The 113,536-nt window shown below is 70.5% G+C and carries 104 protein-coding genes, 2 tRNA genes and 2 pseudogenes; 41 read left to right on the top strand and 67 right to left on the bottom strand.

What is annotated here, in order from left to right:
• Positions 1-396: 396 nt before the first annotated feature.
• The 16 genes from ACIBI9_RS27355 to ACIBI9_RS27280 all read right to left on the bottom strand — a co-directional run bounded on the left by ACIBI9_RS27355 (position 397) and on the right by ACIBI9_RS27280 (position 15,348).
• Positions 397-469: transfer RNA gene (locus ACIBI9_RS27355), tRNA-Leu, on the bottom strand.
• 49 nt (positions 470-518) lie between these two features.
• A complete protein-coding gene (locus tag ACIBI9_RS27350; RefSeq protein ID WP_397225603.1) occupies positions 519-1,094 on the bottom strand; it encodes a peptide deformylase in 576 nt (191 codons plus the stop codon).
• A gap of 16 nt (positions 1,095-1,110) precedes the next feature.
• Entirely contained in the window at positions 1,111-1,623 is a 513-nt protein-coding gene (locus ACIBI9_RS27345) for a glycine cleavage system protein R (RefSeq protein WP_394496154.1), read from the bottom strand.
• Between the two features lie 80 nt (positions 1,624-1,703).
• Positions 1,704-3,020, bottom strand: a complete 1,317-nt coding sequence (locus ACIBI9_RS27340) for an NAD(P)/FAD-dependent oxidoreductase (RefSeq protein WP_397225601.1) — start codon at positions 3,018-3,020, stop codon at positions 1,704-1,706.
• Between the two features lie 95 nt (positions 3,021-3,115).
• On the bottom strand, positions 3,116-3,910 hold the full coding sequence (locus tag ACIBI9_RS27335; RefSeq protein ID WP_397225599.1) for a uracil-DNA glycosylase: 795 nt from the start codon (positions 3,908-3,910) through the stop codon (positions 3,116-3,118).
• 18 nt (positions 3,911-3,928) lie between these two features.
• Entirely contained in the window at positions 3,929-4,798 is an 870-nt protein-coding gene (locus ACIBI9_RS27330; RefSeq protein ID WP_397225597.1) for a hypothetical protein, read from the bottom strand.
• Positions 4,795-5,121 (bottom strand): PadR family transcriptional regulator, encoded by a 327-nt coding sequence (locus ACIBI9_RS27325; protein ID WP_397225595.1) that lies wholly within the window; start codon positions 5,119-5,121, stop codon positions 4,795-4,797. Before ACIBI9_RS27325 ends, ACIBI9_RS27330 begins: the two co-directional genes overlap by 4 nt.
• Positions 5,122-5,206: 85 nt before the next feature.
• Positions 5,207-6,322: a hypothetical protein gene (locus tag ACIBI9_RS27320; RefSeq protein ID WP_397225593.1), complete on the bottom strand. Its 1,116-nt coding sequence runs from the start codon at positions 6,320-6,322 to the stop codon at positions 5,207-5,209.
• A gap of 173 nt (positions 6,323-6,495) precedes the next feature.
• The gene (locus tag ACIBI9_RS27315) at positions 6,496-7,443 is read right to left on the bottom strand and encodes an exopolyphosphatase (RefSeq protein ID WP_397225591.1); all 948 of its coding nucleotides are present in this window, start codon (positions 7,441-7,443) and stop codon (positions 6,496-6,498) included.
• A complete protein-coding gene (locus tag ACIBI9_RS27310) occupies positions 7,434-7,898 on the bottom strand; it encodes a DUF501 domain-containing protein (RefSeq protein ID WP_397225589.1) in 465 nt (154 codons plus the stop codon). The genes ACIBI9_RS27315 and ACIBI9_RS27310 overlap by 10 nt, the downstream gene beginning before the upstream one ends.
• An 82-nt stretch (positions 7,899-7,980) precedes the next feature.
• Complete coding sequence (locus ACIBI9_RS27305; RefSeq protein WP_397225587.1) at positions 7,981-8,400, bottom strand: septum formation initiator family protein; 420 nt, start codon at positions 8,398-8,400, stop codon at positions 7,981-7,983.
• 134 nt (positions 8,401-8,534) lie between these two features.
• A complete protein-coding gene (eno, locus tag ACIBI9_RS27300) occupies positions 8,535-9,812 on the bottom strand; it encodes a phosphopyruvate hydratase (RefSeq protein ID WP_397225585.1) in 1,278 nt (425 codons plus the stop codon).
• Positions 9,813-9,903: 91 nt separating this feature from the next.
• Positions 9,904-10,842 (bottom strand): MazG family protein, encoded by a 939-nt coding sequence (locus ACIBI9_RS27295; RefSeq protein WP_397225583.1) that lies wholly within the window; start codon positions 10,840-10,842, stop codon positions 9,904-9,906.
• Positions 10,843-10,845: 3 nt separating this feature from the next.
• Positions 10,846-11,445, bottom strand: a complete 600-nt coding sequence (locus tag ACIBI9_RS27290) for a hypothetical protein (protein WP_397225582.1) — start codon at positions 11,443-11,445, stop codon at positions 10,846-10,848.
• A 29-nt stretch (positions 11,446-11,474) separates the two neighbouring features.
• Positions 11,475-14,963: a transcription-repair coupling factor gene (gene mfd, locus ACIBI9_RS27285; protein ID WP_397225580.1), complete on the bottom strand. Its 3,489-nt coding sequence runs from the start codon at positions 14,961-14,963 to the stop codon at positions 11,475-11,477.
• A 130-nt stretch (positions 14,964-15,093) separates the two neighbouring features.
• Positions 15,094-15,348: a signal peptidase I gene (locus tag ACIBI9_RS27280; protein WP_397225578.1), complete on the bottom strand. Its 255-nt coding sequence runs from the start codon at positions 15,346-15,348 to the stop codon at positions 15,094-15,096.
• Positions 15,349-15,518: 170 nt separating this feature from the next.
• Between ACIBI9_RS27280 and ACIBI9_RS27275 the strand changes: the two genes are divergently transcribed.
• From ACIBI9_RS27275 to ACIBI9_RS27265, 3 genes are all read left to right on the top strand, one after another.
• On the top strand, positions 15,519-16,238 hold the full coding sequence (locus tag ACIBI9_RS27275) for a class I SAM-dependent methyltransferase (protein WP_397225576.1): 720 nt from the start codon (positions 15,519-15,521) through the stop codon (positions 16,236-16,238).
• Positions 16,239-16,308: 70 nt separating this feature from the next.
• Complete coding sequence (cysC, locus tag ACIBI9_RS27270) at positions 16,309-17,523, top strand: adenylyl-sulfate kinase (protein WP_397225574.1); 1,215 nt, start codon at positions 16,309-16,311, stop codon at positions 17,521-17,523.
• Positions 17,520-18,395 carry a sulfite exporter TauE/SafE family protein gene (locus ACIBI9_RS27265; RefSeq protein ID WP_397225572.1) on the top strand — a complete coding sequence of 292 codons (876 nt, stop codon included), beginning with the start codon at positions 17,520-17,522 and terminating at the stop codon, positions 18,393-18,395. Before cysC ends, ACIBI9_RS27265 begins: the two co-directional genes overlap by 4 nt.
• On the opposite strand, the gene ACIBI9_RS27260 is transcribed toward ACIBI9_RS27265, so the two are convergent.
• Complete coding sequence (locus ACIBI9_RS27260; RefSeq protein ID WP_397226067.1) at positions 18,340-19,350, bottom strand: glycoside hydrolase family 26 protein; 1,011 nt, start codon at positions 19,348-19,350, stop codon at positions 18,340-18,342. The two genes, ACIBI9_RS27265 and ACIBI9_RS27260, sit on opposite strands and share 56 nt — an antisense overlap.
• Before the next feature lie 323 nt (positions 19,351-19,673).
• Between ACIBI9_RS27260 and ACIBI9_RS27255 the strand changes: the two genes are divergently transcribed.
• The 6 genes from ACIBI9_RS27255 to ACIBI9_RS27230 are packed head-to-tail and all read left to right on the top strand — an operon-like array spanning position 19,674 to position 26,106.
• Positions 19,674-20,945 (top strand): Wzz/FepE/Etk N-terminal domain-containing protein, encoded by a 1,272-nt coding sequence (locus tag ACIBI9_RS27255; RefSeq protein WP_397225570.1) that lies wholly within the window; start codon positions 19,674-19,676, stop codon positions 20,943-20,945.
• On the top strand, positions 20,942-22,222 hold the full coding sequence (locus ACIBI9_RS27250; RefSeq protein WP_397225568.1) for a hypothetical protein: 1,281 nt from the start codon (positions 20,942-20,944) through the stop codon (positions 22,220-22,222). The genes ACIBI9_RS27255 and ACIBI9_RS27250 overlap by 4 nt, the downstream gene beginning before the upstream one ends.
• Positions 22,219-23,115, top strand: coding sequence for a hypothetical protein (locus ACIBI9_RS27245; protein ID WP_397225566.1), 897 nt, complete (start codon positions 22,219-22,221; stop codon positions 23,113-23,115). The genes ACIBI9_RS27250 and ACIBI9_RS27245 overlap by 4 nt, the downstream gene beginning before the upstream one ends.
• Before the next feature lie 5 nt (positions 23,116-23,120).
• Positions 23,121-23,966 carry a sulfotransferase gene (locus ACIBI9_RS27240; protein ID WP_397226065.1) on the top strand — a complete coding sequence of 282 codons (846 nt, stop codon included), beginning with the start codon at positions 23,121-23,123 and terminating at the stop codon, positions 23,964-23,966.
• Positions 23,963-25,219 carry a lipopolysaccharide biosynthesis protein gene (locus ACIBI9_RS27235; protein WP_397225564.1) on the top strand — a complete coding sequence of 419 codons (1,257 nt, stop codon included), beginning with the start codon at positions 23,963-23,965 and terminating at the stop codon, positions 25,217-25,219. The genes ACIBI9_RS27240 and ACIBI9_RS27235 overlap by 4 nt, the downstream gene beginning before the upstream one ends.
• On the top strand, positions 25,216-26,106 hold the full coding sequence (locus ACIBI9_RS27230; protein ID WP_397225562.1) for a sulfotransferase: 891 nt from the start codon (positions 25,216-25,218) through the stop codon (positions 26,104-26,106). Before ACIBI9_RS27235 ends, ACIBI9_RS27230 begins: the two co-directional genes overlap by 4 nt.
• Here ACIBI9_RS27230 and ACIBI9_RS27225 read toward each other — a convergent pair.
• The 12 genes from ACIBI9_RS27225 to ACIBI9_RS27170 form a co-directional block, all read right to left on the bottom strand.
• Positions 26,096-27,166 (bottom strand): WecB/TagA/CpsF family glycosyltransferase, encoded by a 1,071-nt coding sequence (locus ACIBI9_RS27225; RefSeq protein WP_397225560.1) that lies wholly within the window; start codon positions 27,164-27,166, stop codon positions 26,096-26,098. The genes ACIBI9_RS27230 and ACIBI9_RS27225 overlap by 11 nt on opposite strands.
• A complete protein-coding gene (locus tag ACIBI9_RS27220) occupies positions 27,163-28,044 on the bottom strand; it encodes a glycosyltransferase family 2 protein (protein WP_397225558.1) in 882 nt (293 codons plus the stop codon). Before ACIBI9_RS27220 ends, ACIBI9_RS27225 begins: the two co-directional genes overlap by 4 nt.
• Positions 28,041-28,937, bottom strand: a complete 897-nt coding sequence (locus tag ACIBI9_RS27215; RefSeq protein WP_397225556.1) for a sulfotransferase — start codon at positions 28,935-28,937, stop codon at positions 28,041-28,043. The genes ACIBI9_RS27220 and ACIBI9_RS27215 overlap by 4 nt, the downstream gene beginning before the upstream one ends.
• Before the next feature lie 88 nt (positions 28,938-29,025).
• Positions 29,026-30,288: a sulfate adenylyltransferase subunit CysN gene (gene cysN / locus ACIBI9_RS27210; protein ID WP_397225554.1), complete on the bottom strand. Its 1,263-nt coding sequence runs from the start codon at positions 30,286-30,288 to the stop codon at positions 29,026-29,028.
• A complete protein-coding gene (gene cysD / locus ACIBI9_RS27205; protein WP_364844712.1) occupies positions 30,288-31,202 on the bottom strand; it encodes a sulfate adenylyltransferase subunit CysD in 915 nt (304 codons plus the stop codon). The genes cysN and cysD overlap by 1 nt, the downstream gene beginning before the upstream one ends.
• A gap of 19 nt (positions 31,203-31,221) precedes the next feature.
• Positions 31,222-32,061, bottom strand: a complete 840-nt coding sequence (locus tag ACIBI9_RS27200) for a 3'(2'),5'-bisphosphate nucleotidase CysQ (protein WP_397225551.1) — start codon at positions 32,059-32,061, stop codon at positions 31,222-31,224.
• Entirely contained in the window at positions 32,061-33,500 is a 1,440-nt protein-coding gene (locus ACIBI9_RS27195; RefSeq protein WP_397225549.1) for a sugar transferase, read from the bottom strand. Before ACIBI9_RS27195 ends, ACIBI9_RS27200 begins: the two co-directional genes overlap by 1 nt.
• Positions 33,501-33,608: 108 nt before the next feature.
• Positions 33,609-34,193 carry an aminoacyl-tRNA hydrolase gene (pth, locus tag ACIBI9_RS27190; RefSeq protein ID WP_394496191.1) on the bottom strand — a complete coding sequence of 195 codons (585 nt, stop codon included), beginning with the start codon at positions 34,191-34,193 and terminating at the stop codon, positions 33,609-33,611.
• A gap of 63 nt (positions 34,194-34,256) precedes the next feature.
• The gene (locus ACIBI9_RS27185) at positions 34,257-34,874 is read right to left on the bottom strand and encodes a 50S ribosomal protein L25/general stress protein Ctc (RefSeq protein WP_397225547.1); all 618 of its coding nucleotides are present in this window, start codon (positions 34,872-34,874) and stop codon (positions 34,257-34,259) included.
• Positions 34,875-35,039: 165 nt separating this feature from the next.
• Positions 35,040-36,017, bottom strand: coding sequence for a ribose-phosphate diphosphokinase (locus ACIBI9_RS27180; protein WP_364844727.1), 978 nt, complete (start codon positions 36,015-36,017; stop codon positions 35,040-35,042).
• The gene (gene glmU, locus ACIBI9_RS27175) at positions 36,014-37,465 is read right to left on the bottom strand and encodes a bifunctional UDP-N-acetylglucosamine diphosphorylase/glucosamine-1-phosphate N-acetyltransferase GlmU (protein ID WP_397225545.1); all 1,452 of its coding nucleotides are present in this window, start codon (positions 37,463-37,465) and stop codon (positions 36,014-36,016) included. Before glmU ends, ACIBI9_RS27180 begins: the two co-directional genes overlap by 4 nt.
• Positions 37,466-37,592: 127 nt before the next feature.
• Positions 37,593-37,664: transfer RNA gene (locus tag ACIBI9_RS27170), tRNA-Gln, on the bottom strand.
• Positions 37,665-37,964: 300 nt separating this feature from the next.
• On the opposite strand from ACIBI9_RS27170, the gene ACIBI9_RS27165 reads away from it, so the two are divergent.
• The 4 genes from ACIBI9_RS27165 to ACIBI9_RS27150 all read left to right on the top strand — a co-directional run bounded on the left by ACIBI9_RS27165 (position 37,965) and on the right by ACIBI9_RS27150 (position 43,193).
• Positions 37,965-38,903: an acyl-CoA desaturase gene (locus ACIBI9_RS27165; RefSeq protein ID WP_397225543.1), complete on the top strand. Its 939-nt coding sequence runs from the start codon at positions 37,965-37,967 to the stop codon at positions 38,901-38,903.
• A 43-nt stretch (positions 38,904-38,946) separates the two neighbouring features.
• Positions 38,947-39,906 carry a TetR family transcriptional regulator gene (locus tag ACIBI9_RS27160; RefSeq protein ID WP_397226063.1) on the top strand — a complete coding sequence of 320 codons (960 nt, stop codon included), beginning with the start codon at positions 38,947-38,949 and terminating at the stop codon, positions 39,904-39,906.
• Positions 39,907-40,309: 403 nt separating this feature from the next.
• Positions 40,310-42,370, top strand: coding sequence for an RNA degradosome polyphosphate kinase (locus ACIBI9_RS27155; RefSeq protein WP_397225541.1), 2,061 nt, complete (start codon positions 40,310-40,312; stop codon positions 42,368-42,370).
• Entirely contained in the window at positions 42,363-43,193 is an 831-nt protein-coding gene (locus tag ACIBI9_RS27150) for an NUDIX domain-containing protein (RefSeq protein ID WP_397225539.1), read from the top strand. The genes ACIBI9_RS27155 and ACIBI9_RS27150 overlap by 8 nt, the downstream gene beginning before the upstream one ends.
• Positions 43,194-43,206: 13 nt before the next feature.
• Here the strand turns inward: ACIBI9_RS27150 and ACIBI9_RS27145 are convergent, their stop codons facing one another.
• Genes ACIBI9_RS27145 through ACIBI9_RS27130 form a run of 4 tightly spaced genes read right to left on the bottom strand, consistent with a single transcriptional unit; the run spans position 43,207 to position 47,015 of the window.
• Positions 43,207-44,382: a cytochrome P450 gene (locus tag ACIBI9_RS27145; protein ID WP_397225537.1), complete on the bottom strand. Its 1,176-nt coding sequence runs from the start codon at positions 44,380-44,382 to the stop codon at positions 43,207-43,209.
• Positions 44,379-45,857: a CHAD domain-containing protein gene (locus tag ACIBI9_RS27140; RefSeq protein WP_397225535.1), complete on the bottom strand. Its 1,479-nt coding sequence runs from the start codon at positions 45,855-45,857 to the stop codon at positions 44,379-44,381. Before ACIBI9_RS27140 ends, ACIBI9_RS27145 begins: the two co-directional genes overlap by 4 nt.
• Before the next feature lie 52 nt (positions 45,858-45,909).
• The gene (locus tag ACIBI9_RS27135; RefSeq protein ID WP_397225533.1) at positions 45,910-46,248 is read right to left on the bottom strand and encodes a glyoxalase; all 339 of its coding nucleotides are present in this window, start codon (positions 46,246-46,248) and stop codon (positions 45,910-45,912) included.
• Complete coding sequence (locus tag ACIBI9_RS27130; RefSeq protein ID WP_397225531.1) at positions 46,245-47,015, bottom strand: trans-aconitate 2-methyltransferase; 771 nt, start codon at positions 47,013-47,015, stop codon at positions 46,245-46,247. Before ACIBI9_RS27130 ends, ACIBI9_RS27135 begins: the two co-directional genes overlap by 4 nt.
• A 57-nt stretch (positions 47,016-47,072) precedes the next feature.
• Between ACIBI9_RS27130 and ACIBI9_RS27125 the strand changes: the two genes are divergently transcribed.
• The gene (locus tag ACIBI9_RS27125; protein ID WP_397225529.1) at positions 47,073-47,579 is read left to right on the top strand and encodes a MarR family winged helix-turn-helix transcriptional regulator; all 507 of its coding nucleotides are present in this window, start codon (positions 47,073-47,075) and stop codon (positions 47,577-47,579) included.
• 263 nt (positions 47,580-47,842) lie between these two features.
• On the opposite strand, the gene ACIBI9_RS27120 is transcribed toward ACIBI9_RS27125, so the two are convergent.
• The gene (locus tag ACIBI9_RS27120; protein ID WP_397225527.1) at positions 47,843-49,663 is read right to left on the bottom strand and encodes an ABC-F family ATP-binding cassette domain-containing protein; all 1,821 of its coding nucleotides are present in this window, start codon (positions 49,661-49,663) and stop codon (positions 47,843-47,845) included.
• Between the two features lie 735 nt (positions 49,664-50,398).
• Here ACIBI9_RS27120 and ACIBI9_RS27115 point away from each other — a divergent pair.
• Entirely contained in the window at positions 50,399-51,301 is a 903-nt protein-coding gene (locus ACIBI9_RS27115) for a 4-(cytidine 5'-diphospho)-2-C-methyl-D-erythritol kinase (protein ID WP_397225525.1), read from the top strand.
• Positions 51,302-51,648: 347 nt separating this feature from the next.
• Entirely contained in the window at positions 51,649-52,404 is a 756-nt protein-coding gene (locus ACIBI9_RS27110; protein WP_397225523.1) for an arginase family protein, read from the top strand.
• Here the strand turns inward: ACIBI9_RS27110 and ACIBI9_RS27105 are convergent.
• Positions 52,377-53,036 carry an NlpC/P60 family protein gene (locus tag ACIBI9_RS27105; RefSeq protein ID WP_397225521.1) on the bottom strand — a complete coding sequence of 220 codons (660 nt, stop codon included), beginning with the start codon at positions 53,034-53,036 and terminating at the stop codon, positions 52,377-52,379. The two genes, ACIBI9_RS27110 and ACIBI9_RS27105, sit on opposite strands and share 28 nt — an antisense overlap.
• A gap of 1,290 nt (positions 53,037-54,326) precedes the next feature.
• Between ACIBI9_RS27105 and ACIBI9_RS27100 the strand changes: the two genes are divergently transcribed.
• Positions 54,327-55,217, top strand: a complete 891-nt coding sequence (locus ACIBI9_RS27100) for a hypothetical protein (protein WP_397225519.1) — start codon at positions 54,327-54,329, stop codon at positions 55,215-55,217.
• Here the strand turns inward: ACIBI9_RS27100 and rsmA are convergent.
• Entirely contained in the window at positions 55,207-56,079 is an 873-nt protein-coding gene (gene rsmA, locus ACIBI9_RS27095; RefSeq protein WP_397225517.1) for a 16S rRNA (adenine(1518)-N(6)/adenine(1519)-N(6))-dimethyltransferase RsmA, read from the bottom strand. The two genes, ACIBI9_RS27100 and rsmA, sit on opposite strands and share 11 nt — an antisense overlap.
• Before the next feature lie 46 nt (positions 56,080-56,125).
• On the opposite strand from rsmA, the gene ACIBI9_RS27090 reads away from it, so the two are divergent.
• Positions 56,126-58,027, top strand: a complete 1,902-nt coding sequence (locus tag ACIBI9_RS27090; RefSeq protein ID WP_397225515.1) for a protein kinase — start codon at positions 56,126-56,128, stop codon at positions 58,025-58,027.
• Complete coding sequence (locus ACIBI9_RS27085) at positions 58,027-59,214, top strand: hypothetical protein (protein WP_397225513.1); 1,188 nt, start codon at positions 58,027-58,029, stop codon at positions 59,212-59,214. The genes ACIBI9_RS27090 and ACIBI9_RS27085 overlap by 1 nt, the downstream gene beginning before the upstream one ends.
• A gap of 4 nt (positions 59,215-59,218) precedes the next feature.
• Here the strand turns inward: ACIBI9_RS27085 and ACIBI9_RS27080 are convergent, their stop codons facing one another.
• Positions 59,219-60,073, bottom strand: coding sequence for a ubiquitin-like domain-containing protein (locus ACIBI9_RS27080; RefSeq protein ID WP_397225511.1), 855 nt, complete (start codon positions 60,071-60,073; stop codon positions 59,219-59,221).
• Positions 60,074-60,218: 145 nt separating this feature from the next.
• On the bottom strand, positions 60,219-61,094 hold the full coding sequence (locus ACIBI9_RS27075; protein WP_397225509.1) for a TatD family hydrolase: 876 nt from the start codon (positions 61,092-61,094) through the stop codon (positions 60,219-60,221).
• Between ACIBI9_RS27075 and ACIBI9_RS27070 the strand changes: the two genes are divergently transcribed.
• The gene (locus ACIBI9_RS27070) at positions 61,093-64,296 is read left to right on the top strand and encodes a BTAD domain-containing putative transcriptional regulator (protein ID WP_397225507.1); all 3,204 of its coding nucleotides are present in this window, start codon (positions 61,093-61,095) and stop codon (positions 64,294-64,296) included. The genes ACIBI9_RS27075 and ACIBI9_RS27070 overlap by 2 nt on opposite strands.
• 57 nt (positions 64,297-64,353) lie before the next feature.
• Positions 64,354-65,589 (top strand): FAD-dependent monooxygenase, encoded by a 1,236-nt coding sequence (locus ACIBI9_RS27065; RefSeq protein ID WP_397225505.1) that lies wholly within the window; start codon positions 64,354-64,356, stop codon positions 65,587-65,589.
• On the opposite strand, the gene metG is transcribed toward ACIBI9_RS27065, so the two are convergent.
• Both metG and ACIBI9_RS27055 read right to left on the bottom strand, forming a co-directional pair.
• Positions 65,534-67,315, bottom strand: coding sequence for a methionine--tRNA ligase (metG, locus tag ACIBI9_RS27060; protein ID WP_397225503.1), 1,782 nt, complete (start codon positions 67,313-67,315; stop codon positions 65,534-65,536). The two genes, ACIBI9_RS27065 and metG, sit on opposite strands and share 56 nt — an antisense overlap.
• Before the next feature lie 87 nt (positions 67,316-67,402).
• Positions 67,403-68,623 carry a glycosyltransferase family 2 protein gene (locus tag ACIBI9_RS27055; RefSeq protein WP_397225501.1) on the bottom strand — a complete coding sequence of 407 codons (1,221 nt, stop codon included), beginning with the start codon at positions 68,621-68,623 and terminating at the stop codon, positions 67,403-67,405.
• Positions 68,624-68,794: 171 nt separating this feature from the next.
• Here ACIBI9_RS27055 and ACIBI9_RS27050 point away from each other — a divergent pair, with 171 nt between their 5' ends.
• Entirely contained in the window at positions 68,795-70,270 is a 1,476-nt protein-coding gene (locus ACIBI9_RS27050; protein ID WP_397225499.1) for a hypothetical protein, read from the top strand.
• Here the strand turns inward: ACIBI9_RS27050 and ACIBI9_RS27045 are convergent.
• On the bottom strand, positions 70,206-71,792 hold the full coding sequence (locus ACIBI9_RS27045) for a dolichyl-phosphate-mannose--protein mannosyltransferase (protein ID WP_397225497.1): 1,587 nt from the start codon (positions 71,790-71,792) through the stop codon (positions 70,206-70,208). The two genes, ACIBI9_RS27050 and ACIBI9_RS27045, sit on opposite strands and share 65 nt — an antisense overlap.
• A 10-nt stretch (positions 71,793-71,802) precedes the next feature.
• Positions 71,803-72,672, bottom strand: a complete 870-nt coding sequence (gene rsmI, locus ACIBI9_RS27040; protein WP_397225495.1) for a 16S rRNA (cytidine(1402)-2'-O)-methyltransferase — start codon at positions 72,670-72,672, stop codon at positions 71,803-71,805.
• Positions 72,673-72,728: 56 nt separating this feature from the next.
• On the opposite strand from rsmI, the gene ACIBI9_RS27035 reads away from it, so the two are divergent.
• A complete protein-coding gene (locus ACIBI9_RS27035) occupies positions 72,729-74,363 on the top strand; it encodes a dolichyl-phosphate-mannose--protein mannosyltransferase (protein ID WP_397225493.1) in 1,635 nt (544 codons plus the stop codon).
• A 113-nt stretch (positions 74,364-74,476) separates the two neighbouring features.
• Positions 74,477-75,661 (top strand): hypothetical protein, encoded by a 1,185-nt coding sequence (locus ACIBI9_RS27030; protein WP_397225491.1) that lies wholly within the window; start codon positions 74,477-74,479, stop codon positions 75,659-75,661.
• Positions 75,662-75,670: 9 nt separating this feature from the next.
• Here the strand turns inward: ACIBI9_RS27030 and ACIBI9_RS27025 are convergent, their stop codons facing one another.
• A complete protein-coding gene (locus ACIBI9_RS27025; RefSeq protein WP_394496243.1) occupies positions 75,671-76,069 on the bottom strand; it encodes a MerR family transcriptional regulator in 399 nt (132 codons plus the stop codon).
• Between the two features lie 49 nt (positions 76,070-76,118).
• Between ACIBI9_RS27025 and ACIBI9_RS27020 the strand changes: the two genes are divergently transcribed.
• Both ACIBI9_RS27020 and ACIBI9_RS27015 read left to right on the top strand, forming a co-directional pair.
• Positions 76,119-76,910: an MBL fold metallo-hydrolase gene (locus ACIBI9_RS27020; protein WP_397225489.1), complete on the top strand. Its 792-nt coding sequence runs from the start codon at positions 76,119-76,121 to the stop codon at positions 76,908-76,910.
• 14 nt (positions 76,911-76,924) lie between these two features.
• Positions 76,925-77,857 carry a DUF5996 family protein gene (locus tag ACIBI9_RS27015; protein WP_397225487.1) on the top strand — a complete coding sequence of 311 codons (933 nt, stop codon included), beginning with the start codon at positions 76,925-76,927 and terminating at the stop codon, positions 77,855-77,857.
• 284 nt (positions 77,858-78,141) lie between these two features.
• Here ACIBI9_RS27015 and ACIBI9_RS27010 read toward each other — a convergent pair whose 3' ends face one another.
• Together ACIBI9_RS27010 and ACIBI9_RS27005 are read right to left on the bottom strand one after the other, a co-directional pair.
• Positions 78,142-79,566: an MFS transporter gene (locus ACIBI9_RS27010; protein WP_397225485.1), complete on the bottom strand. Its 1,425-nt coding sequence runs from the start codon at positions 79,564-79,566 to the stop codon at positions 78,142-78,144.
• Positions 79,563-80,234 (bottom strand): TetR/AcrR family transcriptional regulator, encoded by a 672-nt coding sequence (locus tag ACIBI9_RS27005; protein WP_397225483.1) that lies wholly within the window; start codon positions 80,232-80,234, stop codon positions 79,563-79,565. The genes ACIBI9_RS27010 and ACIBI9_RS27005 overlap by 4 nt, the downstream gene beginning before the upstream one ends.
• Positions 80,235-80,292: 58 nt before the next feature.
• Between ACIBI9_RS27005 and ACIBI9_RS27000 the strand changes: the two genes are divergently transcribed.
• On the top strand, positions 80,293-80,928 hold the full coding sequence (locus ACIBI9_RS27000; protein WP_397225481.1) for a PIG-L deacetylase family protein: 636 nt from the start codon (positions 80,293-80,295) through the stop codon (positions 80,926-80,928).
• Position 80,929: 1 nt separating this feature from the next.
• Here the strand turns inward: ACIBI9_RS27000 and ACIBI9_RS26995 are convergent, their stop codons facing one another.
• Together ACIBI9_RS26995 and ACIBI9_RS26990 are read right to left on the bottom strand one after the other, a co-directional pair.
• Complete coding sequence (locus ACIBI9_RS26995) at positions 80,930-82,156, bottom strand: RNA polymerase sigma factor (protein WP_397226061.1); 1,227 nt, start codon at positions 82,154-82,156, stop codon at positions 80,930-80,932.
• Positions 82,156-82,575, bottom strand: coding sequence for a YciI family protein (locus ACIBI9_RS26990; protein WP_397225479.1), 420 nt, complete (start codon positions 82,573-82,575; stop codon positions 82,156-82,158). Before ACIBI9_RS26990 ends, ACIBI9_RS26995 begins: the two co-directional genes overlap by 1 nt.
• 83 nt (positions 82,576-82,658) lie before the next feature.
• Here ACIBI9_RS26990 and ACIBI9_RS26985 point away from each other — a divergent pair, with 83 nt between their 5' ends.
• Positions 82,659-83,450 carry an alpha/beta fold hydrolase gene (locus ACIBI9_RS26985; RefSeq protein WP_397225477.1) on the top strand — a complete coding sequence of 264 codons (792 nt, stop codon included), beginning with the start codon at positions 82,659-82,661 and terminating at the stop codon, positions 83,448-83,450.
• Positions 83,451-83,480: 30 nt separating this feature from the next.
• Positions 83,481-83,954 (top strand): VOC family protein, encoded by a 474-nt coding sequence (locus ACIBI9_RS26980; protein WP_397225475.1) that lies wholly within the window; start codon positions 83,481-83,483, stop codon positions 83,952-83,954.
• Here ACIBI9_RS26980 and ACIBI9_RS26975 read toward each other — a convergent pair.
• On the bottom strand, positions 83,944-84,591 hold the full coding sequence (locus ACIBI9_RS26975) for a haloacid dehalogenase type II (protein WP_397225473.1): 648 nt from the start codon (positions 84,589-84,591) through the stop codon (positions 83,944-83,946). The two genes, ACIBI9_RS26980 and ACIBI9_RS26975, sit on opposite strands and share 11 nt — an antisense overlap.
• Positions 84,588-85,178, bottom strand: a complete 591-nt coding sequence (locus ACIBI9_RS26970; RefSeq protein ID WP_397225471.1) for a TetR/AcrR family transcriptional regulator — start codon at positions 85,176-85,178, stop codon at positions 84,588-84,590. The genes ACIBI9_RS26975 and ACIBI9_RS26970 overlap by 4 nt, the downstream gene beginning before the upstream one ends.
• A gap of 266 nt (positions 85,179-85,444) precedes the next feature.
• Between ACIBI9_RS26970 and ACIBI9_RS26965 the strand changes: the two genes are divergently transcribed.
• Entirely contained in the window at positions 85,445-86,635 is a 1,191-nt protein-coding gene (locus ACIBI9_RS26965; protein ID WP_397225469.1) for a Cmx/CmrA family chloramphenicol efflux MFS transporter, read from the top strand.
• A 5-nt stretch (positions 86,636-86,640) separates the two neighbouring features.
• Positions 86,641-87,441 (top strand): maleylpyruvate isomerase family mycothiol-dependent enzyme, encoded by an 801-nt coding sequence (locus ACIBI9_RS26960; RefSeq protein ID WP_397225467.1) that lies wholly within the window; start codon positions 86,641-86,643, stop codon positions 87,439-87,441.
• Between the two features lie 22 nt (positions 87,442-87,463).
• Here the strand turns inward: ACIBI9_RS26960 and ACIBI9_RS26955 are convergent, their stop codons facing one another.
• Complete coding sequence (locus ACIBI9_RS26955; protein ID WP_397225465.1) at positions 87,464-88,570, bottom strand: FAD-dependent monooxygenase; 1,107 nt, start codon at positions 88,568-88,570, stop codon at positions 87,464-87,466.
• A gap of 81 nt (positions 88,571-88,651) precedes the next feature.
• On the opposite strand from ACIBI9_RS26955, the gene ACIBI9_RS26950 reads away from it, so the two are divergent.
• On the top strand, positions 88,652-89,362 hold the full coding sequence (locus ACIBI9_RS26950) for a TetR family transcriptional regulator (protein WP_397225463.1): 711 nt from the start codon (positions 88,652-88,654) through the stop codon (positions 89,360-89,362).
• 280 nt (positions 89,363-89,642) lie between these two features.
• Here the strand turns inward: ACIBI9_RS26950 and pip are convergent, their stop codons facing one another.
• Complete coding sequence (gene pip, locus ACIBI9_RS26945; protein ID WP_397225462.1) at positions 89,643-90,602, bottom strand: prolyl aminopeptidase; 960 nt, start codon at positions 90,600-90,602, stop codon at positions 89,643-89,645.
• Positions 90,603-90,659: 57 nt separating this feature from the next.
• Positions 90,660-91,442, bottom strand: a complete 783-nt coding sequence (locus ACIBI9_RS26940; protein WP_397225461.1) for a neutral zinc metallopeptidase — start codon at positions 91,440-91,442, stop codon at positions 90,660-90,662.
• Positions 91,443-91,560: 118 nt separating this feature from the next.
• Here ACIBI9_RS26940 and ACIBI9_RS26935 point away from each other — a divergent pair, with 118 nt between their 5' ends.
• Entirely contained in the window at positions 91,561-92,136 is a 576-nt protein-coding gene (locus ACIBI9_RS26935) for a hypothetical protein (protein ID WP_397225460.1), read from the top strand.
• Between the two features lie 64 nt (positions 92,137-92,200).
• Positions 92,201-92,353, top strand: coding sequence for a hypothetical protein (locus ACIBI9_RS26930; RefSeq protein ID WP_397225459.1), 153 nt, complete (start codon positions 92,201-92,203; stop codon positions 92,351-92,353).
• Here ACIBI9_RS26930 and ACIBI9_RS26925 read toward each other — a convergent pair.
• The 5 genes from ACIBI9_RS26925 to ACIBI9_RS26905 form a co-directional block, all read right to left on the bottom strand.
• Positions 92,350-93,597, bottom strand: coding sequence for an MFS transporter (locus tag ACIBI9_RS26925; protein ID WP_397225458.1), 1,248 nt, complete (start codon positions 93,595-93,597; stop codon positions 92,350-92,352). The two genes, ACIBI9_RS26930 and ACIBI9_RS26925, sit on opposite strands and share 4 nt — an antisense overlap.
• Complete coding sequence (locus tag ACIBI9_RS26920; RefSeq protein ID WP_397225457.1) at positions 93,564-94,409, bottom strand: NAD(P)H-binding protein; 846 nt, start codon at positions 94,407-94,409, stop codon at positions 93,564-93,566. The genes ACIBI9_RS26925 and ACIBI9_RS26920 overlap by 34 nt, the downstream gene beginning before the upstream one ends.
• A gap of 107 nt (positions 94,410-94,516) precedes the next feature.
• On the bottom strand, positions 94,517-95,749 hold the full coding sequence (locus tag ACIBI9_RS26915; protein WP_397225456.1) for an MFS transporter: 1,233 nt from the start codon (positions 95,747-95,749) through the stop codon (positions 94,517-94,519).
• Positions 95,750-95,862: 113 nt separating this feature from the next.
• Positions 95,863-96,933 (bottom strand): CU044_5270 family protein, encoded by a 1,071-nt coding sequence (locus ACIBI9_RS26910; RefSeq protein WP_397225455.1) that lies wholly within the window; start codon positions 96,931-96,933, stop codon positions 95,863-95,865.
• Positions 96,926-97,471 (bottom strand): RNA polymerase sigma factor, encoded by a 546-nt coding sequence (locus ACIBI9_RS26905; RefSeq protein ID WP_397225453.1) that lies wholly within the window; start codon positions 97,469-97,471, stop codon positions 96,926-96,928. Before ACIBI9_RS26905 ends, ACIBI9_RS26910 begins: the two co-directional genes overlap by 8 nt.
• 158 nt (positions 97,472-97,629) lie before the next feature.
• On the opposite strand from ACIBI9_RS26905, the gene ACIBI9_RS26900 reads away from it, so the two are divergent.
• Both ACIBI9_RS26900 and ACIBI9_RS26895 read left to right on the top strand, forming a co-directional pair.
• Complete coding sequence (locus tag ACIBI9_RS26900; RefSeq protein WP_397225451.1) at positions 97,630-99,189, top strand: carbohydrate-binding protein; 1,560 nt, start codon at positions 97,630-97,632, stop codon at positions 99,187-99,189.
• A gap of 65 nt (positions 99,190-99,254) precedes the next feature.
• On the top strand, positions 99,255-99,536 hold the full coding sequence (locus ACIBI9_RS26895) for a GNAT family N-acetyltransferase (RefSeq protein WP_397225449.1): 282 nt from the start codon (positions 99,255-99,257) through the stop codon (positions 99,534-99,536).
• Here the strand turns inward: ACIBI9_RS26895 and ACIBI9_RS26890 are convergent.
• The 4 genes from ACIBI9_RS26890 to ACIBI9_RS26875 all read right to left on the bottom strand — a co-directional run bounded on the left by ACIBI9_RS26890 (position 99,488) and on the right by ACIBI9_RS26875 (position 104,258).
• On the bottom strand, positions 99,488-101,158 hold the full coding sequence (locus tag ACIBI9_RS26890; protein ID WP_397225447.1) for a TlrC/CarA/OleB/SrmB family ABC-F type ribosomal protection protein: 1,671 nt from the start codon (positions 101,156-101,158) through the stop codon (positions 99,488-99,490). The two genes, ACIBI9_RS26895 and ACIBI9_RS26890, sit on opposite strands and share 49 nt — an antisense overlap.
• 44 nt (positions 101,159-101,202) lie before the next feature.
• Complete coding sequence (locus ACIBI9_RS26885) at positions 101,203-102,024, bottom strand: SDR family NAD(P)-dependent oxidoreductase (RefSeq protein ID WP_397225445.1); 822 nt, start codon at positions 102,022-102,024, stop codon at positions 101,203-101,205.
• 156 nt (positions 102,025-102,180) lie between these two features.
• The gene (locus ACIBI9_RS26880) at positions 102,181-103,398 is read right to left on the bottom strand and encodes a S8 family serine peptidase (RefSeq protein ID WP_397225443.1); all 1,218 of its coding nucleotides are present in this window, start codon (positions 103,396-103,398) and stop codon (positions 102,181-102,183) included.
• Entirely contained in the window at positions 103,395-104,258 is an 864-nt protein-coding gene (locus ACIBI9_RS26875) for a hypothetical protein (RefSeq protein ID WP_397225441.1), read from the bottom strand. Before ACIBI9_RS26875 ends, ACIBI9_RS26880 begins: the two co-directional genes overlap by 4 nt.
• 168 nt (positions 104,259-104,426) lie before the next feature.
• On the opposite strand from ACIBI9_RS26875, the gene ACIBI9_RS26870 reads away from it, so the two are divergent.
• Positions 104,427-105,245 carry an NmrA family NAD(P)-binding protein gene (locus ACIBI9_RS26870; RefSeq protein ID WP_397225439.1) on the top strand — a complete coding sequence of 273 codons (819 nt, stop codon included), beginning with the start codon at positions 104,427-104,429 and terminating at the stop codon, positions 105,243-105,245.
• On the opposite strand, the gene ACIBI9_RS26865 is transcribed toward ACIBI9_RS26870, so the two are convergent.
• Positions 105,235-106,212 carry a GlxA family transcriptional regulator gene (locus ACIBI9_RS26865; protein ID WP_397225437.1) on the bottom strand — a complete coding sequence of 326 codons (978 nt, stop codon included), beginning with the start codon at positions 106,210-106,212 and terminating at the stop codon, positions 105,235-105,237. The genes ACIBI9_RS26870 and ACIBI9_RS26865 overlap by 11 nt on opposite strands.
• A gap of 96 nt (positions 106,213-106,308) precedes the next feature.
• Here ACIBI9_RS26865 and ACIBI9_RS26860 point away from each other — a divergent pair, with 96 nt between their 5' ends.
• Complete coding sequence (locus tag ACIBI9_RS26860; protein WP_397225435.1) at positions 106,309-106,938, top strand: hypothetical protein; 630 nt, start codon at positions 106,309-106,311, stop codon at positions 106,936-106,938.
• 412 nt (positions 106,939-107,350) lie between these two features.
• On the opposite strand, the pseudogene ACIBI9_RS26855 reads toward ACIBI9_RS26860, so the two are convergent.
• Positions 107,351-107,404 (bottom strand): annotated as a pseudogene (locus ACIBI9_RS26855) (hypothetical protein); the annotation flags it as partial.
• 118 nt (positions 107,405-107,522) lie between these two features.
• On the opposite strand from ACIBI9_RS26855, the gene ACIBI9_RS26850 reads away from it, so the two are divergent.
• Positions 107,523-108,431 carry a TIGR03619 family F420-dependent LLM class oxidoreductase gene (locus ACIBI9_RS26850; RefSeq protein ID WP_397225433.1) on the top strand — a complete coding sequence of 303 codons (909 nt, stop codon included), beginning with the start codon at positions 107,523-107,525 and terminating at the stop codon, positions 108,429-108,431.
• Here the strand turns inward: ACIBI9_RS26850 and ACIBI9_RS26845 are convergent.
• The 4 genes and pseudogenes from ACIBI9_RS26845 to ACIBI9_RS26830 all read right to left on the bottom strand — a co-directional run bounded on the left by ACIBI9_RS26845 (position 108,402) and on the right by ACIBI9_RS26830 (position 111,187).
• The gene (locus ACIBI9_RS26845) at positions 108,402-109,610 is read right to left on the bottom strand and encodes an FAD-dependent monooxygenase (protein WP_397225431.1); all 1,209 of its coding nucleotides are present in this window, start codon (positions 109,608-109,610) and stop codon (positions 108,402-108,404) included. The genes ACIBI9_RS26850 and ACIBI9_RS26845 overlap by 30 nt on opposite strands.
• A gap of 16 nt (positions 109,611-109,626) precedes the next feature.
• Positions 109,627-110,196: a TetR/AcrR family transcriptional regulator gene (locus tag ACIBI9_RS26840; RefSeq protein ID WP_397225429.1), complete on the bottom strand. Its 570-nt coding sequence runs from the start codon at positions 110,194-110,196 to the stop codon at positions 109,627-109,629.
• Between the two features lie 163 nt (positions 110,197-110,359).
• Positions 110,360-110,644, bottom strand: a pseudogene (locus ACIBI9_RS26835) (aldehyde dehydrogenase family protein); the annotation flags it as partial.
• 312 nt (positions 110,645-110,956) lie between these two features.
• Positions 110,957-111,187 (bottom strand): hypothetical protein, encoded by a 231-nt coding sequence (locus ACIBI9_RS26830; protein ID WP_397225427.1) that lies wholly within the window; start codon positions 111,185-111,187, stop codon positions 110,957-110,959.
• Between the two features lie 849 nt (positions 111,188-112,036).
• Between ACIBI9_RS26830 and ACIBI9_RS26825 the strand changes: the two genes are divergently transcribed.
• Positions 112,037-112,276, top strand: coding sequence for a hypothetical protein (locus tag ACIBI9_RS26825; RefSeq protein WP_397225425.1), 240 nt, complete (start codon positions 112,037-112,039; stop codon positions 112,274-112,276).
• Positions 112,277-113,075: 799 nt separating this feature from the next.
• On the top strand, positions 113,076-113,536 hold a 461-nt coding region (locus tag ACIBI9_RS26820; protein ID WP_397225423.1), incomplete at its 3' end, for a BTAD domain-containing putative transcriptional regulator.

Raw genomic sequence — 113,536 nt, 5'->3', positions numbered from 1 at the left:
CTCGCTCTTCAAGATCATCCAGGGCCCCGGCGGGACCCCCGCACCGGCTCCCCGACGCGCGCCATTTACTGAGCGTCCACGAGAAAAGACCGGCAGTAAGGGCGTAGTCAAGCATTCACAGAAAGAAACGTTCGGGAGAAGCCCGAAGAGGCAGAAAGTCAGCGCGTTGTCAATATGGCCGAAGGGGAAAAGTAAACGACGCCCACCTGAGCTTACTCGGCCGCTCCAGGTCGGGCTCAACCGGTCCGGCGTCGGCACCCAGAGCCCCTTCCACCAGGGGCGTAGCGCCCGGAGGCGGCGCAACTCCGTAACAACTCGATATCGGCCGCAGCAGGCCCGTCCGACGATCGCGGTAAACCTCCAGGTCAGAGACCTAAAGGCGATGAAGACGGCAAGTGCCCCCGGCGGGATTCGAACCCGCACGTCAACCCTTTTAAGGGGTTTGCCTCTGCCATTGGGCTACGGGGGCGCCGCAATCATACGAAACAGACCATGCTTCAGAGGAGCACAACTTCGCATCAGGCGTCACAACTGTGAAGTCTGCGGTGAAGTGAGAGGGCTCGGGGCACTCTGTCCAAGAAGAGTAGACCGTCCAGATGGTCGAGTTGGTGCTGAATGCAGCGGGCTTCGAAGGCATCCGCTTCGATGGTGACGGGCTCCCCCGTACCTGGCAAATGCCCACGTACGGTGATACGGGTGGCGCGGAGGACATCTGCCGTGAGTCCCGTGATGGAGGTGCAGCCCTCGCGCCCGGGGTCCCAGTGGGACGCTCTGGCGAGGCGTGGATTGGCCAGGACGAGCTCTCCGGCCCACGAACGACTCCGAGGGTGGAGTCCGGCGTCAAAGGCGATCAGGCGCCAACTCAGGCCGATCTGGGGGGCGGCCAGCCCGGTCGTGGCGGGCTCCCGGCGGAGGGTGGCCAGGAGATCGGCGGCGGCGGCCACGATCTCGGGGGCGGTGGGGTCGACCGGCTCCGCGGCGGCGGACAGGAGCGGGTGCGGGGCGCCGAGGACCTCGCGCGGGGTCCCCACGCGGCCGCCGAGCACATCACGGCCGCCGGGCGCCGCCCAAGGCACGCCGCCCCACCCGTTCATATGTCCTCCTGCTCGTTCACAGCAGGTCCGGTTCGACGGGGCGGAAGGTGATCTCCGAGTCAAGGCTGGCGCCGACGGCCGCCAGCCTGCGCATGAGCGCCGCCACGTCCACCTCCTTCGGTAGCTCGACATCTGCGATCAGCACGTAGAGACGGCCGGTGAGCCTGGTGCTCATCCCGGTGATGTTGCCTCGGTCAGCGGCGAGCACGGCGCTGATGGCCGAGATGATCCCGGGCCGGTCGGGCCCGTGCACGGTCAGCACGTAACCGAGACCGCCGCCCTCCTCGCAGAAGTGCCGCTGGGCCTCGATGGCGGAGGCGGTCACCACGAGATCGGGCGCGCACAGGCGTTTCAGCAGCTCGGCCGAGTCGAGGTCGCCCGACACCAGCAGCATCATCGCCACGTGACCGCCGAGCAACGTCATCGTCGAGTCCTGGATGTTCGCTCCGCAGTCGGCGAGCGAACCGGTGACCGCGGCGATCACGCCGGGCCGGTCGACGCCGAGCACGGTCACCGCTGAGAGCCCCACCCGTGGCACCCCTTCCGCTTGCGACCAGGGGTGCCGAAAACGCCCCGGCGCGGCTCGCCGGGGCGCTTGCCGTTCCTGGGCTAGCGACGGGTCGTCGCGACTGCGGCCCTGAAGTCCTCACGCGGGTGCTCCATCTCACCCAGCGAGATCGTCTCGCGCTTGAAGAACAGGGCCAGCGTCCAATCGACGACGACACGGACCTTGCGGTTCAGCGTCGGCACCCGCGACAGATGGTAGGTCCGGTGCATGAACCACGCAGGGAATCCGCGAAGCTTGACGCCATAGACATTGGCGACACCCTGATGCAGGCCCAAACCGGCAACCGATCCGACATACTTGTGGCGGTATTCGACCAGTTGCTGGCCACGCAGGTGACGGACGATGTTGTCGGCCAGCACCTTGGCCTGGCGGACGGCGTGCTGGGCGTTCGGGGCGCAGTACTGGCCGGGGTTCGTGACGTCGGGCACCCCGGCGGCGTCCCCCGCCGCGAAGGCGTCGTTCGTGCCGGCGACGGTGAGCATGGCGGTGCACTTGATCCGGCCGCGCTCGTCGAGCGGCAGGTCGCTGTCGTTGACCACGGGGCTGGGCTTGACGCCCGCGGTCCACACGAGGGTCTCCGCGTCGAACTCCGAGCCGTCCGAGAGGATCACGTGCCCGTCGGTGCAGGACTCCAGGCGGGTCTCGAGCTTGACGTCGATGCCGCGCTCGCGCAGCTGCTCCAGGGTCCACCTGCCCATCTCGGGGCCGACCTCGGGCAGCACCCGGTTCGAGGCCTCCACGAGCACCCAGCGGACGTCCGACGGCTTGATGTTGCGGTAGTAGCGCGTCGAGTCCTTGGCCATGTCCTCCAGCTCGGCGAGCGCCTCGACGCCCGCGAAGCCGGCGCCGACCACGACGAACGTGAGCGCCTTGCGCCGCACCTCCGGGTCGTCGGTCGACTCGGCCACGTCGAGCAGGTGCAGCACGCGGTTGCGCAGCGCGATGGCCTCGCCCACGGCCTTGAAGCCGATGCCGATGTCGGTGAGGCCGGGGATGGGCAGCGTACGCGAGATCGATCCGGCGGCCATCACGATCACGTCGTAGGCCACCTGGCGCGGCGCGCCCTCGGGCGGCTGGAAGGTGACGGTGCGCTCGGAGTGGTCGACCTTGGTGACCCGGCCGTTGAGGATCCGCACCTTGGGCAGGATCCGCCGCAGCGGCGCCACCACGTGCCGGGGTGAGAGGTTACCCGCCGCCGCCTCAGGCAAGAAGGGCTGGTAGGTCATGTAGGACTGGGGGTCGATGATCGTGATGCGTGCCTCGCCGCCGCGCAGCTCACGCTGGAGTTTGCGCTGCAGCCGGAGCGCTGTGTACAGGCCGACGTATCCACCGCCGACGATCAAGATGTGCTTGTTCATCCTGAGGCCCCATCCCTCGTGGAGTGCTTGTGAAAGCATTCACAAGCTTACGTCAAGCGCACTTGATGAATCCAATCCGGGGGTGGTGGAACGCGTCACACAGCCAGTGACCTGGCCCTGGTGAAGACGTCGTCCAGCATCTGGGCGGTCACGCGGCCGGTGAACGTGTTCTGCTGGCTGGGGTGGTAGCAGCCGATCAGCGTGACGGGGGCGCCACTGTGGCGGACCTCCACCTCGGCCCCGTGCCCGAACGGCGGCCTGGTGCGCGGCAACTCGTAGCCGGCTTCCTTGAGCGCGGGCCACACGGCCTGCCAGGCGTACCCGCCGAGCGCCACGATCACCCGTACGTACGGCGCCACCAGCGCCACCTCCCTGGCCATCCACGGGAAGCAGGCGGCCTTCTCCGAGGGCAGCGGCTTGTTCGCGGGCGGCGCGCAGCGCACCGAGGCCACCACCCGCGCGCCGAAGAGCTCCTGCCCGTCCCCGGCGTGCGTGCTGGTCTCCTGCGCGGCCAGGCCGGTGCGGTGCAGCGAGGCGAACAGCCAGTCGCCGCTGCGGTCGCCCGTGAAGATCCGCCCGGTGCGGTTGCCCCCATGAGCGGCCGGGGCCAGGCCGACCAGCAGGATCCGCGGCCGCTCGGCACCCCAGCCGGGGACCGGGCGGCCCCAGTACGTCTCGTCCGCGAACGCGCGCCGCTTCGCCTCGGCGACCTGCTCACGCCACTCCACCAGGCGGGGACAGGCACGGCAGACGGACTGTCTGGCCGTGAGCTCCGCGAGGGTGTCACTGGTGGCGGCGAGGCGGCGCACGTCCGCGGGGTCGAGGGCGACCGGGGTGTCAGCGGTCGCCGGGTCTTCCGGCCAGCCGGTGCCAGGAGGTACGAAGCTCATGACACCGATGGTGCCCGATCACTTGGCGGGCTTCGGAGTGGGAGTGGCCGTCGGGCAGGTCGGCCTCGGCTCCGGCGCGGTCTGTGGATCCGGAAGGCCGTCCTTGACCAGCGGCAGCGGGTAGCGGTTGAGTATGGGCTCCCCGCACGACCTGTCGACCGTGTATCCGAAGTCCTCGGGGTTGGTGGTCAGCGGCTTGCCGTCCTGGTCGTAGAGGTAGACGTCGCTCAGCGGGGTGCCGTCCTTGGCGTACGGCTTGATGTTGTAGACGTCGTAGTTGGACGACGCCGGGTCCACCCACACCGACGGCTGGTCCGCCATGGTGACGCGCGCCCCTTCGGAGCCGTACGAAGCGGCCTCCACCATCCCGGCGAACAACGTCAGCGCCGCGACCAGGTTGAGCGCCCCCATGAGCCCCGCCGCCAGCCGCCCCCTGTGCCGCCTGCCGATCCAGACCGAGATCCAGACGCCCGCCGCGGCCAGGGCCCAGCCGGCCGGGTTCGACGGGACGAGCCCGCCCTCGCCGGTCATCGCCAGCAGCAGCATGGCCAGCAGGTAGCCGCGCAGCACCCACCATCCGGGGCGCAGCTCCGGCAGGAAGCCCACGAAGCTCCGGTACGCCCCCTGGTCCATCAGCCGGGTGTGCGCGCCCAGCGCCCACCCCCGCGGGTCGATCCGGCGCTTCCGGCCGCTCTCAGGGCGGTCTCCGTACGCGGCCGCCAGCTCCTCGGCATAGACCTCGGGCGGGCCCAGCCGGTCCTCCAGCGGTAGCTCCGACTCCGCCGCGATCTCGGCCAGGTGGTCGTCGAGGTCTTCGAGTAACTCGCCCCGCTCGGGATGGTCGGCCAGGGCATCCCGTACGGCCTGCGCGTACTGTTCGGGGGTCATGCTTGTCCCTCCTTGAGCAGGGATGCCATGGTCGCCGAGAACGAGGTCCAGGTCTTGGCCGAGGTGGCGTACATGCTCCGGCCGATCTCGTTGAGCCCGTAGTACTTGCGGTGCGGCCCTTCGTCCGAGGCGACCACGTACGACGTCAGCGCCCCGGCCTTGAACAGGCGGCGCAGCGTGCCGTAGACCGAGGCGTCGCCCACCTCCTCCAGGCCCGCCTCCCTCAGCCGGCGCACGACGTCGTAGCCGTAGCCGTCGCGCTCGTTGAGCACGGCGAGCACGGCCAGGTCGAGCACGCCTTTGAGGAGCTGGCTGCTATCCACGCTATGCACACTACTGCGCTTTGCGTAGTAGTGGCAACGAGAAAACCGGGTGGCGCCCGCGAGGGCTGCCACCCGGTCGGTCAGCCTAGGCTCCGGCCTTCGGCGGGCAGGTCGCCGAGTAGGAGGCGACGCCCGAGGAGGCGGCGTTCGGGCTGATGACGACGAGCTCTATGGTGCCCTTCGTCTCGTTGGAGTTCTGCGTTCCGCCGATACCCCAGGTCACGTCGAGGCTGCCGTTGACCGAACGCTCCAGCGTGTTGTGGTCACGGACGCCGTTGACGACCCAGTAGTACTGCACGGTGGTCGGGCCGGTGCTGGTCAGCGTGGCCTTGAAGTCCACGCCGGGGCCACGGCCGTCGTTGCACATGTCGAGCCGGGTACCGGAGACCGACGCACTCGAAACCGAGACCTTGGGGGCGGGAGCCGGGGCCGCGTCCTTGCACCAGACCTTGTAGTAGGCCCGGTTGGAGGAGGTGCCCTCGGGGCTCAGGATCTCCAGCTGCGCCCAGCCGCGCTGGCTGTGACGCGGGGAGATGCCGAAGCCGACCTTGCGGGTGTCGTAGACCTTGACCCTGCCGTAGTCGGCCACTTCACCGTTGAGAACCCAGCGGTAGCGGACCCACGTCGGGCGGTTGGCCTCGATCAGGCCGACGAAGTCGATCTTGTCGCCGGGGGTGCAGGGGCCGGCGTACGAGTCGGGGCTGGCCCATGCGCGGGCGGACACCGACACGTCGAGGTGCGAACGCACCTCCTTCTGCTCCTGGCAGGAGACGGAGAAGTAGCCCTTCTTCGAGGTGACCTTCTTCGGACCGAGGACCTGAACGGCCTCCCAGCCCTTGACGTCTTCCTTGAAGGTGATGGACTGCCTGACCGTCACCGACTTGGTGCCCTTGCCCGAGAGCTTGATCACCTTGACCTTGCCCTTGGACCCGTCGCCGTGGAGCCAGCGGTAGGCCAGCTCCGTCTTGCCCTTGACGGGAACCTTGATCTTGGCCGAGAAGTTGACCTTGACCGGGCAGGCCCCTTCGTAGTCGCCCCCGGAAACCGCGGGCGTCGACACCGAGACCTTGGGAGCGGCCTTGGTGGTGGCGGCCGTCGCCGCCTGGGCGGGGCTGGCGACCAGGCCCGCGGCCAGGGCGGCCAGCACCGCGGCGGACGCGCCGAACGCCGCCGCCTTACGTGCTAACCCAACAGACTTCATGTGAGAGTGCTCCATTCCTTTGAGGGAAGAGACGCGCCCGGGAACGGTCGCCACGCCGGCACCTTCCGTGCACAGCGATATGGCAAAGCCCCCGTAATGCCCCTTTACCTAACCACAATACTGATTGCACGCTCAACACAGCCCATAGACCGGAAATGTCCGGATTTCTTCAGCTATCGGGCGATGGACCAGGCGATTCCGTCCAAGATGTCGTGTTCGCTCACCACGACCTGCGAAAACGCGAAACGACGAACGATCCGGTCAAGAATTAGCGCGCCGGCGCCAATCACGTCAACTCTTCCCGGATGCATCACCGGGACCTCGGCACGCTCACCATGGGTCATCGCCAGCAGCCGTCGCGTCACGTCATGCACTTGCCCGGCCGAAATCCGCGAGTGATGAATTCTGGCCGAGTCGTAAGCGGGCAGGTCGAGCACCATCCCCGCGACCGTCGTCACCGAACCCGCCAGCCCCACCAGCGTGCGCGCCCGCTGCACGGGCACCTCCGCCTCGACCCGGTCGAGCGCCGCCTCGATGTCGGCCACCACGGCCTCCAGCGCGGGCGCGGAGGGCGGATCGCCGGCGTCCTTCAGGTGCCGCTCGGTCAGGCGCACGCAGCCGATGTCCACCGACAGCGCCGCCTCGGCGTGCTCCGAGCCGACCACGAACTCGGTCGACCCGCCGCCGATGTCCACCACCAGGTACGGCGGCAGCGGCCCCTGCGGCATCTCGGTCTCCGGCGACAGCCGGACCAGCCCCTTGGTCGCCCCCACGAACGAGAGCTCCGCCTCCTCGGCCCCCGACACGACCTCCGGCTCCACCCCGAAGATCTCGCGGACCCCGTCCACGAACTCCTGCCTGTTGGCCGCGTCCCGGGTCGCGCTGGTGGCCACCACGCGCGTCCTGACGGCGCCGTGCCGGTCGATCAGCTCCCGGTAGACCCTCATGGCCTTGAACGTGCGCTCAAGGGCGTCAGGGGCCAGCCTGCCCGTCCTGTCGACACCCTGGCCGAGGCGGACGATCTCCATCCGCCGTTCGATGTCCTCGATGAGGTCGTCGCCCACGTCGGCGATGAGCAGGCGTACGGAATTGGTGCCGCAGTCGACGGCGGCTACACGCATGGTCCGTCACTCCACCAGTCGGGGAGGGCGTCGAGCGCCTCCCTGCCGAACGGGTTGCTGCCGGGCGCCGCCAGCTCGTGCGCGACGAGCGCGTGCAGGCACTTGACCCGCAGCGGCATGCCGCCCGTGCTCTGCATGTCGCGCGGCAGCGGCTCCAGGCCCTCCTCCTTGGCGGCCTCGTCGCGCCTGGCGACGTAGTCGTCGTGCGCGGCCTGGTAGGCGGCGGCCAGCTCGGGATCGCCGGCCAGCCGGGCCTGCATCTCCCGCATCAGCCCCGAGCCTTCGAGCGTGCCGATGGCCGAGGCCGCCTTGGGGCAGGTCAGGTAGTAGAGAGTCGGGAAGGGCGAGCCGTCGGGCAGCCTCGGCGCGGTCTCCACCACGTCGGGGTTGCCGCACGGGCAGCGGTGCGCCACCCCGCGCAACCCCCTGGGCGGCCGCCCGAGCTGCAGTCGCACTGTCTCGACGTCGCGCTCATGGTCGCGCCCGCTTCGGCCCTCGTTGGCTCGTCCCTCGCTCTCTCGGGCCGAGCTCCTGCGCTCAGGACTGTCCAACACTTTCCTTCCCCGTCACGGCCCGGCGGCCGGTGCCCTTGTCGGCGGCCTCCACCGACTCCCAGAGCGTCTGGTACCACGGCGGCGGCGCCGGCGCCTGCTGCACGGCCGCCGGCTCCTTGATCTGCTGCTGGTCCATCACCACGTAGCACTTCTCGCCGGGCCCGCAGTAGTGCAGCCGTTCCTTGGCCGTCTTCTTGATCCAGTTGGGATCGTCGCTCTGCCGGTCGCGCTCCAGCAGCGTCTGCTTCTCCGCCTCGACCCTGGCCTTCTCCGCCCGATGCTCGGCGATGCTGCGGCGCAGGCTGATGTACTCGCGGACAGGGTAGGCCAGGCTCATCGCGATCGCGCACACCACGACGGCCAGGATGGCGGCCCGCCCGGTCAGCTGCGGTCTCTTAGCCATTGCTTGACACCCCCTGCTTATGGCCTCACTTCGCGAGGCGGGCTCGGTCGCCCTGGAGCCGTCGTTTTCCCCACCATTCCGGTCGCTGCGCTCCCTCCATGGCGGGGAAAACGACGGCGCTCCCTCGCAAAAACCTAGCGCCGGAAGCGCGGGAAGGCGGCGCGACCCGCGTAGCGGGCGGCGTCGTCGAGGAGCTCCTCGATGCGCAGCAGCTGGTTGTACTTCGCCACCCGGTCCGAACGGGCCGGGGCGCCGGTCTTGATCTGGCCGCAGTTGACCGCGACCGCCAGGTCGGCGATCGTCGTGTCCTCGGTCTCACCGGAGCGGTGGCTCATCATGCACTTGTAGCCGTTGCGGTGGGCCATGTCCACGGCGTCGAGGGTCTCCGACAGCGTGCCGATCTGGTTGACCTTGACCAGCAGGGCGTTGGCGGTGCCCTCCTTGATGCCGCGCTCCAGCCGCTCGGGGTTGGTGACGAACAGGTCGTCGCCCACGAGCTGCACCTTGTCGCCGAGCGCCTCGGTGATGGCCTTCCAGCCGGCCCAGTCCTCCTCGTCGAGCGGGTCCTCGATGGAGACGAGCGGGTAGTTGGCGACCAGGTCCGCGTAGAACTCGATCAGCTCCTGCGCCGACAGGCCCTTGCCGTCGATCGTGTAGACGCCGTCCTTGTGGAACTCGGAGGCGGCCACGTCGAGCGCCAGCGCCACGTCCTCGCCCGGCACGTAGCCGGCCCGCTCGATGGCGACCAGGATCAGGTCGAGCGCGTCGCGGTTGGACGGCAGGTTGGGCGCGAAGCCGCCCTCGTCGCCGAGGCCCGTGGCGTAGCCCTTCTCCTTGAGCACGCTCTTGAGCGCGTGGTAGACCTCCGTGCCCATGCGCACGGCCTCGCGGAACGTCTCCGCCCCGATCGGCGCGATCATGAACTCCTGGATGTCCACGTTGGTGTCGGCGTGGGCGCCGCCGTTGAGGATGTTCATCATCGGCACGGGCAGCACGTGGGCGTTGGGACCGCCGACGTAGCGGAAGAGCGGCAGGTCGGCACTGTCGGCGGCGGCCTTCGCGACGGCCAGCGAGACGCCCAGGATGGCGTTGGCGCCGAGCTTGGCCTTGTTGGGCGTGCGGTCCAGGTCGATCATGATCTGGTCGATGATGCGCTGGTCCTCGGCCTCGATGCCGTTGATCTCCTCGAAGATCTCGTCGGTCACGGCGAGGACGGCCTTCTCCACGCCCTTGCCGCCGTAACGCTTGCCGCCGTCACGCAGCTCGACCGCCTCGAACTGGCCGGTGGACGCCCCGCTCGGCACGGCCGCGCGGCCGGTGCTGCCGTCGTCGAGCACGATCTCGACCTCGACCGTGGGGTTGCCTCGGGAGTCGAGGATCTCGCGGGCGTATACGACCTCGATGGTAGCCACGGGATTGCGCTCCTAAGTGAAAGGCGATATGCCATCAGAGCCTATCGGTACCCCCGGACGCGGGACCGCACGGTCACCGCGCACCGACGGATCAGGCCGATTCCCAGGCGCGCACCCGGTCCCGATACGTACGGGCGGCCGCCCGCAGCTCGGCCTCGGCGTCGAGACCGGCCTCGGCGGCGCGGCGGACCAGGTCGAACAGCTCCCGGGCCACCCCCTGCCCGACGGCCGCCGCGAGCGCGTCGGGCGCCCCGGCCCGCTCGGCCCGGCGCAGGAGCTGGGCGGCCAGCGACAGCGCGGGCTGCCCCATGGGCACGCCGTCCAGCGCCGACTCCCGGCCCTTGGCGGCCCGCTCGGCCGCCTTGATCGCGTCCCAGTTGTCGTTGACCTCGTCGGCGCTCTCCACGCGTACCGAGCCGAAGACATGGGGATGGCGGCGCACCAGCTTCTCGACGATCCCGGCCGCCACGTCGTCCATGTCGAAGTCCGCGGCCACCCGCGCGTGGAAGACCACCTGCAGCAGCAGGTCGCCCAGCTCCTCGCGGAGTGCCGGGTAGTCGCCCTGCTCGATGGTCTCCAGCACTTCGTACGCCTCTTCGAGCAGGTACGGCACCAGCGTCTCGTGCGTCTGCTTGCGGTCCCAGGGGCACTCGGTCCGCAGCCGGTCCATCACGGCGACCAGGTCGAGCACCCGCGCCCCGGGCAGGTCGTACGAGCCCGGCACCACCTCGATCAGCGGCGGTTCCTCGAGCGCGATCGCGGCGTGCCCGACCGCGCGCATGAACTCCTCGTCCTCCTTCTCGGAGGCCGAGGCGAGCCACACCACGCTCTCGCCCACGGCCCGCGCGGCCAGCCCGCGCGGGTCGGGCTCCACGACCTCGACCGTCACCCCCGCCTCCGCCAGGTAGGGCAGCTGCGGATGCGCGGCGGAGCCGGTCAGCACCGGACCCGAGCGCAGCACCTGCCAGGCCTGATGGCTCAGCAGGCCCGGCGGGACCCTGGGCGAGGTGGTGACGACGGTCAGCGGCACGGCTCAGCCCTGCTGCTGCGGCTGCGCCTGCTGCGTGGTGGCCTTGCCGAACCTACCGGCGTCCACGAACAGCGACGGGTTCTCCTGCGACGGGTTGGTGTTGACCACGCCGAAGCGGGGGTTGAAGGTCGTCTTGATCGAGGCGAAGTCCTGGCGGAGCTTGTCGATCCCGCCCTGGCCGGCCTGCTGCTGCAGCTTGGCCATCCCGACCGCCGTGCGCGCGTACTCGCGGGCGTAGCTGGGCGCGACGCCCAGGGCCAGCAGGTTGATCTGGGCCGACTGGTACTGGCCGGGGTCCTGGAGCTTGGCGTCGATCTCCTTCTCGGTCACCTGGACGTTGTTGCGCGCCATCAGCTGCCTGGCGGCGCTGATGTCGGCCAGCCGCTGAAGCACGTACTGGCTGACCGGCACGCCGAGCGCCGTCTCGTCCAGCTTGTTCTGCTTCAGCGCGGCCTTGTAGGCCTCCGCGTCCTTGTTGAGCTGACTCGTCGAGATGCGCTCCTTGCCCACCACGGCCGCGGCGCCGGCCTGCAGGGGGGAGGAGCAGGCGGTCAGCGCGATGCCCACCGCGGCAGCGGCCACAGCCACTCGTATCGACTTCACGTGCGTCCCTTTCCGACCGAAAACCGCCGCTAGCTTACCCGCGCTGGCTCGAGGAACATCGCCTCGACCAGGTCACCGCACCATTTGAGCAGGTCGAGATCCCGGAGCGGCTGCCCGCCGAGCGGCTTGGTCTTGGGCACCGGCACCAGCAGCGTCTCGGCCGCCTGCTTGTATATCGCCTTCTTGTAGAGCCGGTCGAGCCGGACCTGCTGCGACTCCTTCAACCTGGCCGGGCCGAACTTGATGTTCTGGCCCTGCAGCGTCACGTCCGTGAGCCCGGCCTGGCGCGCCCTGATCCGGAACTTGGCCACTTCCAGCAGGTTGTCCACCTCCGCCGGCGGCTTGCCGTAGCGGTCGGTCAGCTCCTCGCGCACCTCGTCGATGTTGGCGGGGGTGGCGATGGCCGCGATCCGCTTGTACGCCTCCAGCCGCAGCCGCTCGGAGGTGACGTAGTCGTGCGGGATGTGGGCGTTGATCGGCAGCTCGACCTTGACGTCCGGCTGCTCCTCCTGCGCCTCGCCGCCGTCGAGCTTGGCCTTCTGCTCCTGCACGGCCTCGGCCATCAGCCGCACGTACAGGTCGAAGCCGACGCCCGCGATGAACCCGGACTGCTCGGCCCCCAGCACGTTGCCCGCGCCGCGGATCTCCAGGTCCTTCATGGCGACGTACATGCCCGCGCCCATCTCGGTGTGCTGCGAGATCGTGGCCAGCCGCTCGTGGGCGGTCTCGGTCAGCGGCTTCTCCGGCGGGTAGAGGAAGTAGGCGTAACCGCGCTCCCTGCCCCGCCCGACGCGCCCGCGCAGCTGGTGCAGCTGCGACAGGCCGTAGTTGTCGGCCCGGTCGACGATCAGCGTGTTGGCGTTGGGCACGTCGAGCCCGGACTCGACGATCGTGGTGGAGACCAGCAGGTCGTACTCCCGCTCCCAGAAGCCCACCATGATCTTCTCGAGCTGGTGCTCGTTCATCTGCCCGTGCGCCACCGCGATGCGCGCCTCGGGCACCAGCTCGCGCAGCCGCGCGGCCACGCGGTTGATCGAGGCCACCCGGTTGTGCACGAAGAAGATCTGCCCGTCGCGCATCAGCTCGCGCCTGATCGCGGCCCCGATCTGCTTCTCCTCGTACGGCCCCACGAACGTGAGGATCGGGTGCCGCTCCTCCGGCGGCGTGAGGATCGTGGACATCTCGCGGATGCCGGTCAGGCCCATCTCCAGCGTGCGCGGGATCGGCGTGGCCGACATGGCCAGCACGTCGACCTGCGTGCGCAGGTGCTTCATCGCCTCCTTGTGCTCGACGCCGAACCGCTGCTCCTCGTCGATGATGATCAGCCCCAGGTCCTTGAACCGGACCTCGGGGCTGAGCAGCCGGTGCGTGCCGATCACGACGTCGACGGCGCCCGATCTGAGCCCTTCGAGCGTGCCCTTGACCTCGCCGTCGGTCTGGAACCGGGAGACCGGCTTGAGCGTGACGGGGAAGCTGGAGAACCGCTCGGTGAAGGTGGACATGTGCTGCTGGACCAGCAGCGTCGTCGGCACCAGCACGGCCACCTGCTTGCCGTCCTGCACCGCCTTGAACGCCGCCCGCACCGCGATCTCTGTCTTGCCGTAGCCGACGTCGCCGCAGATCAGCCGGTCCATCGGGACGCCGCGCTCCATGTCGCGCTTGACCTCGTCGATGGCCTCCAGCTGGTCGCCGGTCTCGGCGTACGGGAAGGCGTCCTCCATCTCCCGCTGCCACGGCGTGTCGTCCCCGAAAGCGTGGCCCGGCGAGGCCATGCGGGCGGAGTAGAGCCTGATCAGCTCCCCCGCGATCTCCTTGACCGCCTTCTTCGCCCGGGACTTGGCCTTGGCCCAGTCGGCGCCGCCCATGCGGTTGAGCGTGGGCGCCTCGCCGCCGACGTAGCGGGTGACCTCGTCGAGCTGGTCGGTCGGCACGTAGAGCCGGTCGCCCTTGGCGTATTCGATGACCAGGTATTCGCGGGTGGCGCCCTGGACCGTGCGCTGGACCATCTCGATGTAGCGGCCCACGCCGTGCTGCTCGTGCACCACGTGGTCGCCGACCTTGAGCTGGAGCGGGTCGACCATGTTGCGCCGGCGCGACGGCAGGCGCCGCATGTCCTTGGTGGACGCCTTCTGCCCGACCAGGTCGAGGTGGGTGAGCACGGCCAGGTTGGACGTGATGAAGCCGTGCTCGATCAGGCCCGTGCTGACGTGGACGACCTTGGGCTCGGGCGCCTTGTCCAGGAACTGCTGCAGCCTGGCGGGCACGTCGACGCCCTTGAGCAGCTCGACCATCCGCTCGGCCGGCCCGTGGCCCTCGCTGAGCAGCACGACGGCCTTGTCTTCCGCCAGCCAGCCCTTGATGTCGGCCAGCGCCTTGGCGGTGTCGCCCCGGTAGGCCTCGGAGTCCTGCGCGTCGAGCTCGACCCCGCCGCCGAACGGCGCCATCGTCCACCACGGCTGGCCCAGCGCGTCGGCGTGGTCGCGGATCTCCTCCAGCGTGCGGAACGCCGCCGCGCCCAGGTCGATCGGCGCCTCGCCGCCGGCCGCCGCGTTGATCCAGGAGGCCTCGAGGAACTCCTGCGACGTGCGTACGAGCTCCTCGGCCCGCCCCCTGATCCGCTCGGGATCGCACACGAAGACGGCGGACCTGACCGGCAGGTGGTCGAGCAGCAGGTCCATCTCGCCGGCCAGCACGGGCGCGAACGCCTCCATGCCCTCGACCGGCGTGCCCTCGGCGAGCTGGTCGAGCACCTCGGCCAGCGCAGGGTGCTCCTCGGCCAGCTCCGCCGCCCGGGCCCTGACCTCGTCGGTCAGCAGCAGCTCGCGGCACGGCGGCGCGAACAGCCCTTCCTCGGCCGCCTCCAGCGAGCGCTGGTCGGCCACCTTGAACCAGCGGATCTCCTCGACCGTGTCGCCCCAGAACTCCAGCCGCAGCGGGTGCTCCTCGGTCGGCGGGAACACGTCGAGCAGCCCGCCGCGCACGGCCACCTCGCCGCGCTTCTCCACCATGTCGACGCGGTGGTAGCCGTTGGTCACCAGGCGGTCGACGACCTCGTCGAGGTCGGCGTCGTCGCCCGCGCGCAGCCGGATGGGCTCCAGGTCGCCGAGCCCCTTCACGATCGGCTGCAGCAGCGCCCTGATCGGCGCCACGATCACGCTGAGCGGCCCGGCCGCGCTGTCACCCTTGATCGGGTGCGCCAGCCGTCGCAGCACCGCCAGCCGCTGCCCCACGGTGTCGCTGCGCGGCGAGAGCCGCTCGTGCGGCAGCGTCTCCCAGGCCGGGAACACGGCCACCGAGCTGGGCTCGATGAGGCTGGTCAGCGCGGCGGCGAGGTCTTCCGCCTCACGGCCCGTCGCGGTGACGGCCAGCACGGCCCGCTGGTCGTGCGTGGCCAGCGCGGCCACGCCGAACGGCCTCAGCGCGACCGGCGCGATCAGCGCGACGTCGCCGCCCTCTTCGAGAGCGGCGGTCAGCTTCGGGTCGGCGCGAACAAGGTCAAGTAGCCCGGAAAGACTCATCAGATACGCCCACAGCCCCACGACGGCAACACGACTACCCCCGGCCGGGTCAGGTCGCGGGGGTTCTCTCCAAGGGTACTCGCAGGCGTAACTCAGCCGCCCGATTACCTGGCCCGACTACCTGGCCCGATCATTTGGCCCGGTAACCAGGCACGGAGGGCCAGCGGACGGTGAGCACGGTCGAGGCCTCCTCCGCGCGCCACGAATGGTCGACGCCCTTGCCCCAGACCACGTAGTCACCCGGCTCGGCCAGCAGCACGCTGCGGCCCGGCAGCTCCACCCGGAACCGGCCGCTGATAAGCACCAGCAGGGCCGTGCGCGCCTCCCCCTTGACCCACTCCGCGCGCTCCTCGCCGGGCGCGTGGACACCCCATTTGATCTCCACGTCGTCACTGTGCCTTGGGTCGCCGAGGGGTTTGAAATGACCCAGGAGCCAGCCCCGGTCCATGGCCGCATCGACGCCCGCATTTCCTACGTAAACCTCGCCGTTCACGGGGAAGGATGCTAGCGAGGAAATGGCTCACTGAAACCGTTCGAGTGATTACTGTAGGTGACATGTCTGAGGTGCGATCGGTCGCCCAGCGGGGCGACCTCTTCGGTCAACGGGTCCGCGAGCACTGGTCCGGGCTGCCCGGCAGGCGGCTCGACGTGCTGGTCGCCGGGTGCGCGCACGACGAGCCGCTCGACCTGGGCGAGATCGAGACGAGGGCCACCGGGGCCGACGAGGAGATCCCGGCGATCAGGGCAGTGCTCGGGGAGCGCGCCGACCTGGTGTCGTGGTCGCTGGGCGACCTGCGCTGCGTGCCGCTGCCGCCCAGGTCGTACGACGTGATCCAGCTGTCCTTCCTGCTGGAGCGCATCAAGCATTCGGAGCTGGTGTTCGACCGGCTGCTGCAGTCCCTGCGCCCGGGCGGCCTGGTGCTGCTGCGGATGCGCGACCGCCGCTCCGCCTACGGGCTGCTCGACCGGATCACGCCGTCGCTGGTGCGCCGCATGTTCTGGCGCATGCTCGTGACGCCCGGCACCCCGGGCCCGCTGCCCAGCGTGTACGAGCCGCTGGCGTCGAGCGACGGCATCTACGCCTTCTGCCTCAGCCGCGGCCTCATGATCACCGACGACGAGCGCAACACCAGCGGCCCGGCCCGCCGGCGCAGGCTCACCGTCGCCGCGGTGGCGCTGGCGTCCAAGCTGAGCAACGGCCGCTACCCTGCCACCCACGACGAGATCACCATGGTGATCAGGAAGCCGCAGCACCACTTCGCCCGGGTCCTCTAGCGGCAGACTTGCATCAATCGGTAGACTCCATCCCTACCAATTCAATCGGAATAGTTGGGATGTTGGAGCCGTGGAGTGGACCCCCGATGCGCGCGAGCTGGCCGACCTCGAGCTGCTGCTCTCAGGTGCCTTCGAGTCGCTGACCGGGTTCCTGGGCCACGATGACCTGCACTCGGTGCACGAGCGGGGCACGCTCGCCGACGGCACGCCGTGGCCCGCGCCCGTCACGCTCCACGTGTCCGCCGACCTCTCACCCGGCGACGAGGTAACGCTGCTCGACCCCGAGGGCCTGCCGCTGGCCGCCCTCACGGTGGCCGCCCAGGAGCCCGACGGACTGACCTCGGGGCCGGTCAAGGGCCTCGGCACGCCCGAGCACGGCCCGTTCGCGCGCCTGCGGCGTACTCCGGCCGAGGTCAAGGCCGAGCTCGGCGGGCGTCCCGCGCTGGCCGTCACCATGCGGGGGCCTCTCGACGACCTCTCCGAGATCGTCGCCACCGCCAAGGAGCTCGACGCGCTGATCGTGCTGCTCCCCCTCTCGTACGGCGAGCCGGGCCCCGCGGTCGTACGCGCCGCGCTCCGGGCCAAGGAGAAGCTGCCGGAGGACACGATCGTCGTCTCCGTGCCCCTGGCGCCCCGCGAGGAGCCCGAGATCGACCTGGAGCTGCGCGAGCACGTCGCCACCGCCTACGGCGCCGCCGAGCACCTGGCCGGCCCCGACCCCGTGCACATCCCCGGCCCGCCGCACCGCCGCGGCCTCGTGGTCTTCTTCACCGGCCTGTCCGGCTCGGGCAAGTCCACGATCGCCCGCGGCCTGCGCGACGCGCTGCTGGAGCTCGGCAGCCGCACGGTGACCTACCTCGACGGCGACGTCGTACGCCACCTGCTGTCCAAGGGCCTGACGTTCTCCAAGGCCGACCGCGACCTGAACATCCGCCGCATCGGCTTCGTCGCCGCCGAGGCCGCCCGCCACGGCGGCCTGGCCATCTGCGCGCCCATCGCCCCCTATGCGGCCACCCGCGAGGAGGTGCGCGAGATGGTCGAGTCGGTCGGGGCCGACTTCCTGCTCGTGCACGTCGCGACGCCGCTGGAGGAGTGCGAGCGGCGCGACCGCAAGGGCCTGTACGCCAAGGCGCGCGCCGGCCTCATCCCCGAGTTCACCGGCGTCTCCGACCCCTACGAGGAGCCGGACGACGCCGAGCTGGTCATCGACACCACGCACGTTTCGATCGACGCGGCCGTCTCCCAGGTCCTGGGGACGCTGCGGTCTGGAGGCTGGGTTCGTTGATCGACTTCCCCCTGATCCTCGGGTCCTTCCTCGTCGCGATCGTGGTCGGGCTGACCGGGATGGGCGGCGGGGCGCTCATGACGCCGATGATGATGCTGTTCTTCAACGTCCCGCCGCTGGCCGCGGTCTCCAGCGACCTGGTCGCCTCGGCCGTCATGAAGCCGGTCGGCAGCTTCGTGCACCTGCGCCGGGGCACGGTCAACCTGCGCCTGGTCGGCTGGCTGTGCGCGGGCTCGGTGCCGGCCGCCTTCTGCGGGGTGTTCCTGGCCCGCGCGTTCGCGGTCACCGACGCGGTCAAGTACGCGCTCGGCGTGGCGCTCCTGCTGGCCGTCGCCGGCATGGCGCTCAAGAGCTGGCTCGGCGCGCGGGGAGGCACGTCGAGCGCCCATGAGATCGTCGTGCGCCCAATTCCGACCCTACTGGTCGGTACGGTGGGCGGACTGGTCGTGGGTGTCTCGTCCGTCGGATCCGGATCGCTGATCATCGTGGCCCTGCTCGTCCTCTACCCGGCGCTCAAGGCCAACCAGCTCGTCGGCACCGACCTCGTCCAGGCCGTACCGCTGGTGGCCTCCGCCGCGCTCGGGCACCTGCTGTTCGGCGACTTCCAGCTGGACCTCACGCTGTCGCTGCTCATCGGCTCGATCCCGGGCGTCTACCTCGGCGCCCGGATCTCCTCGCGCGCCCCCGGCGGCCTGATCCGGGCGCTGCTGGCCATCGTCCTGCTCGCCTCCGCGCTCAAACTGCTCAACGTGAGCAACACCCTCACCATCTGGGCCCTCGTCACCGCCGCGGCGGTGACGGTCGCGGGATGGCGGGTCAGGGCCTCGGGACGGGCGTCGAGCGAAAATAAGGATCTCGCGCGAGCTCGGTGAACGCGTGGTCGGCCCCCGAGCCGGTGTCGAAGCTGGTGTCGCCGCGCGGCGCCTGCGGCGAGTCGAAGTACAGCAGCGCCTTGATCTGCGGATATCGCTTGATCTGCCGCCGCACCGACTCGTAGAACGCCCGCTTGAATCCCCGGTCGTCCCTCCGCTCGAACACCCCCCACTCGGCCACCATGACCGGCTTGCCGGGGAAGCGCGCCTGCATCCACCGGTAGAACCCCGGCCAGTCCGGATATTCCTTGCGGGTCTTGTTCACCAGCCCCTCGAAGTCCTCGACCCGGCCGTCGGCGTACGGGTCCATGCCGACCCAGTCGACCACGTCGTCACCCGGGTAGAGGTCCTCGAACCACGGCTCCGCCGCCCAGTTGGGCGCCCCCATGTACGTCATGACCATGACGGCGTTCTTCACCCCCTCGGCCCGCAGCCTGGCCACGACGTGCCGGAACATGGCCGCGTAGTCGGTGGCCTGCATGCCCGAGCCCGACGACTCGTCCACGTCGTTCTCCGGCTCGTGGTGGAGGGTGAGGAAGAACCGCTCGGGGAAGGTGCGCCTGAGGTATCCGGCCAGCCGGTCGATCCGGGCGTCGAGCTCCCCGCCGGCGATCTCGGCCCAGGTGTGGTCGAGCGAGGGCTTCCAGTTGACCATGAGCAGCCGGGGCCTGGCCGGGTCGCGGGCCAGCCTGATCTCGGCGGGCGTGGGGAACAGCTCGCTGCCCCGGTGGTAGACGTGGACCACGTCGGCGGCGGCGCCCATGCGCGACTCGGCGCTGTGCAGGGCCTGGTCCAGCGGGGCCCCGGTGAAGACCTCCGGCGCGATGCCCCACCAGGCGCCGCAGGACGGGATGAGCCTGGAGGTGGCCGTGCAGGAGGGCGAGCCCGAGGCTTCCTTGATCGCTACGGGCGCGCGGGCGTTGGAGCCCTCCGCCGTGGAACAGGCGGCGAGCATCGCGATCACGGCCAGAATGAGCGCCGCGTTGGTGGTGTTGTGAGAAATTCCCCGTAGCTGCAAAGCCTTTCAACCCCCTCGTCGAACGACCCCCGCCTATCAAACCGGATCCTTGCCATGCCGTTCCGGGAACTTCAGCAAGTGTGCCGGGTCTCACCAGCTCGCGATGGGTATATGGCCCAAGGAATTTTCCGGACATTTCCTTTTATAGCTGCCTTTACCTTGTGCCATTCTGCAGAAAATCTTGGGTATTAGGCTTGGCTGATAATCGTCCGCCCTATAGTGGGCGCACATCTCGACGCAATTCCAGGAGACCCTCCCCAATGAGCTCCGGCACGGACCTGGACGAGCACCTCTCACTGCTGCGCAGGCGATGGTTGCTGCTGGTGGGCTGCGTCGTGTTCGGCGGCACCGCCGGCCTCGCGCTCATGCGGCTCACGCCGCCCGCCTACACCGCGACCACGCAGGTGCTCGTCATGCCGATCGGCCCGCAGGAGCCGGCCAACCAGGTGACCAGCCGCCAGCGCGAGGCGCTCAACCTCGACACCGAGGCCCAGGTCGCGCAGTCCGCCGTGGTCGCGGCGCGGGCGGCCAGGACGCTGCGGGTCGAGACCCCGGAGCCCGTCGAGGTCTCGGTGCCGCCCAACTCGGCGGTGCTGTGGATCTCGGTGACGGCCGCCGACGCCGGGGGCGCCGCGGCCCAGTCCCGCGCGTACGCCCAGGCGTACCTGGCCAACCGCCGCGAGAGCGCGCTGGCCGCGCTGACCGCCCAGCAGCAGGTGGTGCTGGGCAAGCTCAAGCAGGTCAACACCGCGCTCGACGCGGTGATCAAGCAGCTCGCCGGGCTGTCCAAGGGCACTCCCGAGCACACGATCGCCACCCAGCGGGAGAGCGTGCTCAACCGGCAGGCCGCCGGGCTCGCGCTGCGCTACGACGCGCTCAGGACGGTCGCGGTGACCCCCGGCACGGTCATCAGCCAGGCCGCCCCGCCGACCGCGCCCAGCTCGCCCAGTCTGCCCCTCTACCTCGGCACCGGCCTCATGGCCGGGCTGCTCGTAGGCTCGGCCGCCGCCTACGCCCGTGACCGGCTCGACCGGCGGCTGCGCACGGTCGCCGACGTCGAGCGGCTGACCGGCCTGCCCGTGCTGGGCGACCTGTCGAGCCCGCGCGAGCCCGGCGTGGCCCACGAGCTGGCCTGCGCCGCGGTGGCCGCGTGTCCAGGCAAGCGGCTGCTGGTCCGGATCCTGCCGCCCGACCTGGAGGAGTCCGGCGACCCGGTGGCCGTCAACATGCCTCTGACCGTGCTCGACGGCTCCGACGTGCGCGACCTGTCCAGGGCGGACGCGGCACTGCTGCTGGTGGGGCTCGGCCGGACCACCTCCGTCCGCGTCGCGGCGGCCGTACGGCAGCTCGCCAGGCACGACGTGCCCGTCATCGGCGTGGTGACGGTGACCGACGCGCTGCCGTCGTTCGTGCCGCTGCTGGAGCCGCGCACGCACACCCCGCTCGGCAAGCTCGTCGCCACGGGCGAGCTGGACATGGGCGAGACCACGCCCATGCCCATGCACCCGCGGCGCCCCGGCCAGCCGACGTGAGCAGGGCCGCGTGGCCGATCGCGGCGCTGCTCGTCGGCTATCCGGTGTGGTGGGCGCTGGGGTTCGGCGGGCTGTCGGTGATCGTGGTGGCGGTGCCGATGGCGGTGGTGCTGTGGCGGCGCCGGCCGATCAGGGTGCCGCGCGGGTTCGGGCTGTGGCTGCTGCTGCTCGCCGGCTACCTGGTGAGCGGGCTCATGCTGTCGGAGATGCCGCCGGGCACGTACGGCGAGATCGGGCCCGGCCGGATCGTCGGCTACGCCATGCGGCTTGCGCTCTACACCGCCATCCTGATCATGGTGCTCTACCTGGGCAATCTCACCGAGCGCGAGCTGCCGCAGCTGCGCCTGGTGCGGATGCTCGGCGTGCTGTTCGTCACGACGGTCGCAGGCGGGCTGCTCGGCGTGTTCGTCCCCTCGTTCGCGTTCACCTCGCCGGTGGAGCTGCTGCTGCCCGACTGGGTGGGCTCCAACTCGTTCGTGCAGAACCTCATCCACCCCACCGCCGCCCAGACGCAGAAGGTGCTGGGCTTCGCCTCCCCCAGGCCGGAGGCGCCGTTCGAGTGGGCCAACGCGTGGGGCAGCAACCTGTCGGTGCTGCTGGTGTGGTTCGTGGTCGGGTGGTGGGTGTACGGGGGGCGGCGGCGGAAGGTCTTCGTGGCCGCCGTGGTAGCCCTGGCCGCGATCCCCGTCGTCTACTCGCTCAACCGCGGCCTGTGGATCGGGCTCGGCCTGGCCGTCGCGTACCTGATCGTACGGGTGCGGGGCCGGACCAGGGTGGCGCTCTGCGGGGTCGTCGCGGTGGCGGCGGCGGCTTTCGCGCTGAGCCCGCTCGCGCCGCTGGTCGCGCAGCGGCTGGACCGGCCGCACTCCAACGACATCAGGGCCTTCACCGTGACGGCCACCGTCGCGGCCGCCGGCCACTCGCCGCTCATCGGGTACGGCAACACGCGCAACGCCATGGGCAACCATCGCACGATCACCACGGGCCGCACCCAGTGGTGCGAGGGCTGCGGGCACCCGCCGCTGGGCAGCGACGGCCAGCTCTGGCTGCTGATCATCACGCAGGGGTTCACCGGGGCCGTGCTCTACGTGGCGTTCTTCGTGGGCGCGATCCGCCGCCACTGGGCCGACCGCAGCCCGGTCGGGCTGGCCGGGGTGCTGGTGATGGGGCTGGTGCTGCTCTACATGTTCGTCTACGACGGCCTGGTCACCCCGCTCAGCCTCTATCTCATCTCGTTCGCCCTGCTGTGGCGCAACAGCCGAGGGGAAGTCACGTGAAGGACGCCGCCATCCGGCTCGGCTATCTCGAGAAGACCGTGCGGCTGCTGTATCCGGGGTCGGGGTCGCCCCGGGCGTACACCGTGCTGCCGCACTCCGCCGTGCCCCGGCGGATGGTGCCGCGCCGCTGGTGGCACCCCTGGTCCCGGATCGTCGTCCCGAGCGAGGGGTCCATCGCCACCTACCTGGGCGAGGTCTTCGGACAGTCCGTAGAGACCGTCCTGCACGTGCGGCCGGCCGCGCGGGCCAACCGCAAGCCCGTCCTGGAGGCCCGCTCGGGCGGGCGGCTGCTGGCGTTCGTGAAGATCGGCGACAGCGCCCGGGCGCGAGCGCTGATCAGCGCCGAGGCGGCGACCCTGTGCAGGCTGGCCGGGCTGGCGCTGGACACGGTGGTCCCGCCCGCCGTGCTGCACCACGGCAGCTGGCGGGGGCTGGCGGTGCTGGCGCTGTCGCCGCTGCCGGTGCGGCGCGGCCGGGTGCCGCGGCCGCTGCTGCTCGACGCGGTCAGGGAGATCGCCGCCACCGGAGGGCCGTCCACGGCCTGGCACGGGGATCTCGCGCCCTGGAACATGTGCCCGTCCCCCGACGGCCGGCTGCTGGTGTGGGACTGGGAGCGGTACGAGGTCGGCGTCCCCTACGGCTTCGACGCCGTCCACTACTTCTTCCAGCGGGCCCTGCGCAGGATGTCCCCGCCGGTCGCGGCGCGGGCGTGCGTGGCGCGGGCCGCCCGCGAGCTGGCGCCCCTGGGGGTATCGGCCGCGGTGGCCAAGCAGACCGCGCTGCACTATCTCATCGCGCTGGCCGACCGGCACGCCGCCGACGGGCACGCGCCGCTCGGGCCGCCGGAGACCTGGCTCAACCCGGCCGTCGACCACGAGGAGCTGCTCACGTGAAGACCATGAAGCGGTCTGTGCTGTCGCTGTCACGCGCCACGGGCAGGATCACGTCGGGGGCCCGGGTGCTGCCGTCGTTCCTGATCGCGGGGGCGCAGCGGTGCGGCACGACCTCGCTGTACCGTGCGCTGGCCCAGCATCCGCTGCTGCTCAAGCCGGTGCTGCACAAGGGGGTGCACTACTTCGACGTCGGCTACGCGCGAGGACTGCACTGGTACCAGGCGCACTTCCCGCTGCGGATGAGCGCCGGGCTGGTCGAGCACCGGTACGGCTCGCGGGCGCTGGCGTTCGAGTCGTCCCCCTATTACGTGTTCCATCCGCTGGCCAGGGAGCGGATCGCGGCCGACCTGCCCGGGGTGCGGCTGATCGTGCTGGTACGCGATCCGGTCGCGCGGGCCTGCTCGGCCCACGCCCACGAGCTGGCCAGGGGCTACGAGACGGAGTCGCTGTTCGAGCACGCGATCGAGCTGGAGCCCGAGCGGCTGGCGGGGGCCGAGGAGGCCATGCGCGAGTCGCCCTTCTCCCTGCACCACTCCCATCGCCACCACGCGTACATGGCCCGTGGACGCTACGCCGACCAGCTCGACCGGCTGGAGACCCTGGTCGGTCGCGAGCGGATCCTGGTGCTCGACAGCCATCGGTTCTTCGCCGAGCCGGAGACCGCGTACGACCAGGTGCTGGCGTTCCTGGGCGTGCCGCATCTGGGCTATCCGTCGTTCGAGCGGCACAACGGGCGCCCCCTGCCGCGGCCGGTGCCCCGGGTGCTGGCGCGGAAGCTGCGCGACCACTTCGAGCCGTACGACGCCCGGCTGGTGCGGTGGCTGGGCGGTGAGCCTTCGTGGCGGCGATGACCGCCGTCGCGGACCGGCGGCTGCGGCGCGGCGGGATCGCGGGGGTGCTGGGGGCGGGCTGCGGCGCGGTCGCGCAGTTCGTGCTCGTGATGGTGGTGACCAGGGCGTTCAGTCCGGCCGACGCCGGGGCGTTCTTCACGGTCACCGCGATGGCCCTCATGGCGGCGGGGATCGCCAAGCTGGACGCGGGGAACGGGCTCGTGTTCTTCATCGCGCGGGCGAAGACCTACGACTACCTCGGCATATCCGGATATATCCGGGCGGCTCTCGTGCCCTGTGCGGTGGCCTCCTGCGTCGCGGGGGTCGTGCTGTACCCGCGGCTGGGCCCGGTCGCCGCGATCCTGCCCGTCATGGTGGTGGGGGACGTGCTGCTGGCCGCCACCCGGGGGTTCGGAGCCATGCGGCCCACCGTGCTCGTGGACGGGCTGCTGGTGCCGTTCTCGCAGCTCGCGCTGGTCACCTGCGCCGCGCTGGCGGGGGCGGTCTCGTGGCTGCCGGTGGCGTGGGGGGCGCCGTACGCGCTGGCGGCGGTCATCGCCTGGGCGGGGCTGCGGGGGCGGGTGCCGCGGACCCCGTACCTGCCCGGGACGGCTCGCGACCTGTGGCGGCACACGGCTCCCCGGTCGGTCGCGGGGGCGATCCAGGCGGTGTTCCAGCGGCTGGACATCGTGGTCGTCGCGCTGCTCGGCGGGCCCGCGCAGGCCGCCGTCTACACGGCCGCCACCCGGTTCAAGGTGGTCGGGCAGCTCGCGAACCAGGGGCTGGCGCAGGCCGTACAGGCTCGGCTGGTGAGCGCGCTCGCGGACGGCGAGCGGGCGCGGGCCGGTGAGCTCTACCAGACCGCCACGATCTGGCTGGTGCTGCTGACGTGGCCGGTGTGGCTGGCGTACGCGGCGCTGGCGCCGTGGCTGCTGCGGCTCTTCGGCCCCACGTACGGGTCCGCGGTCCCGGTGGCGCTCGTGCTGGCGGGCACCATGATGGTGGCGACGGCCTGCGGGATGGTCGACGTCGTGCTGACGGCCGCCGGGCACACGGGCACGAGCCTGCTCAACCTGGTGGCGGCGCTCACCTGCACGGTGGCGCTGGACGTGGCCCTCATTCCTGTGCACGGCGCGCTCGGGGCGGTCATCGGCTGGTCGGGCGGCGTGCTCGTCAAGAACCTCCTCCCGCTGTGGCAACTGCACCGCCGCTACGGCCTGCACCCCTTCGGCCGCCACACCCTGCCTGCTCTCCGCGGCGGGAGAGTGGCGTGAGAGCGCCGGTCCTGGTGACCGGGTTGCCGAGAAGTGGTACGAGCTGGACCGGCAAGATGCTCGCCGCCGGCGGCGACCTGGTCTACGTCAACGAGCCGCTCAACCCGCAGCACCCGCCCGGCCGCTGCCCGGGAGTGCTCAGGGCCACCGTGACCCACCGGTTCCAGTACATCTGCGACGACAACGCCGCCGACTGGCTGCCCGCCTTCCGCGACACGGTGGCCCTGCGCTACCGCTGGTTCTCCGAGCTGCGCGCGAACCGCTCCCCGTACGACCTGGCCCGCCTGCTGCGCTACGGCACCGCCTTCGGTTTCGGCCGCCTGGCGGGCCGCCGGGCGCTGCTGGACGACCCGTTCGCGGTGCTGAGCGCGGGCTGGTTCGCCGCTTCCCTGGGCTGCCGGGTGATCGCGCTGGTGCGGGATCCGGTGTCGTTCGTGGCGAGCTGGCAGCGGCTCGGATGGACGGTCTACTTCCACGAGCTGCTCGAACAACCGCTCCTCGTCCGCGACCACCCCGAGCTGCTGGAGCTGCGCGCGCTCGTCGATTCCCAGGACCGCGTCGCCAAGGCGGCCGCGCTGTGGCGGGCGACCCGCGCGATCCTGGACCGCACACCCGGCGTCCGCGTCACCTCGTACGAGTCGCTGGCCGCCGACCCGCTGACCGGCTTCCGCGGCCTGTACGCCTACGCCGGCCTGCCATGGACGCCCGCGGCCGAACGCCGCATCACGCGGGCCTGCACGGGCCCCTCCGGGGCGGGCACGGGGTTCGCCTGGTCGGGCCTGTCCCGCACGGCCTACCGCCCCATGGACTCCCGCCGCGCGCTCGACGACGCCGCCCGAGGGCTCAGCTCGCAGGACGCCGCCCGGGTCCGCGCCCTCACCTCATGAGGCGCGAGACCAGGCAGCTTCCCAGCAGCCGTACGGCGAACGGCAGGTCGTCGACCAGATAGCGGCGCGCCAGCCGCCCCGGCTCGCAGCCCAGCCGGTACGCCCACTCCAGCCCGGCCCTGCGCATCCACTCCGGCGCCCTGGAGACCGTGCCGGCGGCGAACGCGATCGCCGCCCCGCACCCCACGAACCACGCCTCCGGCAGCTCCTCCCTCAGGTCGGCGATGAGCCGGTCCTGCCGGGGGAACCCGAGCCCGACGAACACCACCCTCGGCCGGGCGGCGGCCACCATCCTCCGGACGCGCGCGCTTCCCTCGGGAGTGGTGTCGAAGTGGTACGGCGGCGCGTGGACCCCGCACACCTGCAGCCTGGGGTGGCAGCTCGTGAGCTCCTTGGCGGCCCTGCGCGCCACGCCAGGGGGGCCGCCCAACAGGTAGACGGGCCAGCCCCGGCGGGCGGCGAGCTTGCTGAGCGACCAGATGAGGTCCGCGCCCGTGACCCGCTCCGGCACCGGGGTGCCGAGCAGCCTGGCCGCCCACACCAGCGGCATCCCGTCGGTCACCGCCAGCTCGGCGGTGCACACGAGCTCCCGGAGGGCGGGGTCGGTGGCGGCGGCGCGGCAGATGTCGACGTTCGGGGTGACGATCCGGCCGCCCCGGCCGGCCTCCAGCTCGGCCTCCACCCACCGGACCACCTCGTCCTCGGTGAGCGCGTCCACGCCGATCCCACCCACCCGCACCCGCTCCCACCAGCGGCCGGGCACCACCCGCAGCCCTTCACCGCCGGTCACCCACCCGCTCGCCCGACGCACCTCGACCTGCACCCCCGCTCGTCCCTCGGACGCGGCACCCGCCTGCCGTCCCTCGGCCTGCCCCGCCGTCCGCTCCCCCGCGCGTCCCTCGGGTGGCGCGGCCGATGGCGGGCCACCGACGGGCGGCCCGTCGGGGAGCGGTGGGTCGCAGGGCGGCCCGTCGAGGGGTGTGGGGGTGGCGTCCTGGGGTGGGGCCTCGGGGAGGCGTTGGAGCGGGACGTGTGGAGTGGTGGTCTCGGAGCGAGTCAAATGCCGTGCCCCCTACGGTGAAGGGCGGAAAGAACCGCCGTCGCGGAGATGAGGCCGGCCGCCACCGCCAGGGCGATCGGGGCGCGTGGCTCCCCGGCCCGGGCCCCCATGGCGCGCAGGGCCCAGCGGGCGGCCTCGCGGCGGTGGCCGAGCGCCGCGTGGCCGAAGGCCAGCTGGCCGTAGACCCGTGCCGCGCCGCGCGGGTCCACGGCCAGTTCGGGGTGCCGGGCGAGCATCCAGTCGAGCCCGGCAATGCGGTCCGCCCATCGGGCGACATAGTGGGATCCGCCCCAGCGCACCCGGACGAGCGGGCGGTCCACATGGGTGATCGGCCGGCGTCCGGCGGCGCGCAGGGCCAGGTCCCAGTCCTCGTTCTGGCCGTTGGGGGCGCTCTCGTCCACCCGCAGCGCACCGCGCTCGAACAGGAACGTCGACGAGTGCACCATCACCATGCGCGAGCGGACCAGATCGTCGGTCGTCACCGTGTCGCATCCGGCCAGGCGGGCCACGCGGCGCTGCCCGTACTCCACCTCGATGCCGCAGCTCGCGAACTCGCCGCCGCGCTCGCCGAGCGCCCGCGTCTGGGCGGCGAGCTTGCCGGGCAGCCACACGTCGTCGTCGTCGCAGAAGGCGACGAGGTCGGTGTCGCAGGCCGCGATGCCGGTGTTGCGGGCGCCGGGAAGGCCCGGGGTGAGCGTGTTCGGCAGGACGCGTACGGGGGCCGGCACCTCGATGTCCCCAGGGGCGGCGCCGTCGGCGACCACCACCACGGACAGGCGCCCTGGATAGTCCTGGGCCAGCGCCGACTCCACCGCCTCGCGCAACTGCGCCGGGCGGTCGCCCCGGGTCGGGATCACCACGCCTACCGAGGGGGTCATGCGAGCCCCCGGTAGCCGTAGCGGGCCCTGAGCGGCCAGGTGAGGGCGTTGACCACCCGGCGGTCGCCGTCACGAAGGCCCGTCACCCACGCGTCGTCCCGGCGCAGCTCGATCCGCCCCACGTGGAAGCGCATCGGATTGCCGGACGCGGTGTGGGAGGGGCCGAGCCAGGCCGTGCGGCCCTCCAGGAACGGCAGCTCCGGCTCCGCCAGGCCGAGCCCGAGCGCCAGGGAGGTGAGCGTGGGCCCGGGCGCGGCGAGGAGGTCCTCGTAGCGGACCCTGGTGACGCGGGCCCCGCGCCCCGGCAGGAGCTCGAGCGCGGCGTTCTGGGCCGTCCAGTGGACGGCCGTGTGGGCGGGCCGCCACCGGGTCATGGGCTGCCCGTCCTCGGGGCGCCGCACCGTCCTGGCCCAGGAGTGGGCGACGGCGCGCGGGTCCCTGACCACGTGGACGATCCGTACGTCCACCCCGGCGGCCACCAGGCAGCAGGCCAGCGACGCGTGCTTGCTGGAGTCGATCACGACCGGCGCGCCCGCGGCCTCGTACAGGAGCCGGTACGCCTGCACGTACTCGGCCAGGTCGGGATGCGCGATCCGCGCGATCCTGCGCGTGCGGTCGACCCGGCGCCGCAGCGTCAGGACCTTGCCCGCCAGCGCCTGGCTCCACCCGCCGAACGCCCGCTCCCCCACCTGCCGCCAGAAGGGACAGTCGGGAAAGGCCACGCCGCACCCGCAGAGCTCCCCCGCGAGCACGCCCCTTTCCCAGAGGTGCACGACCTCGCCGAGCGCGACCACACCCGGCAGCTCGCCCAGGAGCCGCTCGAGCAGTGTGGTGCCACTGCGCCCGAGGCCGCCCAGGTAGATGACCCGGGTGGTGCTTTCGCGGTCGGTCACGAAAAAGGGCCTTCGCGTCGTGAACACGGAACGCGAAGACCCTATCGCGGAGAGTAATCAGGGGTCGGCGAACCCCTGAAAGATCTACCTAGCGGGCGTCGATGACCATGCCGGCGCCGACGGTGCCGTTCGTGGCCTCGTCCACGAGGATGAAGCCGCCGGTGAGCCTGTTGCGGGCGTAGTCGTCCACGAACAGCGGCTGGGTGATCCGCAGCGACACCCGCCCGATCTCGTTGAGGCCGAGGGAGGTCGCCTCCTCGTCGCGGTGCAGGGTGTTGACGTCGAGCCGGTAGTGCAGGTCGCGCACCATGGCGCGGGCCGTACGGGTGGTGTGCTTGATCGTCAGCTTGGAGCGCGGCGTCAGCTTGAGGCCGTCGGCCATCCAGCAGACCATCGCCTCCAGCTCCTGCGCCACCTGCGGCTGGTTGTTGGGCCGGGCGATCATGTCGCCGCGCGAGATGTCGAGGTCGTCCTCGAAGCGCAGCGTCACCGACATGGGCGGGAACGCCTCCTCCACCGGCCCGTCGTAGGTGTCGATCGAGGCGATGCGGGTCGTGAGCCCGGACGGCAGGTGCACCACCTCGTCGCCGGGCTTCAGCACGCCGCCCGCCACCTGGCCCGCGTAGCCGCGGTAGTCGTGGAAGGCCTGATCAGTGGCCCGCTGCGGGCGGATCACGTACTGGACGGGGAAGCGCACGTCGACCAGGTTGCGGTCGGAGGCGATGTGGACGTTCTCCAGGTGGTGCAGCAGCGACGTGCCGAGGTACCACGGCATGTTCTCGGAGCGCGAGACCACGTTGTCGCCGTTGAGCGCGGAGATCGGGATGAAGGTGAGGTCGGACACGTTCAGCTTGGACGCGAACGCCGTGAACTCCTCCCTGATCTCCTCGAACCGCTCCTGCGAGTAGCCCACCAGGTCCATCTTGTTGACGGCCAGCACCAGGTGGGGCACCCGCAGCAGCGTGGTCAGGAACGCGTGCCGCCGCGACTGCTCCAGCACGCCCTTGCGGGCGTCGATGAGGATGATCGCCAGGTCGGCCGTGGAGGCGCCGGTGACCATGTTGCGGGTGTACTGGATGTGGCCGGGCGTGTCGGCGATGATGAACTTCCGCCGGGGCGTCGCGAAATAGCGGTACGCCACGTCGATCGTGATGCCCTGCTCCCGCTCGGCCCGCAGGCCGTCGGTCAGCAGCGACAGATCGGTGTATTCGGTGCCCCGGTCGCGCGAGGTGCGCTCGACCGCCTCCAGCTGGTCCTCGAAGATCGCCTTGGAGTCGTAGAGCAACCGTCCGATGAGGGTGGACTTGCCGTCATCGACGCTTCCCGCCGTGGCAAAGCGAAGAATGTCCATTAGAAGTAGCCTTCCCTCTTACGGTCCTCCATCGCTGCCTCGGACGAGCGGTCGTCGGCCCTGGTGGCCCCGCGCTCGGTGATCCGGGTGGCCGCGATCTCCTCGATGATCTCCTCGACCGTGGCGGCCGTGGACTGCACGGCGCCCGTGCACGTCATGTCGCCCACGGTGCGGTAGCGCACCACGGCCTCGAACAGCGGCTCGTCCTCGCCCCGCTGGACGACGTCGGAGTCGGGCAGCAGCATGCCGTCGCGCTCGAACACCTTGCGGGTGTGGGCGAAGTAGATGGAGGGGATCTCGATGCCCTCGCGCCTGATGTAGTCCCAGACGTCGAGCTCGGTCCAGTTGGACAGCGGGAAGACGCGGATGTGCTCGCCCTTGCGGATGCGCGAGTTGTAGAGGTTCCACAGCTCGGGGCGCTGGTTCTTCGGGTCCCACTGGCCGAAGTCGTCGCGGAAGGAGAAGACCCGCTCCTTGGCGCGGGCCTTCTCCTCGTCGCGGCGTGCGCCGCCGAAGACCGCGTCGAACTCGTGCTCCTCGATCGCGTCGAGCAGCGTGGTGGTCTGCAGGCGGTTGCGCGAGGCGCGCCGCCCGGTCTCCTCGACCACGCGTCCGGCGTCGATGGAGTCCTGCACGCTGGCCACGATCAGCCGCGCGCCCAGCTCCGCGGAGCGGCGGTCGCGGAAGTCGATGACCTCGTCGAAGTTGTGGCCGGTGTCGACGTGCATGAGCGGGAACGGGATGGCCGCGGGCCAGAACGCCTTCTCCGCGATGCGGAGCATGACGATCGAGTCCTTGCCTCCGGAGAAGAGCAGACAGGGACGCTCGAACTCGGCCGCCACTTCGCGCATGATGTGAATGGCTTCGGCCTCGAGCACGTCGAGCTGCGACGTCGTGTAGTCGCGCTGGAGCATGGGAGCTTCCTCCGGCGGTTTAGCGGTGCAGGTCCCGAATCCCGCTGAGCAGCGATGTCGCTAGCTCAGGTAGGGAAACCAGGATATCCGGTAGTGACGGGTCGGCTTGGTTGTAGGTCAGCTCAGAGCCGTCGATCCGGCTCGCGTGGGCCCCGGCAGCCTGGGCGACGGCGACCGGCGCGGCGGAATCCCACTCGTACTGGCCCCCGGCGTGTACGTACGCCTCGACCTCGCCGGTGAGCACCGCCGAGATCTTCGCCCCCGCGGACCCGATGGGGACCAGGTCGGCTCCGACGAGGTAGGCCAGCCTGCGCACGAACTCCGGCGGCCGCGTGCGGCTCACCGCGATGCGGAAGCGCCCCCCGTCGAAGGAGGGCGGCTTGGGCGGCTCCGCGGTGGTCAGGGTGCGGCCCTGGGCGGGCAGCGCCACGGCGCCCGCGGTCAGCCTCCCGCCCTCCCACAGCGCCACGTGCACGGCCCAGTCGGACCGGCCTTCCGCTGCGCTTATGGTCGCGCTCCCTTCGGCCCCGTCTTGGTTACGCAAGCTGCCGCTTCCGGGGCCGGCTCGCCGCTCCGAGAACTCGCGGGTGCCGTCGAGCGGGTCCACGATCCAGACGCGGGACGCGCTGAGCCGTCGCGGGTCGAGCCGCTCCTCGCGGGTGGCCTCCTCCGACAGCACGCTGTCGCTGGGACGGAGCCTGGCCAGCGACTCCATGAGGAAGACGTGGGAGGCCCGGTCGCCCTCCGCGCGCAGGGCGGAGGAATCGTCGAACCCGGTGCGCTCGCGAATGCGCAGCAGCCGCTCACCCGCCTCGGTGGCCAGATCAGCGGCAAGTGAGTGGTCGTCGCGAATCGTCATCAATAAGCTCCTTGCCCGCGGGCGACGGCCGACCAAGTCTTCCACAGGATCTGGAGGTCGAGCGTGAGGGACCAGTTCTCCACGTAACGCAGGTCGAGGCGTACGGATTCCTCCCACGATAGGTCAGATCTACCACTGACCTGCCACAGGCCCGTCATCCCGGGGCGTACGAGGAGCCGTCTGCGCACGTCGTCGCCGTAGCGCGCCACCTCCTCCGGCAGCGGCGGCCGGGGCCCGACGAGCGACATGTGGCCGAGCAGGACGTTGATGAGCTGCGGCAGCTCGTCCAGCGAGGTGCGGCGCATCCGCGTGCCGAGCGGCGTGACCCGGGGATCGTTCCTGATCTTGAAGAGCACGCTGTCGCGGTCGCTGACCAAGGTGATCTTCTGCTGCTCGGAGCCGCGCCGCATGGTGCGGAACTTCAGGATCGTGAACAGCTTCCCGTCCCTGCCGACCCTGGTCTGCCGGAACAGCGCGGGCCCGGGGCTCGTCACGCGTACGGCCACCGCCAGGCCCACCAGCAGCGGCGCGAGCAGCACCAGCAGCGCGACGGCGACCAGCCGGTCGAAGATGTTCTTGACCAGTTTCCTGGCCCCGCCCAGCTCGGGGTGCTCCACGTGCAGGAGCGGCAGCCCGGCGGCCGGTCTGATCATGGTGCGCGGGCCCGCCACGTCCATCAGCGCCGGGGCGACCACCAGCTCGGTATGGGTGCGCTCCAGCCGCCAGGCCAGCCGCCGCAGCGCCTGCCCGTCCATCTCGGGACAGGCCAGCACCGCCACGGTGTCGGCGCGGAACTGGTCGACCACGATCGGCACGTCGCTGAGGTCGCCGGCGACGGGCACCTCGCCCACGAAGTCGCCCGGAATGCCGCCCGGCAGGCAGGCGGCCACGACGTCCATGCCGTGGTAGCGCTCCTTCTGGAACAGCCGCACCAGCTCCTCGACGGACGCCGCGTGCCCGACGGCGACCACCTTGCGCATGCACTCGCCCGCCGCCCTGCGCCGGTGCAAGGAGCGGCGCAGGGCGTACCTGAGGAGCAGGGTGAGCAGCGTGACCAGCGGCAGCGCGAGCACGACGTAGCCCCGGGCGACGTCGGTCTTGGTCAGGTAGGAGCCGATGGCGGTGGCCGCGGTCAGCGCGACTCCCGACTGCACGACCCGGCGGAACTCCTCGGAGCCGACGCCGAGCATGCGCGGCTCGTACGCGCGGTTGAGCGCCACCGCGAACGCCCACACCACCGGTAGGGCCAGGCTGACCAGCAGGTACGGCAGCACGTACGGCGTGAGCTCGCCGAAGCGCACGTAGAAGGCGAGCCCGGACCCCGCCCAGGCCCCGCAGAGGTCGCCAAGCACCGCGCGGAAGCGATAGGAGCGGACCCAGGTAGGCGTGCGCGGGCTGACTCGCCAGGAGGCCACATGGCCCGGTCCGACGACGGCCATGAAGCCCTCACCCCGCACGCATGCCTCCAGGTGACCATTCCTGAACGGACAGTCACAGATGGTAGCTGCGAGAGAGGCAGAGAACCGGCGAACGGACCTATGTGGCGATCAGCGTGGAGGGCCCGAGATATGCAGATCAGACCGGTGGAAGTCGTTCTGGGTGACTTCCAGGCCGCGGGCCATCAGCGACTCCACGACGTCGGCCGCCCGGTCCACGAGGAAGGGCAGGTCCTTGCGCTCCATGGTGGCGAAGTCCCGCAGCACGAAGGAGGCGGGGTCCATACGCCCGGGCGGGCGCCCGATGCCGAAGCGGACCCGCAGGTAGTCGCGGGTGCCGAGGACCTTGGTGATCGACTTGAGGCCGTTGTGGCCGTTGTCGCCGCCGCCGAGCTTGGCCCTGAGGGCGCCGTACGGCACGTCGAGCTCGTCGTGGACGACGATCAGCCGCTCCGGGCCGATCTTGTAGAAGTCGGAGAGCGCCTTGACGGGCCCGCCGGAGAGGTTCATGTAGGTGAGGGGCTTGGCCAGGATGGCGGTGCTGGTCTCGCACACCTCGGCCCTGCTCTTGTGCGCCTTGAACCGCCCACCGGCCCTGGCGGCGAGCTCGTCGAGCACCATGAAGCCCGCGTTGTGCCGGTTGCCCGCGTATTCGGGCCCCGGATTGCCCAGGCCGGCGATCAGCCAGCGATCCATCTGCACCCCTTACAGCGGAACGGGGCGGCTCGAGTCCGGCCGCCCCGTTCACGAATCGGACCGTTACTCGGCGGAAGCCTCTGCGGTCTCGGCGGCCTCGGCGACCGCACCCTCGGCGGCCTCCTCGCCCTCCGCCGGCGCCTCGACCGGCTTGGCGCTCACCTGGAGCACGACAGCCTCGGGGTCGGCGGCCAGCGTGGCGCCCTTCGGCAGCACAAGCTGCCCGGCCGTGATGGCGGTGCCGACCTCCAGGCCCTCGACGTCGACCTCGACGCCGGTCGGGATGTGGGTGGCCTCGGCCTCGACGGCGATGGCGACGAGCTGCTGGTCGAGCAGGCCGTCGGTGTGGACGTCGCCGACCGTGGTGACCGGGATCTCGACCGTGACCTTCTCGCCGCGCTTGACCAGCAGCAGGTCGACGTGCTCGACGAAGCCCTTGATCGGGTCGCGCTGCACGCCCTTGGGCAGGGCCAGCTCGTCGACGCCCTCACCCTTGAGGCGGATCAGCACGTTGGGCGTGCGGAGCGCGAGGAGCACCTCGTGGCCGGGCAGGGTCAGGTGCTTGGGGTCGATGCCGTGGCCGTAGAGAACGGCGGGCACCTTGTCGGCGCGGCGGATCTTGCGAGCGGCGCCCTTGCCGAACGCGGTGCGGGGCTCGGCGGCGATACGTACTTCGGACATGACATCTCCTAGGGATGCTTGGGTCGGTGGGTGTCGGCGCTCTCCCTCACCCGCCCTAGCGGAAGGCGTTACGAGCGCAACCGTGCCAGTCTACAGCGCTGTCTGCCGAGCTCCGCTCGGAAGGCTGTGATGGATGTCCTCGCTTCGCTGCGGATCCATCACAGCTCACGTATCACCCTCGAACAAGCTCGTGACCGAGCCGTCCTGGAAGACCTCGGTGATCGCGCGGGCGATGAGCGGCGCGATCGACAGCACCGTCAGCTTGTCGAACCTGTTGGCCTCGGCCAGCGGCAGCGTGTTGGTGACGATGACCTCGGAGATCCGGGAGTTCTTCAGCCGGTCGACGGCCGGGTCGGAGAAGACCGCGTGGGTGGCGGCGGTGATCACGTTGGTGGCGCCCTGCTCGTAGAGGGCGTCGGCGGCCTTGCAGATGGTGCCCGCGGTATCGATCATGTCGTCGATCAGCACGCAGGTGCGGCCGCGGACCCGTCCGACGACCTCGCTGACCTTCACCTGGTTGGCCACGTCGAGGTCGCGGCGCTTGTGGATGAACGCCAGCGGCGTGCCGAGCGTGTCGGCCCAGCGCTCCGACAGCCGGACGCGGCCGGTGTCGGGCGAGACGACGGTGGTGTTCTCCAGGTCGAGCTTGTTCTTGAGGTAGCTCTCCAGCACCGGCATCGCGAACAGGTGGTCGACCGGACCGTCGAAGAAGCCCTGGATCTGCGAGGTGTGCAGGTCGATCGACATCAGCCGGTCGGCGCCCGCGGTCTTGAACATGTCGGCCATCAGCCGGGCCGTGATGGGCTCGCGACCCCGGCCCTTCTTGTCCTGGCGGGCGTAGCCGTAGAACGGCATGACCACGGTGATGCGCTTGGCGGAGGCCCGCTTCAGCGCGTCGACCATGATCAGCTGTTCCATGATCCACTTGTTGATGGGTGCGGTGTGGCTCTGGATGACGAAGGCGTCGCAGCCGCGTACGGACTCCAGATAGCGGGCGTAGATCTCGCCGTTGGCGAAGTCGATCAGCTTGGTGGGGGTAAGAGAGACGCCGACGTGCTGAGCCACCTCCTCGGCGAGCTCAGGGTAGGCCCGGCCGGAGAAGAGCATGAGGTTCTTCTCGCCTGGCTGTTTGATGCTGCTCACTTGCCACTCTCCTGCTGCTCTTGCTCGGCCAGCGCCCGCTGGGCGGCCGCGGCCGACTTCGTGCCCGCGCGCCTGCGCAAGACCCATTTCTCGATGTTGCGCTGTCGCGCACGCGCCACGCCGATGGCGCCGGGGGGCACGTCGTCGACGATCACCGAGCCCGCCGCCGTGTAGGCCCCGTCATTGACCGTGACCGGGGCGACGAGCATGGTGTCGCAGCCGACGAACACACCGTCGCGAATGGTCGTCTGGTGCTTGTTGACCCCGTCGTAGTTGACGAAGACGGTGGAGGCGCCGATGTTGACGTCGTCGCCGATCGTGGCGTCTCCCGCGTATGACAGGTGCGGCACCTTGGAGCGCTCGCCGACCTTGGTGTTCTTCATCTCGACGAACGTGCCGGCCTTGGACTTGCGGCCGAGCACCGTGCCGGGGCGGAGGTAGGCGTAGGGGCCGACGTTGACCTCGGGGCCGATGTCGGCGCTGTCGCAGACGGCGTTGCGCACGACGGCGCCTTCGCCGACGCGGGTGTCGGTCAGCGTGGTGGCGGGGCCGACCTCGGCACCGGTCTCGATCACGGTGTCACCGTGGAGCTGGGTGCCGGGGTGGATGACCGCGTCGGGCGCGATCCGCACACCGACGTCGATCCAGGTGCTGCCGGGGTCGATGATCGTCACCCCGGCGCGCATGTGGTCTTCGAGCAGGCGCTGGTTGAGCACCTTGCGGGCGGCGGCGAGCTGCACGCGGTCGTTGACGCCCTCCACCTCGGCGAAGTCGCCGGCGACGCAGGCGCCGACCCGGTGGCCGTCGCCGCGCAGGATGGACAGGACGTCGGTGAGGTATTCCTCGCCCTGGGCGTTGTCGGTGGACACGCGCTTGACGGCGTCGGCGAGCAGCGAGCCGTCGAAGGCGTAGATCCCGGAGTTCATCTCCGTGATGGCGCGCTGCTCGGGGCTGGCGTCCTTCTCCTCGACGATCTCCAGCACGGCGCCGCTCTCGTCGCGGATGATCCGCCCGTAGCCGGTCGGATCGGGCACGTTGGCCGTCAGCACGGTGACCGCGTTGCCCTCGCTCTCGTGCCGTTCGAGCAGCTCGGCTAGGGTCTGCGGGCGCATGAGCGGTACGTCCCCGTACGTGACCAGCACAGTGCCGGAGATCACGCCGACCTCTTCGAGCACGGTGCGGACCGCGTGGCCGGTGCCACGCTGCTCACGCTGGACGACGGCGCGCGCGTCGGGACTGGTGGCGGCCAGGTGGCCGCCGACCTGCTCCAGCGCGTGGCCGATGACGACGATCAGCTGCTCGGGACCGAGGTCTCGGGCGGCTGCGAGCATGTGGTCGACCAGCGCACGGCCACATAGCTCGTGCAGGACCTTGGGGGTCTGGCTCTTCATCCGGGTGCCCTCGCCGGCGGCGAGGACGATGACGGCTGCCGGGCGCGGCACACTCACGGACTGCGGCTCCCTGTGACTGGACGGATCAGGGCAATTTGGTACGTCTACCGCACCGCTACCCTCCCGACACCGTGAGGATACCTGGCCGCACCCCGAACATTCGCGCCGGGGGAGCAGGTCACAGCTCCCGGAAGAGGACTCGAACCCCTACAAAGTGGACCAAAACCACTTGTCCTGCCGATTAGACGATCCGGGACAGATCGGACACGTGGCGTCCGACACATCCCTACGATACCGATCCCGCACCCCGCCGCGCGCCCGTAATTGCGCCCCACACCCGGCTCGGGAGCGAAGTCCCAGGTAGTGGCGGGTACGCGGCACGCCGACCGTATAACAGACCGCCCTAAATGACGCAAGGCACGAACCCCACCCACCTTGTTCGGCAGAGCGTCACGTTCCCCACATTCACGGCTTAGGGCTTCCTTACTTACGCTGGCGTAGGTTACGGTGGCGTAGCCCGGACATACATCCTCATACATGCCGTTGGAGGTCGTCCATGACCGTTGTCGCCGAGCGTTCAGCCCCGACACCGAAGCCCGAATTCGAACCCGAGCCGAGATCCAAGGCAGAGCTGGTCACCTTCTCGCTCGTCGTCGGGCTGCCGCTGATCGCGATCGCGACCGCGGTGCCGTTCGCGTGGGGATGGGGACTCGGCTGGACGGACATCGCCATCTCCTTCGTCTTCTACGTGGTCTCCGGGCTCGGCGTGACCGTGGGCCTGCACCGCTACTTCACCCACGGCTCGTTCAAGGCCAAGCGACCGCTGAAGATCGCGCTGGGCATCGCGGGCAGCCTGTCGCTGGAGATGTCCGTACTCGACTGGGTGGCCACGCACCGCAAGCACCACAAGTTCTCCGACAAGGAGGGCGACCCGCACTCGCCGTGGCGCTTCGGCCCCGGCTTCAAGTCCCTGACCAAGGGTCTCCTGTACGCCCACATGGGCTGGCTGTTCGAGAGCGAGCGGACCAACCGGGAGAAGTACGCTCCCGACCTGGTCAAGGACCCCGACGTCATGAAACTACACAAGTGGTTCGGCCCGATCGCCCTCACCTCCATCGTGCTCCCCGGCGTGCTCGGCGGGCTCATCACCTGGTCCTGGCAGGGCGCGCTGACCGCGCTGTTCTGGGGCTCGCTCATCCGCATCGGCCTGCTGCACCACGTGACCTGGTCGATCAACTCCATCTGCCACGTCTTCGGCGAGGAGGAGTTCCAGGTACGCGACAAGTCGCGCAACGTCTGGTGGCTGGCCATCCCGTCCTTCGGCGAGTCCTGGCACAACCTGCACCACTCCGACCCCACCTGCGCCAGGCACGGGGCACTGAAGGGCCAGATCGACCTGAGCGCCGGCCTCATCCGGATCTTCGAGAAGCTCGGCTGGGTGTACGACGTCCGCTGGCCGACTCCTGAACGCCTGGCGGCGAAGCGCATTGCCTGACGTAGATCAGCCGGTGAACGGCCGCGCACCCGTGGCCGTCATTATGGAGACCGTGACCGAACCCCCAACTCGCAGGCGCATGTCCGGTAGCGAGCGTAGAGAGCAGCTGATCCGCATCAGCCGCACCCTCTTCGCGGAGAAGGGGTTCGACGGGACCTCTATCGAGGAAATCGCAGCTACCGCACAGGTGTCGAAACCCGTGGTATACGAGCATTTCGGCGGCAAGGAAGGCGTCTACGCGGTCGTCGTGGACCGCGAGATGCAGAAGCTCCTCGGCATGATCACCGAGGCGCTGGCCGCGTCCCACTCACTGATCAAACTGGAGCGGGCCGCGATGGCGCTGCTCCAGTACATCGAGGAGAGCAGCGAGGGCTTCCGCATCCTGGTGCGCGACTCCCACGCCGCCTCCGGCACCGGCTCGTTCGCGAGCCTCATCAGCGAGATCGCCAGCCAGGTCGAGGACGTCCTCGCCGACGAGTTCGCGGCCCGCGGCTACGACCCCAAGCTCGCGCCGATGTACGCCCAGATGCTGGTCGGCATGGTCGCCCTGACCGGGCAGTGGTGGCTCGACGTCCGCAAGCCGGGCCGCGAGGAGGTCGCCGCCCACCTGGTCAACCTGGCCTGGAACGGCCTGACCGGGCTCAACCCCAACCCGGCCATCACCGCCGCGACCCGCTCGCAGCCGGTCTCCGTCCCCGCCCCGGGCCCCGTCCCCGCCAAGCCGCGTACGAGCGAGAAAGAGCTGCGCGAGCTGGAGAAGGCGCGGGACAAGGAGCTCAAGGAGGCGGAGAAGGCGCGGCTCCGGGAGTTCAAGGAGGCCGAGAAGGCTCGGGTACGGGACCTCAAGGAGCGGGAGCGGCTGCTCAAGGAGGCCGAGAAGGAGCGGGAGCGGGTGCTGAAGGAGGCGGAGAAGGCGCGGGAGCGCGAGGAGAAGATCCGCCAGCGCGAGGCCCGCCTCGCCGAACGCGCCGCCCGCCTGGAGCAGGTGGACCACCCGGAATAGCCCTCGGCCCCTCCCCGAAGGACCCCAGCCACCGCCGGCCCCCTCACCCCTCTTCTCCACCGAAGGACCCCAGCCGCCAGCGGCGGGAGAGCCTCGCAGCGGCGGACCTTGGGCACCGAGGCGGCGGGCGTCTACAACGGCGGGCCGCGTCCACTCGGCTCCTCCCCTCCGAAGGGCCTCAGCCACGGTCAGCGGGGCGGTTCGGAGCGGCGGACGCCCCTGGGACCCCAAGCGCGTCAGCCCACGTCGGCGCGAGGGGCCGGGCGGGAAGACGGTCCAGCGGTGGGCTTGAACAGGGGGGATGTCTTGAGTGACGATTGGGTTGAGCGTGGTTGACTTTCCGGGATAAGCCGTTGCGACCGCGTTAACGTTCTGTTCAACCAAACGGGGCAATATAGGCCATATGTCCGCGGAACCGTTCCAACCCGCCAACGACCTGCCCCTGCCTCAGGAGCGGTTTCTCAATCGTGAAGAGAGCTGGCTCCAGTTCAACGAGCGCGTGCTCGACCTGGCCGATGATCCATCGACGCCCCTCCTGGAGCGGGTGCGCTTCCTGGCGATCTTCGCCAGCAACCTCGACGAGTTCTTCCGCGTACGGGTCGCGGGCCTGAAACGGCGCATGGCCACGGGCCTGCTGCTGCGTACCAAGAGCGGGTTGAAGCCGCGCGAGGAGCTGGCCAGGATCGCCACGATCGCGGACGATCTGGCCATTCGGCACGCCGCGGCCTTCCACCACCACATCTCCCCTCAGCTGGCCGCCGAGGGCATCGAGATCGTCCGGTGGGACGAGCTGGGCCGCGAGGAGCGTACGGAGCTGCGCAAGCTGTTCAGGGAGCGGATCAGGCCCGTGCTGACGCCGCTGGCCGTGGACCCCGCGCACCCCTTCCCCTACATCTCCGGGCTCAGCCTGAACCTCGCGGTCCTGGTGCGGAATCCGGCGACCGATCACACGGTTTTCGCGCGGGTCAAGGTCCCGTCGCAGTTGCCGCGGTTCGTGCAGGCCTCGAAGGACCGGTTCGTCCCCCTCGAGGATGTCATCGCGGCCCACCTGGGGCAGCTCTTCAAGGGCATGGAGATCCTCCAGCACCACGTCTTCCGCGTCACCAGGAACGAGGATCTCGACGTCGACGAGGACGTCACCGAGAACCTCATGCAGGCCCTGGAGAAGGAACTGCTCAAGCGGCGGTTCGGCCCGCCCGTACGGCTCGAGGTCGAGGACACGATCACCCCGGAGGTGCTGGCGCCGCTGATCGAGGAGCTGGAGCTGGCGCCGCACGAGATCTACCGGCTGCCCGGGCCGCTCGACCTGTCGGGCCTGCACGCCATCGCCGACCTGGACCGGGGTGAGCTGAGCTACCGGCCGTTCGTGCCCGCCGAGGTGATCAGCGCCGAGGACGACCTCTTCTCGATCCTGCGCGAGCGCGACGTGCTGCTGCACCACCCGTACGACTCGTTCGCCACCAGCGTGCAGCGCTTCATCGAGGTGGCCGCGGCCGACCCCAGGGTCCTGGCGATCAAGCAGACCCTCTACCGCACCAGCGGCGAGTCCCCCATCGTGGACGCGCTGATCGACGCGGCCGAGGCGGGCAAGCAGGTCGTCGTGGTCGTGGAGATCAAGGCCCGCTTCGACGAGCACGCGAACATCTCCTGGGCACGCAAGCTGGAGCGGGCCGGTTGCCACGTGGTCTACGGCGTGGTCGGGCTGAAGACCCACTGCAAGCTCGCGCTCGTGGTCCGCCAGGAGGCCTCGGGCGAGCTGCGCCGCTACTGCCACATCGGCACCGGCAACTACAACCCCAAGACCGCCCGGCAGTACGAGGACTTCGGCCTGCTCACGGCCGACCCGCTGGTCGGCGAGGACGTGACGGACCTGTTCATCCACCTCACCGGCTACTCCAACCACTCCGCCTACCGGCGGCTGCTGGTCGCGCCCCACTCGATGCGCAGCGGGCTGCTGGCCAGGATCGAGCGGGAGATCGCCCACCAGGAGGCGGGGCGCCCGGCACGGATCAGGATCAAGACGAACTCCCTGGTGGACGAGCCGATCATCGACGCCCTCTACCGGGCGTCCAGGGCGGGCGTCCCGGTGGACCTGTGGGTGCGGGGCATCTGCAGCCTCCGGCCAGGCATCCCAGACTTGTCCGAAAATATCCGCGTAAGGTCGGTCTTGGGGCGCTTCCTTGAGCACTCCCGGGTGTACGAGTTCGGCCTGGGCCGCCGGCCCGAGGTCTGGATCGGCAGCGCCGACCTCATGCGCAGGAACCTCGACCGCCGCGTCGAGGCCCTGGTCAAAGTGACCTCACCGCAGCACAAGGCCTATCTCATCGAGCTGATGGACCTGGCCATGGCCGAGACCACCAACGCGTGGGTGCTGCACTCCGACGGCACGTGGGCCCGCCACCCGGGCGAGGACCCGCAGAGTCATCTCATCAGCACCCGCCGCTGGAGGACCGTTGATGACTGACCTGCTCCGCGCCGCCGGAGCCGTGGTCTGGAGGGGCGAGGAGAGCCGCCCCGAGGTTGCCGTCATCCACCGGCCGAACTACGACGACTGGACCTTCCCCAAGGGCAAGCTCAAGTCCGGCGAGCACGTGATCGCCGCCGCCCTGCGCGAGGTGCGGGAGGAGACCGGGCTGACCGTGCTGCTCGGCCGCGCGCTGCCGCCTGTCCACTACCTCAGTGCCGGGCAGCTCAAGCGGGTCGACTACTGGACGGCGCGGGTGGCCGCCGACGACGGGTTCTCCCCCGGTGACGAGGTGGACGAGCTGCGCTGGCTGCCGTTAGAGGAGGCCAGGCGGCTGCTGACGTACGAATGGGATGTGGGGCTGCTGCGTGCGCTGAGGGCCGCGCCGCTGGAAACCGTACCCCTCGTCCTCGTACGGCACGGCTCGGCCGGCTCCAGGCACGATTGGCAGGGCGACGACGCGCTGCGCCCGCTCGACACCGACGGACAGTCCCAGGCGGCGCGCCTGGCCACCGCGCTGCCCGCCTACCGGCCCGAGCGGCTGATCAGCTCCCCCAGCGCCCGATGCGTCCAGACTTTGGAGCCGTACGGGGCCGAGCTCAAGCTGGAGCCCCTCCTCAGCGAGGAGGGGCAGGACCCGCAGAAGACACCCGCCATGGTCAGGGAGATCGCCGTGCCCGCGGCCGTGTGCAGCCACCGCAAGGTGCTTCCCGACCTGATCAAGACGTTGAGCGGAAAGGACCTGCACCTGCGCAAGGGCGCGTTCGCCGTGCTGCAGCGGGTGGGCGGGCACGTCGTCAGCGTCGAGCGCTACGCGGCCTGACCACCCGCGCCGCTCACCAGGTCACCGGCAGCTTCGCGAAGCCGTCGGCGATCCTCCCCTCGCTGCGGGGCAGTTCCTCGACGGGCAGGGCCGTCCGCAGCGTGGGGAAGCGCTGGAACAGCCTGCTGAACACCGCCACCAGCTCGACCCGGGCCAGGCTGGCGCCGATGCAGAAGCGCGGGCCGTACCCGAAGCTCAGATGCGGGTCGGTCTGCGGGCGGCGGATGTCGAACCCATCCGGATCCGGATAGATCCGCTCATCCCGGTTGGCCGCGCCCGGGGTGAGCACCACGGCCTCGCCCCGGCGGATCGTGTGACCCCCGATCTCGATGTCCTCGTGGGCGTACCTGGGCAGGCCGTGCAGGCTCGGCGCGGCCATCCGCAGGATCTCCTCGACCGCGCCGGGCGCCAGCCCCGGGTCGGCGATGAGCAGGTCGCGCTGGCCGGGGTTGGCGAGCAGGAGCAGCACGCCGAAGTCGATGCGGTTGACCGTGGTCTCATGGCCGGCGAACAGCAGCGTGCCGGCGAGGTCGGCGATCTTCCCGTCGTCGTCCAGCTCGTTCGCCAGGTCGGACAGCACGTCCTCGCCCGGCTCGTGCCGCTTGCGCTCGATGAGCCCGGCCATGTACGCGCCCAGCTCCTCGCGCGCCGCCTGGCCCTTCTCCAGGTCCAGCATGTCGCCCATGCGGAACGACACGCCCCCGAAGTACTCCCTGTCCTCGTACGGCACGCCGAGGAGCTGGCAGATGACCAGCACGGGCAGCGGGAAGGAGAGCTCGGCGTGCAGGTCGACCGGCGGCGTCAGCTTGGCCAGGTGGTCGAGCCGCTCGTCCACGAGCGAGCCGACGTGGTCGCTGAGCGCCTTCATCCTGCGGGCCGAGAACGACGGCATGAACAGCTTGCGCATGCGGTCGTGCTCGGCCTTCTCCGTGGCGATGTCGCCCTGAGGGCCGCCGAGTATGGCCGAGCCCGAGAGTCTGGCGGCCTTGTCCGGCTCGGGATGCGAGCGTCCGAGCCGGGGGTCGTTGAACAGACTGCGCGCGTCCTCGTAGCCGCTGACCAGCCAGACCTCGTCACCCGTCTGGGTGCGTACCTTCGCGATGCCCGCTTCGGCCCGCAGGACGCGGTACGCGGCGGGCACCTCCAGCAGGCTGCCGCGCTCGAAGGGGATGGTGGGAAGGTTCCTCATAGAACCTTCATAACCGCCCCGACCGTCTCTGCCCAGACTCTGGGGAACTCTGCGTACGCCCGCTCGGCCGTGCTGCGCTCGATGCCGATGAGCACTCCGTACGTGAACGTGTCCTCGCCTGCCTGGCGGGCGCTCTCGGCCTCCTTCGCCAGCGTCTCCTGCGCCACCACGCCGTCCTGGTGCGTTCCCAGGACTTCCTGGACGTTCTCGGAGAGTTTGGCCAGCTTGCCCATGTTCGCGCCGAGGGTGGGTTGGAGCGCTTCGGCGGTGTAACGAGCGCGTTTGGCGGCCTTGCGTACGTCATGCATGGCTATTTCACGACGTTCCGGGTCATCTATGGCCTGAGCAGTGTCGTAGGCCTTCGTCACCCTGTTCCAGCCGGCCGCCGCGATGGCGCTGAGCTTCTCCTGGGCGGGCTTGGCCGCCGCCTTCTGCAGCTTCGGGGCGGAGACGAGCTGATCGAGCGCGTTGAGGAGGGTGTAGTAGCGCTCGCCGCTGAGTGTCTCCTTGATGCGGCCGTACGCCTCCTGCTCGCGTTCGTGCAGATCCGTACCGAGCCGGGCCTGGATGGGGCCGTGGATCAGCTCCGGCTCCAGCCTCGCCAGCTCCTTGGCGAACCTGGCCCTGATCACCTCCAGATCGCGGGCCTCGCCGAGCACGTTGCCGAGCCAGCGCAGCTCGTCCTGGACCTGGGCGGTGTCGGTGACGACGCTCTTGAACGCCTTGAGCGCGCTGCGCATCCTGCGGGCGGCCACGCGCATCTGGTGCACGGCGTCGTCCTCGGCCCTGCGTACGCGGGGATCCTGCGCGAGCAGGGCGTTGACCTGCCCGGTCAGGTAAGCGACGACGATCTCGCCCGCCGTGCCCGGCTCGGTGGGGGCCTTGGGGAGCGGGGCGGGTTCGAGCAGTTTGGCGAGTTTGCTGGTGACCGCCGAGGGCGTCGCGCCGGCCTTCCTCAGGCGCTTGCCGACCTTGGCGAGGACGGCCTGGCGATCGGGGGCGAGCAGCTCGGCCTCGACCTCGCGCCACCGTACGACCTTGGGCTCCTCCCCGAACACCGTGCCCTTGACGCGGTCGTCGGCGACCTCGACGAGCTTGACGCCGTCGTCGAGCAGGACGGTGACGCTCCTGCGGGTGTCCAGCTCGGCGACCGGCTGGAGTGGGGCGCCGCGGGTGTAGGCGCGGACGAGTTCGGCCAGTTCCTCGGGAACGACCTTGGTGCTGCGCGTCAGGGGACGGGTGATCTCCTGCCGCACGCCCTTGGCCTTGGGAAGTTTCAGGTGCCAGCCGGCATCGTCGCCGCCTCGTCGCCGCCTGAGCGTGACGCCTCGGGCGGCCAGCCGCAGGTCGGCGGTGTCGAAATAGAGAGCCACCAGCTGATGGCTCTTCGGACCCATGACGTCGCCCAAACGGCTCAGGTCCGGAATCGCGTAGTCGGGAGGAACCTCGAATTTGTCCTCGATCTCGATGCCCACTACACCTCGCAAGAGTCCGATTTCGGAACATCATGCCACTCTGAGGTGAACATCACACGACTTGCAGGAGCTCGATTCTGTTGCCGACGGGGTCCGAGAGATAGATCCGCCGGTAGCCGGGGAAGAGCAGGTCGGGCTCCGTGCCGGTGGCGTACGCGTCGAGGTCGTCCACCAGGAAGGCAGGATGTGCCTTGCGCGCGGGCCTGAAGTCGCCCTCGATGCCGAGGTGGACCTCCACACCCTCGCCCCTGAACCATACCCCACCGCGTTTGGCCAGCTCCGGCGGCTTGGGCACCTCCCGTAACCCCAGCACACCCTCGTAGAAGCGCCTCAGCTCCGGTTCGCTGCCCCTGGGCGCGGCGAGCTGGACGTGATGCAGCGCTCTGATCATTTCTGCATCACCACGAAGATCCGCCGGAACAGGAAGGGAGTCCCGTAGCTCCTTGCCGGGTACGCCTCGGCGAGCGCCTTGGCGAGCTCCTGCTTGAACCGCCGCTGCTCGTCCGGGTCGAGCCGGTCGAAGAGCGGGCGCAGGGCGGTGCCGGAGACCCAGTCGAGCACCGGGTTCTCACCCTGGAGCACGTGCGTGTAGGTCGTCTCCCACGCGTCCACCTGCGAACCGCCGTGGTTGAGCAGGTCCAGATAGTCGAGGGGGTCGTCGACCGGGTGCGTCCTGAGGACGCCGTCGAGCTTGTCGGACCAGGCGCGGGAGGCGCACAGCTCGCGGATGGCGACGTGGCTGGGCGCGTCGAAGTTGCCCGGCACCTGGAACGCCAGCCAGCCGCCGGGGGCCAGATCCTCGACCCAGTGCTCCAGCACCTCGCGATGCTCCGGCACCCACTGCAGGACGGCGTTCGAGACGATCACGTCCATCGGCCGGTCGGGACGCCACGTGGCCACGTCCGCCACCGCGAACCGCACCCTGGACCCCAGCCCGCGAGCCTTGGTGATCATCGCGGGCGAGGAGTCGAAGCCCTCCACGGTCGCACGGGGCCAGCGATTGGCCAGCTCAACGGTGAGTTCACCACTGCCGCAGCCCGCGTCCACGACATAATCGGGGTCTACCGCCCCCACTCTGGAGATCAGCTCGATGAACGGCCGCGACCGCTCGTCGGCGTAGACGGCGTACGTCACCGGGTCCCAGATATCTCTTGACATGAAGATAATTGATATCGAGAGAGATATCTCGATGTCAAGACAGTACACTCTTGTGTCATGACGGAGGATGCTAGAGACGAGGTCGATCGCCTCGTCGCGGCTTGGCGCTCGGAGCGCCCCGACCTCGACGTCGAGCCGCTCCAGGTGCTCTCTAGGGTGTCACGGTTGGCCAAGCATCTCGACCGGGCCAGGCGGGCGGCCTTCGCGGAGCACGACCTGGAGCCGTGGGAGTTCGACGTGCTGACGGCGCTGCGGCGGGCCGGCAAGCCGTACGAGCTCAGCCCCGGTGCCCTGCTGCGGGCCACGCTCGTCACCTCGGGGACGATGACCAACCGCATCGACCGGCTCGCCCAGGCCGGCCTGGTGCGCCGCCGCCCCGACCCCGAGGACCGCCGCGGCGTCCTGGTGTCCCTGACGGACCCGGGCCTCGCCCGCGTGGACGCCGCCTTCGCCGACTTGTTGCGGCGGGAACGCGAACTCCTGTCCGGCCTCGGCCCCGACGATCAGCGCACCCTCTCAAGCCTCCTCCGCACCCTCCTCGCCCCCTTCGACTCCCCCCACTAGCCCTTATCCGACCCCGACCCACCAGATCTACGCCCGCAGGCATCACGCCCAGGGCGCGGTCCAGTAGCCCTTATACGACCCAACCACCAGGTCTACGCACGCAAGCATCACGCCCAGAGCACGGCCCACTAGCCCTCATACGACCCCAACCCGCCCCTCCGGCCCCTGCACCATGCTCTCCATCGGGCGGGTGTGCTGCGAAGCGCCAGGGGCCCAGGCGGTCGACCACCACGCGCCGACTCCACCTCGCATGCAGCGAAGCGTCAGTCACCCAGGCGGTCGGCGACCTCGAGCCACTCCGCTTCGATCGTGTCCTTCTGAGCGGTGATCTCGCGCAGTTGGGCGTCGAGGGAGCCCAGCTTCTCGTAGTCGCTGGCCGCGTCGGCCATGGCCGCGTGGAGGCGGGACTCCTGGTCGCTCAGCTTGTCGAGCTGGCGTTCCAGGCGGTTGAGCTCCTTGCGCAGCTCGCGCTCCTCCTTGGCCGACAGCCCCGACAACCCGTCCTTAGCCTGCTCGGGAGCGGAGGTAATCGCGACGGCGGCAGCGGATGGCTGCGCCACAGTGCCCAGTCGGGCGGTCAGGGCCGTGCCGGCCGCGCGGCGTTCGAGGTATTCGTCCACCCCACCGGGCAGCAGCGAGAGCTTGCCGTCACCGAGCAGCGCCACGCAGCGATCGGTCACCCGCTCCAGGAAGTAGCGGTCGTGGCTCACCAGGACCAGCGTGCCCGGCCAGGCGTCCAGCAGGTCCTCGAGCTCGTTGAGCGTCTCGATGTCGAGGTCGTTGGTGGGCTCGTCGAGCAGCAGGACGTTGGGGTCGTCCATGAGGAGCCTGAGCAGCTGCAGCCGCCGCCGCTCACCGCCGGACAGGTCGCCGACGACCTTCCACTGCGCCTCGCCCTTGAACCCCAGGCGTTCGAGCAGCTGAGAGGCCGTCCATTCCCGCTTGCCGACCTGGAGGTACTTGCGTACCTCCTCCACCGACTCAAGCACCCGCCGCGCCGGATCCAGCTCGGCCAGCTCCTGGGACAGGTGCGCGAGGCGTACCGTCTTGCCCTTGACCACGCGCCCGGAGTCGGGCACCACCGTGCCGGCGAGCAGGCGCAGCACCGACGACTTGCCGGAGCCGTTCACCCCGATCAGCCCGATGCGGTCCCCCGGGCCGAACTGCCAGGTGAGATCGTCGAGCACCAGCGGCCCACTGTCGGGCCCGCCGGCGTGCAGGGTGACGTCCTCGAGGTCGTAAACGGTCTTGCCGAGGCGGGCCGCGGCGAACTTCATCAGCTCGACGGTCTCGCGCGCCGGAGGCTCGTTCGCGATCAGGGCCTGGGCGGCCTCGATGCGGAACTTCGGCTTGGACGTACGGGCAGGCGGACCGCGGCGCAGCCAGGCGATCTCCTTGCGCATGAGGTTCTGGCGGCGCTCCTCGGCGGCCTGCGCGATCCGCGCCCGTTCGGCCTTCGCGAGGACGAAAGCGGCATAGCCGCCCTCATACCGCTCGACCCGCCCGTCCACGACCTCCCACGTTCGGCTCGACACGGCGTCGAGGAACCACCGGTCGTGCGTCACGGCCACCAGCGCGCTCTTCCTGGCCGCCAGATGCCCGGCCAGCCACGCGATGGCCTCGATGTCGAGGTGGTTCGTGGGCTCGTCCAGCATGATCAGGTCATGGTCGTCGATGAGCAGCCGCGCCAGCGCCGTACGCCTGCGCTCCCCACCGGACAGATCGCCGGCCCTGCTGTCGAGGTCGAGATCGCCGATCAGGTTGGCGAGAATCTCGCGTACGCCCTGATCCCCCGCCCACTCGTGCTCGGCCCGACCGCCGAGGACGATCTCGCGTACGGCGGCGCCCGCGTCGAGCGTGTCCTGCTGCGACAGGAACCCGACCCGCAGGCCCCGGTTATGCGTGACCCGCCCCTTGTCGGGCCGCACCGCTCCCGCGATCACGGACAGGAGCGTCGTCTTCCCGCCCCCGTTGCGCCCCACGACACCGATGCGCTCGCCCGCCTCAACGCCCAGGGATACGTCGGCGAGGAGCGGCTTGGGCCCGTACGCATGGGAAACCGACTCAAGATTGACCAGATTCATGACCTCCCCAGGGTATCGGCTCCCCGCCCACCCGACGCCCGCCGCTTCTGCTCACCTCCGACCCTCGTAACGCCCAACAGCGTCACTCGCCCAGCCGCGTCACTCAACCAGCCGCGTCACTCGCCCAGCCGCGTCACTCGCCCAGCCGCGTCACTCAACCAGCCGCGTCACTCAACCAGCCGCGTCACTCAACCAGCCGCGTCACTCAACCAGCCGCGTCACTCAACCAGCCGCGTCGCTCGGCCAGCCGCACGTACGCCCCGATCGCAAGGCGTACACCGCATGGAGCCGGCCCCGTCACCACAGGAGACGCCCACCGCCCTCCCCAAAAGGCATCCGTCTCCGGAGAAGACGTTCAGGTCCCATGGGGGGCATCCGTCGGCGTAGGAGGCATACGCCGCAAAGACGTTCACATCTGAGCAGGCGTCAATCGCAAGAGGTCCGCGTCGAAGGAGGGGGCCATTGTCGTAAGCGTGTGTCGCGTCGTGGGGTTGAGAGCCGAGGTGTCGTGTGAGGTCCCACGGTGGTCGGCGGAACTGGGCGATAGGGAGGAAGGGTGGAGATGGCTCTCTTTGCGAATGAGGATCTGGGGCAAATCTCTACGAACTTGACTCTGCGTGTTGAGGAGTTGGGCGTTCCCGAGGTCATCTTTCGAGAACCGCATGTCAGGGCGGCGGGCCTCGATAACATCGAGTGTCCTTGACCCCGGCAAGTGATGAGAGTGGCAGAAGATCGATGAGTTCGGTGACCGTACGTGTGCCCGCGAAGGTCAACGTACAGCTTTCTGTCGGCCCGCTCAGGGAAGATGGCTTCCACGACCTGGTGAACGTCTTCCACGCGGTATCGATCTTCGATGAGGTGGTAGCCAAGGAGTCCGAGTCGATCACCGTGGCGGTGAACGGGAAGTGGTCCGACCAGGTGCCGACTGATGAGAGCAACCTGGCGATCCGGGCCGCCCGGGCGCTTGCCAAGCACGCGGGTCGCACGTACGGCGCCGATCTGATCATCCAGAAGGACATCCCCGTGGCGGGCGGGATGGCGGGCGGCAGCGCCGACGCCGCCGGTGCGCTGGTGGCCTGCAACGAGCTGTGGGGCCTGGGGCTGCCGTTCGAAGACCTCATGGAGATCGCCGGAGACCTCGGCAGCGACGTCCCGTTCTCCCTGCTCGGGGGCACGGCGGTCGGCACCGGTCGCGGTGAGCAGCTGAGCGAGCTGCCCACCGGGGGCACGTTCCACTGGGTGTTCGCGCTGGCGGACGGCGGGCTCTCCACGCCCAGCGTCTACGCCGAGTGCGACCGTCTCAGGGCGGCCGAAGGGGCCGAGGTGCCCTGGCCTCAGCTGGACGACTCCCTGATGGAGGCTCTGGGCACGGGGGACGCGTACTCCCTGGGCGCTCACCTGAGCAACGACCTCCAGCCGGCCGCGCTCAGCCTGAGGCCTGAACTGGCGCCCACTCTGGACGCCGGCCGCCAGCACGGGGCCCTGGGCGCGATCGTCTCGGGGTCGGGCCCGACGTGTGCCTTCCTGGCCATCGACGCCCTCCATGCCCGCGACCTGGCCCTCAGCCTGACCACCACGGGCGCCGCGCACACGGCCGTAGCCGCCCACGGCCCGGTCCAGGGCGCCACCCTGGTCTGACTCTCTCGACCTGCCGCATAACGATCGCCGCCCGCACAGCCGAAGCCGCCCACGGCCCGGTCCAGGACGCCACCCTGGTCTGGCTCTCTCGACCTGCCGCATAACGATCGCCGCCCACACGCCCGTAGCTGCCCACGGGCCGGTCCAGGGCACCGCCCTGGTTTGGCTCTCGGTCTCCCGCGTAGCGTTGGTCGGCGGGTATTGGCCTGACCGGCTGGTATCCGGTGAGTGACCAATGAGGCCAAGGCGACGAGGAGGCTGTGGTGGCTGGGGTGACGCTGGTTGAGGTGGGGCAGTGGCGGGGGTCCGGGGCTCCTACGGCTGAGCGGCTGCGGGAAGGGGCGCGGTTGCTGGCCGGGATGGTGGGGGCGGATCAGCGCTTGCGGGTGGAGGTCGATGACGATCTTCGTTCGACGGCTGTGAAGGTTCGTGCGGCGGTCGGGCAGGCTCAAGGTGGGCTCCTGGTCACCGTTGGTGGGGATTGCGGGGTTGAGCTCGAGCCGGTTGCGGCGGCTCGGGAGCGGTACGGGGATCGGCTCGTTGTGGTCTGGTTCGATGCCCACGGGGATCTGAACACGCCTGAGTCGTCGCCTTCCGGGGCCTATCACGGGATGGTGCTGCGGGCGCTCACCGGGGAAGGGCCCGAGGGGCTGGTGGCTCGGGAGCCGGTGGCGCCTGGGCGGATCGTGCTTGTGGGGGTGCGGGACCTCGATTCGGGTGAGGCCGCCTTTGCCGAGGATCACGGGGTCCGGCATCTTCCGGTGGTGGACGGTGCGGGGCTTGTCGCGGCGATCGAGGGCTGTGGTGCCGGCGCGCTCGGGGATGACGGCTCTGAGGGGCGCGGGCCTGTGGTCTACGTTCATATCGATTTGGATGTGCTCGATCCTCTGGTCTTCCGGAGTGTGGGGTGTCCTACGCCAGGTGGGCTGCAGCCGGATCAGTTGCTCTCGCTCGTCACCGCCGTTGCCGAGCGGTTCGAGGTGGCGGGGTTGGGACTCACGGAGTACGAGCCGTCCAGGCAGGAAGATCAGGAGTTGCTCACCGGGTTGGTGGGAGAGCTGGTGAAGGTCTGTGCTCAGCCTGGGCGTACGACGCCGCGGTAGGCGGAGCGGAAGTATGGCGAGGCCAGGAAGTTCGTCTTTCTGACCACGTCGCCCGTTTTGGGGGCGTGGATCATGAGGCCGTCCTGGAGGAACAGGGCCACGTGGGTCGGGTCGCCGGTGCCGCCGCCGAAGAAGAGCAGGTCGCCTGTGCGTCGCGCGCGGAACGGGATCCTGCGGCCCTGGCGGAACTGGGCGCCGGTGTAGTGGGCGAGGGTGATGCCGGCCTTCGACCAGGCGTAGAGGGTCAGGCCGCTGCAGTCGAAGCCCCTTGTGCCGGCGCCCCTTCCGATGCCGATGGTGGGGCCCTTCGCTGAGCCGCCGCCCCAGGAGAAGGAGACTCCCAGTTGGTTCAGGGCGGCCGAGGCGGCGATCTGGCCCCTGGTCAGGCTCCTGGTCGTGCCCCCTGTGGTGCGTAGGAGTGAATCGACTTTGGTTGTGGGGTCTGTGGTCCTCCCGGCTGAGGTGGTGCGTTGAAGGGGCTCGATTTCGGTCGTGAGGGCCAGGGTTCTGCGTTGAGGCGGGGTCGCCGCGGCTTGGGCGGAGGTTGGGAGGGCGGTCAGGACTGCGATGAGACCTCCGAAGAGGCCGCCGCCGCCGAGGGTGAGCCTGAGAAAGGTGGAGAGGGTGATCATGGTGGCCTCCTGACCGTGTGGTGGGTGGATGTGGAGGCCAGGATCATTCGGTGGCGTGAGGTGATGGTGGGCCGAGCGCGGTTCTGTGGAAAGCGAGATCCCTGGAGGGGTGGGCTGTGGAAAAGAGACTCTCGTCGGACGCCGACCGCCGGACACTCGGCCCGTGGCACACGACGCCGACGAGCCCCGCACCACTGGGCTGAGTTGAGGGGACTTTGGGCCAGGGAGCGCGGTAGAAGGGGCGAGTTGGAGTACTGAAACTGGTTGGGACGGTGGAAAGGAAGGAGATTGTGGAGTTGTCGGTAGGTGAGTGTGCACGATGTTGACTGGGGTTACCCCATCACCACATTGGTCCTCCCCTGACACTTGTCGCGCACATGTTCTACCCTCCGATTTAGACTCCCGGTATCGTATTGACTACGCAACGTGAAAGCTTTGGAGAGGTCGAGTGTCCATCGTGCGCGCGTGTCCGTTCGTCCGCCATCCAGCGGTATTGGTAGCGCGGACCGCGCATGCTCGCCGGTCGGTCACGGACCACGCCGCCATCGCGATGAAGACCCCGCGCCATGGCTAAGCTGCGCCCGATCGCCCCCGCCTTCGCGGTGCCCGGCCCATCCGGTGTCGCCGTGCGCGACCGGCTCAAGCACCTCACCCCCGCAGATGACAAGGTGCTGCGTCTGGTCGGCGCCCATCTGGGCGCGCTGGCCTCCGCCGATCTGAAAAGCCGATGCGCTGACGGGCTGGGGCACTGCGCCGGCACCTGGGCGGCCCGCAAGCGCGGGCTGACCGTGCAGTCGTCGTCGCGGTGGGCCGGGGCCATCACCAAAGCGTCCCATGATCAGTGGGCGCTGGCCCGGCGCGGCCAGGTCGGCCACATCCGCGACCTTGAAACCGCTATCCGCTCGATCACCCGTCGGCTGTCGCTGCCCATCGGGAAGAAAGGAACCCGCAAGGAGCCGGGCGGATACCGCTCCACGCAGGAGTGGTTCGCCAAGTCCCGCCGCCTGCACCTCCTGCACGAACGGCTGAAGCAGCAGCGGGCCGACCAGCAGGCCGGGCGGGTGCGCGTGGTGCGGGGCGGCAAACGGCTCGCCCGCGCCCGGCACCACCTGGAGGCCGCCGGGCTCACCGAGGCTGAGTTGGGAGGCCGAGCGCTGGTTCCTGGCCGCCGACGGCGAAAGCGGGAAACGCTACGGCAACGAGACCATCCGCATCACCCCCGACGGCCAGCTGTCGATCAAGCTGCCCGCGCCGCTGGCGCACCACGCGAACGCCCCGCACGGCCGCTACGTGCTCGCCTGCCGAGTAGCCTTCACCCACCGGCGTACCGAATGGGCCGATCGCATCGAGGCCAACCGGGCGGTGGCCTACCGCATCCACCTGGACGCGCAACGAGGACGCTGGTACATCACCGCCTCCTGGCAGATCCCTCCGGCCCCGGCCGTACCCCTTTCAGCCGCGGTCGCCGCAGGGGTGGTCGGCGTCGACACCAACGCCGACCACCTGGCCGCCTGGCGCCTGGACACCCACGGCAACCCGATCGGCAACCCCCGCCGCTTCCCCTACGACCTGTCCGGCAACGCCGAGCACCGCGACGCCCAGGTCCGCCACGCCCTGAACCGGCTCCTGCACTTCCTGCACTGGGCAAAAGCCTGCGGCGTGAACGCCATCGCCATCGAAGACCTCGACTTCGCCAAGGAGAAGACCCGGGAGAAGCACGGCCGCCGCAAACGCTTCCGCCGGCTCATCTCCGGCATGCCCACGAGCAAGCTGCGCGCCCGACTCACCTCGATGGCCGACGCCACCGGGATCGCGATCATCGCCGCCGACCCGGCCTACACCTCCCGATGGGGCGCTCAACACTGGCAACAGCCCCTCACCACCACCAAACGCACGACCGCCCGCCACGACGCAGCCGCGGTGGCGATCGGCAGACGCGCCCAAGGGCACCCGATCCGGCGTCGGACGGCACCGCCCCCTGCCCACCGGAGCGATGAGCAGGGGCATCGGACCGTCCAGGCCGGACCGGAAGCCCGCGGGCGTGAGGGACCCCGCCCCCGCATCCCCGGACCACGGACACGATCCGTCGGCGCCGGACGCGGCGCGAACGCGGGCGACCAGAACGCTCAACACCGTTCGGAGCGTTCGGCTGAGCACATGCAGCTCATGCTCAGTTCATAGGAACCGGTTTGAGTTCGGCTATGCGGGCGAAGGATGTGATGTCTAGTTGCTCCCCGCGGGCCGACGGGTCCACGCCGGCCGCCCTCAGGGCCTGCTCCGCCTGGGCGGCGCTGCCTGCCCAGCCCGCCAGGGCCGCGCGCAGGGTCTTTCTGCGTTGGGCGAAGGCGGCGTCCACCACCGCGAACACCTCCTCGCGCGACGCGCTCGTCGTGGGCGGCTCGCGGCGTGCCAAGGAGACGAGGCCGGAATCGACGTTGGGGACGGGCCAGAAGACGGTGCGGCCGACCGGGCCGGCGCGGCGTACGTCCGCGTACCAGGCGGCCTTGACCGACGGCACCCCGTACACCTTCGAGCCGGGGCCGGCGGCGAGGCGGTCGGCGACCTCCGACTGGACCATGACCAGGCCCTTGCGCAGGGACGGCAGGACCTCGAGAAGGTGGAGCACCACCGGGACGGCCACGTTGTAGGGGAGGTTGGCGACGAGGGCGGTGGGGGCGAAACCGGACAGATCGTCCGGCGTGATCTTCATGGCGTCGGCGTTCACGACCGTGAGCTTGTCGAGCCCGCCGCGGTCTGCCACCGTGATGGGGAGCTGGCCCGCCAGCACCGGGTCGATCTCGACCGCCACCACGTGCGCAGCGGAGGGCAGGAGGGCGAGGGTGAGCGAGCCGAGGCCCGGCCCCACCTCGATGACCACGTCGTTCTCCGAAAGATCGGCCACGCGGACGATACGCCGGACGGTCCCTGCGTCGATCACGAAGTTCTGGCCTAGCTTTTTTGTCGGACGAAGATCTAGCTTGTCCGCCAAAATACGTATTTCTGCAGGGCCCAACAGCCTCATCATCCAACCAGTCTCTCGCATCGAAGAACCATCGATGGCGCTTGGGGAGACCAAAGGAGAGGATGGCGTGGAACAGGAAGGGACGTCCCTCATGGAGCCAACGGGCGCCGCGCCGCTCCGCCCGACGGACTTGCGGGAAATCGGGCCGTACCGGCTGCTCGGCCGGCTCGGCGAGGGCGGTATGGGGACCGTGTTCCTCGCGCGGGCACCGACGGGTCGGTTCGTCGCGCTCAAGGTCGTCAAGGCGGAGTTCGCCAACCAGGAGGGTTTCGCGGCCAGGTTCCATGCGGAGGTCGAGAACGCTCGCCGGGTGGCGTCGTTCTGCACCGCCCAGGTGCTGGACAACGGCAACACCGGGGACGGACGTCCGTACATGGTGACCGAGTACATCGCGGGCACCCCACTTTCGGATCAGATCGCGAAATACGGGGCTCTGGAACCGGGGCCGCTGCACGGCGTCGCGCTGGGGGTCGCGGCGGCGCTGGCGGCGATCCACGTGGCCGGGCTTGTGCATAGAGACCTGAAACCGGCGAACGTGATCCTGTCGTTGTCGGGGCCCAGGGTGATCGACTTCGGCATCGCCAGGGCGCTCGACCGGGAGACCGGGTTCACGCTCTCCGGCGAGCTGCTGGGCAGCCCTGGCTGGTGGGCCCCGGAGCAGGTGCGCGGCGAGGTGGTCAGCCCGGCGGCCGACATCTTCGCCTGGGGCTGCCTGGTGGCGTACGCGGGCAACGGACGGCACCCGTTCGGCCGTGGCGACCCCATCACGCTGGCCACGCGCGTGCTGAACGCCCCGCCCGAACTGGGCGTGCTGCCCGCGCCGCTCAACGAGTTAGTACGGCGGGCCACCTCCATGGACCCCGCCGTGCGCCCCTCGGCGCAGGATCTCCTGATCGCCCTGGTGGGAGGCAGTACGCCGGCGCGCCCCGCCGATCCGCCCACCTTGGTCGCGACCGAGATGCTCAACGAATGGCAGCCGCCGCAGAATGTGGTGGATGAGCCGGACATCACGGCTACTTTCACGACTCCCCCGCCGAGCGATGCCACGGGTAGGACCCCGAGTGTGCCCGGCGCCTCCAGTGTCTCGGGTGCTCCGAGCGTCCCAGCAACTCCCAGCGTCCCGGGTGCTCCCAGCGTGACGGGCGCTCCCAGCGTGCCGGGATCGTTCGGGAACTCGAGCGCGCCCCCTCAGCCGTCGGTCGAGGAGCTGGCGCGCAGGGAGGAGGAGGCCGCCAAGGAGGAGTTCGCGCGCTGGGAGGCGCAGGCGCGGCAGCGGGAGCAGGCTCAGGCCGAAGCCCTGGCCAAGAGGAAGGAGGAGCAGGCCGAGCAGGAGCGGCGCGGACCGGACGTCCTGGCGCAGCTGCCTCAAGGCGGCCTGCCCGGCACCGACACCCGGCCGCCCGGAACCCTGGCGGGCAACGACGAACCCGACACCCTCGGCGGCTCCAGGACGAAGGGCACCCGGTGGCTCCTCGCCGCCGCGGCCGCCGTGCTGGCCATCGTCGTGACGGTGGCCGTACTGATCGTCACATCTGCCCGCAACACGGTCACCACCGCCACCCCCGGCACCCCGTCCCAGACGACCGGCACCGCCGGCCCGAACGACGTGGGCCGCCGCTTCGCGCTGGGCGCCAACTTCGACGACCCCGTCGCGATCGTCGCGTCGGCGCCGGAGTGCGGGCTGAAGGAGTACGAGGGCAAGACCGCGACCCAGGGCCAGCTCTGCGTGATCCGCTGGACGATGCTCAACCCCGGCGGCGAGCGCAGGCAGCTGATCCAGCCCGTCGTCACCATGGTCGACGACCGGGGCGGCGAGCACGACCCTGCCGCCCTCACCCTGCCCCCGTCCATCCTGCCGGGCGGGCGGGTGGACAGCGCGTTCGTGTTCGACCTGGCCATGTACCGCAAACCCGTGAAGATGACGGCGACCATGCTCGAGAACGGCAAGCAGATCGAGGTCGCGCTGTGATGATCCGATCCGCGCTCATCGCGCTCATGCTCGCGACCGGGACACCGCTCATGCACGCCGGCGCGGCGGCCTGCGCCGGAGCCGCCGACTTCGACGGCGACGGCGTGGACGACGTCGCCGTGGGCGACCCGTTCGCGGACGACCAGAAAGGTTCGGTGAACGTGCTGTCGGGCGACAAGGTCGTCCCCGTCACCGTCCCGAACCTGGCCAGGGGCGACGCCTTCGGCTGGTCCGTACGGCTGGCCAAGGTCGACGCCGACGCCTGCGCCGACCTGGTGATCGGCGCGCCGTACGCGGACGTGGACGGCACCGAGGACGCCGGCGCCGCGTACGTCGTCTACGGCGGCGGCGCCACGCCTCCCCAGCGGCTGACCGCGGCCCAGCCCCAGCGGTTCGCGCACTTCGGCTGGTCGCTGGCCGCGCGTGGCGACCTGCTGGCGATCAGCGCGCCGTACGAGGACGAGGGCCGGCTCCCGGACGTGGGCGCGATCTACGTACGCCAGGGCACCGGACAGTTGCGCAGGATCAGCCAGGAGTCCGACGACGTGCGGGGCAACAGCGAGGTCGGCGACCAGTTCGGCTGGTCGATGGCGTTCGGGCAGAAGAACGAGCTGGTCGTCGGCGTCCCTTATGAGAACGACGACGGCGCCGGCCGCCAGGTGGAGGCCGGCAAGATCGACTCGGGGTCGGTGGTCTTCATCGACGACGTGCTGGCACCCAAGATCACGTCGTTCAAGCTGGACTCGCCGACCGACGTCTCCGGTGACAGGTTCGGCTACTCGGTGGTGTACGGCGAGGGCTCCGGGTACGCGGTGAGCTCCCCCGGGCCCGGATACGTGCAGCTGATCGACCCCGGCAGGAAACCGACGCGAAAGGTGACGCAGGGGGGCAAGCAGGCGTTCGGGTTCTCGATGGCGGCGTCGGCGGACGGCAGGCTGGCCATCGGCGCCCCGTACGGCGGCGGTGTCCGGGTGGTCTCCTGGAAGAACGCGGCCGAGGACCGGCAGCTGGCGACCACCGAGGGGCTGTTCGGATGGTCGGTGGCCTTCAGCGGCAACAAGCTGTACGTGGGGCAGCCGGACGCGCAGCCGTACGGGAAGGTGGCGGTGGCCGGGCGGAACGCCGAGACGCTCCAGCCGATCCAGCCGCCCAAGGGCGCTGACTTCGGGGTGTCCGTATCGGGATGAGCCCCTACCGGAGCGGGTCGAAGAGGCGATCGGCGCAGGCCGGCCACTGGCTCCGCCAGCCGTTGCCCATCTGCTGGTAGAGGACCTGCGCCCGGTACGTCTGCTCCTCCTCCGGCCATGTGCTCGGGATCCCCATCCCGCCCACGGCCTGCCACATGGGCAGGCTGAACTGGTACATCCCGTAGTGCGGCCCGTCCGGGTTGTAGGCCAGCGGGTCGCCCAGGGCCTCGCACTCGGCCAGGGCCGGCCAGTTGAGCCGCAGAACCTCCGGGCGGATCGGTATGGTGCGCGGCGGTGTGACCGTGATGACCGTCCCGTCCTTGGGGAAGCTGCCGAGCGGCGGGCTCACCACATACCCGCGGCGCAGCGGGATGCGCTTCTGCCTGAGCACCTCGCGTACCGTCCTGGCGGTGGTGCGGGAGGTGATCCGGCTCGTGCCCGCGACCACGTACACCTTGCGCCTGGTGTAGACGGTGAGCTCCATCCCCGACAGCGGCACCGCGTCGTCCGGCGGCGCGGAGAGCTTGCCGGCCGCCGGGGTGAGGTCGAGTTCGGCGAGGGCGTCGCCGACGTTCATGGCGGTGACCAGGTGCCTGCTGGTGCGGCCGTCCAGGGTCAGGGTGATCGGGCGGGCGTGGCGTACCTCGATGGTGGATCCGTCGGTGACGTCCTCGTGCGCGGGAGGGCGTACGAGGTCGCCGTACCCCACCGAGACCCCGGCCTCGGCGAGCACGTCGTGCACGGTCCCCGCGAACGCGCGGACCTGCGACTGCCTGCCGTCGACGATCACGACGACCTCTTTGACCAGGGACGACACCGCCACGAGCGCCCCCAGCGCCACCATGCCCGTCAGGCACACGACCGGCGTCCACGGTGAACGCCATGGGATCGGGGGACGAGGCGCGCGCCTCTTACCTCGCACGAAGCACCTCCGGTAGCGGTCAGGACCGCCCGAACGTTAGCGCCGCGCCCGTCCCCGCAGCCGGGAGTTCATCAAAAGATGGTCACCACTCGCCGAAGACCATGACTCCGTTGGCACTGATCGCCTCGCACAACTGATCCGGATGGACCCCTTTGACCTCCGCCAGGCAGCGCAAAGTGAGTGGGATGAGGTAGGGCGCGTTGGGCTTGCCGCGGTGCGGGACCGGCGGCAGGTAGGGGGCGTCGGTTTCGACCAGCATGAGCTCCTGGGGAGCGGTCTGGGCGGCCTCGCGGAGGTAGGCGGCGTTCTTGTACGTCACAGGACCGGAAAAAGACATGAAATATCCGGCTTCGACACACTTTTTCGCCATTTCGGCGTCGCCCGAGAAGCTGTGGAAGACGACCTTGTCCGGCGCGCCCTCCTCGGCCAGCACCCTCAGCACGTCGTCATGCGCGTCACGGTCGTGGATGACCAGGGCCTTGCCGGTGCGCTTGGCGATCTCGATGTGCGCGCGGAAGCTCGCGTGCTGGTCCTCCTTGCTCGCCCAGTCACGGAAGTAGTCGAGCCCGGTCTCCCCCACCGCCCGCACCTCCGGCCGCCGCGCGAGGCTCTCGATCTCGGCCAGGACCTCCGCCGTGGCCTCGTGGGCCTCGTTCGGGTGGATGGCCACCCCGGCGTACACGCCTTCCTGCCCGGCCGCCACCTCGGCGTTCCACCTGGAGGACCTCAGGTCGTAGCCGATGGTGACCAGGCGTGTAACACCGACCGCCCTGGAGTCCTCCAGGATGCTCCGAACGCTGGCCTCCGACGCCTGCGCGGCCTGCGCCACCGGATCGCCGGACGACGCCTGCCTGTTGCCGACCATGATGTCGAGATGACAGTGGCTGTCGAACACAGGTGCGGAAAGCGGCTCGGGAGCGGCGGGAAGCTTGGTCACGAGTTCTAAAGTAGCGTCCATGCGGTTCGGCATCCTCGGCAGCACCATGGCCTGGCGCGCGGACGGGGGCGAGGTGCCGCTCGGCGGTCCCGCGCGGCGGGCGCTGCTGGCGCTGCTGCTGCTCCGCCCTGGCGAGGTGGTCACCCGGGATCGGCTCGTCGACGTCCTCTACGGGGACCGGGCCCACGGTGACGCGGTGCACGCGCTGCACTCGCAGGTGTCCCGGCTGCGGCGGGACGGGGTCGCGATCGAGCTGACCGAGCTCGGTTACCGGCTGCTCGCCGCGCCCGACGACATCGACGCCCACCGCTTCCTGCGGCTCGCCGGCGCGGGCCGGGACGCGTTGAGGGAAGACCCCGTCCGGGGAGCGGGGCTGCTGCGTGAGGCCCTGGCGCTGTGGCGGGGGCCGGCGGTCGCGGACCTGGACCCCGAGCGCGGGGCCTTCCTGGAGGAGCGGCGGCTGGCCGCGCTCGAAGACCGGATCGAGGCCGACCTGCGGCGCGGCGCCCACCGGGAGGTCGTGGCGGAGCTGGGCGAGCTGATCGAGCGGCACCCGCTGCGCGAACGGCTGCGCGGCCAGCTCATGCGCGCCCTCCAGGCGGACGGGCGGCCGGCCGAGGCGCTGGTGGTGTTCGAGGACACGCGGCGGCTGCTGGCGGACGAGCTGGGCACGGATCCGTCGTCGGAGCTGGCCGACCTGCACGGCCGCCTGCTGCGCGGGGAGGCCGTCGTGCCGGTGCGGCGCGCGTTGCCCGCCAGGCTGACGAGCTTCGTCGGACGGGACGCCGACGTGGCGGCGGTGTCCGCGCTGCTCGGCTCCGCGCGCCTGGTGACCCTCCTGGGGCCGGGCGGCGCGGGCAAGACCCGCCTGGCGGTCGAGGTCGCCCGGTCGATCGGCGAGCCGCCTCAAGGCGACGACCGCGAGCCGGCCGAGGTGGTGCTGGTCGAGCTGGCCTCAGTCGGCGCCGGCGCGGCAGGGGCGGGGGCGGGGGCGGATGCTCCGGGCGCGGGCGCGGCGGGGGTCGGGGTGGATCTCGCCCAGGTCGTGCTCGGCGCGCTCGGCGTGCGGGAGAGCGGCCTGCTGGGCGGTCGTGCCATCGGCCCGGCAGACCGGGCCGCGCCGGTGGAGCGGCTGGTCGGCGCACTGGCCGGGCGGCCGATGCTGCTGGTCCTCGACAACTGCGAGCACGTCGTCCACCAAGCCGCCGAACTCGCCGAACGCCTGCTCTCGGCCTGCCCCACCCTCCGCGTCCTCGCCACCAGCCGCGAGCCGCTGGCCGTCACGGCCGAGCACCTCTGGCCGGTGCACCCGCTCGCCCCCGCCGACGCCGTCCGGCTCTTCACCGACCGGGCAGCCGCGGCGTGCCCGGGCTTCACCCCGGACGAGTCGGTCGAGCGGATCTGCGCGGCGCTCGACGGGCTCCCGCTGGCCATCGAGCTCGCCGCCGCCCGCATGCGTACGCACGGGGCCCACGAGCTGGCCGTACGGCTGGCTGCCCAGGATCGCTTCAGCCTGCTCTCGCGCGGCAGCCGTACGGCCGACCCCCGGCACCGGACCCTGCGCGCGGTCGTCGCCTGGAGCTGGGAGCTGCTCACCGACCAGGAGAAGGCCATGGCCGGGCGCCTGACCGCCTTCTCCGGCGGCGCGACGGCCACGGCCGCCGCCGAGGTGTGCGGGCTGCCGGACGCCGAGGACCTGCTGGACTCCCTGGCCGACAAATCCCTCCTCCAAAGACGCGGCGGCCGCTATCGCATGCTGGAGACCATCCGCGCGTTCTGCGCCGAGCAGCTCGCCGACGAGGCGCAGGCCGTACGGAGGGCCCACGCCGCGTACTTCCTCGACCTGGCCGAACGCTCGGACCCGCACCTGCGCGGCGCCGACCAGCTCCGCCACCTCGACCTGCTCGCCGCCGAGCACGACAACCTGCAGGCGGCGCTGCGCTGGGCGGCGGAGTCCGGGGAGGTGGCGCTCGGCATGCGGCTGCTGGCGGCCCAGTCGTCGTACCTGTGGATGCGCGGCATGCGCGCCGCCGCGACCGCCCCGGCGGTGGCGCTGCTGGAGGCGGCGGGTCCCGCGCCGGATCCGGAGCTGGGCGAGGCGTACGTGCTGTGCCTGCTGTCCGCGCTGGCCGGGAGCACCGGCAGGGACGCCTGGGAGAGCCACAAGAGCTGGGCCGAGACGATGGTCACCGCCGGTTCCGGGACGCGGCGCTACCCGCTCGTCACGTTCCTGTGGCCGATGATCACGGCAGGTTCGATCGATCCGACGGTGGCGCTCACGGTGCTGCGGCGGGCCGCGCGGGACGGAGACCCATGGGAGCGAGCGATAGCCCGGTTCATCTGGGCCTATCCGCAGATGAGCGCCGGGGAGTTCGCCTCGGCCGAGGCGGATCTGACGGCGGCGCTCGACCAGTTCAGGGTGCTCGGCGACCGCTGGGGCATGGCGCTGGCCCTGGACGGGCTCTCGTGGCTGGCGGGCATCTGCGGCGACGGCGCCTCGGCCGTGGCGCGCGTGGAGGAGGCGATCGCGCTGGCCGAGCAGCTCGGGGCCGAGGAGGACCTGCCCGACCTGCTGTGCAACCGGGGCGATCACCGCATCGGGACCGACCCGGCCGGCGCGCGGGCCGACTACGAGCGGGCCGCCGAGCTGGCGGGGCGGGCGGGCCTGCCGACGTACCTGGCCTCCGCGGTGCGCGGGCTCGGTGACGTGGCCGTCTCGGAAGGCGATCTGGCACGGGCGCGGGAGCTGTACGAGCAGGCGCTGCGGCAGTCGGACCCCGTATGGATCAAATCGGCGGGGAACCTGGCCCGGCTCCACGTCGGCCTGGGCCGGGTGGCCGAGGCCGAAGGGGATCGGAAGACGGCCAGAGAGTCCTACGAGCGGGCGGTGGCGGGCGCGGTCGAATCGGGCGCGCTGCCCGAGACCGCCCGGGCGTTCGAGGCGCTGGCCGCGCTGGCGTTCGATGACGATGGCGCCGAGCCGGCGGCCAGGCTGCTGGGGGCCGCCGTCGTCATGCGGGGGATCGAGCTGCCAGAGGAGCCCGAGTTCGCGGGGCGGGTGCGGGCCGCGCTGGGCGAGCCGGCCTACGCGCGGGCGCGGCGGGCGGGGGCGCGGCTCTCGCACCGGGAGGCGCTGGCCCTCGCCGGAGTGCCCGACGAGGTCATCGACCGCTCACCGCTGGGCGCCATCGCCGCCGTCACCGATCAGCCGACCCCGTGGTAGGAGCCCGGTGAGGGCGCGGTGAGGGCGCGGTGAGGTCGGGGCGGCAGGGTCGCGGGCATGGACATCCTGATCTCCGGCGCGAGCGTCGCCGGCCCGGCGCTCGCTTTCTGGCTCACCCGGTACGGCCACCGCGCCACCATCGTCGAACGCGCCCCCGCCCTCCGTGAGGGCGGCCACTCCGTGGACTTCCGTGGCGAGGCGCACCTGACCGTCCTGCGCAAGATGGGCATCCTGGACGCCGTCGAACGCGAGCAGACCCACATGGGCGCCATGTGGAATGTCAACGAGGCCGGGAAGAAGATCGTGGCCATGCCCGCCGACCTGTTCGCGGGCGACGTCGAGATCCTCCGCGGCGACCTGGCCCGCATCCTGTACGCCGCCACCGAATCCAGCACCGAGTACGTCTTCGGCGACTCCATCACGGCCGTCGACCAGGACGCGGACGGGGTGACGGTCTCCTTCGAGCGGGGCCGGGCCAGGCGCTTCGACCTCGTGGTGGGCGCGGACGGCCTGCACTCCAACGTGCGCTCCCTCGCCTTCGGCCCCGAGCGGGACTACCAGTCGTACCTGGGCCTCTACGCGGCGGTGTTCCCGATCGACAACTACCTGGGGCTCGACCACACCGGCCACACCTACAACCCGCCGGGCAAGATGGTCGGGATTTACAGCGCCAGGGGGAACACCGAGGCCAGGGCGGTGTTCTGGTTCGGCTCGCCGCCGCTCGACTATGACCGGCACGACGTCGACCGCCAGCGGGAGCTCCTGGAGCGGGCGTACGAGTGCGTCGGCTGGGAGGTGCCGGAGCTGATGCGCAGGATGCGGCTGACGGACGACTTCTACTTCGACTCGATCAGCCAGATCCGCCTGGACTCCTGGTCACGCGGCCGGGTGGTGCTGCTCGGCGACGCCGCGTGCTGCGCCTCCCCGCTGTCCGGCATGGGCACCGGGCTGGCGATGGTGAGCGCGTACGTGCTGGCGGGCGAGCTGGCCGCAGCCGGTGGCGACCACCGCGCCGCCTTCGCCCGCTACGAGCGGGAGGTGCGTGCCTACGCCGAGGGATGCCAGCGGTCGGCCGTGGGCGTCAGCAGGTTCATGGTGCCGGAGAACAGGTTCATGGCCTGGTTCATGAACCAGAACTACCGGCTCCTGCCGTACCTGCCGTGGAAGGGGCTGATGGCGAAGTCGGTCAGGAAGACCGCGAGCGCCATCAGCCTCAAGGACTACGGAACCTACGAGGTCACTCGCCCAGCCGGGCCAGCTCCTCGTCCACGACCTTCGGGTCGAGCTTCTTGAACAGCGGCACGGGCGGCGCGAGCGGCGTGCCCGGCTTGATCGGCCGGTGCTCCCAGCGGGCCGCCCCGTCGTACTCGCCGGTGATCACCGGGTAGGGAGTGCCGCCGTCCTCGTCGACCTCGCGGATCTCCGGCATGCCCGACCACACGCCCTCGCCGCCGAGCATGGAGAAGACCTTGTTGGACGAGCTGGGCAGGAACGGCGTGAGCATCGTCTTGGCGTCGTCGACGACCTGGAGCGCGACGTGCAGGATCGACTTCTGCCGCTCCGGGTCCTCCTTGAGCTTCCACGGCTCCTGCTCGGCCAGGTATTTGTTGGCCTCGCGGACCACGTCGAACGCCTCGTTGATCGCGTTCTTGAAGCGCGACCTGCTCAGCTCCGCGCCCACCGGCGCGAACGCCTTGCGCGAGCGCTCCAGCAGCGCCCGGTCGGCGTCGGTGAGGTCGCCCGGCTCGGGCACGGCCCCGAAGTTCTTGGCCGCCATCGAGATCGACCGGTTGACCAGGTTTCCCCAGGCCGCGACCAACTCGCCGTTGTTGCGGTTGACGAACTCCTGCCAGGTGAAATCGGTGTCCTGATTTTCCGGTCCGGCCACCGCGATGTAGTAGCGAAGGGCGTCGGCGTCGTAACGCGCCAGGAAATCTCTTACGTAAATTACTACTTGCCTGGACGAGGAGAACTTCTTGCCCTCCATGGTCAGGAACTCGCTGGAGACCACCTCGGACGGCACCTCGAGCCCGCCGAGCGAGCCCGGCGTGCCGGCACGGTCGCCCTGCCCGCTGTAGCCGTACAGCATCGCCGGCCAGATCTCGGCGTGGAAGACGATGTTGTCCTTGCCCATGAAGTAGTAGCCACGGGCGTCGGGGTTTTGCCACCACTCGCGCCACGCGTCGGGGTCGCCCGAGCGCCTGGCCCACTCGATGGACGCCGACAGGTAGCCGATCACCGCGTCGAACCACACGTAGAGCCGCTTGTTGGGCTGGTCGCGCCAGCCGTCGAGCGGGATCGGCACGCCCCAGTCGAGGTCGCGGCTGATCGCGCGCGGCTGCAGGTCACCGAGCAGGTTGAGCGCGAACTTCAGCACGTTGGGCCGCCACTCGCCCTGCTTGGACTGCAGGTAGGAGCCGAGCACCCCGGCGAAGGCGGGCAGGTCGAGCATGAAGTGCTCGGTCTCGACGAACACGGGCGTCTCGCCGTTGATGCGGCTCTTGGGGTTGATCAGCTGGATCGGGTCGAGCTGGTTGCCGCAGTTGTCGCACTGGTCGCCGCGCGCGCCGTCGTAGCCGCAGATGGGGCAGGTGCCCTCGATGTAGCGGTCGGGCAGCGTACGGCCGGTCGAGGGGGAGATCGCCCCCATCGTGGTCTTGGGGAAGATATAGCCGTTGTCGTAGAGGCCCTTGAAGATCTCTTGTGTGACGGCGTAGTGGTTTTTCGTCGTCGTCCTGGTGAACAGGTCGTAGGAGAGCCCGAGGCCGGTGAGGTCCTCGGCGATGACGCGGTTGTAGCGGTCGGCCAGCTCCCTGGCGCTCACGCCCTCCTTGTCGGCCTGCACCTGGATGGGCGTGCCGTGCTCGTCGGTGCCTGACACCATCAGCACCTTGTTGCCCGCCATCCGCTGGTAGCGGCTGAAGACGTCGGACGGCACGCCGAACCCGGAGACGTGCCCGATGTGGCGGGGGCCGTTTGCGTAAGGCCACGCGACGGCGGTCAAGATGTGCTGGGACATAGTCCTTAGCCTACGGGGCTCCCTGTCCCTCTCGGACCGATTCCCCCGCGTCGGCGGGGCCCCTCTGGACCCCGCCGTGCGGAACGGCTATCGCTTGGAGTCCTCGAGGGAAACCGCCTCCGCGGCCTCCTCGGCGGCCTTGGCGGCCACGTCGATGGAGCTCTCACGCGTACGGCGGATGCCGAGGATGCTGATGAACAGCGCCGCGAAGATCGTCTGGAAGCTCATGATCAGAGCGGTCGCGGAGGGCACGACGATACGCAGCGACTCGCGCGGGTCGAGCTCGCCGAAGCTGCGCACCTGCCAGTGGACCAGCGACATCACCAGGCCGATCAGACCGGCCAGCGCCAGCAGGCCGCCGACCACGAGCCCCTTCTCCAGGCTCACGATGTCGATCAGCCGCCGGATGCGCGGCGACTCGGGCAGGAAGCCCTCCTCGGCCGCGTAGACCTTGGTGAACACGGCGAACAGGGCCGCCTGGAAGCCGATCACCACCAGGGCGGACGACCCGACGAGGGTGTCGACGTCGAAGGCCAGCTCCCCGATCTCCACCGGGCCGAACGTCAGCGCCGTGCCGGCCACGAGGCCGATGATCATCATCAGCACGCCGGGGTAGAAGAACAGCCACTTCGGGCTGTAGAGCAGCAGGAAGCGCAGGTGGCGCCAGCCGTCGCGCCACGAGCGCAGGTGCGGCGGGCGGGAGCGGCCGTCGGGCGAGAGCGTGGTGGGCACCTCGCGCACGTCGAGGCCCGACAGTGTGGAGCGGACCACCATCTCGGAGGCGAACTCCATGCCGCCCGTCTGCAGCTGCAGCTTGAGGATCGAGTCGCGCCGGAACCCGCGCAGCCCGCAGTGGAAGTCACCGATGGCCGAGGGGAAGAACAGCCGGCCGACGAACGACAGCACCGGGTTGCCGAGGTAGCGGTGGAGCGGGGGCATGGCGCCCGGGGCGATGCCGCCCTTGAAGCGGTTTCCCATCACCAGGTCGGCGCCGTCGCGCAGCTGCTCGACGAACGGCAGCAGCGCGGTGAAGTCATAGGAGTCGTCGGCGTCGCCCATGATGACGTATTTGCCGCGCGCTGCCCTGATCCCGCCCATGAGGGCATTGCCATAGCCCTTCTCGTCGACGTGGACCACGCGGGCTCCGGCGTCGCGGGCGAGCTGTTGCGAGCCGTCCGTGCTGCCGTTGTCGGCGATCAGGACCTCGCCCTCGATGCCGTGCTCCTCCATGCACGCCAGCGCCTTGCGTACACAGACTTCCACGGTCTCCGCCTCATTGAGGCAGGGCATGACCACCGTCAGTTCCACGTGTCTACCCTTCAGTTAAGACTCTTCCAGTGAACCATCATGCCCTGTGCCCAACCGTGCTCGGGTCAAGACCCAAAAACGACTGGCATTCTTTACAGCATGGTGAGCGTCGCGGAGATTACCCCTGTGGACCACTCCGCTCCTGGCCGGGCAGCTCGTTGGCTGTCATTCTTGCGCCGGCATCGAGTGTTCGCCGCGGTTTTCGGCGTAGGCGCCGTGCTGCGGCTCATCACCATGCTCGGCTACGGCCCGGCCATGTGGTTCAACGACTCCTACGAGTACGTCTCGGTGGCGCTGCACCCGCGCCCGCACCCGATCAGGCCCGACGGCTACAGCTTCTGGCTCCTGCTGCTCAAGCCGTTCCACAGCTTCGCACTGGTGATCTTCACGCAGCACCTGATGGGCCTGGCCACGGCCTGCCTGATCTACGCGTTGCTGCGGATCAAGTTCCGGCTGCCGAAGTGGGGCGCCACGCTGGCGGCGGCGCCGGTGCTGCTGGACGCGTACCAGATCCAGCTCGAGCAGCTGGTGATGTCCGACACCATGTTCACGCTGCTCGTGGTGGGCGTCATCACGCTGGTGCTGTGGAAGCGGCGGCTGTCGTGGCGGGCGGGCGCGGTCGTCGGCCTGCTGCTGGCGCTCACGTGGCTGACCCGCTCGATCGGCCTGCCGATCATGGCGCTGGTGGTGCTCTACCTGCTGGTCAAGCGGACCGGCTGGCGCCCGATCGTCGCCGTGATCACGGCCTGCGCGGTGCCGGTGATGGCGTACATGGGCTGGTTCGCCTCCGCGTACGGCAAGTTCGCGATGACCAACAGCGACGGTCTCATCCTCTACATGCGCACGGCCATCTTCGCCGACTGCAACAAGATGAAGATCGACAAGTACAAGGAGGTCCAGCTCCTCCTGCTGTGCATCAACGACCCGGTCAGCCAGCGCAAGGACTACGCGCAGTGGTACCTGTGGGGCCAGGGCAACGGCGACGGCACGGGCACCGGCGAGGTGCTGCACCGGTGGGGCATCAACAAGAAGTGGAGCGAGATCACCAACGACGCGGCCAGCGCGTTCGCCACGCGGGCGATCCTGTCGCAGCCCGGCGACTACCTCAAGGTGGTCACGCGTGACTTCTTCCGCTCGTTCCACTGGGGCCGGCCGATGTTCCCCGACCCGTCCACGTACGGCATGTACGAGTTCAAGCCGTACGTCGAGCCGGACGAGAGCGGCCAGCCCAAGCGGCTGCCGAAGTGGTCGTCGTACGCGGGCGGCCGCACCGACACCGACGCGTTCAGCTACGAGCAGGGCCCGCCGGAGACCCGGATCGTGCACCCGTGGGCCGACATCATGAGCGGCTACCAGAAGGTGTTCTACCTGCGCGGCATCATGCTCGGCGGCATCCTGCTGATCGGCCTGTACGGCGTCGCGGTCAGGTGGCGCAAGTTCGGCGGCCCGGTGGTGCTGCCATGGCTGGGCGCGGTGGGGCTGCTGCTGGCCCCGGCCGCGACGGCGGAGTTCGACTACCGGTACGTGCTCCCGGCCGTCCCGCTGGCCTGCGTCGCCGCGGCGATCACGCTGCGCCGCGGCGTCACTTGGGCGCGGCGGTCACCCAAGAGCGCATCAGCATCCGAGCCCACCAGTCTGCGTGTGTGATCGTCTCGGCGGTCAGCACCGGATAGAGCCACCAGAAGTTGATCAGCACGATGAGCGCGAACGCCCCCACCAGCGCGGCCCCGGTCGCCCGCCGGGGCGTGGGGGCGTCCTGCCTGCCCAGCACCAGCCCCGCCACCAGCACGAGCGCCAGCACCATGAACGGCACGACGGGGATCATGTAGAACAGGTACATCGTCCGGTTGTCGGCGAGGGCGTAGTAGAACCACGGCAGCCAGCCGACCGCGACGCTCAACAGCACCGCCCCCGCCCGCCAGTCGCGCGTGGCCACGTACCAGGCGACGAGGCCGACCAGCGCCAGCACGGCGGCGTACCACAGGGCCGGGGTGCCGACCCCGAGCACGGCCTGTGAGCACTTGTCGGCCCCGCACGCCGACGGCGGTATGTCCGACGGGTAGTGGAACGAGACCGGCCTGATCAGCAGCGGCCACTGCCACGGCTCCGACATGTACGGGTGGTATTCGTGCAGGTTGCTGTGATAGCCCAGCACCTGCAGCTGGTACTGCAGCCACGACCGCACCGAGTCGACCACGAAGAACACGGGCCCGGACGAGGTGGCCTGCGCCCAGTTGCGCCCCCAGCCGCCGGAGCCGGCGAACCATCCGGTCCACGACGCCACGAAGGTGACCGCGGGCACGAGCGCCATGGCCGCGAACGCGCCCGGCAGGTCGTACGAGAACGCCCCCCGGTACGGCCGGCGTATCCCCAGCGCCCGCCTGGTCCCCATGTCCCACATGAGGCTCATGACCGCGAACGCGATCAGGAAGAAGATCCCCGACCACTTCACCGCGCACGCCGCCCCCAGGCAGAGCCCGGCCGCGAGCCGCCACGGCCGCAGCCCCAGGCGCGGCCCCAGCTCGATGATCGGCCCGCGCTCGTACCGGTCGGCCAGCCGCTGCCGCGCCCAGTCCCGGTCGGTCACCAGGCAGGCGAACCCGGCCAGCACCCAGAACATCAGGAAGATGTCCAGCAGCGCCGTGCGCGACAGCACCAGGTGCAGGCCGTCGAGCGAGAGCAGCAGCCCGGCCAGGCAGCCCAGCAGCGTCGACCGCGTCATCCTGAGCGCCACCCTGGCCATGATCAGGATGGACAGCGTGCCGATCAGCGCCGCCGCGAAGCGCCAGCCGAACGGGTCCATCCCGAACAGCCACTCGCCCACGCCGATCATCCACTTGCCCAGCGGCGGGTGCGCCACGAACGAGGCGCAGTCGTCGGGCCGCGGGCACTGCTTGAAGATGTCCAGGTTGCCGGTGATGAGGCGTTTGTCGGCGATCGGGTCTTTAGCGTCGCCGAGCATGGTCCGCTCGACGCCGTGCGTGATCAGCGAGTACGCGTCCTTGGCGTAGTACGTCTCGTCGAAGACGACGGCCTTGGGCTCGTCGAGCCTGATGAAACGCAGGAGGCCGCCGAACAGCGCGACCAGGATCGGCCCGGCCCAGCCCAGCATGGGTGTCCCCGGCATCGGCGGGACCAGTCGCTGAGCGGAAACCCCCCAGTTCCTCACGATGCGCACCCTATGGCGTAGGGGATCTCCTGTGAACCAGGTCATACAGCTCGCGTTTGGGGATGCCCGCCTGCTTGGCCACGTCGGCGACGGCGATCTTGCGCTGGACGCCCTCGGCGACCCTGCGGTCCACCTCGGCGACCAGCTCGTCCAGGTCCGGCTCGCCCTCCCCCGGCGCATATCCGGCGACCACGAGCGTGATCTCGCCCTTGACGTCCTTCGCCGCCCATTCGGCCAGCTCGCCCAGACCGCCCCGCCGTACCTCCTCGTACGTCTTGGTGAGCTCGCGGCACACGGCGGCCTGCCGGTCGGGGCCGAACGCCTCGGCCATGGCCTCCAGGGAGCTCGCCAGCCGGCGCGGCGACTCGAAGAAGACCATCGTGCGCTCCTCGCCCGCCAGGGCGGCCAGGCGGCGGGCCCGCTCGCCCGGCTTGCGCGGCGGGAAGCCCTCGAAGCAGAACCGGTCGCTGGCCAGCCCGGACACGGCCAGCGCGGTCGTGACGGCGCTCGGCCCCGGCAGCGCGGTTACCGTGATGCCCTCGTCGACCGCCAGGCGCGTCAGGCGGTAGCCGGGGTCGGAGACGCCCGGCATGCCCGCGTCCGTGATGACCACGACCGTGCGGCCCTCTTTCAGGGTCTCCAGGAGCTCCTTGGCCCGGGCCACCTCGTTCTGGTCGTAGTAGGACACCACCCGGCCCTCGATCTCCACGCCCAGCTCGGTCGCGAGCCTGCGCAGCCGCCTGGTGTCCTCGGCGGCCACCACGTCGGCGCTCCCGAGCAGCTCGCGCAGCCGCGGCGAGACATCACCCGCCTGGCCGATGGGGGCTCCTGCCAGCACCAACCTGCCGTCTCCAGTCACCTGACCATTGTGGCAGGGCATCCCAAATAACCGTGTTTCTGCGTTTGCTATCGGCTTGGGGCCCGTACGATGTCCGAATGGCGGTGACCGATTCCCCATACCAGGCCAACGAGAGCTCGGAGGTCGGCGACAGCCTTCCCAAGACGATGTCCGTACGCGAACGGCTCGTGCCTCCCATGCGCGGCAGCATCCTGTGGGGCTGGATCGGCCCGCTGCTGGTCACCCTTTTCGGCGCCGTCCTGCGCTTCATCAACCTGGGCCACCCCAAGGCCGTGGTGTTCGACGAGACGTACTACATGAAGGACGCGTTCTCGCTGATCACCTGGGGGGTCGAGCGGACCACCGTCAAGGACGCCGACAAGGCGATCATCGCCGGGAACACCGACATCTGGCAGTCGTGCACGGCCGAGACGCTCGACAAGTGCGCCTCCTACGTCGTCCACCCGCCGCTGGGCAAGTGGATGATCGGCGCGGGCGAGTGGCTGTTCGGTCTCAACCCGTTCGGGTGGCGCTTCGCCGCGGCGCTGATCGGATCGTTGTCGATCCTCATCCTGGCCAGGGTGGCCCGCAGGATGACGCGGTCGACGCTGCTGGGCTGCTTCGCTGGCCTGCTGCTGGCCCTCGACGGCCTGCACTACGTGCTCTCGCGCACGGCGCTGCTGGACATCTTCCTCATGTTCTGGGTGCTGGCCGCGTTCGCCTGCCTGGTGGTCGACCGCGACCAGGCCCGCGAACGGCTCGCGAACTGGTACGAGAACTCGCCGCTCTCGCCGCACGGCCCCCCGCTGGGGATCAGGTGGTGGCGGATCGCCGCGGGGGTCTGCCTGGCCTTCGCGATGTCGGTCAAGTGGTCGGGGCTGGCGTTCGCCGTGGCGTTCGCGATCATGTCCGTGATGTGGGACTTCGGTGCCCGCCGGGCCGTCGGGCTGCGGCATCCGTACGTCGGGGCGTTCAACAAGGACGTGCCGCAGGCGTTCCTGGCGTTCGCCGTGGTGCCGTTCGTCACCTACATGGCCACCTGGGTCGGCTGGTTCGTCAACGCGACCGGCTACGGGCGCAACTGGGATCAGGCCACCTCCGCGGGCAACCCGCTCTTCTTCGTCTTCGACTCGATGCGGTCGTGGATCAAGTACCAGTGGCAGGTCTTCACGTTCCACAGCGGGCTGGAGACCTCGCACCCGTACATGTCGGAGCCCTGGCAGTGGCCGCTGCTGCTACGCCCGGTCGCCTTCTACTACGAGGGCAAGCAGAACACGTGCGGCGTCAAGGACTGCTCCGAGGCCGTGCTGGGCGTGGGCACGCCGGTGATCTGGTTCGGGGCGGTGGCCGCGCTGGTGGCCCTGATCGCGTGGTACGTCTCCACGCGCGACTGGCGGGCGGGAGCCGTGCTGCTGTCGTACGCCATGGGCCTGGTGCCGTGGATCTACTTCGCCATCGCCGACAACCGTACGATGTTCCTGTTCTACGCCATCCCGATGGTGCCGTTCATGGTGCTGGCCATCACGCTGTGCGCCGGGCTGCTGATCGGGTCGTCGAAACCGACGGCCACGGGGGCGATGCCGGTACGGCGCACCGTCGGGGCCGCCGTGGTCGGCGCGTTCACGCTGCTCGCGCTCATCAACTTCTGGTGGCTGCACCCGATCCTGTCCGCCGAACTCATCCCGTACACCGAGTGGAAGGCCCGCATGTTGTTCGAGAAACGGTGGATATGACCTGCTTACCGTCCGCCCATTAGTGGTTTCTTAGGGTTATCGCTGTGCAAGACCCAATACGCACCGGATTCGGTCATCGTCAGGCCAGGGGTCGATACGGCAAACTTCGAGGCATGAGTGCACCGGATGTCACCGCCCTGCTCGCCGAGTTGGAGCGCTCTCAGCCGGAGCTGGCCGAGGAGGCCAGGACCGCCGTCGAATGGCTGACGGGCGGGGAGCCGCTGGAAACGGTGACCCAGCTCGACGTCTGCGAGTTCCTCTGGTACACGTTGCCGCTCAAGGTGGGCGGCGACCACGAACGTCTGGCACGTTCGCTCGGCCGGCTGCTCCAGCTCGGCGGGATGGAGCGCTATGCCGCTCTGTGCGTGTCACCCACGACCCTCCAGATCCTCCGTACCTACGCCCGCGAGGGTGAGGACGCCGGCACCAGCGCCTACCAGCAGGCGCTCGAGGCCACGGGCGTGCTCCCGCCCGACGTCCCCGAACTGCAGTGGAGCATGATCATGGGGCCCGAGGAGCTGGGCGCGCACATCGCCTGCTCCGCCGCCCTGGAGCTGGCAATCGTCGCCGGCGAGACCGTCGACCGCACCGCCCTGACCCGCCGCTGGCTCACCGAGCCCCGCTCCGAGCTGGGCGGCGACAGCTGGCTCAACCGCGTGCACGGCGAACGCCTCAACCGCTGGGTGCTGGGCCGCGGCCCGGCCAGGCGCGAGCTCGCCCAGCCGTTCGAGGTGCGCCTGCACGCGCCCATCACCCCCCAGGCCCTGCCCCCGTTGCACCGACTCCTCACCCTGGCCGCCTCGGAGGAGAGCCTGCCGCTGCGGCTGGCACCCTCGCCCGAGGCGCTCAGGCTGCGCGAGCTGGCCGAGCGGGAGCTGGGCGCGATCAGCCGCGACGGCACGAAGCTGGCCATCACCGACTACGGCCGGCGGCTGCTCAAGTCGAAGTCGGCCATGTGGTCGGCGGTCACGAGGCTGCTGCTGGCCAGGGGCAAGCACGAGTTCGAGGTGTCGGCGCGGGAGGCCGCGCTGATGCTGCTGGCCGACGGCACGCTGATGTCACCCACCGAGTTGCGCGAGCGGGTGGCGGAAGTGGTCGGCGGCGAGGGCTGGCATCCCACCACGACCGTGGAGGACGTCGCCGCGCCGGTGGCCGACCTGATCTCGCAGCTCACCGCCCTGGGGCTGGCCTTCAGCGACGAGCTGGCGGTGCGGATGGACCGCTCCGGCCAGCTCGCCGCGCTGGCGGCCCTGCGCGCCCATGCCCTGCGACCGAGAAAGTACGTCAACCCGAGCTGACTAGCGTGCTCAGCCCAGCGGCACGCGGCGCACGGCCTGCTTGAACTCAGGACACTCAACAAGCGGGTCGTGGTCGCAGGTCACCGCGTGCCGCAGGCTGTCGCGCAGCCTGGTGAGCTGCGCGACCCGCTCGGACACCTCGCGTTCCTTGGCCGCCATGCGCTCGCGCAGCCTCGCGTCGGACGGCCTGGCGCGCAGGAACTCGGCGATCTCCGACAGCGTGAACCCCGCGTCGCGGGCGCACGTGATCAGCGCCAGGCGCTCCAGCGTCTCGGGGCGGTACGCGCGGCGCAGGCCGTTGCGCCCTTCCGCCTGGATGAGCCCCTTGCGCTCGTAGAACCGCAGCGCCGACGCGGCCAGCCCGCTCTGCCTGGCCACCTCGCCTATGTCGATCAACGTGTCTGCCACGACCTGGCTCCTTGACTTGAACCGCGCTTCAAGTCGCAGTCTAGTGCGCATGCGAATTCACCACCTGAATCTCGGCTCCATGCGCGAGATCGAATCCCTGGACGGGCAGCCGGCGGCACCCGCCGTGTGCCACGCGCTGCTGGTCGAGACGCCCGCCTCCGGGCTCGTCCTGGTCGAGGCCGGGCTGGGCCTCGACGACGTGGCCAAGCCCGAGGAGATGCTGGAGCGCGAGTGGGCCGAGCTCGTCGGGCCACTGCTCTCGCCCGACGAGACCGCCGTACGGCAGGTCGCCGCGCTCGGCTACGACCCGCTCGACGTACGGCACATCGTGCTGACCCACCTGGACGTGGACCACAGCGGCGGCCTGCCCGACTTCCCGCACGCCCAGGTGCACGTCATGGAGGTCGAACTGGAGGACGCCATCGCCCAGGCCCCCAACCGCCGCTACCGCCCGGGCCACTGGGCCCACTCACCAAAATGGGTGACTTATCCGGACACGGGCACCCGGTGGCTGGGCGTGGACGGGGTGCGGCCGCTGACGGGGCTGGGCGAGGACTTCCTGCTCGTGCCGCTGGACGGGCACACCCGCGGGCACGCCGGCGTGGCGGTCAACGACGGCGAGCGCTGGCTGCTGCACGCCGGGGACGCGTACTTCTACCACGGCGAGCTGTCCCGCGAGCCGCAGCCGCACCCGCTGATGGACATCGTGCAGGTCAGCGCCCAGGTCGACGCCGAGCGCCGGGTGTCGAGCCAGGAACGCCTGCGCTCGCTCGTACACGACCACGGCGTCACAGTCTTCTCTGCCCATGACCCATGGGAACTGTCCCATTACATAGGGTAGTTACCATTGGTCTCATGGAGCTGTTCCCAGCCATGCCGCTCGCGGAGTGGGCGGAGGCCAAGGAGACCTTTCACAGGTTCGCGCAGATCGTGGGGAAGATCCGGTTGTCGTCGAGCAACCGGCGCAACCACTGGTGGCAGGTGCCCTTCCACCCGACCGGCCGCGGGCTCACCACGCGGCCGATGGGCGGGCTGGGCGAGCAACCGCTGTTCAGCATCGACTTCGACCTGGTGCGCCACCGGCTGGTGGTGGACGTGTTCGACGGGCGCAGCGCGGAGTTCAGCCTGATCGGGCGGTCGGTGGCGTCGTTCCACGACCGGCTCTTCGAGACGCTCGCGGGGCTGGGGATCCGGCCGGAGATCTGGGCCGTGCCGTTCGACCTGGGCGACAACACGCCGTTCGCCGACGACACCCTGCACGCCCGGTACGACCCCGTCCTGATCAACCGCTACTGGCGGATCCTGTCGCAGGTGGTGCAGCTCCTCGACCGCTTCGCCGCCGACTTCGCCGGCAAGACCTCGCCGGTGCACCACTTCTGGCACACGTTCGACATCGCCGTGACGCGCTTCACCGGCCGCGTGGTCCGGGTCTCCCCCGACGTCGACCCGGTCACGCGGGAGGCGTACAGCTGGGAGGTCATCAGCTCGGGCTTCTGGTTCGGCGACAAGGAGCGGCCGTGGCCGGCGTTCTACTCCTACACCGCGCCGGAGCCCAAGGGCCTCGAACTCGAGCCGCTGCGGCCCGTCGAGGCCGAGTGGCTGCCCGCCCGGGGCAGCCACCTGGCCATCCTCCGGTACGACGACGTGCGCGCGATGGGTGATCCGGTCGCGTCCGTGCTGGAGTTCCTGGACAGCGCCTACCAGGCGGGTGCCCGGCTGACCGGGCTCGACACGGAGGCGCTGAGCTCCCCCGGGGGCGTCACGGACCCGTACTACGGGAAGTACTGAGCGGAAAGTATTGAGCGCCCGCCCTCCGGGGAGGGCGGGCGCTCAACGTATGCGAACCGGTGTGCAGGTCGCCTCTCGGCGAAAGGCACAACGCGGCTCCAGCCGAACGGTATTCCGCGAAGGCAATAGGTGAGGCCCGGGGACACTGGACACACCGGCCACGATCTATGTAACCACACCCACCCCCGGAACATTCCCTACCGCGACACGAATTTCCGAGGCCGCGCCGCTACCCCCCTCCCCTGCCCCGCCGCACCGCTCCGTTCCCCAAGGGACCCCAGCCCTTAAGAGCGGGCCGGGACCTTGGGCGGGGTCGTGACGGCGGTGTCGCGCATGGCGAGGATGGCCGCGAACGCCAGCACCCCCGCCACCCCACCGATCCACGCCACCGTCGCCCCCACCCCACCCGCCGTGACTCTGGGCCCGGCGAGCAGGGATTGCGTGCAGGCCAGGCTCAAGGTGCCGCCGAGCTGCTTGGTGAGCGCCGATCCGGCCGTGGCGGTGCCCATGTCGGCGTGCGGGACGCTGCTCTGGGTGGCGATCGTGATCCCTCCCATGGCGGGCCCCGTGCCGAGGCCGGCGAGCAGCAGCCACGCCCCGGTCAGGATCGGCGAGGTGTCCGGCCCGAGGGCGAAGAACGCGCCCGTGCCGATCGTGATTAGCGCCGCGCCCGTCAGCAGCGCGGGCTTGGGATGCCCGGAGCGCAGGATGAGCGCCGCCGTCATCCGGTTGCCCACGGTCATCCCGATCAGGAACGGAAGCAGGACCAGCCCGGAGGCCGTGGCCGAGTAGCCGCGTACGTGCTGGAGGTAGAGGGGCAGGAGCACCCCGACGGGCAGGACGGCGAACTGCATGAAGAACCCGCCGGCGAGCAGGGCCGCGTACGTGCGGCGGCGCAGCAGGCGGAGCGGGAGCACCGGGGTGGCGGCCCGGCGTTCGACGGGCACGAGGGCGGTCAGCAGGGCCAGACCGGCCAGCAGGGTGCCGAGCACGGCGGGGTCGGCCCAGCCCAGGGCGGTGTTGCCCTTGAGGCTGAGGCCCACCAGCACCAGCGACAGGCCGGTGGTGAGCAGGGCGATCCCGGCCATGTCGAGCCTGCCGGGCGCGGCGCCGGGAAGTCGGCGCTCGGGCAGCAGCACGGCGATCACGGCGGCGCCGGCCGCGCCCAGGGGCAGGTTGATCAGGAACGCCCAGCGCCAGCTCGCATGGTCGGCCAGCAGACCGCCGAGCAGCGGGCCGCCCACCATGCCGACGATCATCATGGCGGCCAGCAGGGTCTGCATGCGGATCATGCCCTCCGCGCGGGAGGGCGGGTGCAGGTCGCGGATCATGGCCATGCCCAGGGTGAGCAGCGCGCCCGCGCCCAGGCCCTGGAACGCCCGGCTGGCGATCAGGAACGGCATCGAGCCCGCCACGCCGCAGGCCAGGGATCCCGCCAGGAAGACGGTCAGGCCGGCGAGCAGGAGCCGGCGGCGGCCGTACAGGTCGGAGAGGCGGCCGTAGACGGGCACGGTCACCGAGGACGTGAGCAGGTACGCGGTGACCAGCCACACGTACCACGAGCCCGACCCGCCTAATTGCTCGACGATGCGCGGGAGGGCGGTGCCGACCACGGTGCCGTCCAGCATGCCCAGGAAGGCGCAGCCGAGCAGGGCGTACGTCACCGCCGTGCGGCTGCGGGCCGGGAGGTCCTCGTAGAGGTCCGTCACCCGGCCTCGCCGCCCTTCAGCGCGCCGTGCAGGAACAGGTGGACCAGCTCGGCCGAGGTGAGGGGGGACGACCCGCCTCTCCCGGACGCCAGGATCAGGAACTGGAACGCCTCGGCCAGCCGCTCCGGGGGCAGCCTGAGGTCGTCACGCTCGGGCTCGAACAGCCCGGACAGCACGTCGCGGGTGGCCGCCATCGACGCCTCCCGTCCCGAGAGCGCCCGCCCGGCACCTTCCTGCGAGCCACGCCCCTCTGCGGAGGCCTCGGAGGCCTCGGAGGGCGCGCCCAGGAGGCGGGGGTCGCGGCGGAGGCCGCCCGAGGCGGCCAGGGCGCCGGCCACCGCGCCCATCCGGGCCAGGTAGCCGCGCAGCGTGTCCGCGGCCTCGGTCAGCCGCTCCTCCAGCGGCACGTCCAGCGCGATCGCCGCCACGTGCGCGAGCGTGTCGTCGGGCCGCGCCGCCTCCGCCATGCAGGCGGCCAGCAGGGTCTCCTTGTCGCCGAACGCCCGGAAGATCGTGCCTTCGCCGATGCCCGCGGCGCGGGCGACCTGGGCGGTGGTCACGGAGGTGCCGTACTCCACCACCAACGGAAGCGCCGCCCGGACGATCATCTCGCGGCGCTGTTCTGGGCTCATCGCCGGCGCGCGTCGCCGGCCCGTTGAGTTCGTCATGCCTAAGAAGCTACGGAGTGAGTACTCACTCCGTCAACGAAATATAGGGTGGCCATCCATGGCGACACTCCTGGCGTTCCACGCTCATCCGGACGACGAGGTGCTCCTGACCGGCGGCACGCTCGCCCGCGCCGCCGACGAGGGCCACCGCGTGATCGTCGTGGTCGCGACCGACGGCGTCATGAAGTCCGTCGCCGAGGGCGGCACGACCAGGATGAACGAGCTGCGCGCCGCCGCCGCCGTGCTGGGCGTGGCGCGCGTCGAGCACCTGGGCTACGCCGACAGCGGGCACGGCAAGGACCTGTATCCCGACCCGCCGGACCGGATGCGGTTCGTCCGCGCGAGCACGGAGGAGGCCGCGGCCAGGCTCGCCGCGATCCTGCGCGAGGAGCAGGTCGACCTGCTGCTCAGCTACGACCCCAACGGCGGGTACGGCCACCGCGACCACGTCAAGGTGCACGAGGTCGGCAGGCGGGCCGCCGCGCTGGCGAAGGCGTACAGCCCCGGCAAGGCCATCACCCACAGGATCGACGTGCGCCGCTACGCCGGGCAGAAGCAGCGGGCGCTGGCCGCGCACCACTCCCAGATCAGCGGCGACGGCCGGTTGTCCGCCGTCGCGAGAGTGCTCGTGCGGCTCCCCGCGCCCGTGTTCGGCCGGCTGCTCGGCCGCGAATGGTACGTCGAGGCGAAATAGGCTAGAGCCGCGCGGCCCTGCCCCGCAGGTAACGCTGCTGCGGGAAGCTGGTCGTACGCCTGGCCGCCTCCTCGTAGGAGTCGCGGGCGGCCGCGTGGTCGCCCGCCATCTCCAGCAGGTGCCCGCGGACCGCGTGCAGCCGGTGGTCGTCCGACAGGTGCTCCTGGAGGGGTTCGAGCAGGCGGAGCCCCGCGAGCGGGCCGCGGGCCATGGCCACGGCGACGGCGTGGTTGAGTGCCACCATGGGGTTGCCGGCGATGCGCATCAGCAGCTCGTACAGCGCGACGATCTGCGGCCAGTCGGTCTCCTCCGCGCTCGGCGCCTCGTCGTGCACGGCCGCGATCGCCGCCTGGAGCTGGTAGGGGCCAGGCGCGCCGCCGGAGAGCGCCCGGGTGACCAGGTCGACGCCCTCGGCGATGTAGCCGGCGTGCCACGTGCCGCGGTCCTGCTCGGCCATCGGGATCAGCGCGCCGTCGGGGCCCGTACGCGCCGGTCGCCGCGCGTCGGTGAGCAGCATGAGCGCGAGCAGCCCGGTCACCTCGGGGTCGTCGGGCAGCAGCCGGTGCACCATGCGGGCCAGCCGGATCGCCTCGTCTATCAGCTCCGCGCGTACCAGTTCGGGCCCGGATGTGCCGGCGTACCCCTCGTTGAAGATCAGGTAGAGCACGTGCAGGACCACGCCGAGGCGCTCGGCCCGCTCCTCCGCCCTGGGCAGCCCGAACGGCAGGCCGCTGTCCTTGACGCGCTGCTTGGCCCGCGTGATGCGGCGCGTCATCGTGCCCTCGGGCACCAGGAACGCGCGGGCGATCTCCGCCGTCGTCAGGCCGCCGACCGCGCGCAGGGTGAGCGCGATCTGCGAGGCCGGCGACAACGACGGGTGGCAGCACATGAACAGCAGGATGAGCGTGTCGTCCGCCCCCGAGACCGGCTGGTCGGCGGCGGGCGCCAGCCAGTCCTCCGGCAGCGTCCAGGCCGCCACGGCGTCCTCGCGGCGCAGGCGCGCCTGTTCGCCGCGGAGCAGGTCGGTCAGCCGGCGCGCGGCGACGGTGATCAGCCACGCCCGTGGATTGTCCGGTACGCCCTCCTTCGGCCACTGCAGCGCGGCCGCCAGCAGCGCCTCCTGGACGGCGTCCTCGGCGGTGGCGAAATGCCCGTAACGCCGTACCACCGCGCCGAGAACCTGCGGCGCCAGCTCGCGCAGCAGGTCCTCGGCCGCCAGGCCGTCGATCAGAACCCCAGGTCCGCGACGCCCTCGGCGATGGGCCTGACGTCGGTCACGCTGCCATCCCAGACGCCGCCGGGGCTCGGGCACTTCGCCAGGCGTCCGGCGATCTCGGTGGCCCGGTCGAAACTGTCGCACTCGACGATCCAGTAGCCCGCGAGCACCTCCTGCGTCTCCGCGTACGGGCCGTCCGTCACGACCGGGACGCCGTCGCGCAGTTCGAGCCGCCTGGTGTGCACGGGCGCGACCAGGCCGCGCGTCTCGACGAGCTCGCCGGACTCCTCCAGCTCCTTGTTGAACGCCTCCATGAACCGGTGCATCGCCCCGACGTCCTCCGGCGACCAGGCGGGCTGCCCTTCGGTGTCCTTGCCGGACAGGACGTCGTAGTCCTGCTGCGTGCCGTACGACAGGATCATGTACTTCATGGTGACGGAGTCCTCTCTCGTGTGCCTCTCACCAGGTACGTCGGAGCCGCGCCCGCTCACCGGACACCCCTACGATGCCAGACATGCCATTTGCGACAGCCGTGGACGGCGTCAAGCTGTCCTACCAGGTCCGCGGCGGCGGGCAGCCCCTCGTCCTCCTGCAGGGACAGGCCAACGAGCACCGCTGGTGGGATCCCGTACGCCCGGACTTCGAGCAGGAGTTCCGCACCGTCACCTTCGACTACCGCGGCACGGGCGGCAGCGACAAACCCGACGAGCCGTACACCACCCGCGGGTTCGCCGCCGACGTGCTGGCCGTGCTCGACGAGCTGGGCGTGGAGAAGGCGCACGTCTACGGGACGTCGATGGGCGGGCGGGTGGCCCAGTGGCTGGCGGCCGACCATCCCGGGCGGGTCGGGTCGCTGGTGCTCGGCTGCAGTTCGCCGGGCGGCGCCCACGGGTTCGAGCGGGACAACGACGTGCGCAGGTCGCTGGCCCAGCCGGACCGGGCGGCCGCCGAGCGGGCGCTGCTGGAGCTCATGTACACGCCTGCCTGGCTGGCCGGCCACCCGGGCCCCTACTACACGGTCGGCGACCCGGGCATGCCCGCGTACGCGCGCCGCCGCCACCTGGCCGCCAGCGCCGGGCACGACAGCTGGGACGCGCTGCCCTCCATCACCGCGCCCACGCTGGTGGTGCACGGCACCGACGACGTGTTCAACCCGGCGGCCAACGCCCCGCTGCTGGCGGGCCGCATCCCCGGGGCGCAGCTGCGGATGATCGACGGGGCGCGGCACGCGTACTTCGAGGAGTTCCGGGAGGTCGCGAGCCCTCTGGTGCTGGATTTCTTGCTCGCGGGCGCATCTAGGACGTGATCTGGCCTACTTCCTGAATAGCCTCCGGGCATGAACATTCCAGAGGGATACACCACCGTCACGCCGTGGATCATCGGTTCCGACACCGCGGGCCTCATCGACTACCTCAAGGCCGCGTTCGACGCCGTCGAGCTGGCCCGGGTGACCGACGACGAGGGGCGCATCGGGCACGCGGAGGTGCGGATCGGGGACGCGGTGGTGATGATGTTCGACGCGCCTCCCGGCTGGCCGCCCACGCCCGCCTTCCTGCGCCTGTACGTCCCCGACGCCGACGCCACCCACCGCCGGGCCGTCGAGGCGGGCGGGACGTCGGTGACGGAGGTCACGCACCTGTTCTGGGGCGACCGGGTCGGGCGGGTCAGCGACCCGTTCGGCAACCTGTGGTGGATCCAGGCACGCGTCGAGGAGGTCCCGCCCGAGGAGCTGGAGCGCCGCATGACCGACCCCGTCTTCACGAAGGCGATGGAGTACGTCCAGGGCGCGGACTTCTTCCCTAAGCGGTGATACGCCTGGCCAGCGAGACCAGGTCGGGGGCCGACAGGTGCGGGGCGCTCATCACGCTCGGGTACGGCGTGCCGCGCCGCTCCAGCCACGCCCCCGACAGCCCGGCCCGCTGGGCCCCGTCGATGTCCCACGGGTGCACCGCGACCAGGACCGCCTGCTCCGGCCGTACCCCGGCCTGGCCGGTCGCGTACTCGTAGGCCGCGCGGGCGGGCTTCCACGCGCGGGGACCGCTCACGTCCAGCGTGGCCTCCACCAGGTCGAACAGCCCTTCGCGGCGCAGGATCCCCTCGGTCATGGCCGCCGCCCCGTTCGTCATGGTGAACAGGCGGATGCCGCCCTCGCGCAGCAGCCGCATGCCCTCGGGGACGTCGGGATGCACCCGCAACTCGGTGAACCCCTTCAGCACGTGGCTCACCGCCTCGTCCCCGGCCCCCATCTCCCTGAGCACGTCGGCCGCGATCCGGCCGAACTCGGCGAAACCGCCCGCCGCCGCGAGCGCGAACCCGTCGCGCAGCACGCTCGCGAACCACGTCCCCATCTGCTCGCCGGACAGCCCCACCTCCTCGAACCTGGCCCTCATCGGCTCCATGTTGGTCAGCGTCTCGTTCACATCGAAGATCACTACCTGCGGCTTCATCGTGCTTCCCTTCTGAGCGAATCGAGTGCGGCGGACGTGCCCTTGCGCAGGGCGGCCGGGTCCGCGCCGGCGCGCGAGCGGAGGTTCACCCCGTAGGCCAGCAGGGTCAGGGACTCCGCGGTCGCGTCGAGGTCGAGGCCGGCGGCGAGCTGCCCCTGCGCCCCGGCCGCCTCCAGGGCCGTGCGCATCGTCGCGCGGAGCCGGTCGTGGTGCTGGTCCAGCACCTGGCGCACGCCCGGGTCCGCGCCTTCGGCGTTGGCGTTGGTCGCCATGCAGCCCCAGCGCGCGTGCTCGCCCGCGCACCTGATCCGGATCAGGCGGTCGAAGAACGCCTCGATGGCGGGCAGCCCGCGCCCGTCGTCGGCCAGGGTCTGGAACATCGGCTGCGAGCGCCGCTCGACGTAGCGGCGCAGCGCCCGCACGTACAGGTCCTGCTTGCCGCCGTAGGTCGCGTACAGGCTGGAGCGGCTGAGGCCGGTCGCCGCGATCACCTCCGCGATGCCCGTGGTGGCGGCGCCGCGCTGCCAGAACAGGCGCTCCACCTGCTCCAGCACCGCGTCGGGGTCGAAATGCTTCACGTCCGGCATCGGCACCTCCGCACTCCATCTTGGAACGATTGGTCCAAGATAGCATTTGCGGAGGGGCTCGGCACCTTGCTACGGTCGCCCTCATGTCCAGCCCCGAGGCGTCAAGACGCTAGCCACCGGTCATCCGGTGGCTGTCTCGCGCTGACGCCGGGCTCTCCGCGAGCCGTGCGGTTCTTCGTGATGCGGCCAATTCCCCAGCGGGGCAGGACCTTCCTCCGGCCTGCCCGCTTCCTTGTCGATCCTCGATACGGTCGCGGAGTTCTCTCATGCCTTTCGCTGTCTACCTGCTCGGACTGGCGGTTTTCGCCCAGGGGACGTCCGAGTTCATGCTGTCCGGGCTCATCCCGGGCATCGCGCGGGACCTGCGGGTGTCCATCCCCGCCGCGGGGCTGCTCACCTCGGCCTTCGCCGTCGGGATGGTGGTGGGGGCGCCGCTCATGGCGGTGCTCAGCCTGCGCTGGTCCCGGCGGTCCGCGCTGCTGGCCTTCCTGGCCACGTTCCTGATCGTGCACGTGGTGGGCGCGCTCACCACCAGCTACGCCGTGCTGCTCGGCACGCGGGTGATCGCGGCGCTGGCCAACGCCGGGTTCCTGGCGGTGGCCATGGCGACCGCCGTCGCGCTCGCGCCTTCCGACGCCAAGGGACGCGCCACCTCCGTCCTCCTCGGCGGCGTCACGATCGCCTGCGTCGCGGGCGTGCCGGGCGGCGCGCTGCTGGGCGAGATGTGGGGGTGGCGCTCGGCGTTCTGGGCGGTGGCCGTCGCGCTGGTCCCGGCCATCGTCGCGGTGCTCAGGTCCGTGCCGTCCGGCGCCCCCGGTCCGGCCGGTCCGCGGGCCCGCGGGGAGCTGCGGGCGCTGCGCCGGCCGCGGCTGCTGGTCCTCCTCCTGCTGGCCGGTCTGGTGAACGGCGGCACCTTCTGCACGTTCACCTACCTCGCGCCCCTGCTCACCGGGGACACCGGGATCGGGTCCTCCTGGATGCCCCTGATGCTGGCCCTGTTCGGGCTGGGCTCGTTCGCCGGGGTGACCGTCAGCGGGCGGGTGGCCGACCGGAGGCCGATCCGGCTCCTGGTGATCTGCGGACCGGCGCTGGCCGCCGGGTGGGCCGTCTTCGCGCTGACGGCCGGCGCGCCGGTGCCCGCGGTCGTGCTCGTCTTCGTCCAGGGGACGCTCTCGTTCGCCGTGGGGTCCACGCTGATCTCCCAGGTGCTGTACGCGGCCACCGGCGCGCCCACCCTGGCCGGCGGGTTCGCCACGGCCGCGCTCAACGTGGGCGCGACGCTCGGCCCGTGGCTGGGCGGCCTGACCATCGGGGCCGGGCTCGGGCTGCGCTCGCCGCTGTGGGTGAGCGCCCTGCTGGTGGCCGCCGCCCTGGTCACCGCCGCCGTCGCCCACGCGCTCGGGCGTCCGTCATCGGCGAAGTCGGTGGAGAAGGACCAGCCGGCTGAGGCACAGTGAGTGGAATGGAACCCGCTTCGCGCTTTCACCGAGAGGTCCGAGCATTCCAGGACGCCGCCCGGCAGGCGGCCGACACCGGCGCCGCGCCCCCGGTGCCGTCCTGCCCCGGCTGGTCGGTGGCCGATCTGCTGATCCACCTGGGCTTCGTGCACCGGGGCGTGTTCAGCATCATCGAGGACCGGCGCGACGGGCTGCCGGACGGCTCCGACCTGTCCTTCGCCGGGCTGCCGCCGGACCTCACGGGGTGGCCCGACCCGCAGCACGCGCCCAACCTCGGGCCGATCCCGGACGGGGTGCTCGACTGGTTCGAGGAAGGGGCGGCCCGGCTGGAGGCCCTGTTCAACGAGCGCGACGCCGCCGATCCGGCGTGGACGTGGTCGAAGGAGCAGACCGTCGGGTTCTGGGTGCGGATGCAGACCATCGAGGCCGCCGTGCACCGCTGGGACGCCGAGAACGCCCTCGGCGTCCCGCGCCCGATCCACGAGGACGTGGCGGCCGACGCGGTCACGCAGACGTTCGAGGTCATGGCGCCCGCGCGGCGTGAGTGGACGCAGGCGCCCGCCGGAGCGGGCGAGCGGTTCCGCTTCCGGCGCACACGCGGCGAGGGCGACTGGGCGGTCCGCTTCGACGGCCCGGACGTACGGCTGTCCTCCGGGGCGGACGGCGGCGATTTCGACGTCGAGCTGGCCGGGAGCGCGTCGGACCTCATGCTGTTCCTCTGGAACCGCATCCCGGCCGACGGCCTCGACGTGCGCGGCGACAAGAGCAGGCTCGACCGCTACTTTGTCCTGGTGCCTCCCGTATGACCTAATCTGACCGGCATGCAGGTCAGGTGCGGGCGAGGAGACCCATCGACAGGGCCAGCCCGTTCCGCGCCCACATGCCCAGGTGGGTCTTCGGCACCATCATGCGTACGTTCGGCCCGATCTGCTGCTTGCGCTTGACGAGCTCCCGGTGCCCCTCCTCGTACCGCTGGAAGGCGACCCGGTGGTCGGAGGCGCCCGCGAGCTCCTCGGCCAGCCGGTACGCCCCCACGACGGCCAGCTCCGCCCCGGCTCCCGACGCCGGGGAGGCGCAGTAGGCGGCGTCCCCCACGAGCGCCACCCGCCCCGACGACCACGAGGGCAGGTGCACCTGGCTCAGCGCGTCGAAGTAGAAGTCGGGATCGGCGAGGGCCCCGTCGAGCAGTTCGCGCACCCGCCAGGACGTCTCGCCGCCGAACGCCGCCTTCAGCAGCGTCCTGTGCTGCTCGACGTCGCGATGGTCATAGGCCAGCGGCTCCGACCTGAAGATGAAGTACGCCTTCGCCTGGGCGTGGTTCCCCGACCGGTAGAGCCCCGCCATCTTGCCCGGAAGGTTGTACATCGTCACCCACCGGTCCTCCCCCAGCGCGGAGTCCGCGTTCGCGAACGCGAAGTAGTGCCCCATGTGCCGCAGGGCCCCCTCCTCGGGCCCGAAGGCCAGCCGCCGCACCGAGGAGTGCAGCCCGTCGGCCCCGATGACCAGGTCGAACCGCCGCGTCGTGCCTCCCTCGAACGACACCGTCACGCCGCCGCCGTCCTCCTCCATCGACCGGACGGAGTCGCCGAAGACGTACTCGACCTCCGGCTCGGTCACCTCGTGCAGCAGCGCCACCAGGTCGCCCCGCATGATCTCGATCTCGCCGTTCCGGCTCATGTTCATGCGGGCCACGGCCCGGTCCGCCGCGTCGACGAACTTCATGCCCCGCACGTCCGCCGCCGCGGCCCTGACTTGCGGCATGATCCCCATCCGCTCGGCCACCTCGCTCGCCTCGTCGCGCAGGTCCACCCCGTTGCCGCCCGTGCGCAGCCGCGGCGCCCGCTCAACCAGCGTGGCCCGCATCCCGTGCCGGGCCAGCCAGTACGCCAGCGTCTGCCCGGCGATGCTCGCCCCCACCACCAGAACCTCAGTCATGTCTGCACCTCTCCTGACCGTTGGTCAGTTCAGGACTATAGGCTCCCGACCAACGGTCAGGCAAGGTCTAGAATCGGCGGCGTGACGGACGACACTCGCTCGCGGATCCTCCAGGTGGCGCACGACCTGTTCGCCGCGCAGGGCTATCACGCCACCTCGATCCGCGAGATCGCGGAGCGGCTCGAGCTGACCAAGACGGCGGTCCTCTACCACTTCCCCAGCAAGAAGGAGATCATCGCGGCCCTGGCCGAGCCGCTGCTGGCCGACATGGAGGCCGCGATCGACGCGGCCAACCGCGCGCCGGGGAACGACGAGCGCCAGAAGCGGTGGGCGGTGATCGAGGGCCTGCTCGACGTCTGGCTGACGCACCGCGACCTGCTCAGGCTGCAGATGCGCGACCTCGCGCTGGCCGCGGAGGGGTCGGTCTTCGACCGTTTTCGAGACGCCGCCTACCTGGCCCAGCACCTCATCGCCGGCCCGCTCGCCGACCACGCGGACCGCATCCGGGCGGCGCAGGCGTTCGGCATGCTCAGCGACCCCGTCGTGATGTTCGCCGACCTGCCGACGGAGATGCTCCGCTCCGCCGTGCTGGCCGGCGTCGAACGCCTGCTGGAGGACCGTCCCGAGCCACCGGCACAGGAGGCGCGCCGGCGCGGCAGGCCGGGGGCGATGACGCCGGAGGCGGTCGAGCGGGCCAGGCGCATGCACGCCTCAGGCGATCACACGGCCGCCGAGATCGCCCGCGCTCTCGGCGTCTCCCGCGCGACCCTCTACCGCCACCTGTCCGCTTAATATTGAGACACTGTATGAGACATTTTCGAGACACCGTCAGGGTGACCATCGCGGGCACAGCGGGGGGAATCCTCCGCGCACGGGCGTTTAATTCGGTGGTGTCCAGACAGTCGGTAAAGCTACTGTTGCTGCAGGTCAGCGAGTGGGCATGCGGTTGTCAGCACGCTGTCCCCTGCGGACCCGCGGCTCACCCGTACGGAATCGACCGACGGCGAGGCGATGGTCACCACTGGCGCCGTCCTGACGCCCCAGACGATCGCGAGCCGCGGGTCCCGCCCCTTCACCGCCCGGCGAAGCCGTCGAGGGCGGCGGACAACTCCTTGGACAGCGTGCCGCTGCCGGTGTGCCCCGAGTCGTCCACGACGACCAGCTTGGCGTCCGGCCAGGCCTTCGCCAGCTCCCAGGCCGTCTCCAGCGGGCCGCCCAGGTCGAGACGGCCGTGGATCAGCACGCCGGGGATCCCGGCCAGCCGCCCCGCCTCCCGCAGCAGCACGCCCTCCTCCAGCCAGGCGGCGTTGGAGAAGTAATGAGAGCAGATCCGGACGAGCGCCAGCACCGCCTCGGCCGGGCGGTCGCTGTAGGCGTTCGGCTTGCCGTTGGGCTCCATGGAGATCACCGCGTCCTCCCAGGTGACCCAGTCCCTGGCCGCCTTCGCCCGGACCTCGGGATCGGGGTCGGCCATGAGCCGCGAATACGCCGCCAGCAGCGCGAAGGTGTCACCGTCGCGGTCGGCCTCCGGGACGCCCTGCCTGAAGCGCTCCCACTCCTCCGGGAAGAACCGCCCGACGCCGCGGTAGAGCCAGTCGATCTCGGAGCGGCGCGTGGTCGTGACGGCCACGATGACCATCTCCGACACGCGTTCCGGATGGGCCTCGGCGTAGGCCAGCATCAGCGTCGAGCCCCACGAGCCGCCGTACAGCAGCCACTTGTCGATGCCGAGGTGCTCCCGCAGCCGTTCCATGTCGGCGACGAGGTGGTGGGTCGTGTTGGCGCTCAGGTCGACGGACGGGTCGCTTGCGTGCGGGCGGCTGCGGCCGCAGTTTCGCTGGTCGAACAGGACGACCCGGTAGCGCTCCGGGTCGAAGAGACGGCGCACCCCCGTCTTGCACCCCGATCCCGGGCCGCCGTGGACGACGAGCGCGGGCTTCCCCTCCGGGTTGCCGCAGACCTCCCAGTAGACGAGGTTGCCGTCACCGGTGTCGAGCAGGCCGTGGTCGTACGGCTCGGTGGGGGGATACATGGAGCGATCTTATCGAGACGGCCGCGGTGGCCCCGTTGGACCACCGCGGACGTGCGGTCAGGCGACCTTGGACGAGGGTGCCGCCCAGGTGTTGCACGAGCCGGGGTCGCCGGTGGTGAATCCGCGCTTGAGCCAGTAGCGCACGGAGGCAGGCCGGCCGTAGTCGCGGAACTCATCGGGGTCGTCGCCCTGCAGGAGCCTGACGAGCGTGTTCCAGTCGCTCATGTTCCTGCCCTCGAGCGGCCAGACGCTCTTGAGGAAGGCGGCCCCGAAGCATTCGGTCTGGAGGCTCACGCGGCGGTCCTGCTCATACATCTCCGCCTTTTTGTCATAGGACAATTTGTCGTAGGCTTTGGTGATTCCGGCCAATTTCTGCACGTGGTAGCCGTACATGGAGGCCGCCGTGTCGAAAAGCCAGAGGTCGTCGGGCTCGTCGAGCCAGTCCTTGCCGAGCTGGAAGACCAGCGTTTCGGTGCGGTCGCAGTACCAGGCCTGCGAATTCTCTTTTCCTACGTCAAAGCCGCAGTACTTCTTGGGGATCCGGTTCATGTGCCGCACCTTGACCGGCCTGTAGGTCACGCCGGCCTTCGTGAGGTGTTGCTCCCAGGTGGTCTCCAGGCACGCGACGATCCCGTCGAGGTAGTCGCGGGCCTGCTTGAGATTGTTCGGCTCGAGCGACTCCTCCGTACAGGTGGTCGTCGGCAGTGCGCCCGCCTCATAGAGCGGGTTGGCGGTTAGTTGGGAGGATTTGACGGGGTATGCAGCCGCCTGGGCGGTAGCGGTACCGGCTAAGGGCATCATGAGGGCGCCTGTCAGCGCCGCGAACATGAGAAGTTTCACGAGTCGTGAGAATAGGACCTCTCGGTAAAGAGGGCTAGATACAACTATGAAGTAATTCAACCACCACTAAGGGTAATGATCTCTGCGGATAACCGGATTACCATCCGCAGGGAGCACCATGTACAAGCACGCCATTGCCGCATTCGCCGCGACTTCCGGCCTGCTGCTGGCCGCCGGGCCGGCCGCCGCAGAAGAGGGGGCCGTGGACACCGTCCTGTGCGGCAACAACAACGTCGTCAGCTACAGCACGCAGTCGTCCTGGGCCGAGGACTTCGACGCCCTGACCGAATCGGTCTTCAACGAGTCGCCGCTGGGTCCGCCGTGGTACGGACGCCCGAGCTTCGTCGACGGCCGGACCTGGGTCAACCGGACGACGACGTGCGGCCAGAGAGTCCCCACGTACAAGGCCGGCGGCGTCGTCGGCCTGGTCGACGGGCTGCTCGGCCCCATACCTGCGGCGCCGTGCACGACGGCGGCCTCGACGCGCTCGTCGCTGCTGGCCTCTCTAGGGATCACGCAGGTCGTCGACTCGGTCTGGCTGGGCGCGGTGCCCTGCAACACGGTCAGCACCTGGACCCCGACCACCGACACCTGGATGATCGAGACACCGACCGATCTCACAGTGGAGAGGCCCACGTCGTTCCTGGACGCCATCGGGGTCTCGACGCTGGTCAACCAGATCCTCGGCAGCTGACGCGCCTCTGGTCTCATCGTCAGGTGCGAATGCGGGCATCCGCACCAGCCCGGCTCAACCGAAGATGGACGGCCTCGGCATCGCGTGGACCGAGTTCACCTGGCAGGAGGACGGCATATTCCTCTGCCGTCACGCCGATACCGAGCCGTCCCCCTCCCGGAAGTTCACGATGCTGTACGCCGACGCGCGCGGCGTACAGCTGGTCCATCAGCCCTAGCCGCTGAAGCGGCGCAGGTCGCCGCTGAGCGCGGCTCCGGCGGCGGTGAGCAGCATCAAGCCGCCGATCAGCACGATCGACCCCGCCCCGCCCAGAGCCGCCGCCAGCGCGCCGCCGAGCACGGGCCCCAGGGGCGAGAGCCCGAACCCGGCCGCCGTCAGGACGGCGTCCACCCGGCCCAGCATCTCCTCGGGGGCCAGCCGCGCGATCACCACGCTCGTCACCACGTTGAACGCGGGCATGGTCAGGCTGAACAGCACCAGCGGCCCCATCGGCCACCACGGGCCGAACGGCAGCGCCATCGCCACGATCGAGGCCCCGAAAACGGCCGTGAACACGATGGTCAGCTTGCCCGGCGGCAGCAGCCGGCCGACCCGTCCGGACAGCAGCGCGCCGACCAGCCCGCCGATCCCCGCGCCGGCCAGCACCGTCCCGGTGCCGAGCGCCCCGCCGCCGCGCTCGCCGACCAGCACGATCAGGGGAAGCAGGTACGCGGGGCTCAGCAGGTTGAGCATCATCACCACGGCCCAGACCGCCCGCAGCCCCCGCTGACGCCACAGCCAGGCGACCGCCTCCCCCATGTCCCTGCGCATGCTTCGCCGGCCGCCCGGCTCGCTCTTGGGCCGCCGCGGCACCTTCGCCCCGGCCGCGCACAACGCGGCGACGAGGAAGGTGACCGCGTCGACGACGAAGGGCACGGCCCGCCCTAACCCGTACAGCAGCGCGCCGAGCGGCGGCCCGATCAGCCTGGCCGCGTGCAGGCGGGCCTGCTCCTGCGCGTACGCGTTCGGCAACTGCTCGGTCGGGACGACCCCGCGGATCGCCGTCGTCCGCGTCGGCCTGAGGAAGGCGGCGCATCCTCCGTCGATGACCGCGGTCACGACGAAGTGCCAGACGAGCGCCCGGTCCCCGACGATCAGCGCGGCCAGGACCGCCGCGTTGACCGTCTGGAGCCCCTGGACGGCGATCAGCGTGCGCCGCCGGTCCCACCGGTCCACCCAGACGCCGGCGGGCAGCTGGGCCATGACGGACGCGGCCGTACGGGCGCCCGCGACGATCCCCGCCCACCCCGGCGAGCCGGTGAGCGCCAGCACGAGCAGCGGCGTGGCCAGCCTCGTCAGCTCCATCCCCACCTGGGAGACGGCGCTGCCGACCCAGAGCAGCTGGAACTGCTTGTTCCTGCGCAGCGGCACGACACCCATGGGGTTGCTCAGCGGAATTCGTCCGCGTTGTCCACGGCCCATCGCCCGAATGTACGCGCCGGCGCCCCGGTGATCTCCTCCACCGTCGAGGTGACCAGCTCCGACCGCGGCCGCGCCTCCGCGCTGGCCAGCAGGGCCTCCACCAGGGCAGGCGGCCTGCCGTCCGCGAGCATCTGCTCACGCGCGGCCTGTACGGGCACCTTCTCGAACCGCAGCGGGCGCCCGACGGCCTCCCCGATCGCGCGCACCTGCTCGGCCCGGCCCACCACCTCCGGCCCGGTCAGCACGTACGTGGCTCCGTCGTGCCCGTCGTCCACCAGCACCCGTACCGCCACATCCGCGACATCGCGCGGATCGATCACCGCGGTGGCGGCGATCTCCGGCCCCCGTACGACACCGGTGGCCCGGATCTGCGCCGCCCATCCCCGGGTGTTGGAGGCGATGGTGTTCGACCGCAGGACGGTCCACCGCAGCCCGGACCTCTCGATCAACCTCTCCATGTCGGCATGCAGCTGGTTGATCGGGTCGCTCTGCCGCTCCGCCTCGTCGTCCACCCCTGACGACGAGAGGTAGACGACGCGGCGGGCCCGGCTCCTGATCACCTCCAGCACGGCGGGGGCGCCCTCCGCGCCGAGGAAGGGCCAGACCAGGAACACCGTCTCCACGCCCGTCAGCGCCCGCTCCAGCGTGCCGGGCACGCCCAGGTCCCCTTCCACGACCTCCACTCCCCCTGGAAGCCGCGCCGCCTGGGCATCCCTCACCAACGCCCGCGCGGAACCACCGGCGGACACCAGCCCGGCCACGACCTGCCGGCCCACGTTGCCGGTCGCCCCGGTCACCAGAATCTCGGTCATGACGGGGTCAGCCCGGGCACGGACGGCGATATTCCGCCCAGTCCCGAGCGGGTCCCCCTACGAGGGCCACCCGTGCGAACCGGTCTCCGGGACCGGCCGCTCGATCGTCACGATCGCCCGGCGGCCCTGACGCGCGCCGACCAGATGATCGCGTAGGCGACGGCCAGGAGTCCGAGGAGGCGGGTGGTGTCGGTCATGCCGATGGCCGCGGTCATGGGCGCGACCGCGAGTGTCGACAGACCCTGGAACGCCGCCGAGAGGCTGAAGACGAGCACCATGACGCGGCCGCGGACGTGGTCGGGCGTCGCCAGTTGCAGGCCGTTGAGGGCGAGGATCGCGCACGCGCCCACGCCGAGGTGGCCGGCGAACGCGGCGGCCATTCCCGGGCCGAGTCCGGAGACGTGGGCGAGGGCCAGGTATCCGAGGCCGAAGACGGCCAGGGCCGCCGCGGCCACGTACAGCCGCCGACGCGTCGAGCCGGCGGCGAGCCGCCTGCCCGCGAAGGGGCCGAGCACGGCGCCGAGTCCCTGCGCCAGGTAGAGGGCGCCGACTCCCGCGTCGCCGACGTGGAAACGATCGAGGGCGTAGACGGGCAGGAGCCCGACCATGCCGTAGCAGAGACGCAGCCCCGCGGTCAGCCACAGCAGGGCCGCGGCCATGGGGGTGGTTCGCAGGAACCGCCAGAGTTCGGCGGTGTCAGCGCGTATGCGCAGCCGGCGCGTCGACACGGCGCTGGAGAATGGCCGCTTGATCCTCGCGACGAGCAGCGCGGAGACGATGAACGAGGCGCCGTCGACGAGGAGTGTGGCCGAGGTTCCCCAGGCGGCGGTGACCACGCCTCCCAGGCCGGCTCCGACGAGCAGGCCGGCCGAGTACAGGCTGCCGAGCACGGTCTGGGCCAGTGAGAGGTCCCGGCCGGTGACGAGGTTGGGCAGCGCGGCCTCGGGGATGGGACCGGCCACCGCGGCGAACACCGACAAGACGGCCAGGCAACCCAGGGCCACCGCCACCGAGCCGGTATGGAAGGCGATCAGCAGCCCGCCCACCGGGACCACCGAGCCCAGGTCGCAGGCGATCCGGAGACGCCGCCGGTCGAAGCGGTCGGTGAGCGGGCCGATCAACGGGAACAGCAGCACTCCGGGAAGAGAGTTGATCGCGAACAGCAGCGCCGTCCACCCCGGCGAGCCGGTGTTGAGGTAGACGAAACCGCTCAACGCGACGAAGGCGAACCAGTCGCCCGTCAGGCTCAGCGCGCACGCGCCGACGAGGCGTCTGAAATCGGCGTTGCGGCGCAGCAGCGCGAAGAGGTCGCCGGAAGATCGGCGCCATGCAGGGAACACTCGGTGACTCCAGCAGTGTGTCCCCCCGAGGGGGACCGGAAAGGGGTGACGTCGTCGACACAGCTGCTGGTCAGTCACAAAGGTGCTGCATGGCAGCATGGTAGTGCCTGCTCCTACCGCTTGGCCTTGCAGGACTTCGGCAGAGGGGGCCGCTGCGCGGTCCACCTCGTCTCGGGCGTCCACGCGGTATAGGACAGGATGTCGCCCCCGGAGCTGCCCGGCGCATAACCGACCCGGGCCAGTGTGGCGCCGGTCCGCGGGTCCAGGAGGGTGTGCATGTACGAAGAAGACCCCGCGCTGTCACGCGTGAAGGTGACGGACAGCGCCTGCCTGCCCATCGGATCGGTTGCCGTGCCGTGCACCACGGTGTCGGGAAGCTCGGCCAGCAGTCGCAGGATCGCGGCACGGAGCTGCGGACGGATCGGCATTGACAGCAGATTTCCCGCGAGCGGGAGGAAGTCCTCGAAAGGCTCCTCGAACCCCCGGCTCACCCATATCCGGTGATACTCACGAAGCTTGGCGAGCAGTCCGTTCCGGTCGGCGGGGATGGCGGCCAGATCGGCGAGCGTGAAGCTCGCGACGGAGGAGTCCCCCACTTGGGCGTCGCCTCGGTCGTACCACCCGCAGTCGTACAACCGGACGGTGATCCGTACCGGACGGCACTCGTCAGCGGGGTTGCCCTTGGCACAGCGCGGCTTGACCCGGGCCGGTGCTCCCGCCGCCCGCCAGGCGCGTTGGTCGGCCGGGGAGGCCGGGAGCGCGGTCGCCGCGTAGGACAGGATCGTGGACTGCTCCGCGGTGTTCATCGGAACCCTGCGCTCGATGCGCTGCCGGGTCCGCAGGTTGTAGTCGCCCGCCGACACCCGGTCGCCGGTGATCATCACCTCCCACCAGTAGGCGCCCCTTTGGTCAGGCAGCCGCTCGACGCGGTCGGCCAGCTGCAGCAGTTCCGCGTTCCGCGGCTGGACCAGCACCGGAGCGGGCGCGGAGACCACGCCGGCCATCACCGTGATCGCCGTGACCACCGCCGCCGTGGCCATGGCCGCGCCGAGCGCCCACACCCACACACGCGTACGGGAGCGGGTACGGCCGGCGGCGAGGCGGGCCCGGGCGCGGGCGACCACCTCGGGCGGGGGCGGCGGCGCGTCGGGCAGTGCCCGGGCGAGCAGGTCGAGCTCATCCATCAAGGTCCTCCTTCAGCGCGCCGAGCGCCGCGCGCAGTTGCTTGCGCGCCCTGTTGAGCCGGGACGCGACGGTTCCGTAGGGAATGTCCAGGGCGGCGGCGACCTCCGCGTGGCTCAGACCGCCCAGCGCGATCAGCAGCACCACGTCGCGGTCGCGCTGTTTCAGCTTGGCCAGCGCCCCCGCGAGCGGGCCGGTGAAACGCGCGGCGTCCACCCGATCGAGCACCCGATCCAGCACGGGATCCCCGTGGCCGTCCCAGTCGCGCTCCGCCGCGCGGGCGAGCGCCTTCCACCTCGTGGTCTCGGTACGGCGGTGCCGCGCGACCAGGTTGGTGGCGATGCCGTACAGCCAGGGTCTGACCTCTCCCACGGCCGGGTCATATCCGCCGCGCAACGCCACGAGGAAGACCTCGGCGGCCAGGTCGTCGGCGTCGTCCGCGGGCAGGCGACGGGCGATGTATCGGTGGATCTCGGCGAAGTAGCGGTCGAAGAGATCGGGGGCCACCAGCTGATCCGTTCCGTTACGCGTGTTGTACACGATCACAACCGTTCTTGCCGCAACGGGGGAAATGCTTTCACGCTCGGCGGGACCTCCTCCGGGGATGAAAGTTTCACTGACAGTTGACGTCCGGAAAGCGCTTTCCTACTGTGGCCTGGTTTTCACCCGCGCCGCCGTACCAACACCATTGGAGAAGGATGATGCGCCTGAAAGCCGTCCTCGCGTGCGCCGGCCTGTTAGCCGGTGCATTCGTCGCACTGTCGCAAGCCGCCGCGCACGCCGCACCGACGCGGTACGAGGCGGAGAGCTCGCCCGCGGTCTGTACCGGCACCATAGACAGCAACTGGTCCGGGTACTCGGGCAGCGGATTCTGCAACGGCAACAACGCCACCGGCGCCTCCGCCCAGTTCACCGTCAACGCCGGCGCGGCCGGCACGGCGACGCTGAGCGTGCGGTTCGCGAACGGGACCACGACCGCCCGGCCCGCCGACCTGATCGTCAACGGGTCGACGGTCCAGAACGTCTCGTACGAGGGCACCGGCGCCTGGGACACCTGGGTGACCAAGACGCTCACCGTGTCGGTGCGGTCGGGCAGCAACACCATCCAGCTCAACCCGACCACCTCGAACGGCCTGGCCAACATCGACTACATCGACGTCGACGCGGGCGGCACGACCCCGCCGACGGGCAGCACGCTGTACGTGGCGCCGAACGGCAGGGACAGCGCAACCGGGACGCAGTCGGACCCGACGACCCTCACCTCGGCGATCACCCGCGTCACCGCCGGCGGGACGATCTACGTACGCGGCGGGACCTACAACTTCTCGCAGACGGTCACCATCGCGCCGGGCAACAACGGCACCTCCAGCGCCCGTAAGAAACTGTCCGCCTACCCCGGTGAGACCCCGATCCTGAACTTCTCGGCCCAGAGCGAGGACCCGGCCAACCGCGGGCTCGCCGTGAACGGGTCGTACTGGCACATCTACGGCATCGTCGTCGAGCGTGCCGGTGACAACGGCATCTTCGTCGGCGGCAGCAACAACATCTTCGAACGCACGGTGACGCGGTTCAACCGCGACACGGGGCTGCAGCTCTCGCGGATCGCCTCTGACACGCCCCGCGACCAGTGGCCGTCCAACAACCTCGTCCTGAGCGCGTTGTCACACGACAACGCCGACTCCGACGGCGAGGACGCCGACGGCTTCGCCGCGAAGCTCACCGTCGGCTCCGGCAACGTCTTCCGCTACTGCGTGTCCCGCAACAACATCGACGACGGCTGGGACCTCTACACCAAGACGGACACGGGAGCCATCGGCCCGGTGACCATCGAGGACTCCCTGTCGTACAACAACGGCACCCTCAGCGACGGCAGCCAGGCCGGCAACGGTGACCGCAACGGCTACAAGCTCGGCGGCGAGGACATCGCGGTCAACCACACCATCCGGCGGAGCATCGCGTACCGCAACGGCAAGCACGGCTTCACCTACAACCGCAACCCCGGCACGATGACGGTGTCGGACAACGTCAGCATCGACAATGCCGAGCGCAACTACTCGTTCGACGCCGGCACCTCGGTGTTCCGCAACAACGTCTCGTGCCGCAGCGGCAGCGGGACCAACGACCGGATCGTCGGCAACGCCGACAGCTCGAACCAGTTCTGGTCCGGCTCCAACGGGTCCCGGTGCTCGTCCTACAGCGGCGCCCTGAAGTGGTCCTTCGCCTCGGACGGCCGCCTCGTCGTGACCTTCGGCGGGTGACGCCGTGACAGAGGGGGCGAGTACGCCACCGTACTCGCCCCACTCCGTTGGACTCGGCTGCGACCTTGGAAGCCTTTGCGCCGCCGCGCGCGGCCGAGGTTGATCTCGCTGCGTGGTGCACGGTGTTCAGCGAGCACGACACCGCGGTGCTTCCCGAGCACCGAGGGCGCGGCCTGGCTCGTTGGATCAAGGCCGAGCAGACCCTGCGGCTGCACGAACGTTTCCCGTCCGTGCGCACCGTCACCGCGACGGTCAACCAGCAGAACCTGCCGATGGTCGCGGTGAACCGGGCCGTGGGCTACCGGACGATCGCCGAACGGCTCCTGACGGAAGGGCCTATTCCCTGACGCATCGGCGCCGCGCCCGCGTCCAGTTCCAGGTGGGAGCCGGTGAACGCGGCCCGCAGGCGCCGATCGTGCGTCACGACCACCAGCGCGCCCCGGTAGGCGGCCAGCGCCTCCTCCAGTTGCTCCACGAGCATCGGCGACAGGTGGTTGGTCGGCTCGTCGAGCAGGAGCAGGTCCACGGGCTCGCTCACCAGCCGGGCGAGCTCGATCCGGCGCCGTTGCCCGTAGGAGAGCTCCCCTACGCGCAACCCGAGGTCCGACGGCCGGAACAGCCCCAGGGCGAGCAGCGCGTCCGCGTGCTCGTCCAGGCTGCCGGGACGCCCGTCCGCGTAGGCCCGCAGCACCGTCCGGTCCGCCGGCCCGGCCCTGCCGATGTCCCGCTCGTCCTGCCGGAAGAACCCGACCCGGCCGGCCCGCCGTACCTCGCCCGCGTCCGGACGCAGTTCCTCGGCGAGCACCCGCATCAGCGTGGTCTTGCCCGCCCCGTTCGGGCCGGTGACGAGCAGCCGCTCACCGGCGCGGACGGTCAGGGAATCAAGGCGGAGCCGGCCCGTCACCACCACGCCGTCGAGCGCGGCCACCTCGGCCCCGGCGGTCGCTCCCCCGGCAGCGAGGGCGGCGGTGAAGCGCAGCGGTTCGGGCGGCGGCGGCGCCGGGTGCTCGGTGAGCCATCGCAGCCGCTGCTGGGACTGCCGGATGCGCCCGGCGGCCCCGTGTGTACGCGAGCGCGCCCGCCAGGTGCCGGTGCCCATGCCCGCCTTGGGGGTCTTGCGCGGGATCCCGGCCAGTCGGCCCGCGTTGGCCGCCACCAGCGTGGCGTGCCGGTCCAGCTCCGTCTTCCACTCCTCGTGGGCCCGCGCCTGGGCGGCGCGTTCGGCGGCCTTGGCGGCGAGGTATCCGGCGTACCCGTCGCCGTAGCGGCGCACCTTCCCGTCGGAGACCTCCAGGATGGCGGTGGTCACCCGCTCCAGGAACACCCGGTCGTGCGTGATCGCCACGACCGTGCCCCGGTGGGCGCGCAGGCGCTGTTCGAGCCAGGCCACGGCCTGGTCGTCCAGGTCGTTGGTCGGCTCGTCGAGCAGCAGCAGCTCGGGAGCGGACGCCAGCGTGGCGGCCAGGGCGAGCCTGGCGCGTTCGCCGCCGGAGAGCGTGCCCAGCGGGCGGCTCCGGTCGAGCCCGGGCAACCCGAGCCCGTGCAGCGCGATCTCCACCCGGACGTCGGCCTCGTAGCCGCCCCGCGCTTCGAACTGCGCCACGAGCCCCGCGTACGTCTCCGCGTCCGCCTCTTCGAGCGACCGCTCGGCCGTCCGCATCCGGGCCTCGAGCTCTCGCAGGTCGGACAGCGCCAGGTCGACGGCGTCGGCCACCGTCGCGTGCGGCGGCAGGGCGAGCGACTGCGGCAGATAGCCGACGCCGCCGGGTGCGACGACCAGGAGCTCGCCGTTGTCCGGCCGCTCGGCGTCCGCCATGAGCCTGAGCAGCGTGGACTTGCCTGACCCGTTGTCGCCGATCACGCCGATCCGCTCGCCGGGTCTGACGGTGAGCGACACCCGGTCCAGGACGACACGGGTGCCGTAACGCCTGGTGATCTCGGTGAGGGCGAGTTGGGCAGCAGTACGCAAAAGGGTGCGCCTCCATTTTCGAGCATGGACAAGGGGGTGGATGGTCAGCCCGGCGCCTGCCGGCTGAGGTGCTCCCAGGCCCGGTACTCCTCCGTCCGGGCCAGCTCCATTTGCTGGACCATGTCGTACGAGGCGCCGCCGACGATCAGCCGCAGCGGCGGCTCCGCCAGGCCGACCAGCTCCATGATCACCGGCGCCGCGGTGCTCGGGTCGGGACCGGCGTCCTCGCCCCACATCTCGGCCAACTGGGCGTACAGCGGCTCGTACTCCGGGCGCCGCTCCGCGATCGTGGTGCCCCGCGTGAACAGGTCCGTGCCGTACCCGCCCGGCTGCACGATCGTCACCTTGACCCCGAACGGCGCCACCTCCATCGCCAGCGCCTGGCTCACCGAGTCGAGCGCGGACTTGCTCGCCGCGTAGAACCCGACGGACGCGAACCCGCCGCCGGACCCCATCGAGGTGACCTGCAGGATGTGGCCGGATCCCTGCGCCCGCAGGTGCGGCACCACGGCCTGGGCCACCCAGACCGCGCCGAAGAAGTTGACCTCGAACTGGGCGCGGATCTCCTCCTCGGTGGCCTCCTCCACCATGCCCAGCAGCAGCCCGCCGGCGTTGTTGACCACGATGTCGAGCCGGCCGAACGCCGCCGCGGCCTCGTCCACGACCTTCCGCACGGCCGCGCGGTCGCGGACGTCCAGCGTCAGCCGTACGAGGCTGTCGGGGTGGGCGGCGGCGAGGTCGGCAAGGGGGCTGAGGTCGCGGGCGGCGGCCACGACACGGTCTCCGGCGGCGAGCGCCGCCTCGGCGAAGGCCCTGCCCAGGCCCCTCGACGCGCCGGTGATGAACCAGACTCGGGCAGTCGTCACGCAGTCTCCTCGTCGCTATGAGACGATACGGTCCGTCTCGTTACGACAAAGGTATACCGGCATTCCCGCTCCACGTCAAGACGGACCGTCTCGTCTCGCATAAATGGCATGCGGCCGTCCCAGGGCACCAACCCGACGGCGGGGCCGGTCGCCGCGTCAGGCGCCGCCCATAGGGCGGCCGGGCGCGGGCCGCGCGCGGGGCCGGCGCATCAGCAGCACCGCGATCAGCAGGAACAGGAGCCCCACCCCGGCGGCCGTGCCGCCCACGGCGACGTAGGACATGTCGATCGGCGGGTTGGTGGTCGGCGCGGCGACCGGCCCGCCACCGAGGTACTCCTTCCCCTTGTACGGGGCCGCTTCGATCTTGGCGTCCTTGGTGGCGCCCGCCGCCCGCACCGCCGCCGCCGCGTCGATCAGCCCGAAGCCGAGGAACACGTTGTAGCCGGACGGCGGCTTCCTGGCGGTCCGCACCAGGATGTCGCGCACCTGCCGGGGCGTCAGATCGGGATTGCGGGACAGCATCAGCGCCGCGGTGCCCGCCGCGAGCGCGCAGGCGGGGGATGTGCCGTCCCCCGCCCGGTAGCCACCGCGGTTGTCGGCGGCGTAGATGTCAACGCCGGGCGCGGTGATCGTGTTGTACGTGTGGACCTGGGAGAACTCCGCCCGCGCGCCGCCCGGCCCCATCGCCGCCACCGCGATCACTCCGGGGTACGCGGCCGGGTAGGAGACGACGTTGTTCGCGTCGACCTCCAGCGGGTCGGTGGATCCGCCGTTGCCCGCGCTGGCCAGCAGGATGGCCCCCTTGCCGAGGGCGTAGTCGACGGCCGAGGCCGTGAGGTCGTCATAGCCGCTGCCGAAGCCCCACTCGTCGGTGCCGAGGGACATGGAGATCACCCGGGCGCCCTTGTCGACGGCGTACCGGATGCCCTTGGCCAGCGCGGTGCCCGCCTTGATGCTCTCCTTGTCGGCGGCGGTGCTGCCGGACTTGGCGGCGGCCTCCGCGCGCTTGCGCGCCGGGTCCTCCCGGTCCCAGATCACGCGTACCGAGAGCACCCGGGCCTGCGGGGCGACCCGCAGCACGCTGGAGGCCATGGCGGTGCCGTGCGCGCCCCAGTACGACTGCCCGGGCCGGGCGCCCCCGCCGATGAAGTCGGGGCCGCTCGTCACCCGTCCGCGGAACTCCGGATGGTTCTTCATGACCCCGGTGTCCAGGACCGCGACGGTGACCCCCTTGCCCTGTCCGAGCTGCTGCGCCGCCGGCACCTTCATGACCTGCTGTTCCCAGCCCCGCGGCGCCTCGGCCACGGCCGGCGCCGCGGTGGCCGCGACCAGTCCGGCGACCAGCACGGCCGCGCAGGTCAGCCTGCGAATCATGCCCCCACCTTCCGGGACTCCGCGTACAGCCGGGTGGCCAGGCTCTCCGCCAGCCCTTGCGCGGTGTACGCCCACGCCTCACGGTCCTCCCTCTGCGGGAATTCCCTCCTGCCCCACGGTTCGGGCAGCCGTCCGGGCCTGCGTCCGTCCGCCGGCCCCGTGGTGACCGCCACGAACATGGGCACGTCCCCGACGGTCCGGCCGCCGTTCCCGGTGCGCGCGGAGTCGTTCCACTTGGTGCCGGGCGCGGCGAGAGCGCGCACCGAGTGGTCCGGCTTCCGCTGCGCCTCCCTGACGAGGCCCTCCAGATCGACGCGGGGCATCGAGTCGCGGAAGGCGACCAGGGCCACGGTGGCGGCCGTTCCTCCGGTGTCGTCCACGTACGTGGCGCGGATGGCCGCGACGCAGCCCCGCTCGGCGGCGACCTGGGCCAGCTCGCCGGAGAGCCCCGCCCGGCAGGAGGTGTCGGAGGAGATCGCGGCCCTGGTCCAGCCGCGCTCGTCGTTCGGTGAGGAGTAGCCCTTGTCGGGGTGCTCCCGGCCGAGCTGGGGCGGGAACAGCTTCTCGACGGGCACGTTGCGCCACAGCTCCTTGGAGTACGCCGAGTTGTGGATGACCTGCCGGCTGTTGGAGTACGCGTGCGCGATGAGCGCGCCACCGCCGAGCACGGCCAGCAGACCGAAGCCCGCGACGAGGAACCCCAAGACGACCCGCCAGGCGCTGCGCCGCGGCCGCACCGGCACGGTCGGCGGTTGCGGGTGCTGGTAGGGGCCCGGCGGGGGCGCGTACTGGTAGGGATGCCCGGGGGGCGGCTGAGGGGGATGGAACCCCGGCCCGGAGCCGGACGGGGGGTGCATCATCGTCTCTCCTGTCGTGCGAACGGGGCGATCAAGGGTCGGAGCACGGTTCCGTTTTAACCCCTCTGATCGATTTGCGCGTTCTGACCCTATCGGTGCTCGACGGGCTTCCTTGACCTCAAGTGCGCTTCACTTTCTAGCGTCGTCAGCGACGGACGAAAGGAGTCGACTGTGACGACACTTGTCACGGGTGCCACCGGGAACACCGGCCGCCACGTGGTGACGGAGCTGCTGCGCCGAGGAGAGCCCGTTCGGGCGCTGACCCGCGATCCGATCGCGGCCGCGAAGAAGCTGCCGGCCGAGGTGGAGCTGGTGGCCGGCACGCACCACGAACCGGACACGTTGGGCACCGCCCTCGACGGCGCCGACCGACTGCACATCACGGTGACGACGGGACTCGCCGAGGTCGGTCCCGAGTTGGTCCGGCGGGCGGTCGCCGCAGGCGTCCGGCGCATCACCGTGGTGTGGGGCGGCTGGGTGGGGCCCGTCGAGCAGGCCGTGGCGGACTCGGGCGTGGAATGGACACGTCTGGAGCCGCAGGAGTTCATGTCCAACACGTTGACCTGGGCCGAATCGATCCGGGCCGAGGGGGTCGTCCGCGAGCCGTACGACTTTCCCAGCGCGCTGGTCCACGAGGCCGACATCGGGGCCGTGGCGGCCGTCGCGCTGCTCGACGACGGCCATGCGGGACGCGCGTACAACCTCACCGGGCCCGAGGCGCTGACCTCGCGCGAACGGATCGCGCTCCTGTCCCGGAGCGTCCACCGCGACATCACCTTCGAACCCATCACCCATGAACAGGCCGTCGACCGGCTGATGGCCACCGGAGTTTCGCGCGCGGACGCCGAGTACGTCATCGGCTGGTACGCCGCCCCCAGCGATTCCTCCACGACCGTGGACGACACCGTCGAACGGGTGATCGGCCGTCCGGCGCGTACGTTCGCGCAGTGGGTGGCGGAGCACGCCGAACGTTTCAAGATCAGCCGTTAGGTCGACGTCCCCGGTGGGCGGCGCGGTACCGCGACGGGGGCATCCCGTACCGCCGTACGAACTCCCGGCGGAGCGTCTCCGCCGAGCCCAGCCCGCATCGCCCGGCCACGTCAGGCAGCGGCAGCGAGGTGCTGACCATGAGGTGGGCGGCCGCCGCGATGCGGGCCTCGCGGACGAAGCGGCCCGGCGTCTGACCCAGGTGCGCCACGAACAGCCGCGTAAGGTGGCGGGCGCTGACCCCGGCGACGCCGGCCAGCGCGGTCGTGCTGACATCGCCCGCGAGATTGGCCTTGACGTGGTCGACCACGGCCCGTACGGCGTCGTGATCGGGCGGCGGCGCGGCCGTGAACATGCTCATCTGCGCCTGGTTGCCCGGCCGCTGTAGATATGTCACCAGCATCCGGGCGACCGTCCGGGCGAGGTCGACGCCGTGGTCCTCCTCGATGAAGGCCAGCGTCAGGTCCAGGGCGCTGGTGATGCCCGCCGCGGTGTAGATCTTCCCGTCCCGGATGAAGATCGGGCCCGGGTCGACGTCCACATTGACGTACTGGGCGGCGAGTGTGTCGGCGAAGCGCCAGTGCGTCGTCGCCCGCTTGCCGTCGAGGAGTCCCGTCGCGGCGAGGATGCTGGCCCCGGTGCACACCGACGCCACCCGGCGGCTGATCCTGGCCAGCCGCTGTATGTGCGCGACGACGAGCGGGTTGCGGGCGGCCTGGGCGTGGCCGAGCCCGCCGGAGACGATCAGCGTGTCGAGCGGGCCGGTGAGCCGTTCGAGCGCCTGCCCGCTCTGCAGCACCATCCCGGGCCGGCAGGAGATCGGACGTTGTCCCGGACTGACCACCATGACCTGGTACGGCTCGCGCAACTGGCCCAGCCCGTTGGCCATGTCCAGGCTCGTGCTGACACAGGCGATGTCGAGCAGCTCGGCGTTGTCGTAGGCGACGATCGCCACGGGACGGCCGTCCACGGGCCGACTGTAGCCCGCAGGACCGGGATCCCACAATTCCGGACCTGTCTCACCGCGACAATGGTGCGCCGTGCGGCTGCGGATCACGGTGTGGCTATGACAAGACGCTCCCATGACGGCGGTGTGGCCGCCGACCAGGCCGGCAGCCGGGACGCCACCGAGCAGCCCAGGTGGCTGCGGGCGGTGTCCGCGGTGGGGCGCCGCTGGCCGACCTGGCTGGCGCTCGGCTGGGCGGCCATCAGCCTTTCCGACGTCGGTGACGGCCTGGAGTACGCGATCCTTTTCATCCTGCCCGCCACGGGTTACCTGTTCCTCGCGGTGGTCGACCGACCCCGCATCACGTGGGCGGTCGTGGTCGCGATACTGGCGACGGCCGTGGTCCTGCGCCTGCTCAAGATCGACCCGTGGCCCGCCCTGGCCCTCGTCGTGGTCGCCCTCGCCGCCGTGGGCCTGATCAGCGGCCAGTTGCGCAGGCCCGGCATGTACGCGCTGCAGCCACTGGGCGCGCTCGCCTTCATGGCCTCCGGCCTGGTGGTGCTGTCGGTCCCCACCACGGCCGGAGGCTACCTCGTGGCGGCCGGGCTCCTGGGCCATGCCGCGTGGGACGCCTTCCACTGGCGCGCGAACAAGATCGTCGCTCGGTCGTTCGCCGAATGGTGCGGCGTGCTGGACCTGGTGCTCGGCGTGGGACTGCTGGTCCTGCTCCTGGTGCGTTCAGGTGCTTGACGACGATCTCGGGCTGCTCCTCGGGGATGTAGTGGCCACTGTCCGGCACGAGCACCACCTCGACATCGGTGCCCTTGTCCGGCAGCACCGCCTGGAGGAGCATGTGCTCCCCCTCCCCGCCGCCCAGGCCCAGCAGCGGCACGGTCACCTCGCCGTAGGCCTTCTCGTCGGCGATGTCCTGCCCGAACGCCCGGTACCACGCATTGCCTGCCCGGATCGCGTCCGGGGTGGAGTAGGCGCGGGCGTAGACGTCGCGGTCGCGGTCGCCGATGGAGGCGGGATCCTCGATCAGGTAGTCGCACATCCAGTCGATCAGCTCGCGGGACCGGCCGGCGAGCAGGCGTTCCGGCAGGCCGGGCACGCCCATGCCGCGCAGGTCGACGGCGATCACCTGGTGGCGTCCGGCGAGAGGCGGCATGATCTTGTGGAACTCCCACCACGTCTGCGGCCACCCGCCCAGCAGCACCAAGGGCCCGCCCCGGCTTTCCCGGACTGCTCGCCGTCGTGTTCGGCAGCGACGGCGCACCCCGGCAGTGAGCGCGCGTTTGCCCTGACACTGACGTCAAGGATGTAGCGTGCCGACGATGAAATTCGCGATCGGCTACTCGACGGCCGGCGGACTCGACCCCGACGGGCTCGTAACCTATGCCCGCCATGCTGAGGACTGCGGCTTTGAGGGGCTGTACCTGCCGGAGCACATCGTGCTGTATCCCGGCGCCAGGTTCGGCCCCTTCGAGTTCCCGCCGTCCCTGCCCTATCCCGATCCGCTCGACTGCCTGACCTTCGTCGCGGCGGCCACCCGGCGCATCCTGCTCGGCACCGCCGTGCTGCTGTTGCCGTACCACCACCCCGTGGTCCTGGCCAAGCGCCTGGCGACCATCGACGTGCTGTCCAAGGGACGGATGCGGCTGCTCACCGTGGGGTTGGGCACGCTGCCCGGCGAGGCCACGGCGACGGGAGTCGACTTCAGCACCCGCGGGCGGCGTACCGACGAGGCCATCGACGTGCTGCGGTTGCTGTGGGGAGGCGACGAGAAGGGCGTCAGCTTCGACGGCGAGTTCTTCGGCTTCGACGACGTGACCAGCTACCCGAAGCCGCACTCGGCCACGCACCTGCCGATCCACGTCGGCGGGTCGAGCCGGGCGGCCGCACGGCGTGCCGGGCGGCGCGGCGACGGCTATTTCCCCGGCGGCGCGCTCACCCCGGAGGAACGCGCGATCCAGTGGCAGCTGGTGCAGGCGACCGCCGTGGAGGCCGGCCGTGACCCCGGCGCGCTGGAGTACATCCGATGGGGGTCGATCGACATGTCCGCCGAACGGGTCGAGTCCCTCGCCGCGCAAGGCGTGACCCGCATCGTGGTCAGCCCCACCTCGGCGGAACCGGAGCACCAGCGCGACGAGATGTCCGCGTTCGCCGAGCGGTTCGCCCTCCTCGGCGCCGACGTCGTCCAGGCCGGCGCTGGATCACGTGGCGTTGATGATGGCGGTCTGTGAGCTGGTCGCGCGCAGGTTGGTGATGACGGCGGTGGATTTGCCGGCGAGGGCGGCGGCCACGTAACGGTCGATGACGGGGAGCCGGGCCAGCTTGAGGGCGGCGCGCCGGAGGCGCAGCTGTCGGGTGGTGGCGGGGATGAACCAGCGGGTCCCGTCACGGGCTACCTGCTGCTTTTCGGTGACCACCGGTCGCAGCGCCTGCTCGTAACGGTGCAGAGCGGTGTCAATGGTGTCGGTACGGGACAGGTGCTCGGCCAGGACGTACGCGCCGGTGATGCCCAAGGAGGCGCCCTGGCCGGCGAGAAGGGACACCGCGTAGGCGGCGTCGCCGATGAGCACCACGCGGCCCCGGCTCCAGATCGGCATGTCGATCTGGGCGACCTGGTCGTAGTACACCTGCTCCGGCGGCGGACAGGCGGCCAGAGCGCGCGGCGCGACCCAGCCGAGGGTGCCGTATTCGTGCCGGATCGCCGCGCGTGGATCGGCCGGCAGCGTGGGGTCGGGGGTGCGATGCACGGTGAAGACCGCCACGCGCCGGTCCCGCAGCCCGTAGAAGCCCAGCTGCCGGTTGACGGTGTCGGTCAGGCAGAACTGCCGGGCCACCTGGGCGTGGATGCCGGCGTCGTCGAACGAGTACGCGGCGGTGTGGAATCCCAGGTATCGCAGGAACTCGCGTTCGGGTCCGAAGACGTGGTCGCGGACGGTGGAGTGGATGCCGTCGGCGCCCACCAGGAGATCGGCCTCGATGGTGCTGTCGTCGGCGAGGGTGACGGTGACGCCGTCGGTGCGGTTGTCGATGCGGGTGAGGGTGGTGCCGTGGCGCACATCGACCTGGTCGGAGATGTGTTCGCGCAGAGCGCGTTCCAGGTCGGGACGCATGATGCTGGTCAGCCGGCCGTTCACGATCTTGGCGAACTGGGCGAACCGCACGCGGGAACGCCGGCGGCCGCGCTGATCCCGGTAGGTCATTTCATCGATCTCGTAGCCCAGCTCCCGGATGCGCGGCAGCACGCCCATGGCCTCGGCGGCGTCGTAGCCGGGGCCGAAGAAGTCGATCATGTAGCCCTGGGTGCGAGGGCCGGGCGCCTTTTCCAGAACCACGACCTCGGCCCCGAAGCTGTCGAGGCGCTGGGCGAGGGCCAGTCCGGCGATTCCGGCGCCACAGATGACCACTTTCACGACATATCCCCATTCCTTACTCGGCGGGTGTGATGAGCCGCTCCAGGACGGTTGTCAGGTCCGCGGCGTCCGGCCCCGGGCCGAGCGCGCGGTGCAGAACGATGCCGTCGAACGCGGCGGCCAGCACCGCGGCGGTCGCCTCAGGCGCGGCCACCCCCTGCTCGGCCAGCCGCGCGGCCAGCAGCCGCCGGAACTCGTCGACGACCGCACCCACTGAGCGGCGCAGGCTTTCGTCCCGGCCCGCGGCCAGGTACGTCTCGGCGAACAGCAGCGAGGTCGGATCCCGGCCGTCATAGTCCTTCAGGCCGGCCACCATCAGCTTCAGCGCTTCGTCAGGCGTGCGCGCCTGCTCCAGGCCCGCGCCGATCTGCTCGATCAGCGCCCGCATCACGCCGAGCGCGGCCTCGGCCAGCAGGGCCTGCACGGAGGCGAAGTGGTAGTGCACCACGCCGGGGGCCACTCCGGCCCGGTCGGCCAGCATCCGCGTACTGACCGCCGACCAGCCCCGCTCGGCGATCAACTCGGCCGCCACACCGAGCAGACGCCGACGCGCCTCCCGCCCCCGCTCCGCCGCCGTCGCACTCATCGCCCACACTCCTGGTCGATCGCCCTGGACGATCGCCCTGGACATATGTCCAAAGTAGCACGTACTTGCGCATAAGGCATCCATCAGGACCGCGAACCTCCCATCCCGACCCTCACGACGTGTGGATGCGCAGCACCTGGAGGCTGGCCAGTTCGTACACCCCTCACTTGCCGAGCTCGCGCCCGTGGCCGCCGGCCTTGATCCCGCCGGCGGGAAGGCGCGGATCGGTCGTGGAGATCGTGTTGATGAAGACGACGCCCGCGTGGATCCTTCCGCTCACGGATGCGGCGTGCTCGCTGTCGGTGCTCCACAGGCTGCTGCTCAGTCCGTAGCGCGAGGAGTTCGCGATGGCGATGACCTCGTCGTCCACACTGGTCGTGAGCGGGCCGAACGTCTCCTCGGAGAGGAGGACGGAGTCGTACCCGTCCACTTCGACGATCGACGGCGAGAGCCAGGCCCCGGGGCAAGTTCAGGCGCTTCGGCCTGCGCGATCACCCGACCCCCGGCCGCCAGGACTTGGGCACGTTGTAGGCGGAGCGAGTCGCGCAGGTCATGGCGCGCGTCACGCACGTCGCGGTGGACGAGAATCCGCTTCCCCCGTTGAGGAATCTGGATCTCACATGAGAAAAGGGCCTCCGGATTACTCCGAAGACCCTTTCCTACCCTGGTGGAGATGAGGGGATTCGAACCCCTGATCCCTTCGATGCGAAGCATTCGAAGGGATCGATTGAGCACATGTCTGTCCGGCCAGGTAACCGCACTAGTTCGTCACACGCATCACTTTATGGCTGGTGGCGGGAGACGGACGGGACACGCAATAGTACTTCTTTGTCCCAAGACTGAGCGCCGTAAGGGTCTTGGCGGCCGCGACGCACATCTTACGAGTGGGGTAGTAGCTAACGACAGTATCTGCGCTGGCCGGGTCCGGGCTGACCGTCAGCGTCAAAAGCGTCGCCGCTGCCAGCACGGCAATCGTAACGAATCGCTTCATAAAACGCCTTCCCTTGAAGGTGATACCAAAGGCTAGCTCAACGACCGGCCTAATAAATGTCGAGTGAACACCCGACAATCACCGGATAGCATCCTGAATTTCCTGCCAAGGTTGTGGATGCAACCATAGAGTGCGGCGGCATGTTTCTGGTATGTCGTGGATACGTTGGCGACGGCTTACGAGGGATGCGTATGTTCCGCCAGCATCACCCTTGGCCTGCCCGTCTGCCGTCGTCCCATCCGTAGGGGTAGCGGGCCAGCCGCGGGACTGCCTGGCCGCGCGCCCGGTGTCCATGGCCGTGATAGAGCGGAGGCGGCCCCCGGCTGGTCTGCCAGGGCTTGCCCTGGGACGGCGGCAGGCGGGCAGGCTTCCATGGCAACTGCCCCGGACATGCAGGGAACGATCTTGGCTGCCCCGAGCAGGAGCGCCCCCGCCGTAGGCATGCAGTAAGGCCCGCCCCGTGACCGCGCACGTGTGCGCTGACCGGCTCCCTCTGCGACCCGAGAAGTGCGCTCCCCTGTGATCACGCTGTACCGTCGCACGGCGGGCCCCTTCCACTCCTCCGCGCCAGCCGTCCGGCGGTGCTTTCAGCCGTCCGCCGGGACCGTCAGCGGGAGGCGGCGTGCCGAGACGGCGGCGCGTGCGGCCCCCTCGGGGCCGCCTTGAGAACGGCCTCACTGGCCGTGATCCTCAGACTGTAGAGACGAACACGATCCTGTGCCGAGTCCACATCATTCCTGACCTCGGAGCACGCAAGCTCAAGGATCTCAAGGCCGCAGAGGTCGAGACGTGGCTCCGGATCAAGGCCCAAACGCTCAGCACGCGAACCCTGCAAGCCCTCTCTCCGCGTTGAACCGCATCGTCAAACGCGCCATGGCTCGCGAGAAGGTGAAGCGCAACGTCGTCGAGCTCTGCACCCTCCCCAAGGGACGAGGCGATAGACCGTCTCGATCACTGACCTTCCAGCAAGCCCTCGCCATTCTCAGCGCATCCACGCACCATCGCATGCATCCCTACATCGTGGTCCCCTCCTCACCGGAGCACGCACCGAAGAACTACGTGACCTTCGCTGGGACCACGTCGGCCTGAAGGGCAAACCAGCGTCCTTCGGCAAACCCGCGATCCCCCCGAACATCGCTGCATGGCGGTCAGTCAACCCGGGGCACACCACGGTCTCCAACAAACCCGCGCGTGAACACCACGTGAGCTACGACACAGCTTCGTATCACTGCTCTCCGATGATGGCGGCCTATCCATAGACGAGATCGCAAAACTGTGCGGACACGCCAGCACATCCGTGACCGAGACCGTCTATCGACACCAGATCCGGCCCGTCATCCAAACCGGCGCCCTGGCCATGGGTCGCATCTTCAACGACATCACGGACGCTTAGCGGTCCAGCAGCATGTCACTCAGAAGATCTAAAGGCCGCTCCCGATCACTCGGAAGCGGCCTTTGACCTGGGTGGAGATGAGGGGATTCGAACCCCTGACCCCTTCGACGCGAAGGAACACCGGGAAGTCCGAGGAAGTCGCAAGGCGGTGGCTCCCAAAAATGGCTCCCATGGCTCCTCCCTGGGGTGGGAAATGCCGGGTCGTTGTCGAGGTGCCAACTCTGGCCATGCCTGACCCCAGCGAGCCGATCGGCGACGCCTCCGAGGATCTGCGTCCGACGTGGCAGCTGAAGCGGCCCGCGCACCTGGCACCAGGAGGGAAGCACCAGGATGAGTACGGCACAGCGAAGAGTCCCGACACGGCGACAGCGTGTCAACACGCGGTATGTTCCGATATGTTCGTCACTTGCCGCTCAGAAGATCGCGGAGGGGGCCCTCCAACAGGTAACGGTCATGACCGATGAAACGCTGGTCCTGCCTACGGAGGGTTGTGCGATGGGACTGAGGATCAAGATCTTGGGTCCGTGGGAGCTGACGGCAGGCGGCGACGTGCTGCCGCTGACCGGCAGCCGGCGGATCGGCCTGCTGACCCGGCTGGCATTGAGCGCCGGCCGAGTGGTCACCACTGACCAGCTCCTCACCGATGTGTGGGGAGAGAGCCAGGCGGCGACGGCGCCGAAGCAGCTCCACATCGTGGTGTCGAAGCTTCGCGAGTTCCTCGCGCCCCGGGCGCTCGACGAGGTCATCGTGACCGCGCCAGGTGGATACTGCCTGGACGTGCCACCTGATCACGTCGATGCTCACCTGTTCATGCGGCTGGTGCGCGAAGCGCGTGCCGGCCGGGCCAGAGGAGAGATCGTAACGGCGGACAGGTCGTTCCGGCAGGCTCTGGCCCTGTGGCGGGGACAGCCCCTGGCGGGCATGTCGGCGGAGTGGGCCCAGATCGAGGCCACCCG

The sequence above is a fragment of the Nonomuraea sp. NPDC050451 genome (assembly GCF_044458585.1).
This window is presented reverse-complemented; position numbering and strand designations above follow the sequence as displayed.

Coding starts and splice junctions, on each gene's coding strand:
- ACIBI9_RS27350 (WP_397225603.1), bottom strand. CDS start 1,094: ATGAACGGGTGGGGCGGCGTGCCTTGGGCGGCGCCCGGCGGCCGTGAT.
- ACIBI9_RS27340 (WP_397225601.1), bottom strand. CDS start 3,020: ATGAACAAGCACATCTTGATCGTCGGCGGTGGATACGTCGGCCTGTAC.
- ACIBI9_RS27335 (WP_397225599.1), bottom strand. CDS start 3,910: ATGAGCTTCGTACCTCCTGGCACCGGCTGGCCGGAAGACCCGGCGACC.
- ACIBI9_RS27330 (WP_397225597.1), bottom strand. CDS start 4,798: ATGACCCCCGAACAGTACGCGCAGGCCGTACGGGATGCCCTGGCCGAC.
- ACIBI9_RS27320 (WP_397225593.1), bottom strand. CDS start 6,322: ATGAAGTCTGTTGGGTTAGCACGTAAGGCGGCGGCGTTCGGCGCGTCC.
- ACIBI9_RS27315 (WP_397225591.1), bottom strand. CDS start 7,443: ATGCGTGTAGCCGCCGTCGACTGCGGCACCAATTCCGTACGCCTGCTC.
- ACIBI9_RS27305 (WP_397225587.1), bottom strand. CDS start 8,400: ATGGCTAAGAGACCGCAGCTGACCGGGCGGGCCGCCATCCTGGCCGTC.
- mfd (WP_397225580.1), bottom strand. CDS start 14,963: ATGAGTCTTTCCGGGCTACTTGACCTTGTTCGCGCCGACCCGAAGCTG.
- ACIBI9_RS27275 (WP_397225576.1), top strand. CDS start 15,519: ATGTCTGAGGTGCGATCGGTCGCCCAGCGGGGCGACCTCTTCGGTCAA.
- ACIBI9_RS27260 (WP_397226067.1), bottom strand. CDS start 19,350: ATGCTCGCCGCCTGTTCCACGGCGGAGGGCTCCAACGCCCGCGCGCCC.
- ACIBI9_RS27255 (WP_397225570.1), top strand. CDS start 19,674: ATGAGCTCCGGCACGGACCTGGACGAGCACCTCTCACTGCTGCGCAGG.
- ACIBI9_RS27240 (WP_397226065.1), top strand. CDS start 23,121: ATGAAGCGGTCTGTGCTGTCGCTGTCACGCGCCACGGGCAGGATCACG.
- ACIBI9_RS27235 (WP_397225564.1), top strand. CDS start 23,963: ATGACCGCCGTCGCGGACCGGCGGCTGCGGCGCGGCGGGATCGCGGGG.
- ACIBI9_RS27220 (WP_397225558.1), bottom strand. CDS start 28,044: ATGACCCCCTCGGTAGGCGTGGTGATCCCGACCCGGGGCGACCGCCCG.
- cysN (WP_397225554.1), bottom strand. CDS start 30,288: ATGGACATTCTTCGCTTTGCCACGGCGGGAAGCGTCGATGACGGCAAG.
- cysD (WP_364844712.1), bottom strand. CDS start 31,202: ATGCTCCAGCGCGACTACACGACGTCGCAGCTCGACGTGCTCGAGGCC.
- ACIBI9_RS27200 (WP_397225551.1), bottom strand. CDS start 32,061: ATGACGATTCGCGACGACCACTCACTTGCCGCTGATCTGGCCACCGAG.
- ACIBI9_RS27195 (WP_397225549.1), bottom strand. CDS start 33,500: ATGGCCGTCGTCGGACCGGGCCATGTGGCCTCCTGGCGAGTCAGCCCG.
- pth (WP_394496191.1), bottom strand. CDS start 34,193: ATGGATCGCTGGCTGATCGCCGGCCTGGGCAATCCGGGGCCCGAATAC.
- ACIBI9_RS27185 (WP_397225547.1), bottom strand. CDS start 34,874: ATGTCCGAAGTACGTATCGCCGCCGAGCCCCGCACCGCGTTCGGCAAG.
- ACIBI9_RS27165 (WP_397225543.1), top strand. CDS start 37,965: ATGACCGTTGTCGCCGAGCGTTCAGCCCCGACACCGAAGCCCGAATTC.
- ACIBI9_RS27160 (WP_397226063.1), top strand. CDS start 38,947: ATGGAGACCGTGACCGAACCCCCAACTCGCAGGCGCATGTCCGGTAGC.
- ACIBI9_RS27155 (WP_397225541.1), top strand. CDS start 40,310: ATGTCCGCGGAACCGTTCCAACCCGCCAACGACCTGCCCCTGCCTCAG.
- ACIBI9_RS27150 (WP_397225539.1), top strand. CDS start 42,363: ATGACTGACCTGCTCCGCGCCGCCGGAGCCGTGGTCTGGAGGGGCGAG.
- ACIBI9_RS27145 (WP_397225537.1), bottom strand. CDS start 44,382: ATGAGGAACCTTCCCACCATCCCCTTCGAGCGCGGCAGCCTGCTGGAG.
- ACIBI9_RS27135 (WP_397225533.1), bottom strand. CDS start 46,248: ATGATCAGAGCGCTGCATCACGTCCAGCTCGCCGCGCCCAGGGGCAGC.
- ACIBI9_RS27130 (WP_397225531.1), bottom strand. CDS start 47,015: ATGTCAAGAGATATCTGGGACCCGGTGACGTACGCCGTCTACGCCGAC.
- ACIBI9_RS27125 (WP_397225529.1), top strand. CDS start 47,073: ATGACGGAGGATGCTAGAGACGAGGTCGATCGCCTCGTCGCGGCTTGG.
- ACIBI9_RS27120 (WP_397225527.1), bottom strand. CDS start 49,663: ATGAATCTGGTCAATCTTGAGTCGGTTTCCCATGCGTACGGGCCCAAG.
- ACIBI9_RS27115 (WP_397225525.1), top strand. CDS start 50,399: ATGAGTTCGGTGACCGTACGTGTGCCCGCGAAGGTCAACGTACAGCTT.
- ACIBI9_RS27105 (WP_397225521.1), bottom strand. CDS start 53,036: ATGATCACCCTCTCCACCTTTCTCAGGCTCACCCTCGGCGGCGGCGGC.
- rsmA (WP_397225517.1), bottom strand. CDS start 56,079: ATGCGAGAGACTGGTTGGATGATGAGGCTGTTGGGCCCTGCAGAAATA.
- ACIBI9_RS27085 (WP_397225513.1), top strand. CDS start 58,027: ATGATCCGATCCGCGCTCATCGCGCTCATGCTCGCGACCGGGACACCG.
- ACIBI9_RS27070 (WP_397225507.1), top strand. CDS start 61,093: ATGCGGTTCGGCATCCTCGGCAGCACCATGGCCTGGCGCGCGGACGGG.
- ACIBI9_RS27075 (WP_397225509.1), bottom strand. CDS start 61,094: ATGGACGCTACTTTAGAACTCGTGACCAAGCTTCCCGCCGCTCCCGAG.
- ACIBI9_RS27065 (WP_397225505.1), top strand. CDS start 64,354: ATGGACATCCTGATCTCCGGCGCGAGCGTCGCCGGCCCGGCGCTCGCT.
- metG (WP_397225503.1), bottom strand. CDS start 67,315: ATGTCCCAGCACATCTTGACCGCCGTCGCGTGGCCTTACGCAAACGGC.
- rsmI (WP_397225495.1), bottom strand. CDS start 72,672: ATGCCCTGCCACAATGGTCAGGTGACTGGAGACGGCAGGTTGGTGCTG.
- ACIBI9_RS27035 (WP_397225493.1), top strand. CDS start 72,729: ATGGCGGTGACCGATTCCCCATACCAGGCCAACGAGAGCTCGGAGGTC.
- ACIBI9_RS27030 (WP_397225491.1), top strand. CDS start 74,477: ATGAGTGCACCGGATGTCACCGCCCTGCTCGCCGAGTTGGAGCGCTCT.
- ACIBI9_RS27020 (WP_397225489.1), top strand. CDS start 76,119: ATGCGAATTCACCACCTGAATCTCGGCTCCATGCGCGAGATCGAATCC.
- ACIBI9_RS27015 (WP_397225487.1), top strand. CDS start 76,925: ATGGAGCTGTTCCCAGCCATGCCGCTCGCGGAGTGGGCGGAGGCCAAG.
- ACIBI9_RS27005 (WP_397225483.1), bottom strand. CDS start 80,234: ATGACGAACTCAACGGGCCGGCGACGCGCGCCGGCGATGAGCCCAGAA.
- ACIBI9_RS27000 (WP_397225481.1), top strand. CDS start 80,293: ATGGCGACACTCCTGGCGTTCCACGCTCATCCGGACGACGAGGTGCTC.
- ACIBI9_RS26990 (WP_397225479.1), bottom strand. CDS start 82,575: ATGAAGTACATGATCCTGTCGTACGGCACGCAGCAGGACTACGACGTC.
- ACIBI9_RS26985 (WP_397225477.1), top strand. CDS start 82,659: ATGCCATTTGCGACAGCCGTGGACGGCGTCAAGCTGTCCTACCAGGTC.
- ACIBI9_RS26980 (WP_397225475.1), top strand. CDS start 83,481: ATGAACATTCCAGAGGGATACACCACCGTCACGCCGTGGATCATCGGT.
- ACIBI9_RS26975 (WP_397225473.1), bottom strand. CDS start 84,591: ATGAAGCCGCAGGTAGTGATCTTCGATGTGAACGAGACGCTGACCAAC.
- ACIBI9_RS26970 (WP_397225471.1), bottom strand. CDS start 85,178: ATGCCGGACGTGAAGCATTTCGACCCCGACGCGGTGCTGGAGCAGGTG.
- ACIBI9_RS26965 (WP_397225469.1), top strand. CDS start 85,445: ATGCCTTTCGCTGTCTACCTGCTCGGACTGGCGGTTTTCGCCCAGGGG.
- ACIBI9_RS26960 (WP_397225467.1), top strand. CDS start 86,641: ATGGAACCCGCTTCGCGCTTTCACCGAGAGGTCCGAGCATTCCAGGAC.
- ACIBI9_RS26955 (WP_397225465.1), bottom strand. CDS start 88,570: ATGACTGAGGTTCTGGTGGTGGGGGCGAGCATCGCCGGGCAGACGCTG.
- pip (WP_397225462.1), bottom strand. CDS start 90,602: ATGTATCCCCCCACCGAGCCGTACGACCACGGCCTGCTCGACACCGGT.
- ACIBI9_RS26935 (WP_397225460.1), top strand. CDS start 91,561: ATGTACAAGCACGCCATTGCCGCATTCGCCGCGACTTCCGGCCTGCTG.
- ACIBI9_RS26930 (WP_397225459.1), top strand. CDS start 92,201: ATGGACGGCCTCGGCATCGCGTGGACCGAGTTCACCTGGCAGGAGGAC.
- ACIBI9_RS26925 (WP_397225458.1), bottom strand. CDS start 93,597: ATGGGCCGTGGACAACGCGGACGAATTCCGCTGAGCAACCCCATGGGT.
- ACIBI9_RS26920 (WP_397225457.1), bottom strand. CDS start 94,409: ATGACCGAGATTCTGGTGACCGGGGCGACCGGCAACGTGGGCCGGCAG.
- ACIBI9_RS26910 (WP_397225455.1), bottom strand. CDS start 96,933: ATGGATGAGCTCGACCTGCTCGCCCGGGCACTGCCCGACGCGCCGCCG.
- ACIBI9_RS26900 (WP_397225451.1), top strand. CDS start 97,630: ATGATGCGCCTGAAAGCCGTCCTCGCGTGCGCCGGCCTGTTAGCCGGT.
- ACIBI9_RS26880 (WP_397225443.1), bottom strand. CDS start 103,398: ATGATTCGCAGGCTGACCTGCGCGGCCGTGCTGGTCGCCGGACTGGTC.
- ACIBI9_RS26875 (WP_397225441.1), bottom strand. CDS start 104,258: ATGATGCACCCCCCGTCCGGCTCCGGGCCGGGGTTCCATCCCCCTCAG.
- ACIBI9_RS26860 (WP_397225435.1), top strand. CDS start 106,309: ATGACAAGACGCTCCCATGACGGCGGTGTGGCCGCCGACCAGGCCGGC.
- ACIBI9_RS26850 (WP_397225433.1), top strand. CDS start 107,523: ATGAAATTCGCGATCGGCTACTCGACGGCCGGCGGACTCGACCCCGAC.
- ACIBI9_RS26840 (WP_397225429.1), bottom strand. CDS start 110,196: ATGAGTGCGACGGCGGCGGAGCGGGGGCGGGAGGCGCGTCGGCGTCTG.
- ACIBI9_RS26830 (WP_397225427.1), bottom strand. CDS start 111,187: ATGAAGCGATTCGTTACGATTGCCGTGCTGGCAGCGGCGACGCTTTTG.